This is a genomic window from Peribacillus aracenensis, assembly GCF_025175645.1.
GTDB lineage: Bacteria > Bacillota > Bacilli > Bacillales > DSM-1321 > Peribacillus > Peribacillus aracenensis.
In genome coordinates this window covers 57,672-173,014 of sequence record NZ_JANZMJ010000004.1, presented here as the reverse complement: position 1 = coordinate 173,014, position 115,343 = coordinate 57,672, and the positions used below count along the sequence as shown (strand labels likewise).

The following is a 115,343-nucleotide window of genomic DNA, read 5'->3' as shown; positions in this document are numbered from 1 at the left end:
TGACAATGGAGTTCCAGAAGCAGGTAAAAACGTTACAATTAAAGATAATTCCACAAATGACACAACCACAGAAGTAGTGTATATAAATGACGGTGATGTTGCATAATTTCTTCGTAAAGGATATACAAAGGATTATTACGTTAGTGGAAATAGAGCTGAAAGGGTTAGTCGTACTGGATTTCTTATTTCTGGGTTAGGTGGAGTAGAGATGCATAATAACGTACTTATTGATAATACATTCGAAAATGTTAATGGAAGAAGTCACATCAGTTTATCCAGTTCTTCAAGAAATGGTCGTGTTTACAATTATAGGACAATAACTTTGCGGGGGGATTTTCATCTCAGGTGGAGATGTAAAAGATTCTTAAGTAATGCCTTAAACATTGAACAAAAAGATAACGACATTGACATCGAAGAAATTGATCTGTATTAAAACGATTGGAACAAACTGAGCGCAGGTCAGGACTTCTATTATTCAAAGTTATTTTTCCTAATTTGATATTAGGGTATAATAGTAATAAATGAATAATAAAAGGTGTGATTTTTCTGAAGGAAGTTTTAGCACGAAAAAAGCAGCATAGAAAGTTATCCCGTTTGGTAATTATCCAACGGACCATTCTTATTACAATTGGTGCGTTGTTAATGGCCACTGGATTGGAAATCTTTTTAATTCCCAATCATGTAATCGATGGTGGAATTACAGGTATTTCCATTATGCTTTCTCATCTTACAGGTATAAAACTAGGAATCTTTCTTTTCCTATTGAATCTACCATTTGTATATCTGGGATATAAACAGTTTGGAAAAACTTTTGCTATATCTACTATATATGGGATTGTAATGCTTTCCATTTTTGCAACATATTTTCATCCAATTCCACCCTTCACTGAGGATATCCTTCTTGCTACAATTTTTGGCGGCATTTTCTTAGGTGTAGGTGTAGGAATTGTAATTCGTAACGGTGGTGCGCTTGACGGTACAGAAATACTTTCCATTGTAATAAGTAAAAAAGTGCCTTTTTCTGTTGGCGAAATTGTTATGTTCATCAATCTATTTATACTGGGTTCTGCTGGATTCGTTTACACATGGGATAGAGCTATGTATTCAATCTTAGCTTATGTAATTGCTGCTAAAGCCATTGACATTGTTATTACTGGAATGGAAGAAACAAAGTCAGTGTGGATAATTAGCGATGAAGCAAGAGAGATTGGTGATGCAATCAATAATCGCCTAGGACGTGGTGTGACATACTTACATGGTGAAGGTGCCTATTCTGGAGAAGAAAAGAAGGTAATTTTCTGTATAATTACCAGACTTGAAGAGTCTAAGTTAACTACAATTGTTGAAGAGATTGACCCTTCATCTTTCTTAGCAATTGCAAATATTGCGGAAGTACGTGGTGGACGGTTCAAAAAGAGAGATATTCATTAAAATAATTACCAGCATCAAAATGTTGGCTTTTGTTTATGTCAACTTGAGCAAACTTTGGCTTTGTTAAGCAGTATTGTCGTTTTTTAGGTATGTAATATGGGAACGTCCGATTTGGACGTTCCCGTTCTTATTCCATTAATGGAATAACTGTAAAGCTAATGAAGCTTTTTTAAAAGCTGCGTTTCTCTGGCCAAGCTCCTTGCATTTTACTAAGGAGTACAATTTGCCCAATATGATATGCGTCATGCATGGCTAAACTCTTCAGTTCAAGCACTAATGGATTATCTCCTGGAATCTGTCTATACAAATCTTCATGTTCTGATTTTGCGAGTATTTTTCCAAGTTCACGATGAACATAAAAGTATTCTTGTTTTGTTTCCTTCCAATTTTCTAACGTTTCAGTTGGTAATCGAAATGTAGAGTCATTATTTTCTGCCTGTGGTTCATTCTCTGTTTCACCAAGAAATCGCATCAGATATCTCTTTTCAAAGAAAAGTAAATGACAAACTAATTCCCAAATGGAATTCATTGCCCCATCAGCTGGTTTCCAAATTGCCTGTTCAAAAGTGATGTCTTCTAGCACTTTTTCAAGTGGTGGAAACCAGTCTTCTTCATCTAAGCAGCTTGCCCATTGTTGTAACAAAAGTGTCTTTACATCCATTTTCCATTCCCCCCAATTTAATCCGTTTGCTCAAAATTCATTTGCGGCATGTTGTAGATAGTTAACTAATTAAGGTGTCATGCCAATCCCTTGTTCAATTAAACTGGCTATTTAACGGAACAATGAACGTTCTTTGTTGGGAAAATTCTGATAAATTTAGTTTATCATAAATTGTGATAACTGAGAAAGAACGACTGTCTAAAACCATTTTGGTTATTCTAACGCCATTAAACTCACTCGCTCTCAGTAATTATAGTTCACCACCGAAATTGTTTATATGGCTTATAACAAATACATAGATGAACATGATCGATCGATTAATTGAAGAGCATAAGATAAAATGTGTATCCGTTATCTGGGTATAGTTTAACTTAAAGTGCTTTTTTATGAATATTCCCGGAAATACAGCAGATAGTAATAGGGTATCTAATTTAAAGGAGTGACTAACATGAAGTACACATTTTTAACAAGCGCCTTGATTGCTCTATTCCTTACTGGCTGCGGAACAAATGATAATAATAATGATGGAAAAAATGTTGGAATGAATACTCGAAGCAATCAAAATGATGCCTTTGACAATACCCTGAATGTAAATGACAGAAACGGTGACAACGATCACAATGCAAGGCAATTAAACAATGATGACAATGATAATAAAATGCGCGTGGCTGATGAAGTAGCAAATCGGCTAGAGGACATGAATGATGTAAAGGGTGCCTCTGTCATTGTTACAGATAATAACGCATATGTCGCCGTCAATCTGACAAATGACAAGAACCTGACAAATGACTTAGAAAAGAAAATTGTTGATCAAGTAAAAAAACATGATCAAGGTGTAGACAACGTTTATGTCTCTGCAAATCCAGACTTTGTTAAAAGTATGAAGGGATATGTCAACGATATTCAAAATGGAAAGCCGATTAGCGGACTATTTAATGAGTTTGGTGATATGGCACAAAGAATGTTCCCGGATGCCAAATAGAAGAGGGTAAAATTCCTGTTTATAGAGAAAGCGACTTGCGATCATACAGCATAGGTAGCCAGGGATCTTTCTCGCTTGTAACGGTAATGTAAGTATTCTGCAGCGTTTCTGCTGCCACAATCCAGAAGAGAATGTAATTATAAGAAGAGGCAAACACCGGTATTAAGGTTTAGAGGTTGAAGCTTACGATATATTAAAGGCCATTCCATCCATGATAAAACCCCTTGGCCTATACACGCTCTTACTTGACGAATTATTGTTTTAAATTAGCTAAAGGATCCTCTTGTTCATTATCGTCAAGAGGATCCTTTAGCTGTTTATTTATTTTTATCCGCATCACGAAAATTTGTTGATTTGTGACTCGGAACGTTACTTTAGAGTCACATAATACATATGTTATATCCCAATCATGGCGGTCTTTGTGACTGCCTATATAAACTTACCTCACTTTTTCAATTAGTACTTGCAAATCATCCGGCCTATGAAATTCAATCGGTGATACACCTTTATCGAAATGTATCGTATCAGCTTCTATCATTAATACATACTTCCCGTTAATCTTACCTAAATGGATGCTGTCGCCGAAATAAAGCAAGCAAGCCTTTAACCGACGTACTGAGCTCCATGCGTAGTTCGAGTTCGGCTTCAGGTGTATGCTCGACAATCTGGGCTATGGCTTCGACGACCTGATGGGTTTCAAGACGTTCCTGGATTTCCCGCTTTTCACTCGTTTCCCAGATTTCCAGGTCCTGTTCGAATTTGTGCAGTTCGTCACTGTTATCTTCGAATTGTGCGGATACCTGTTCATGGACCATGTGGATGACCTGGTTTTTCATGATTTCTGGCATCGATTCGCCATATTCGGCGAATTTCAAGAAGTCCTCAAAGTAGCGGGCATGTGAGGCCTGGTGGATTTTCAGTTCGCCTTCTTCGGCCATTCTTTCTTCGGGCATGTAGGGGAGAGAAGGCTGCATACCTTGATATTATTGAGTTTTATTTATGGCTAGGAAGAATTAACATAAGGGCATCCGAGTAATCGGGTGTTTTTTAATATTATTGGTTTAATAACCTCATGAATAGAAAAGCACTTAACCTAAATGGTCGAGTGCTTTTTGAGTCTTATTTAATACTTCTTTATTCTTATTAATGAAAACTTTATTTCTTAATATCATTTCTTTATTATTAAGCTCATCATTCAGTCCGGTAGTATTCTCCAGTTTCTCTAGAAGTGAGACTATTGATGGCATTGTTAATAATTCATGGAAAGCTATGTTTGTTTTAGTGGATAAGATTTTTAGCTCAGTAAGTTGACGAGGAGATAAAAAAGACTCAAATGATTGCCTTTCATTTATTTCCATGATTGTACCCTCCATATGATGATGAATTATTAAATTGTAATTTAATTATAAAATATATAAGTTCAAGAAATATATTAATTATGTAAAGATTTGATGTATTGCAGAAGGTTGGATGAAATTAGGGTATATTTCCTGTTAATATGGTAAAATATCGATGGTGAATAGGGGGAGATTATAATAGATACAACTAAATACTCAGATGATTTTTCTGAAGATTCATTTTGGAAGAAGATTAAAAAATTCGGCAAAAAAGCAGGGGTTAAAGTTGTTTATGTAGCTTTGCTATTGTTTTACACACTTCAAAAGCCAACTACTCCTGTTTGGGCAAAAACAGTAATTGTTGGTGCATTGGGATATTTCATACTTCCTATTGATTTAATTCCTGACCTAGTCCCAGGTGGATATACTGATGATTTTTCAGGGTTATTTGGGGCATTGATTACTGTTTCAATGTTTATCGATGAGGAAGTTAAGCTAAATGCAAAAGAAAGAATTGGGATTTGGTTTGGTGAAAGTGCAATTTCTGATACAGATTCAGTTGATGATAAATTAAATAAGAAAACTGATAGTGATGAGCAAGATAAAGATGAAGATAAGGATAAATAAATTCAAAAAAAGCACTTAACCAATATAGGGAAAGTGCTTTTTTAATTTGTGAGAATTAGATAAAATAATGCCCTACTTTTCTGTACGAACACCTTTAAATTTATCACCTGAAGTCTTTTGATCCATGGACATTCTTTAAAAAAAGAAGCCAAAGAATCCAAAAACCAAAAAAAATGCTGTACCATATAAATTAAATGAGGGCTCAAACAAAGCGAGCTTTATTAATGATCATACTTACAATAAGCATAAATATGATTCTAAGAAAAAATCATCAGCTACGGCTACTCAATATGGAAAAGATGTTGTTGTGAAAAAATTAAGAGAAGATACAACGGCCAACTGATAATAAGTGGACAACTAGGACAAATCTGGTCAAGTTCAGGTCACTATGCTAAGAGCTATGATTCTAATGTAAGCACTAAGGATACATCAACAAAAAACCATAGGGTTGTAATTAACAAAACTAAATCAACTAGGAGTACTCAATATCCCTTATCCTTTAAAAACTAGGAGTGAAGAAAATGAAAATAAAAAAAAGCCAAAAGTTCGTACAGTTAGACGTAAGGAATTGGGATAATACAGAGTTAGTAGAAAGTTTATCTGAGATTTGCGGGACTAGTAAAGAGTATGAAAATGATGAAGTAGAGGTTCATCAGGTTGTGGATTTAGGAAAACTTAAAAACGAGTGGAGGTATTTAATCATTTTAAATATTTCACAAGACTTGGATAACCTTGGTTCTCCAATAGATCACTATTAGGTTTGAATGGAATTAATTATAGCTTAAAACCACCAGACATTTAAGATTGGTGGTTTTCTTTTTTTACGTGGGTAATTATTTCTTCGATTTCACATTTGTAAAAGGTCACAAATATCATCAAGTACCTTCATAAATACATTTTCATCTTTTCCAATCTTGGTAAGGGTAGAAGAAGAAATTTTAAGTTGTTTTTGTAAATCAATCTTACTCATTTTTCTCTTGTGCAGTATTGACATTAACGGTGCATAACTAAACAAACAATCAACCAACTCCTTTAGAAATATTCTATATAACTTTAACAAAGTGTAACATGAGGTAAGAATTTTTTAGAGAGTCTAAGATGGATTTTTAGTCTCTCTAAACTAACATATCATGTTGCGCTGAAGAAATAACTTCACTATTTTAACACAAGAAAAAACTACTAATTGTTAGTTAGCAGTTGTGGTCAAATTTAGAGAAAATAATGGCGGTTTGAGAGTTTGAATTTTTGTATGAATATTGGTCACAAATTCGACTGAAACCCTTGATGTTAAGCAATGGTTGAATGATTTATGGGTCACTATGATCAACTTTTATTTATGATTTTTTCAATTAGAATTTGCAAATCATCCGGCCTATGAAATTCAATCGGTGAAACGCCTTTATCGAACTCGATCGTATTGGATTCTATCATCAATACATACTTCCCATTAATCTTCCCTAAATGGATGCTGTCGCCGAAATCGGCCAGTAGTCCTTTGATGGATGTACTGCCTAGCTTCATGCATAATTCGGCTTCAGGTGTATGCTCGACAATCTGGGCTGTGGCTTCGACGACCTGATGGGTTTCAAGACGTTCCTGGATTTCCCGCTTTTCACTCGTTTCCCAGATTTCCAGGTCTTGCTCAAATTTCTGCAGTTCGTCACTGTTATCTTCGAATTGGGCGGATACATGTTCATGGACCATATGGATAACCTGGTTTTTCATGATCTCCGGCATCGACTCGCCATATTCGACGAATTTCAAGAAGTCCTCGAAGTAGCGGGCATGTGAGGCCTGGTGGATTTTCAGTTCGCCTTCTTCGACCATACCTTCTTCGGGCATGTAGGGGTATTGAATGGATTTCATATTTTTAGTGGTGATTGCCATCTCAACGTGCCTAATCAAGGTCCGTTCATCCGAAATGGAAGCAACTTTAGGCTCGAAATCACATTTTAATAAGAATACGAATGGTTCATCAAGATATTTCGATAATTTAGCCGAAGCAATTATGAAGACACCGCCACGGACGGCACTTGTATCAATATAGGACCGCGTGAATTGTTCATTTTCCTCTTGGAATTCCTCTTTCGTTTTGGCATAGCGAACACGGTTAAATACATTGTAATTAGGGTTGGAATCAAGTGCATGTCCTTCTTCGACAATAAAAGAACCGATTTTCGTCGGTATTTGTTCAGTTTTTGGATGACGGTCCACTTTTCGCTTGGAAATCTTCATCAATTCCCCATCCAAAAAATCCTTTAAAGGACTTTCCTCGTATTCTTGGGTATCAAGTGTTTGGAAATGTTTAAAACGCTTATCAGCCTGATCGCCTTTTCCTTCAACTTGGATTAGATAAAAAGATAGATAGGTAATTGTAAAATCCATGTATGTCACCTTCTTCAATTAGTAAGCATAATTCCCATACTTTTTTTAAGACTTAATAAGTATAGTGATGTACTTTGATTCCGTCAAACGATTGGTGCACGAATGGTCAGAATAATATTGATTGAATTATTTCATAATCTTCTCTGAGGCACTCCTTGGAGTGTTTTTTTTGTTTGGACATAAATAGTTCATAAGTCTTGTGTGAATGAGGAAAATTTATCAAAGTGAATTAAGATTAACAGACTTTATGTCGAAATAGTATATATGGATAGAAAAAATTGGAGGATAATTCAATCATGAAAAGTATATGGAGAAGTAGACAAAAGATAGATTCGATAGACTATATGCAATATAAAGCACAAGTCGGTATCAATATCAGCGAATATCCGAGTGTATTGAATCAAGTGGACATGATTCATTTGACGATCGGGGATTTGTGCATAATTCGTTCTTTACAGGAAAAAGTGAAAGAACACTTGACCCAAATAGTAGGGAATTTTTATAAAAATCTAGAAAATGAACCCTCTTTAATGAAAATCATTTCGGACAATAGTTCTGTTGAGAGATTGAAAAAAACACTGCATCGCCATATGTTCGAAATGTTTAGCGGTACCATTGATGATGCGTATGTTAAACAGCGTTATATTATCGCACAAGTACATGTGCAAATTGGACTGCAGCCAAAATGGTATATGAGTGCATTTCAGGATTTATTGCAATCATTAATCATTCATGTGATTTCCGATATAAATAATATTGAGCAATATCAAGAAAACATTCTGGCTGTCACTAAAATTTTTAATTTAGAGCAGCAAATAGTTTTAGAGGCATATGAACTTGAAAATGAAAAGATTCGCCAAAAAAACTTAGCAGAAAAAGAAACGATTAAACTACAGGTCAATCATAATGCAGAGGAATTGGCAGCAATCAGCCAAGAGACTAGTTCAGCCACTCAATTAATGGCAAATAAGGTAGGCGAAATTCATGATTTCACTCAAAAAGGGTCAGAGATTGCCATACATGCAGAGGGAAAATCAAATGAGGGAGTCGAACGGTTACAAGGATTAGAGAGAAGATTGGTAAAAACCCAAGAGCAAATGACGATCATCTCCAAAGATATGGAACAGCTATCCAATACGTCAAAGGAAATTGAACGAATTGTCACGATCATCACTTCAATTGCAGAGCAAACGAATTTGTTGGCGTTGAACGCAGCGATTGAAGCGGCAAGAGCAGGTGAAAATGGTAAAGGATTTGCGGTTGTGGCTGGTGAGGTTAGGAAGCTTTCAGAAAATACCAAGGAATCAGTTTCGGAAGTAGTGAAACTGGTTAATGGAATTGCTCATTTTACCGATGTCATGAACACGTCAATTACCATGGTTAGCGGTGAAATTACTAAAGGCACGAAACAAGGAAAAGAAACTGGCATATTTTTTACTGAAATAGCAAACTCCATGCTTTCTGTTAAAGAGCAGAATATTAAGATCACAAAGGAAATGACAGAGCTGAATGGTATATTCGATAATATTAATGAAGCGTTCAATCAGGTGGCCGTTTCCTCGGATCAATTGACTCAATTAACGATGAACTTGTAATGAAGTGTAACGATTTTGTTGGATGGAACACCTTGTCGGGGCCATTCATATTTTAATAAACAACTCGATAGAATATTATAAAAAGCCCTAAAGCGGTTTATAGAATAAGAAACATGAAGGAAATAAAACAATTCCAGGGTGCCGGTAACAGGCTGCTCAATAAATCACTTGATATAAAATAAGTTTAATGTTATATTAATAAAGCGATGAGCTAATTTGTGTAAGTCGTAGAACATGCTTTTAGCTAAACGTCGGGATGTGGCCTGACGGTTCTGCGCCACAAACGCATCAAAGACGCCTGCTGCGTGCAGGCGTCTTTTTCATTTGATCGATTCTTTTTTTGCAGTTTGTACATCTTCCTTGAATTCCTCTTGTATTTCTTCTGTTATTCCTTTGGTTGCATCCTTAAACTCCCTTAGTGAGGTACCCACTGCCCGACCAATTTGAGGCAGCTTGTTCGGTCCAAAAACAATTAAAGCTAAAAGAAGGATTAAAATCAAACCGGGAAAACCAATGTTTGAAAGCATAACTAGTCACTCCAATCAAGTTTGTTAGTTAATATTATAGACTCCTTCCATGTATTTGCAAATATTATTTAGGATATACTATAAAGTTCAGCATCCAATGATCTTCGCAAGACAAACACTTTCAATTCCTTCCTTATTTTATCTTGCACATTCTATTTGAAAATATTAATTACCCAAGGGTGCTATTCCTTAAAAAGATATCAACGAAAGTCGGGGACAGTTTGAGAAATTAGAGTGCAGCCATTAATTTTGCCGTTTAGGCATGACTAATTTGGCTCCGCCTGCTTAATGTGTAACAAGAAATTTTTTTGTTGTCTTGGAATAATTAAACTTGCAAGATTGAAGATATTTCGGTATTATAACTATACAAGCTGCGTTGTTCGTAATGATAATTAAGTTTTAACCTTTAAGCTGTAATAGGGAGTTTTATATCGAGACAGGAATGTTATGCCTCGTCACCGACTTGGACAACAGGATTGTTTCTGCAAACACCCACTTTGAGGAGTGGTGGTTTAAAACTTTCTTACTTGAATACGGCAATTGCGGCTTACTACTTTTATAATTAGAAACCAGTTCCGATAAGGGACTGGTTTTTTGTTGTTTTTACTTATTTTCGGAACTTTGTATAAAACGATAGCATCAGAAAACATTTTAAGATATTTATGAAAAATATATGAAACTTTTTATTGAAATATCAGATAATTAGCACTTATAATAATAATAAATAGATAACTCAGTTCACTATTTGTATAAAATGATGGTGAGTCGATATTTTTTTTAAGGGTTACGTAAGCGCTATCATTTGGATGGAAGTACTGGAGTCATTTGGAGAGGAGAAAATTTTATGGCTAAAATTAATACGACTGAGGTAATTAGCAACAGTAAGTTCAATCGCTTTCATTTTGGATTGCTGGCATGGTGTTTTATCATTATCCTTTTTGATGGCTATGACCTCGTCGTTTACGGTACGGTTGTCCCGGTATTGACGGAGGAGTGGAACCTTACTTCCGTGGAAGCGGGGGCCATGGGGAGCTATGGACTATTTGGAATGATGTTCGGGGCCATTTTCTTTGGTACATTAGCAGATCGGATTGGCAGAAAAAATGTAATCGCTATTTCACTGATTTTATTTAGTTTATTTACACTACTATGTGGATTTGCGAACACGCCTACCATGTTTTCGACTTTCCGATTTTTAGCCGGATTAGGGCTAGGGGGAATCATGCCGAACGTCATTGCCTTATTGACGGATTATGCACCGAAAACGATGCGGAGCATGGTCGTTTCAATCGTTTTGTGCGGTTACTCATTCGGAGGGATGCTTGCCCCGATACTAGGTATCTTGCTTATGCCTTCCCTAGGCTGGGAATCAATATTCTGGTTTGCAGGAATACCATTGTTATTTTTACCCTCCATGATGAAGCGTTTACCAGAGGCTTCGACGCATCTGATCAGAATTGGCAAAAAAGAAGAATTGATCAGGGTATTATCCAAGATCAGTCCGGAGAGTAAATTCGGCATCAAGGATGAAATTGTGGAAGTGAAAAAAACAGATGCGAATATGCCGATTGTTGGATTATTCAAGGATTCCCGTGCATTAAGCACACTGATGTTCTGGATTGCCTTTTTCATGTGCCTATTGATGGTATATGGATTGAATACATGGTTACCAAAGTTAATGATCGAGGCAGGCTATGCGCTGAATTCAAGCTTAGGCTTCTTGATCGTTCTTCAAGGGGGCGCTATCGTAGGCACACTTATCATCGCTAAACTTTGTGATCGCTATGGATCCAAGAAAATGCTTGTGCCGTTGTATGCGCTTGGGGCAGTCAGTTTGACCCTATTGGGAATGGGCGGAAGCTCCTTTGTGATTTACACTTTGGTAGCGGTTGCAGGAGCCTGTACCATTGGTGCCCAAAATCTTGTACAAGCCTATGTTTCCCAGTACTATCCACCCAATATTAGATCTACTGCATTAGGGGTTGCATCTGGAATCGGAAGGATCGGCGGTATGCTCGGACCAATCCTCGGCGGATTCCTATTATCCATCTCGCTGCCCATCCAATTGAATTTCATCGCCTTCGCTATTCCGGGTCTCATTGCCGCGGTTGCGTTATCATTCGTTCCAGCGAAAATGGCTTATTATAAACATGATCATCTGGAACCAGCTGAAGAAATGGTGGTAGAGTCCAATAAAATGAACGTCTTGTAAAATTAAATGCATGAAATGCAGTGCAGGGATACCTCCGCAGTCATTTCATGCATATTTGTATTGTCCTATTTTGACGAAGTAATGGTTCTAAATGAAAATTAATAAGAATAAGCGGGAAGATTTCTGGATGGCTTGGCCTATTCTTGAGAAAAGTTGCTTAAATGTTCATAATTTCGCAAATCGAGTCACACTTAAGGTTAAGAATAAATGTTAGAATGATGGTACGGATAATTAATTCCTCCTTAAAATGGAGCGAACTAGAAAAAATAATCTCATCTTTTGTGAGGAGTCTTACTTTGAAAATTTTAAAACATGTAATTTTTTGGTTAAGCATTATAGGGACATTATTCTCTATGATTTATTTCTTTGTAGCGGACATTCCGTTATATGTTAAATTATTTGGCGGAGCCATCATCCTTTATCTTGGATATGATCTAATTACAGAATCAAGGAAAAGAAAGCGTAAAGAAGCCTTGGACGCTTAATCCTATACTCTACTCGTTAAAAGCCCTCATTAATAAGAGGGCTTTTTTGTTGATCAATTTGGCTAATTGACTTTGGATATTGACAATATTCTAAAAAATTAGTTAATATATAGTGAACTTAGTTCTATATATGTATAAATTTATTGATAACAACATTATCAGTTGCCCTTAAATGTGAGTTCAACCAAAAAAGAGGGACATCCTTAAAGCTATGTCAAAAAAGCAGAAAGAGGGGAAGGAAATGCGCACGATCCAAGTGCCTGAAATGATTGATGAACAAAAATTTAACCGCTTTCATTTGCAGATTTTATTAAGTTGTATCTTTATCATCATCTGTGATGGGTATGATATGTTCATGCTTGGTACGATTTTGCCATCTTTGATGGCGGAGTGGAGGATAACTGCTGTAGAGGCAGGGTTATTCAGCAGCTATGCATTGTTTGGAATGATGATAGGAGCGTTGGTCTTTGGACCGCTGGCTGATAAATTCGGCAGAAAGAAAGTCATTTTGATTTGTACGGTCATTTTTTCCGTATTTACATTTACATCAGGTTTTGCCGATGAGCCAATTTCTTTTGGGTTACAACGTTTCATTGCAGGACTAGGCTTGGGAGGAGTCATGCCGAATCTAATTGCAATCATTACTGAATATGCTCCTAAAAAACTTAGAAGCACCCTGGTCGCGATCATGTTCAGCGGGCACGCTCTAGGGGGAGTTGTCGCATCAATGGGAGCGATGTATCTGATTCCGAACTTTGGTTGGCGGGCAGTGGTTTGGCTCGGGGCACTCCCATTAATCTTCATGCCCATATTATATAAATTGTTGCCAGAGTCGATAAATTATTTAATGACAAAAAACAAAAAAAGCAAATTGGTGAATGTCCTGAATCAAGTGAATCTAGGCGGGCAATACACCATGAATGATAATTATGTCCTTCAGGAGCAACTCAAAAGTGAAATGAAAGGGTTTCCAGTTAAACAGTTATTCAAAAAAGGGAGGACTTTAAGTACCCTCATGTTCTGGATTGCCTTTTTCATGTGTTTGTTCGTAATGTATGGCTTGAGTACATGGCTTCCAAAAATCATGGGAGGAGCAGGATATGAATTAGGTTCAAGCCTGACATTTTTAGTCGTATTGAACCTTGGAGCAGTTTTTGGAGCAATTGTTGGAGGGAAGCTTGCAGACAGATATGGTTCCAAGAGGATTCTGGTAACCTTTTTGGTCATTGGATTCATTACCCTCACGATGCTGAGTTTCAAGCCAAGCATGATTATGCTTTATATACTGATTGCCACTGCAGGAGGTACGACAACAGGCACACAAATCGTAACGAATGCATATGTATCCCAGTATTATCCGAATGAAATCCGTTCTACAGGAGTCGGCTGGGCATTGGGCATCGGCAGAATTGGCGGAATACTCGCTCCTACTTTCTGCGGGATCCTGCTTGATATGAAGTTGTCATTACAAGTCAATTTTTTAGCTTTTGCCATACCTTGCATCATTGCAGCAGCGGCGATATGGTTCATTCAGGATAATTTCAGCAACATGACTGCAATCAGGCAGGAAAAGAAATTGATATAAGGTACACCAATGCTGAATCACTGTATTAAAATCAGATGAAGATCCTCCAAACAATAAGTGGAGAATTTGGTAATAGAAATTAAAGGGCCTTATGCCCTTTAATTTCTTAGTGTCTAGGACCCCATATAATGACTGAAACCCCGACCAAACAGATTACAGCGCCAATCCAATCATATAAATCAGGGGTTTTCTTATCGATGCCCCATCCCCATAAAACCGATAAAACAATGAAAACCCCGCCATATGCAGCATAGACCCGTCCAAAGGTTGGGAACGTTTGGAAAGTTGCAATGATGCCGTATAGCACCAATCCGAAACCTCCGGCTAAACCTAGGTAAATAGATTTACCTTCTCTTAACCAGAGCCAAATCAGGTAACCGCCACCAATTTCCGCAAGGCCAGCCATAATGAAAATTAAAGTAGTAACTACCATATATATACCTCGCTTCCTCGTTGAAATTTTATCATATATGAATTGTAAATGATCATACTTCAACAAAGTTCTAACTAAATGAAAGTTACTGGAGGCAACATCTTGTTTCTTCATTAATGGGAAATAGGTATGAGGGTGTGTTACTTATTCAATTAGTATGTATTTGAAAAGAAAACAGAAACCTCACACCACTTTTGAAGAACCGATCGCCTACAAAAGCATTGAAGTAGAAGAAACCTATCCAAATAACTCTGTCATTGTCAATTAATAATTATATTTTCTTACAATATGAGCTTTCAGATTTAATTCAACCATACATTATTGTAAATAGGCTTTATTTTGCAACACAAAATGCATTTATAATCCTTATTATAATTTCAAGCTATATGAAAATTGGAGTATTGTTCCTCATGATAAACAGGTATCCATCTGTGTTCTTACAAATTAAAACAACAAAAAAGCTAATAAAAATATCAACAACACATTGTTGTCTTTTTACATTTCAAATACGTAAAATATCCCTAAAAAGACCAGGATTTTTTTAACTCTAACTTGGATTGCAAAACAGATGCAAAGGGTACTATACCTAAATACGAATATAGTAATCTAGTTGAGGAGTTGCAGTTATGAAATCCCGAACATTTGCATACATGTTAGCGCTATTTCATTCAAGTATTGTCGGCCTATCTTTCTTATTTACGAAAATGGCGATTGCAGAATCGAATCCGCTTGATACTTTGGCGTTCCGATTCACGGTTTCTTTCGTCATCATTTTACTCCTGGTTGCCGTTAAAGTCATTAAGGTGAACTATTCCTGGGAGTCGGTTAAAAATCTGATCCCGCTATCCTTGTTGTTCCCAACTCTTTTCTTTGCCTTTCAAACTTTTGGACTTAAGTATTCGCAATCCACCGATGCTGGAATTCTGTCTGCCGTCACCCCAATTCTAACATTGATGATAGCTGGATATTTCCTGAAGGAGAAAACTTCTTTATTTCAAAAGCTTTCGATTCTTTTGTCGGTAGTCGGGGTCATTTTTATTTTTGTGATGAAGGGGAGCACCATCGATTTTTCGGACATGCTTGGGATGCTATTGATCTTGCTATCCTGTATTGCAACGGCCTGTTACACTACGATGACCCGTTCACTTGCCAAGGACTATACGCCAGGTGAAATGTCCTTCTTCATGATGGGAACAGGCTTTGTCATATTTAACGTGGCTGCGCTCTTCACCCACTTAAAACAAGGAACGATGGCGGAATTCTTTACACCATGGTCGAGCATGGAATTCATCAGTTCCATTTTGTATTTGGGAATATTGGCTTCATTGGTCACTTCATTATTATCCAATACGATTTTAACAAAAATCAAAGCGTCCCAAATGAGTGTGTTTGCTAACCTTTCCACAGTTGTCACGATAACGGCAGGAGCTCTCATTCTAAATGAAAAGATTACCATCTACGATATTTTGGGGTCGATACTAATCATTTTAGGTGTAATAGGCACGAATTATTTTGGTGTGAAGAAAGAGCATTCAATAAAAGTGAAACTGGAATATAATGAAGGGAAAATGTGAATGAAAATGGTCCGTCCCAATTAGGGATGGACCATTCAGACTGTAGACAAACAGAAAATCGGGTTGTCTACAGTTTTTTTATGACTTGTACAATTTAGTCGTTGATTTCCGCACAAGAACATGCGCTTTTCTAAGCAGGAGTCTCGCACATCCGCTCCGATCAACTTAGGTATAACATTTAGATTGAAACGATATCTGAGGAGTTGAAGATATTGCTTTGGGTCAGTTGGTTCGGGAACAACATTTGATGAAAGAAACGTTTTCCGACCCCCTTTTCTAAACAAACTAAATGGTCCATTATCATTTCCACCAACTTGTTTGTGGGAAGTCTGTTGAACCAATCACTACTGGTTCGCCTATTTGTGGTGTGCAAACCTGGACCCCATAATCATTGCCTGCTTTTGTTACCCGTTCTATCGGATCTGTCCAGTCATGGAAAGACAAGGTGAACCCAGCCCAATGAATGGGGATCATCCGTTTTCCTTGTACATCGATGTGTGCTTGAACGGTTTCTTCAGGAACCATATGGATGGTTGACCAACGTTCATCATATTGTCCGCATTCCATTAAAGTTATATCAAAAGGTCCGTATTTTTCGCCGATTTCTTTAAAATGGCTGCCATATCCACTATCCCCGCTGAAAAATACCTTTTCTTGTTTTCCATTAATTATCCAGGAACTCCAGAGTGTGGTATTGCCATCACGTAAACTTCTACCAGAAAAATGCCGTGCAGGCGTACAAACAAATTGCAAATCCTTGAATGAAACTTCATCCCACCAATTAAGTTCCTGAATCAGTTCTTGTTTAACGCCCCATCTTTCAAGATGACCACCGACACCTAGTGGGACAATGAACTGACTGACCTTATCTTTTAATTTCTTTATTGAGTAATAATCCAAGTGATCATAGTGATCATGTGAGAGGAGGACGGCATCGATAGGAGGCAGTATATCCAAATCGATAGGGAGATCACCGCTAAAGCGCTTGTTCCCAAACCAAGGAAAGGGAGTGGGCGCTTTGCCAAACATGGGATCCACTAAAATGGTTTTCCCATCTAACTCCAACATGAATGCAGAATGCCCAAACCAGGTGATTTTATTGGACTTCACAGATGCAGGTTGTTTTGTTCCCATTACGATGGGACGGTCTGGCCTCCTTTTTGGATTAGGTTTAATGAAATCACGTAAAATGGAACCAGTATGTTTAAGACTCATCGCTTGACTGGCAGGAATCTGATTTTGAAATTTTCCCTTGATAAAATTCTCTTTTGTAGTGAAACTTCTCACTTTTTCTTTGTTTGTCCGTCTCCCAAGTGGAGGATAGAGGTTTAGGAATAGTAACAATATTATAAAAGAAGAAATGAGAATCTTAATAATTTTCAACATGATAGCTTCCTCCCGTATTAATCAGACCTTTTATTAAAACATATCATATCACAAAATTTATAGGGTTATTTACTATGATGTCCCACTAAAAATATGATTAAGATAAACCATTCCTAGACAAGGGCAATGGACGGTGAAACATATGATCCATTAACTGTAAACCCACATTGGAAGGGAGTGTTTTTTCTCAAGTCTTCTGACAAGTGTTTAAGTTTCACCCATCTTAGGCAGGGAATAGAGGTATATATAATGAATAATATAGAGAGCGGTATAAGGAATGTAGCAGACGAAGGGTAGGGTGATAAATCGATTGTTAATGTTTTTCAGGGTCTTTGTATGGGTAGTATTTATTGCTTTATTAGCCTATGTCATTCTTTCTTGGAAATATAAAGACAAGGTAAGTAAAAGGATTGAAGCGATTCGAAAAACCTGGTATATCATTTTTATACTGGGTGCATTGATTTATTGGAATTTCTATCCGATGAGCATTTTTAATGAGTGGAAAAATTTCTTGATTATGGCTATCGTATTCATCCTAGTCGATATGTTTGTGTTCTTGAGCATGTATATATCCAAGATTGGCGATAACGAGCTATCCTATGCAACAAAAGCCGTTGCGGAAAGTGACAAACTTTTAACGGATAATAGGGAAAAGGTCAAGAATATGTTTCATCTCCTAAAAAAGGAAGGAATACCTGAGTATTATCAAACGAATAAGGAATATTTGGCTTATTTGAGCATTCTCCTGCAAGCATATGCGGCAAAGGAAGGGATGAACGTGAAAATCCTTCCTTTCAAGACGGAACAGGACAAGCAATTGGTGATAAATGGGCATACGAACTTGAATGGCAGTACCATTCGTGCTACATTGGAAAGAGAAGATACGTATTATAATGATGAAGAAAAAATGGCTTTGCAGCCTGTTAGTATTTTGATGGAACCTTATATCCTTGACGTTAAATCGGAAAGCTTCGTTTCAGAAGTCGATTGTTTATTAATAGCATTATTAATCATGATGTTCGATATGGTCATAAAACAAAAACCAGGTGGTGAAGGATAAATGAGCATATATGATAAAGCGGGCAATGACGTGTCAGTTGCCGTAATCAAACCACAGGTGAAAATACCCGATGTAGGTTTAAGCCCCCATACTAAAAAAGTGATGAAACAAAACGAACGCATTATTCTGAAACAAAAAGAAAAAGCTGCACGCTTCAGCCGATTAAAAAATGTTTTATAAGAAAGGAAGGGGGTTTTTCCTTTCCTTATGATATTTCATGGAGAACCCGCATATACTATTCAAAATCAAAGAATAGGAAGGGTCTTTCAGATTATGAACAAAAAACCCGAGAGAGTTAACATCCCAGTCCCCTCCGCTTCACCGTCCGAGAAACGGATACATAAGGGAAATGCTGAGTTGCTCAAGCTTTTACAAAAGCTGAAAACTAAACGTTGGATTTTTTTAAGGTAAAAGAAAACCAGTCTCCAAGGAGAACTGGTTTTTTGATTTTCCAGATGATCACTGCTGGTGGAAGTATTGAATTTTCTTACGTCCAGACTCTTTAGCCAAATACATGGAACGGTCCGCTTTTTTTAAAAGTGACTCCATTTCCGTACCATTATGAGGATAAAAACTTATCCCTATGCTAGCTGATACAAAATGATCATTTCCATTAATGTGAATGGGCATGGTGGATAAATGCTTCAGTAATAATTCAGCGTTTTGCTGAGTGTTTTTCATTAAATCTTCACAATGCGATGGATGTAATAATACAATGAATTCATCACCTCCGATTCGGGCCACATGACTGCCTTCGGGAACGGTTTGCAAAAAGCATTCCGCTGCCTTTTTGATAACGCCGTCACCAGCATCATGGCCAAAAGAATCATTGAAAAATTTAAAATGATCAAGATCGATGTAAAGAAGGGCCATTTCATCGTTTGTTTTATCTTTATGATATTCGAAATAATTTTTTATGAAGTGCCGATTATATAGACCTGACAAAGGATCCCTGATAATCCCTTTTTCAAGAAGTATGGTATGACTAATCAAAGCTGCCAAAGACTTAATGAGTATCAGATCATATTCTTTAAAAACATGGGGTTTAATGTCAAATGCACATAATGTCCCAATGGTTTCACCCTCATTTATTAGAGGGACTCCCATAAAACACCCATTCCCTATAAACTCCGTTGCGGGATGGCCACTAGTCAATTCATGTTCCCTCAAATTCGGGATAACGAGAGGTTCCAAACCATTCTCAACAACTAATTTGCAATAAACCATATTATAAGGAAGGATGTCACCTGCACAAATCAACTCTGCATTTCTATTGAAGGATTTGATCATAAAACTCTGGATGGGATTCAATATAGAAAGGAAGAATGTGTTGACCTCAATGGTTTGGGCTAATAGTGCTAATACTTCTTTAGCGATAGAATCGAAATTTTTATAATAGTTGATATCTTGCTGAATCATTCTCAGGCTCCTCTTTTATCTATAGTCTTTTTAGTTTTCCGGATGTTATTTTCATATTGAACGACAAAGACACAAAAGCGGAATCTGAATACCGTGACAGTAGTCCGGATTTCCACTAAACTCAATTAAGGGGTTGGATTCGTTTTAACCATGAATCATGTAAACGAAAAAGTTAAAAAATTGACCTTTACTTTATTTTCGGCATTTTTTTACTATCATTAAATTTTCTTTCACCGGATTATCAACCAGCTAAATTTCTGTATACACCTCATGATCCATAATCCTAAGGCAATGATCAGTCTATTTATCATGCATTATACTGTAAATGAAATGGGAAGAGTACCTTTGATGTGCATGCTTGGTATGTTTTTCTATTTTGCCCTGGAGCGTTCGAATGTAAAGCAATTTGTGAGGGTACATGAATTTTGATAAAACGGATGTATCGCGCTCATTTATAAAAAAAATTTGGGGAGGATAAAAGCAAGCAATAAAGTACATATTGGATAATTCAAAAGGGGATCATTATGGGAAAATTAGAAAGTATATATCCTATTGCTATAGAGAATACAAAGGAAAAAATAATCCAGGATATGGATTTTTATTTAGAAAATCAAGAGACGATGCCTTCTTATTCAGCTTATATATCAGACAGGACGACTTTTGTTGAGCAAATTTGGATAAATGTTTGGCTAAATAAAGCATCTAACGATGTGCCAAGAAAGGAAAAAAAGGCGTTTTTAAGCGAAAGGGGATTTGTAACGGAAGGTTCAGATCATAAACTGATCAATAGCATGTTCCGGAACGAATTAAAGAAGTATCGCCCGTTTGATGGCTTAACGTGGATTAAAAAAACCTTTGCTGATAATCAAGAAGATTGGGAGAAGAGATATAAAAATGCAAGGGAAAAATTCTTTAGGCGTCAAGAAGAACAGCGGCTTGCCAAGCAGCGCTGGAAGATACGCGCAAGACTGCAAGAAGAGGCCAATGGCTTTTTTGAAAGTAACTCACTTTTTTTATATTTACATGTCAGGTATTATATCGCTGGAATTTTGGCAAAAGATCTTAAGAATAAGCCTAAATTTCAATATGTCGATCCATACTTGCTTGAAGAACAGTTGGTTGAAGAGGGAGGCTTTCAAGCTGCCGAATACCTAATGGTCACTGATTTTTTTGAAGAACTGACAGGCGATATTCACTCATTGATCGGTTGGGGAAGGAACCGTTATGAATATGAAAATTACTTCTACAGGTATGAAAGATTAGTTTCGGATTTCATAATGGAATTAGCCCCTGGAAAATACTTGCAACATCTATCTGCTGCACTGCATCATGATTTTTTTGAGTCATATGGGGAAAGGCTGACGGTGGATGCCCTTAAGGGTATACTAAGCGATGAATTGGCTGATTTGTCTCAGTCCTGTTTCGATGAACTTCAGGAAGAATACCTTTCTGATTTACTGAAGCTTGAAGGAATTCCTTTTAATGAAACATTGCACGAAGAAATATACGAAAAAGACGTGGAGAACAGGGAGAGAAGAAAAGCTGAAGTATTGGCAGAGCAAGCCAAGAGGCTGGCAGAAGAGCAAAGGATGATCGATGACATCATCGGTAAGGCCTATACTCCATCATTAGGAAAAAAAGTAAGATATGTTTTGCATATCGGAGAAACCAATACCGGGAAGACGCATAAGGCCCTGGAGAAAATGAAAGAAGCGGAAAGCGGTTTGTATCTAGCTCCCCTAAGACTGTTGGCCCTTGAGGTATTTGATAAATTAAATGCGGATGGTGTACCCTGTTCATTAAAAACCGGTGAAGAAGAAAAGGCAGTTGAGGGAGCTAAACATGTCTCCAGCACCGTTGAAATGTTTCATGAGAAAGACTACCATGAAGTAATCGTCATAGATGAGGCCCAAATGATTGCCGATAAAGATCGAGGTTTTTCATGGTTCAGGGCAATCACGCAAGCAAATGCGAAAGAAGTACACATTATCGGGAGTAATAATATCAAAATGATGCTTATGAACCTTCTGAATGAAGCTGATTTAGAACTCCACGAATACAGACGGGAAATACCGCTTGAGGTAGAACAAAGGGAGTTTGGACTGAAGTATACAAAAAAAGGGGATGCCCTCATTTGTTTTTCGAGAAGGCAGGTACTGGAAACCGCGTCCCGGTTAAAAGAGAGCGGACATAATGTCAGCATGATATACGGCAGTATGCCTCCTGAAAATAGAAAACGGCAAATAGAGTTATTCAATCGTGGTGAAACATCAGTTGTCGTTGCCACCGATGCGATTGGTATGGGATTGAACTTGCCAATACGCCGCATCGTCTTTCTTGAAAATGAAAAATTCGACGGGACACGGAGAAGAAGATTGACTTCTCAAGAAATCAAACAAATCGCAGGTCGAGCGGGTAGAAAAGGAATTTATGACACGGGAAAGGTAGCATTTACAGCAGAGATCAAAATCATGAATAAGTTGCTGGAACAAGTAGATGAACCAGTTCAAACCTTCACTATCGCCCCAACCTCTGCTGTGTTTGAACGTTTTCAAAAATATTACCGGAACCTAGGGACATTTTTCGAAATGTGGGAGAGGTTTGAGCCTCCTAAAGGCACGAAAAAGGCATCTCTATCGGAAGAAAGGGAGCTTTACGAACTTATAAGGGATACTGAAATCGAAGCGCGTTTCTCTTTAATGGATTTATATGGTTTCCTGCATATTCCTTTTTCGGCAAAAGAACCAAGTTTGATCAGACAGTGGCTGGAAACGGTCGAAGCGATTGCCGAGAACAGTGACCTTCCTGAACCGATCATCAAGACTAGAAATCTGGAGGAATTGGAGCTATCTTATAAAGCGATAGGTCTTCATTTACTATTTTTATATCGGATGGGTAAGCGAACGGAAGCCGTTTATTGGGAGCGTATCCGTGAAGAAATCAGTGATGGCGTTCATGATCAGTTAAAAGACGAAATGTTGAATTATCAAAAAAAATGCAAGCGCTGTGGAAAAAGGCTTCCGGATGACTCGCGTTTTCATATATGTGATTCTTGTTATCATAAAGGACTTAGAAAGACGCACAGATACAATTAACCGAATTGTTTTGATAGTAATAACCCGAATGCCGCATTCGGGTTATTAGCAGTTGTATAAATCACTTTGTCGTTTGTTTCGATTTAGCTATAAGTGCTGCTTGCAGCTTCATTCGTTTATCAGCTTTCTTATCATGCACCACTAAGATTGCATGAATTAAACCAGGGACATAGAAAAATAGTGTGAGTACCAGATTAATCACTGCCTGGATGGGTTTACCGGCTAATAATACGGCTAATGGAGGGAAAAGAATCGCAATTAAATAAAGAATGGTGAACACTCCCCAATATATTGATTTTTATCTGACGATTACGGTTTACTTTTTTCTTTTGGCTGTTTTCGCATAATTTGTTGCTATTTACCAAGTGAAGCGGTGTGGTTGATTTTCCCTACAGATGCTCGCTTTCCGCGGGGCGGGAGGTAAGCCTCCTCGGCGTAAACGCCTGTGGTCTCACGTGTCCCGCTGCTCCCGCAGGAGTCTCGCACTGCGCTCCAATTAACCTTAAATCGTTTAGATTTTAAAAACAACAATCTTTACGAAAAAAGCCTTTCTTTTTAATGATTTTTTTATTCTAAAACAAATGCATTACTTGAGTCGAGAAGTAATTAGGTTACTGAAGTTCCATTTTCCTGATGTTGTCTCTTGCTAGCGCCTTGATAAATATATGCTCAAGAGCCGGATTCATACCAACTGAGCATTCTGATACTAAAAAGCAGTCTTTTGACTCCCGATGATGTCAGGAGGACTATGGCTAATCATCGTTTTTGCTTATTGCGGTCAGTGTAACGCCGGTTTCTTGTGTTAGAATAATCAGAATACTATCTGTGGAAAGCGGGAGATTCATGAAAAAAAAGATAGGCTGTTTGCATGCACACCAAACAAATATAGAATACATAGAAACCGCATTCTCGAACTTCGATATTGAATGGCTTCATTTTGTAGATCCGGGATTGTTGCAACGGGTGCCAACGGATAAAAATTTTAAGCATTCGGATGCTAAAAAAAGGGTTATACAACAAGTAGAATGGATTGCCGAATGTAAAGTGGATGCCATTCTGATAACCTGTACAAATTACATCGCTATTTTAAACGAAGAGCAGCTATCCTTACCCATGCCTATCATTAAAATTGATGAACCATATTTTGAGCAAATTTGCCAATTGCAGCAACCGCAGATGATATTATTCACGAACCCTGCCACTGTTGAAGGAACAGTCAAACGTTTAAATGCCCATGCTGAAAAATATGGGGCTGTGGATTTTGAAGTCATCATCATCGACAATGCCTTTGAATTCATTATGCAGGGATTGGGAGAGAGGTATAACGAGAAAATTTTGAACTTCCTATACCAGTTTAATAACGAAAATAGACCACTGTCGGTGGCTCAACTATCAATGGTCGAAGCAGCAAAGAGATATGAACTTGAGACAGGAATGACAGTTTTAAATCCATTGAATGCATTAGTTGATTCCATGATCGTTCAACTAGAACTACGTTTATTGAGTGGTCTTTGAATCAAATGATTTCCACATGAATGGAATGATTTTTCTTTGTATATGGTAGAAAATAAAAAAAATCCTTGCATGATCTGGTTAAATCCCAGTGCAGGGATTTTTTTATTATTCCTTTGTGCGGATTTGTTCACGGATGTTTTCAAGTTCTTCAAGGGATAGGGCTGTCAGGGAATTTTTTATTTCTTCTTCGACCCGTTTTCGATCAAGCTCCCTATATTCACTCCACCAATCCCGCAGCCCTTCGGTGTTTTCGAGAAGATACTCTATATCAATTTCTTCTTGCTCATCATCTGATAAATATCGCATGACCGCACCTAATAATCGATTGAGTTTGGCTACTTCACTTTCCTTATCAGGTGAAGCGGGGGTATCTTTCACTTCTAAATCATCTTTAGCCGGAACATTACGAGGTGTCATAATATCCTCCTGTTTTTAATACTAGTGTGCCTAAAAATGGCGGTTTTCAATATGTGTTTTTCGTATTTTTACAAATTTCATTTGTAAAGTATTTATTTATATTAATGAAATTTCAACATAAACCTCGCTAGAATATATAGATTATATCATCATCCTTAAATAGGTTTAATAAAGTAATGGGTAGGTAAGGGGGAAGTATAAATAAAAGGAATAGCACTAAGCTATTCCTTACATCAAGCGGCTAATTTTCTGCATTCTTCTGCACATCTAAAGCATGCTTCAGCACATTTTTGACAATGTTCATGATCGTGTTTTTTACATTCGTTTCCGCAGCTTTCACAAATCTGGGCACAAACTGCAGCCAACTCTGAAATAAACGGTGTACCTCTTCTTATCGCCTGTTCTAAATAAGAGCAAATATCCGCACATTCCCGATCCAAGCGAATGCACTCCACCATCATGTTTACATGATCTTCTTTTAAGCATGCATCATAACAATGATTACACGCGGTCATACAATCATTTAAAGTTTGGATAACAGATGAATAATTCTCATGTGACATGAACAAATCTCCTCCTATAATATGATCTCTCCCTTATTATTATCCTTTAAACTTACCCTTTAAACTTCTAATAGGATAAGGTGAATGGTTCTTCTATAAAACTGACTGGACAAGCGACGGACTTTAGGGAATTAATGGAAGGGACAGTGCATAAATTTAAATGAAAGGAGTGGATATATGAAAATGTTCATTAAATTAAGTGTGGCCAGTGTCTCCGGAGCCGTCGTGTATTTGATATATAATGTCAACCAGACGCTGCGTAAAGGAATGGGAACACTCGAAGAAACAAATAAGACACTGGAAGAGGTAAGGAATGCGGTACATGGATTGACGCAAGAGTCCAAACAATTGATCCACTCTGCCAATCAAATTACAGCGGATGTTAAAGGGAAGATGGAAAATGTCGATCCATTGCTGGAATCAGCTCAAGATGTTGGAGAAATGATTCATAATGTAACCAATTCCATAAAAGAAGCGAGTTTGGAAGGCGGCCCTAAGGATTTATCCACTCCGACAGTTCCATCAACTCGAACTGAAGCTGAGGGGGTTCAAATAATAATCAAATAGTATCATCATTTATCATTAAAAAACAGGCACCCCGGGATTCACTAACCTATTTAAAGCAATCGTTTCTATTATTTAATTTAGAGGGGGAGCTTTATCTTGATAATTCAATATAGTGTGGCAGCGATCGCTTTAGCCTTCATTTGGTTGGTCGTATTTTTAATCAGTACTCTTCAAAAGGGAATGGTCACGATAGGAGAAGCCAATCAAACATTGACTGAGGTGAGAAATGCCATCCATGATTTGTCCGGCGAATCGAAACAACTATTGCAAACTGCAAATGAAATCACCGACGATGTAAAAACTAAAATGAAAACGGTTGAACCATTATTGGATTCTGCTCAGGATGTTGGTGAAGCGATACATTCAGTTACAGACTCTGTTAAAAAAGCAACTAACGGTTTCCGTACAGAGTTTACCCCCAAAAAAATCAATGCTATCAAACCCAAAAACCAATTCAGGTAAAAAGAATATATTAAAAAATGAAAGACACTGCCGGGATTTGGAGTGTCTTTTTTGATGATATGTATAATAGCTGTAGTCTTATGCTTTATATGGATATCGTCCTTGGTTTATATCTATAAGACCCATTTCTCTCATACAGATTTCTTTACACTCTGTATGAGAATATGGAACAAACATAAATTCTGTATGGAATATAGGACAAGCAATTATTTTTCTGTCTTGTCACCTGCAGCATGACTGGATGTTTTTGAGTCATTGGAATGTTTGACGCCTTTACTTATATATGGTTTCGCGCTTTTTTTCTTGTTGGCACTTGTTTTCCAACGATTCCAGCCCTTCTTGCCCGTTCCAGTGCCCGTACCTTTACCCGTTCCACTCTTAGCCTTAGCTTTACTCATGAAATCACTCCATTACAATTCTATGGTTAGTTTAAACCATTTTACTTGATTATTACCCAAGTATGTTGAAATATACAGTAACGAAGGTGATATGTACAGGGAAAGGCTCAATATTTTTAATCTTGATCGTAATAAAGCAATAACAGCAAGGATTTTTGCCTCACTTTATCGATATGGATCTTGATTTCGTCAGTAAGATGCTTATGCCGATTTTCTTGCAAATGGTCAAGTAGTGCATGAAAGTTAATAATACAGCCCCTGTATTCATTCCTAAAATGATTCCTCCCATATTAAGAGAAGCTTGAGACCCTAGGATATACATCATTAAAAAGGCAACAATATGGGACCATACGGTATGGATGAAAGCATCCTTCACTAAACCCAGGCCGATGAGATAAGCTTGCATGGGAATGACAAAAAAATGAAAAAGGAAATAAGGACATAATAATTTTAAATAGTATGCGGCAGATGTTGAAGAAAAAAAGAGGGAGGTCAAAGGTTCCGCAAAGAGGTAAATGAAAATCACAGCCGGAACTCCATATAATACGGTGAAAGACATCGATTTTTGCAATAAAACCCTCAATTTTTCCTTATCCTGCTTCTTGTATGCATTCGAAACATTCGGAATGAGCATGATCATTAAGGAATGCGCGATAAAGGCCGGAAAGAAGCCAATCGTCATCGCAACTCCAGTCAGCATCCCAAAATGCTCTGTAGCCACTACCGCACCGAATCCTGCCGAGAGAAGGGCGGTATGGATCAAAAAAGGTTGGATGGCATTCGTTATCGCATGAAAGATCCTTAACCCCATGGTGGGCAGCGAAACTTCCAATAACTTTTGTCGTGCATGTTTACCGGTTGTCCGCGAGTTCGTACCGCGCCTCATGATTCGCATTTGAAGAATCAAAAGGTTGATCAAGTATAGAAAAACGAGGAATTCACTGCCAATCAAAACAAAAAAGGCCATCAATAATGACTTTTCCTGGTTAAATTGAAATAAATTAAATATGAGGAAAAGCAAACCGAATTGAATGATATCTTTTAAAAAGTTGGATAAGGCAATCTTCCCCATTTGTTGGACACCCATGAAATAGCCCCTAGCAATCGATGAAAAGGAAACTATGGGGATCAATGTGATGAGCAGCCATTTAATATAGGGGTGGTATCTGTCCATTATGGATGAGAAGGAAAGTATGAAAGGCATGACTATACACATTACCAATACGACGACCGCAGCCATTTTAAGTGCATGAATGATAAGATTATAATGCATTGCCTGTTTATTTTCCGCAACGAATTTTGAAATGGAAATATGTAATTCAAGGCTGGCAATCACATATATCAAAAAGAAAATTGGCAATATGGACATATAAAGCCCCATACCCTCTTCGTGTAATTCCCTGGCCAGGAGCATGTTCACTAAAAATTCAATACATTCACCAAAGAACGCTGCGACAATCAAAATGAGCGTTCCTTTATAAAAAGACTTCATGTTGGCCCACTCCTAACAAGGTGTTTGTATAAAGATATGAGACATGCCATGGAATATTCATGTGGAACTGCATATCCCTGCGATACAATACGCGGTCATGCCTAGGGGAATCCTTAATAATCGTTGTTGTAAGATAAAAAATAAAATCGGGGTTAGGTTGGGTAATTGAATGAAATCGATTGGTTACATTCATTTGTTATTGGGAAATCCACATGAAAGACTTCATGGGTGATATTCCAAACAAAGTCATGTTCCCTTTGGTCGAAAGTGTCAGATGAAAGCATGAACATAAGACCGGGACTTGAATTTCGCTTTGAAATTCATGCTTTATTTTGCTATCCTTTAGCAGAGGGGATGATTTATATGAAATTCACATCTATTAGTCAATCAAATATAGATGAATTGTGCATTGCGTTTGAAAGTTGTCTTACGAAACATGATATTACATTTAAATATGTAGACATGACGGAAGATAACGGAATCATATCGTTTATTTTTTGTAATGACCCGGAAAATGCGAGATCGGTCGACATGGAAAGTGAACGTTTCATTGGATTGGATACGGATTACATAGCCAAGGAAATTTTAGAGCCTATCCTGCCTAGATTAAAGGAATATGCACAAAATAAAATCATCGATTAAGATGATTTTTTTTATTTTGATACTTGTTTTTATTGTCTAAATGGAACTGGAAATTTAACTTCCTATTATATGCGTATTATCATAACAGGGAGATGATATTTCATTGATCGGAAAGTGTTAGTTAGGGGAATTAAAAAAGGCCGGAAGGGAAAAGGAAGAATTTATAAAACGGTTTACCATTGGATAGCTTTGCAGTAAACGGTGATTAAATAAAAGAAAAACCCTAGGTTGAATACATCCAGGGTTTTTCTTCTTTGAAAAGCAATCTTTATAAATTGTAAAGATCGCTTTTCACCATTTTCACTCAACTCCTCAGCCTTCAGGATCAAATGACCATTTTTTTACCGGCATTTAATTCAACTTCTTGCTTGGGAGTTTCTATGGTCTTGTTTTTCTTCACTCTTAAGTGATAAACCGCATAACATCCAAGGAAGAATGTTCCCCCGCAATAAAGGGCCATTCGCTGCTCAGGAACAAACGCAAGACTGATCATGACGATGCAGTTTGTTAGTAAAGCAAGAATGGGGATGAATGGATATAGCGGAACTTTGAATTTCAGATTTTCTATCTTTCCGCCTTGGCGGGTATAGGATTTTCTAAAAGCAAGAAGACTGGCCGATATGGCAATCCAGCCAATTTGTGCACCTAATCCTGCAAGGGAGAGAAGAAAGACAAATATTGTTTTGGCAGCTACTACACTTGAAAGTAAAGACAAACCGGCAATTGCAAGGGTAATAAGCAAGGCATTAAGAGGAATCCCTCTCTTATTCACCAAACCGAGCTTCGGACTTGCCATACCTTCCCTAGAGAGCGAGTAGAGCATTCGTGTCGCTGCATATAGACCGGAGTTCGCCACTGACAATAGTGCTGTAAGAATGATGAAGTTCATGATGTCAGCTGCATACGGAACTCCGATACTATCTAATACAACAACGAATGGACTTTCTGAGATGCTGGCTTTTTCCCTTGGAATCATCGCCGATAATACAGTGACAGAAAGAACAAAGAAGAAAAGGGTTCTCCAAACGGTTTGTTTGATGGACTTTGGTATGACCTTTTCCGGGTTTTCACTTTCTCCAGCGGCAATTCCGATTAATTCTGTGCCCTGGAAGGAAAAGTTCACTGTAATCATTGTGATTAGCAGGGCCGATATCCCATTGGGGAAAAGACCCTCAGCGATAAAGTTGGAGAAAAATGGAGCTTCTTGTCCACCTTTCATATCAATCATTCCAAACATGGCAGCACCGCCAACGATGATGAACAGAATGATGGCCAATACTTTTATGCTGGAAAAAACAAACTCCGATTCGCCAAATGCTTTTGCTGATAAGGCGTTGAGTGAAAATATGAGAAAAGCAAAGATTGCACACCACATCCAAACGGGTGATTCGGGAAACCATCTTTGCATAAGCTGTCCTGCTGCCAAAAACTCTAAAGCAACTGTAACAGCCCAACCTAACCAGTAAAGCCATCCGATGGCAAACCCGGTTCCAGGACCGATGAACTTAGTCGCATATGTCTGAAACGAACCGGAAACAGGCATGGCAACGGATAGTTCACCTAGACAAAGCATCGTTAAATACATGATGAAGCCGCCGACTATGTAAGAGAGGATAGCACCGAATGCTCCTGCTTCATGAATGGTATAGCCTGAACCAATGAAAAAGCCCGTACCAATACATCCCCCTATTGAAATCATAAATAAATGTCTTGCTTTCATGCTCCGTTTTAATTCATTTGGTTGATTTTCTGCTGTTTTCATTGAAAAACTCCTTTACCTGATGGGTGCAAACGGTTTCATTTATGTCTGGACGTTATTAGGGAATTTGCGTATTTTACTCACAAATGTAAAAGAATTGATTTGAATCTTAGATGTTGTTGAATTCCCTAGAATAAGAGATTATTTCTGCATTTAGAGATACATAGGTTCAAATGCAGAATTAATTTCAGGTAGCGCCGCTTATAAAGAAAAGGAAGCCAAGCGTCAGGATACTAGGGATGAATGGATTCAAGTGGACCATCCTTCAATGGGTAACAAGCACCCTGTTGAAGTAGGGGCTATTTCCACTGGGCCATCAATTTAACCAAATCTCTCATAAGTTCTTACAATACCAGTTATCTAAAAAGATGTCGACTATTTAACATCAACCAGTAAATCAGTAGTATTAAATTGGTCTTCCGCTCCATAAAGTAATTTTTCCCCAAGCAATGAGCCCATTAATGCTACAGCAACTTCAGCCGTTTTGTTATGCTCGTCCAATATTGGGTTTATCTCAACAAACTCTGCTGATGTAATGATATTAGCTTCAGCTAGCATTTCCATGGCAAGATGGCTTTCACGGTAACTAATACCTCCCATTACAGGCGTTCCGACCCCCGGTGCATCATCTGGATCAAGACCATCAAGATCAAGTGATAAATGAACAAGATCCGTACGTTCCTTCAGATAGGCAATCGATTCTTCCATCACTTTTGTCATGCCCATTCTATCAATCTCATGCATCGTATAAACTTTAATTCCTTTTTCCCTGATTAACTCTTTCTCACCTTGGTCTAAAGAACGTGCACCAATAATGACAATATTTTCTGGTTTGACCTTTGGAGAATATCCGCCAATGTTAGTCAGTGCAGGGTGGCCAAGACCCAAACTTACTGCTAGGGACATACCATGTATGTTTCCTGATGGGGAAGTTTCGGCAGTGTTTAAATCTCCATGTGCATCATACCATATTACCCCTAAGTTTTCTGAATGCTTCGCTAAACCGGCTAAGGTCCCGATCGCTATACTGTGATCTCCACCTAATACTAGAGGAAAACGATTGGATTGGATGACTTCATCCACTTTTTGACTTAATTTTTCATTACCCTCAGCTACGTCCTGCAGATTCTTTAAATTTGTGTCGATATCACTTTGTGCTCTTTCCTGTATTTCTACTTTAATATCACCTTCATCACGGACAGCATAGCCAATGTTTTCTAGTCTTTCACTTAATCCTGCATATCTTATGGCACTAGGCCCCATATCCACTCCTCTTCTAGTTTGACCAAGATCCATTGGAACACCAATAATTGAAATTTCCTTCTTCATGTGTAATTCCTCCTTCGATTTTTCTTCCCTAGTATAAGGGTAAAAGGATAGATGACTCAACTCGACATTTTTTTGAATATTTATACGATTGAAAAAAGGGTAAAAGTCTTGGGTTAAATTTCCTATCATTGATTTTTCTTGAACATTAAATCATTACCATGCAGGGTATGTTCATTAATAAGAAGAGTGGTGCGAATCCCTTTAAATAAGGAATATGGTGAGATTTTCATCTCACGGATGAAAGTGGAAACTCTCCCAATCTCAATCTTTCGCTAAGGGTGATTCAGAAGGTATTGGGTATATTTTGCTAGTAACATTTATTCAGAAAAAGGAGCAATTTCACATGTAATGCATGGAAGGATTTTTCAATTTTATATGGAATATATATATAAAGACTAAAAATATTTAGTAGCTTAAAAAAATTTCGCGAATTTTTTTCATTTAACACACTGAGTACTTTGTATTTAGACGCAGTTTGAATTAGGAGGTATTCATGCTGAATAGCAATGATAGACATAGTGGAAAAATGGAACCGAACCTAAGGAATCAGAGCTTTGAGTATTTATCGAACCGCTGGTCAAGCAAAATAAATAATTTTTTGGTTCTTTGCATATATGAGCAAAACAATCAATTTCATGATTTCAATAATAAATTCAAAACACACAAGTTAAAAGATTCGAAAGGGTTTCTAACCTTTAAAGATGGATTGAATAATAAAAGTTTTGTTATTTGGGAACATGCATATAAAGAGAACGAAGAGCTATTTGCCAAGCTGAGGTTAACGGCGAGAAATGAAACATTATCACATATTGCCCAACATGTCGTATTCTATCTATTAAGTGAATATAATAGGATTTCTACTGGAAATCATGCTATTTTAAAAGATAAACATTTAATGGAAGATTCAATTTACCAAATGGAAAAAAAATTAAAAAATGATACCTTTTTGGCTGAGAAATCGGTTTGGGAGGACTTTTACAACTGGTTTAGACTGCTGGTAAAAGAATGGGTCCTTGAGGAAATAGCCTTAACAATAGGCTTTAATGAAATGGAAAGACTTGATGATCAAGCATTAAATAAGTTATTTTACAGTCATCTCACAAAACATTTTACTGAAAACACTGAATTTTTATCGAAAGTAACAGATATCGTTAATGAGTATATTAAAAATTGGATCGATAAGATCATGATTGAATTTAATATCGAAAATAATACGATCGAAAAAATAGAAAACCTGCTATGTTTTAAGAGGGATTTGCAAACATCGGAAGTACTATTATCCACGATGAGGGATTTTGCTTTCAACTTTACAATCCAAGATCATTTGCTTGTAATGAATAGTGCTCCATATCAGTCGGTTAGAGATGCAATTTATAAAAAAAAATTCGAAATCATTGGAAACAACCCTTGGCCTGCAACACCAATATTAAAGGGGAATACGGAAGGTTCCATACAAATAATCCCTTTTGGGAACGATCATACAACCTTTGAGCAGACGAATGTAAAAGAAGCTTGGAACCGTTTCCACTCTTTATCTGATGTTGATGTTGATGTTTTTGATGCTCTTTGCAGCCTTTTCTTGTCAAAGGCTGTTCATAATGAAGAAACAGTGGAGATTTGTTTAAATGACCTCCTTTCATTAAGAGGATTGAAACCAAAACTTGGTGGATTCGGACGTCGGGGTGGTTACGAAGCTAAACAGCGTGAACAAATTTTGAAATCGCTTACAAATATACAAAGCATCTGGATTAACATTAACAAAGCTACCATCTATGAAAAAGGTAAGGCTGTTCAGACAAAGCTACAAGGGAGGACATTTATTTTTAAAGATCGTGCTGGTGTGGAATATGATATATCGGAAGAAACTTGCAGGAAAAAGATAACGTTCACGATTGACAAGGTTTTCGCTAAGTATCTTAATGGCTCCGCGAGGCAAGTCGCCCTTCTTTCGATAAAGGCCCTTCAATATAATCCATATAAGCAACTTTGGGAAAAAAGGCTTACAAGATATTTAAGCTGGCGCTGGAGGACCCAAGCAAGAAAAGGAGACTTTTTACAGCCGAATAAAACCAGTACCTTAATGGAATCGATCGGTGAAAAACTAAATGACCGTACACCGTCCCGTACTAGGGAACGTTTCGAGAAAGCTTTGGATGTTTTACTGGATGATGGTGTAATCGCATCATGGCATTATGAAAAATGGGATGAATCGATAGCCGATTATAAAGGCTGGGCCAGTATTTGGCTGAATTCGATGATATTAATAGAACCGCCTGATATCATAAAGGAGCAATATCGTTCTATTGAAAAAAAACAAAGATCTCACCCTGGCAATCGGCTTACAAAGCAAGCCCCGGCTAACCTGAAGAGCAGTGATCATATTGGTGAGCAAATAAGAAATGCAAGAAAAAGACTCAACCTCTCTTTATATCAATTGGCAGAGGAGTTGGAGATATCAGCGCCATACGTTAGTAACATTGAAAGAGGTATGAAAATTCCATCCCTTAAAATTCAAAAGAAAATGAAGAAATGGCTTGAGAAACAGGAACATATTAATGAATTTTGAACAAATTGAACCCTTTCCCCATATAAGGAAGAGGGTTTTTTGTGTTGTGAAAACAGGATTTTCAAGCATACTCCTGTATGTGTTGCCATTTACACAAAAACATTGGCGTTTATCTCGTTCCAATGTCGGGGCTATCACTGTAAAAAGTCGGGGTCATCGAGAACACAAATTTTTCATTCCATTTTTTTGACCCTGCTGCAATATATGAATTTACGTCATTTACAAATAATTAACTGTCTAATGTTTTAAATGAATTTAACAAACTATGTTTTTTCAGACTATAAACGCCCTCCATGTAAGATTAGTTCAAAGATATCTTTTTATATGTAGGGGGGAAGATCATGATAGAAAATCAACATTCAAACAATTCTCATGAAACACTTGAGCCGTTATTCAATCCAAGATCCATCGCAATCCTGGGTGCCTCCAATAGTGAATACAAAATAGGGAATTTACAGGTGAAAGCCCTTTTGGATGGTCATTTTAATGGGGAGATTTATCCGATCAATCGCAAAGCAAAAGAGATTGAAGGGATAAAGTGCTATGAATCTTTGTCCGATGTCCCGAATGAAATTGATTTGGCCATTTTTTGCCTTGGGGCGAATCAGGTGCAGCAAGGATTAGAGGAATGTGCACAAAAGAAAGTGAAGGCAGCTATCATTTTTGCTGCCGGTTTTTCCGAAACAGGAAAAGAAGGCATTAAGCAACAGGATTTGCTAACAGATATTGCAAGAAAGAATGGAATACGGATAGTGGGTCCCAACTGTGTTGGATTAGTGAATTTGTCGAATGGTTTGATTGGCACTTTTTCCCCTGCCATTCAATCAGTGCCATTAAATGACCAAAGAGGGGTCGGTTATGTCTCTCAAAGCGGTGCATTTGGTGTTTTGACCTATATGGCAGCAGCTCAGAATGGATTGAGTTTCAATTACTTCGTGAGTGTAGGAAATGAGATGGAAACTGAATTCTCGGATGTAATTGAATATATGATTCATGATTCAAAAACAAGTGTGATTAGCGGCTACTTGGAGGGTGCTAAAAACCCGGATAAATTACGAAGCCTGGCAACAGAGGCATTGGATCGAAATAAACCCATGATTGTCATGAAAACCGGAAGGAGCAAGGCCGGAAGCAGAGCGGCTGCTTCTCATACAGGATCACTTGCGGGATCGGATCAAGTATATGATGCCTTTTTTAAACAAGCTGGCATCATAAGGGCCGACGATTATGAAGATATCATTTCTTTTTCGAAGCTATTCCTGTCAAAGAAGCTTCCCAATGGACGCAATACGGTAATCATCACCAGTTCTGGCGGGAGGGGTATAAATGAAGCGGATCGCTGTGAATCATACGGACTAACCATCAATCCACTCAGCTTAAAGACAATAACGGAAATCAAACGTAATCTACCTGAATATGCAAGCGCTTCGAATCCGGTGGATTTAACAGCGGCTGCATCTGTTTCCAATCCTGAGTTATTCCTTGCACCATTGCGGGCACTTGTAGAAGATCCGGATGTCGATAATATCATTTTTACTGAGTTTCCTTTTAATTGGACTGCCGAGCATCCTTTGCTTCAAGAGTTTATTGAAATTTGCAGATGCTCAGATAAATTTGTATTCATTACCACATTTCCATTAGATGGCATGACACTCCCGCCTTGTACCGCTGAGCTCGTGAAAAATGGCATACCAGTGATTCCGGGAAGCCTTAATCCGATAAGAGGGCTGGCGAAACTAGTTGAATACAGTGAATTTTATCGAAAAAACCTTGAAATTCGAGTTTCCAAAAGTACAAAGAAAATAGAGAAACAAAGCTTGCAGGACATGCTGAAACCGGGTATTACATTAAGTGAATCCGAAGCTAGTATGGTTTTGGAACGATATCGGATCGCTACCACGAAGCGTGTTATAGCTGAAAATGAAAACGATGCCATCCAATTCGCTAACAGTATCGGTTATCCAGTTGTGTTAAAGGTCGATTCGCCGGATATACCACATAAGACGGAAGCGGATGCGATTCGATTGAATGTAAGTACTGACCTTGAGGTCAGGAATGCTTTCAGGGATATGAAGCGGAATGCACTAAATTATAAACCTGAGGCTAAAATAAACGGCATTTCCGTTCAGGAAATGTTACCTGATGGTGTGGAAATCATTGTTGGCGCAAGTGATGATCCCGTATTTGGACCGGTTATCATGTTTGGTCTAGGGGGAATATTTGTTGAGATTTACAAAGATATTTCGTTAAGGATTGCTCCACTGTCAAGACAGGATGCACTTGAAATGATTGAAGAAATCAAGGGGAAGGACATTTTAATGGGAGCACGCGGGAAAGCACCGGTTGATATCGAAGCCATCATTGATGTGTTATTAAAGGTTTCCGCTTTAGTTACAGATTATAAAGATTCCATAGACGAATTGGATATCAATCCTTTGCTGGTATATGAAAACGGAATCAAAGCCGCTGATGCCATGATTGTTGTAAAAAATAATGTGAATGATAATACCGTTATTAGGGGGTAGAAAGCAAATGGAACTGGATCATTTGAACGGTTTAACGGGAGCTGAATTTATATTTGAAGTTGAAAAGAGGCATATCCGTCAATTTGCTGAGGCGATTGGTGATTTGAACCCCATATATGTGGATGAAGAATATGCAGCGAAAACTTCATATGGTGGCATTATAGCACCGCCGACATTCCCGATAGCCATTGGCCATGATAGTGGCGAAAGCCTTGACTTGGGCCTCGAACAAAGGAGAATGCTGCATGGTGAGCAGGAGTTTATTTATTCCCGCCCGATTAGACCAGGTGATAGGTTGCATTGTCAGATGAAAGTAACAGATGTATACGAACGGGAAGGCAGAAAAGGAACGATGCAATTCTTGGTACTTGATACAGAAATGAAAGATGAGTCAGGTGAAATGGTGGTCATAAGCCGAACGAATATCATTTATCGGCCCATCAGAAGTAATCATGCTCCTGTTTGAATGAACATGCTGATAGTTAAGGGGCTAAAGTATCGATGTTAATTTCCGGAAAACCGCAAGCGGGAGGAATCAGGGATGTTGAAATATGAAAGTTTACATGAAGGTCAAAGACTTGAAGCTCTCATCAAGCCAGCTGTAACCAAGGTACAACTTGTTAAATATGCCGGAGCTTCAGGAGATTTCAATCCATTACACACAGATGATGCATTCGCACAAGAGATTGGCATGCAGGGTGTGATTGCTCATGGAATGCTTGTAATGGGCTTTCTTGGTGAATATGTAATGAAACTGGCTGGTGATCATGCTGTACCGGCAACCTTTAAAATGAGATTTGGTGCCGTAACGGTACCAGGAGATCGAATCACATGTTCTGCTTTCGTTAAAAGTCTGTATGAAGAAAGAGGTCAACGCTTTGTAAGACTTGACCTTACTGCAGAAAAGGAACCAGAGCAAGTTGTGGGTTCAGGTGAAGTCGTTTTACGCATTCAATAAGGGAGGTTTTTGTATGGAAAGCATTAAAGATCGCTATGCCATTGTCGGTGTAGGGGAAAGTGAGCGTTCTAAGAATTCAGGTACAACCCCGTTACATTTGGCATTGGACGCTGCTCGAGCTGCATTGAATGATGCTGGGCTAAAAGCGAGAGATATCGATGGGTTCATGAGTTATTCTGAAAACGATTCTTGTACATCTCATCAATTAGCAACATATTTAGGGGTCCGTCCCAAATATGTAAAGGATATTCTGGGCGGGGGAAGCAGTACCGAAATGTTGATAGCTGACGCTGTTGGCTTAATCGAATCAGGTCAATTGAATACGGTGTTGATTTATCGTTCCATGAATGGACGCTCAGGGGTACGGATGGGCGGAGGCGGCTGGGATGTGAATATGCTACAAACAGCAATAGAAGGCGGAAGCTTTATCATTCCTTACGGTGCTGGCGGTCCAGCTCAGTGGTTCGGACTCTTTGCAACGCGACATATGCATGAAACCGGGCTGACCCAGGAACATCTAGGGCATGTCTGTTTAGCTTTTTACGAACATGCTCAAAGGAATCCTAAAGCATATTTCCATGGTAAACCACTAACGATGGAGGAATATCTTAAAACGCCATATTTAAGCTATCCATTTAAAAAACATGATTTCTGCCTGGAATCCGATGAAGCAAATGCAATCATTGTCACTTCAGCAGAACGTGCTGAAGGATGCAAGTCCAGGCCGGTATACATCATGGGTCTATCTGCTAGGCAGTGTGTGTCCCATGCACATTATTGGAATGATTTAACGGAAGTGGCTGCAGACTATGTAGCGCCTGAAGTATATAAAATGGCTGGAGTTAGACCTGAAGATATCGACGTTGCATCCATATATGACTGTTATAGCTGGGTTGTTCTTCGGCAGTTGGAGGCTTATGGATTTGCTCCGCGTGGAGAGGTCGGTAATTTTGTAGCCGAAGGAAACCTGCGGATCGGTGGGAAATTACCTTCGAATACCGCAGGGGGAATGCTATCGGAAGGATATACACATGGAATGAATAACGTTTTGGAAATCGTCCGTCAAGTTCGCCACGAATACAAAGGAACCGATCGTCAAGTGGAAAATTGTGAAATCGGAATCTGTACTGGCTGGGCTGGACCTGATATGGCGGGTGCCATGATTTTAAGAAATTAGGAGGGAACAAAATGGAATACCAAAAACCTATTCCGCTAAAAACACAGGATAATAGTCCATATTGGGATGGCGCGGATCGTCATGAACTGATTCTTCAAAAATGCAATTGCTGTCATCAATATTCCCATCCTCCTGGTCCGAGCTGTGCAAAATGTGGCAGTTCTGAACTTAGCTGGGAAAGCCAAGGCAACGATATTAACGGTAAAGTCTATTCATATATCGTTTCCTACCGGCCCTTTTTACCTGGATTCCAGGATGATTTACCGCTAGTGATTGCCATAGTCGAATTAGATATGTTGCCCCAGGTCAAGTTAATCGGAAATATTCTGCATTGTTCACCAGAAGAGATTGAAATGGGTATGCCAGTAAAGATGGTTTGGAAGGATATTACGGATGATCGGTCAATACCGCAATGGATTCAGGTATAGAAGTGTAATTTGCAAGCATTTAAAGGAGGAAAGTAATCTATGGATTTTTCGTTTACAACCAAAGAGGAAGAATTCCGTCTTGAATTGAGAGCGTGGCTTGAAGAAAATTTACCTGAAGGTTGGCTTGAAGGAACCAGTAATGTTTCTAAAGATGAAGGTGAGTATGCCGTTTTCCTGAGGAATTGGCAAAGGAAATTATATGAAGGCGGCTGGGCAGCGATTGCTTGGCCAAAAAAATACGGCGGTCGTGAAGCGACGTTGATGGAGGAAATAGTTTATCAACAGGAAATGGTTAGAGTAAAGGCTCCGGCACTTGTGAATTATGTAGGCATCCATATGGTGGGACCCACTCTTATGCAGATTGGAACGGACGAGCAAAAAGCAAAATATATCCAAAAAATTCTTACAGGAGAGGAAGTATGGTGTCAAGGATATTCCGAACCGAATGCTGGGTCTGATTTATCTGCCATCCAAACTAGCGCCGTAAAGGACGGAGATCGGTGGATCATTAATGGTCAGAAGGTATGGACTAGCTTTGGCCACTTAGCTGATCGATGCTTTTTACTGGCCCGGACGAATCGTTTCGATAAAAAGCATAAAGGGATAACGGTATTCCTTTTGGATATGAATCAGCCGGGGGTGGAAACTAGACCCATCATTCAAATGGATGGTCAGCATGATTTTAATGAAGTCTATTTGAATGATGCGATTGCATACGATGCTGAAATAGTTGGGGAAGTGGATGAAGGCTGGAAGGTTACGATTGCATTGCTTATGCATGAAAGAACGGGAATCGGAGCGCAAGTTTTTACATTGGAGCAACAATTTAAGGAACTTGTAGCCTTAGCCAAAGAATTGAAAGAAGATGATATGCCATTGATGGACAATCCGCTTGTTCGTCATACAATGGTAGATTTATATACTCGCACGCGCGGATCACTTTTGAACTATTATCGGAATCTGACTAAGACATTAAAAAACGGTCATCCAGGTGCAGAAGGTTCGATGGATAAATTGATGGTAAGTGAACTTACTAAAGAGCTGCTGTCCCAATCGATTTCATTACAAGGGCATAAGGGTGTTCTGTGGAAAGAAGATGCCATCTCCTCCAACTCGTATTGGCAGGATAATTATCTTTATTCTTTTGGACAAACAATAGGAGGTGGAACGAGCGAGATACAAAAGAACACAATTGGTGAAAGGATTCTAGGTTTACCGAAAGATATGGGACGTTAAAATGAAAAGGAGGGAATAAAGGTGGATTTTTCTTTAAATCAAGAACAAGAAATGTTTCGTGGATATGTCCGGAAATATTTAGATGGTGCTGGGCAAACAAAAACGGCCCGCGCATACATAGAGGGTGAAAATGGATCTCTAAGGACCTTATTATCCGGGCTTGCCGAACTGGGATGTTCAAGTATTAATATATCGGAAGATCATGGGGGAATGGGCTTAGGTCCCCTTGATTTAATACCTGTACTTGAAGAAACCGGCCGTTCTTTATTGCCAGGTTTATTTTTAGAAACGAATGCACTGGCTGTGCCATTAATAGAGAAATTCGGGACGGAAGTACAAAAAGATAGGTACTTAGCAGAAATTGCGGCTGGTACAAAAACATTCTCGCTAGCTTGGTTAGAACCAGGTGGAAGTTACGGTCCTTCTGACATTAACTTGGAGGCAAAATCCCTAAACGGTCAGCTGATATTGAGGGGAGTGAAATCAATGGTTCCCGATGCAGGGTTGGCTGATCATTATATAGTATTGGTCCGTACAGGCATAGGTAAACAAAATGATGGGATTACACTACTTATCGTCGATCGAAATGTAACGAATATTACGATGGAAAGCCAAAAAAACATTGATGAAACCCGGCATTTGGCAGCATTGTCTTTCCATGATGCTGAAATTCCCATGGGTCAGGTACTTGGATCCATGCATCAAGGTTGGGATGCCCTCCAAGAAGGGTTACTTTCTTTCAATGCAGCTCTCTCAGCAGCAATTGTCGGGTGTATGGAGAAAGTGGTAGAGATGGCAGCAGAGTATGCGAAGATCCGTGAACAGTTTGGTCAGCCCATAGGAAGATTCCAAGCGATTAAACATAGAATCGTCGATATGAAAATGGATCTCGAAACAGCTAGATCTTTAGCTTATTATGCTAACTGGGCTTTGGAAAGCGGTGCAGAAGATCGGGTTCAAGCCGTTTCCTGCGCACGAATATTTGCCACGAAAGCATTTGTACGTATTTCGTCAGACAATATTCAGATTCATGGCGGAATCGGATTTACAGAAGAAATTGATTGTCATCTTTTTGTTAAGCGTGCCAGATTCTATGAGAATTATTTAGGAAGTACTGAACAATATTACAGACAGGCAGCTACAGCATTAGATTGGTAGAAAAGTAGAATGGGTTACATTCGTGCTTTACTAAGCCGAAGGGTGGAGATGAACGTTGGAAATTTCATATAAAGTGAAAGAATTTCAGAATATGATTAATGGCAATCTGGTTCCCGCTTCTTCCGGGAAGCGGATTGAGAGCTACGACCCGTCAACTGGCAAGGTTTGGGCAACCATTCCTTGCAGTATGGCACAAGATGCTGAAGCGGCAGTAGAAGCAGCCCGAAGTGCTTTTGCCGATTGGTCCATGAGGCCAGCTATGGACCGGTCAGCTTTCCTGCGGAAAATAGGTGATTTAGTCGTAAAGCATGGTGAAGAGCTAGCTGAGTTGGAATCAAGAGACAATGGTTGGGTGATCAGGGAAACGAGCCACGGCCTCATTCCCAGCTTAGCAAGCCTTTGGTATGATGCAGCAGGTGCTACAGCTATTGGGAGTAAGGGAGATACTGTCCAATTGGGATCTGCAAGTGTAGGTTATTCATTGAGGGAACCTTTAGGGGTAGTAGTAGGAATCCTTCCATGGAACTCACCGCTTTTCACGTTTACCATTAAAGCGGCTTATGCGATTGCAGCAGGAAACGCTGTCATTATCAAACCATCAGAGTTGGCTTCTATCGCGTCATTACGATATGGAGACCTGATTAATGAAATCCTCCCGCCAGGAATCCTGAATGTCGTATCAGGAACCGGAGCGGAAGTGGGAGATACTCTAGTAAAACATCCAGATGTGAACAAAATCAGTTTGACCGGTTCTGGAGGAACGGCAAGGGCGATAGCACAATCGACCGCACGAAATCCTAAGCCGATGATTTTGGAGCTTGGTGGGAAATCGCCAAACATAGTCTTTGCGGATGCTAACCTTGAAAAAGCAGCACAAGGGGTGACGAACTATGGGATATTTAGCGGCAACGCAGGCCAACTATGTGTAGGTGGATCGAGGATTTTGATTCAAAGGTCCATATTCGATGAAATGATCATTAGGATGAAAGAAGTGATGGAACAGCAAATTCATCTGGGTGATCCAATGAATCCAGCCACTTCAATGGGACCGATCGCTAACGCTGCTCAATATGAAAAAGTCCTCTCATATATAGAATTAGGCAAAAAGGAAGGAGGGGAAATCATCATCGGTGGCCGTCATGGAGGTGTTAGCCTATTACCTGATGAACCCGAATTAGCTGATGGCTATTGGGTTGAGCCAACACTGATCAAGGTCAATAGTAATTCTCTCCGTATCTGTCAAGAGGAAATCTTCGGTCCGGTAGCGACCGTTATCCCCTTTGATACGGAAGAGGAAGCCCTCACCATAGCTAATGACAGTGATTATGGTTTAGGAGCTGGAGTATGGACCTCGAATTTGGATCGGGCACATCGGATGGTACGCAAACTGGAATCGGGTAATGTGTGGGTGAACTTGTTTCGCAGGGTGGGACCTGAACTCCCATTCGGAGGCCAAAAAAGAAGTGGATTCGGAACGGATACCATTCTTGAATATACCCGTGAGAAGACCATTTATATGGAAATAGGATGAGGGAATTCGCTGTAAATAGTGGACTGGGGGTTCTGTAGATGGCACAAGATTCTAATGGCATTTTTTATGGATGGTATGTGGTGTTGTGTGGCTTTTTCATAATGTTTGCCGGTTTCTCGATAATAAATTCCCTGCACAGTTTGTTCATGGTCCCGGTTACAGAAGATTTAGGAATAAGCAGAACAACTTTTTCCATTGCACTTTCCATTGCTGGCCTTGGAGTGGCTGTTGCTTCTCCAATCATGGGGAAACTGCTCGCTAAAGGGAATATGAAATGGATCATGTCAATTTGCGTAGTGATGGCCGGAGCAGGATTCATGTCATACTCGCTTGCCAACTCAGCTGTATATTTTTGTATCATAGGCTTTGTAATCGGCATCTGTGTTGCAGGCTTTTCCAATATTCCCATATCAATCATGTTAACCAATTGGTTTTATGAGAAAAAAGGAAAGGCCATGGGTTTGGCATTTGCGGGTTCGGGAATTGGGGCAGCGGTCCTAAGTCCGATCATTACAAAGTTAATCTCAAATTATGGTTGGAGAACGGCCTACGTAATAGCGGGGATACTGATAATTGTCTTAACATTACCCTTGGTTTTACTATTTGCAAAGAAAAGTCCCGCGGAAATGGGGCTTGTTCCACTGGGCTCTGACAACATGGAAATGGCTGAAACGACTGTGGAATCTGAACAGAAGGGCTTAACGATGAGAGAAGCAAAGAAGACGGCAATGTTTTGGATTTTCATCCTGGGAATCGTTTGTTTTGCATTGGTTGCAGGAGGGGTGCAAATGCATATCCCGGCATATCTGATCGACATAGGGCATCCAGCCATCTTTGCAGGAACCATTTTCGGAATACTATCTTTGGCAAATACGGTAGGGAAATTGATTCTAGGAGCTGTATTGGATAAGTTCGGTACGGCTGGCGGTGCCATTTATGTAGGGATTTGCATGACAATCGCAATGGCAGCACTATTGTTAGCGAAAACACAGGCATTCGCATTCCTATTCGCCATCGCCTTTGGCTTTAGCATAGTGATATCCACCTTAGGGCCTCCCTTCATGACAAATGATATCTTTGGAAAGAAAGACTTCGGCTCCATCTTTGGCATCGTGCAAGTTTTTTTTGTGGCAGCAGGTTCATTGGGAGTGATCGTTTCGGGTTTAATCTATGATTTGACAGAAAGCTATCGTGCAGCTTGGATCTTTTTCCTTTGTTTATTCATCTTCAGTATGGTTTGCGTACTAACGGCAAATGGCATGAAAAAAAAGACCATCAGCAAAATCAAAAATATTCCCGACCAAAAAATAGGATAGATTGCTAGAGAAAAAAGCCATATTGAAGGGTTTGTCTCCCGTAAACAAAAAAGGTAAAGAGCGGCAGGCTAGAATGCTGCTCTTTACCTTACTGTTAAACTAAATGATGGTTTTAAAACTTTTTACTCCATTCCTCATCTTCAAGTGGCACACCATTGGCACTAATATATTCTACAATCATATTTCCATGTTTAAGAATGCCATCTTTTATCAGGGCATTGATAATTTTGGTGAAGCGGCCATCATCTGCGTCCTGTTTCTTACGTGAAAGGGTTATACGAATGGTTGGGGACACTTCGTAATCTTTATAGTTGGCTGGTTTATTCGGATCAATCTTCAATTCTTTCCCGATTTCCTCATCAAAGACCAAGAGTAATTGATTATGATCGCCTATTTCTTCCTGAATCTCCTTCCACTCATCACTCTCTGCAATATCTCCCATTTCTTTGGAAATCAATACGTCACCAAGTTCTTTTTCAACATAAGGCCTTATTTCTTTTTCTGCATCATCTTGCCATTTATCTGATATGAATGTGTCCTCCATTTCCCCTGTTTCCTCATTAAAGAAAACTAGAAATTGAGTATCATATTTTTCATGTTTCACTTTAGCTGCATATTCAAAATTGCCCCGGTTTCCCATATTGTCGTATAGGACATCATATATTTCGGTTCCGTCATCAAAAGTTTTCCCTAAATATCGTTCAGCTTGATCCCGGACCTTCTTTTCTTCAGCGGGATCTGCCTTCATACTCTGTGTGAATGAAAACACAAGTATCACCACTCCGGCGACGATGATTGAAAAAATACCTAGTAAAGTAAGTAAAATCTTTTTTGTTTTGCTCAAGGAACACCCTCCTGTAATCTCTGCTACTTATCAATAATTACCATATTATTCTAACATTATTATCGCTCATTTTACTATGGAAATTGAGCGGATCTTTTTCCGGTGCGAAATCTAAATTGCCTGCCCTCCAAAATACCGGGATACTTTGTTACAATAAATAAATGGTTAGTACCCTAAAGGGAGAGATTGACTTGGAAATCTATCAAAGAAAAATGAATCATAATCGGGATGAATACAGAAAGTTGAGGTGGCAACAGCATCGTCTACAAGTTACAGGGCTATTCGATGCCGTTTTTTCGAAAAAAGCGTTCGCAGATAAAGTGGCTATCGTTGGTGCAGGCAATTGCGATGATTTGGATTTAGAGTATCTGGCGACTAGATGCAACTCCATATATTTATTTGATATTGATATGGAAAGTATGGAAAATGGGACGGCGAAATTGCCTGAACGGACTCGGAAGAAAATTCAACTTGTTGAAATCGATGTAACAGGCCTTGATAAAGTGGATTTTGAACACGACCTATCTTCCATGCTGGATCGTGGTGAAACGGCAAAGGGAATTACTCAATATTTAAAGGAAACCGAGAATCGGTTAGGTCAGCTTTCTGAAAGTGTTTTTGCTAATTATTATAATGATTTTGATATCATGGCAACATCAGCCATTTATACCCAACTATTTTATAATTGGGCCAAGGAACTGTTTTCTGATTACGAACACCAATATCAGAAAGATGGCGCAGAAGAGATTAAGAATGGAATTTTAGATTTAAGGGATGAAATCGTACGTAAAATGAATCACTCTATTTCTAAATGTACCAAGCAAAATGGATTCTGTATTACATGGACTGATATCTTAAAAATCGAACCTGAGTATATGGATACAATTAATGAAGGGATGAATGCCATCTTTGCATTGGCCTCGAACGTAGGATATGGGGCAGCATTGATTGGGGTAAAAACGTTTATTGAAAATGTGGATAAAAGCGAATTAAGCCTTCGCTACTGGACATGGGATTTTAATGCAAACAAACAGTATTTGACCATTGGCATTATTGGAAAATAGAATGGCTTGTAAAAAATGAAAGGCGGGATAGGTAAGCATATCAACAGCTATACCTATCCCTTTTTTTATTGGTTATAGAACCCATAGGAATATTATCAATCACTTTTGCGTGATAAAAGGGAACTGGATCAGTAAATCATAAGGAATAAGACATATTTATATAAAAGGTATAAAAAAACGATGAAATTTTTGACTATTTGTCTAATGATTTTACAAACTGGTGTGGATATAATGAATCTGTTGAAAACAGAATATTCCGATAAGTGAAGGCGAGAGAAAGAAATGGAAGAGGACGTAGTAATGAGGGTGAAACAATAAGGAAGGGGTGTGTTGTTTGAAAGCTGATATCGTGTTCATGAATGGCGAGGTCATAACCGTAAATCAAAAAAATGAAGTAGCAGAAGCCTTGGCAATTAAAGGTAATCGCATCTCGGCAGTCGGTACGAATCATGAAATCAAGGCATTTATCGGAGAAGAAACAAATGTGGTTGATTTGCAGGGGAAGTCATTACTTCCCGGGTTTATTGATTCTCATATTCATCTTATATTGTACGGTGCCAATCAATTGGCAGTAAGTTGTAAAGCAGAACATATCAAATCTGTAGAAGATTTATTGATCGATCTCAAGAAAAAAGCTTCGACGGTCCCAAAAGGTGAGTGGATCCGTGCCTGGGGCTTTAATGAGACCGCCGTGAAAGAAAAACGTTATCCAACAATAGCCGAGCTGGATGCTATTTCAACAGACCATCCCATCATGGTAACCCGTACATGCAGCCATATAAGCGTGGTGAATAGCAGGGCGTTAGCGATTGCCCGAATTGATGAGAACTCAGAGAACCCAACTGGGGGGATCATAGAAAAGGATAGGGCTGGGAGGATTACAGGCAAACTCATTGAAACAGCAAATATGATAATGGCCGACAGAGCAAGTTATTCAGAAAGTGAACTGTTGAAAGCCGTGAAAATAGCCTCGGAACATTTCATCGCAGCAGGCATAACAAGCATTCATGAAGCTGGTGCCTATGGTCCTGAAAGTTTCCGTTTAATGCAGCAGGCCATAAAAAATAACGATATTCGTGTCCGTATCTATGCGATGGTCGGTTCATTGAATAATTCTCATGAATTTGTAAATAAAATAGTGGATTCGGGAGTCATGACCGGAACTGGGGACGAAAGATTCAAAATCGGACCAGCAAAATTGTTTACGGATGGCAGCAGTACCGGTCCGACAATCGCTACCCGTGAGCCTTATTTGAGTGATCCTGGCAATTTTGGCATTCTTTATTATAAAGAAGAGGAAATCTATCAAATATTAGGTCACGCACATAAAAAAGGTTATCAGATCACAGTCCATGCCCAGGGCGACAAAGCGATAGAGATGTATTTGAATTGTGTGGAAAAGGCCTTGGATGAATCGCCCAGAAAAGATCATAGACATAGAATCGAGCATGCTGGAATATCTTCGCCAGATTTACAAATGAGGATGAAAGAACTTGGAGTCATCCCAATCCCCAACCCCCCATTTCCTTATGAGTTCGGCGATATATATATTGAACACTACGGCAATAGGGTCAACCACATGTACGCCGCCCGTGATTATATTGATAATGGCATCTTGGCCGCAGGAGGTTCCGATGCTCCCGTTACTGATCACGACCCTTTATTAGGCATACACGTTGCTGTTAATAGAACAAGCAGATCTGGTACGAAAATAGGTCCGGTTCAATCTATTAGCGTATTGGAAGCCATAAAACTATACACATGGAATGGCGCGTTTGCGAGTTTCGATGAAGATATCAAAGGCAGCCTGGAGTCAGGAAAGCTGGCCGATTTAGTAGTATTGAATGATAGTATATTGAAAGTGGATTCCCAAAGTATCAAGGATTTGAAAGTTGAGTCAACGATTCTGAATGGGGAGATTCTTTATCATAGGGGAACATTAGTAGAAATATAAATCCGGCATAACCATTCTAAAACAACCATACCTTCAATTTCATTTTTTCTTAAGCGAACGCATGTAGAATTTAAAGGGGGATATTGGCTATGAAAAAGCAAAAATTATCAATTAATGGTGAGAGGCTGAGTCGTACGCTCGAGAAATTCGCTGATTTTGGAAGGACAGAAAATAATGGAGTCACACGGCTTTCCCTTTCAGAAGAAGACCGATTAGTCCGTGATTACTTTTGCGCTTGCTGTAAAGAATTGGGTATGACCATTAAGGTTGATGATATGGGGAATATTTACGCTACATTAGCGGGACTTGAAAACAAACCGCCTATTGTGATGGGATCACATATGGATACCGTAAAGAAGGGCGGGAGGTTTGATGGTATCTTGGGTGTAGCTGCAGGCTTGGAAGTGGTGCGGACTTTGGTGGAAAATAGTATCCAACCTGAAATTCCGATAATGATCGTCAATTTTACGAACGAAGAGGGAGCCAGATTCGAACCTTCCATGATGTCTTCGGGAGTCCTTTCAGGTAAATTCGAAAAATCTATCATGCTGCAAAAGACGGATAGTGACGGAACGACTTTCGAAAGTGCTCTGAATGCCATTGGATATGCAGGGGATAAAGAGAATCGTTTAAAAGAAGCGACTGCATTTCTAGAATTGCATATTGAACAAGGGCCAATTCTTGAACGTGAATCACTAACGATCGGTGTCGTTGAATGTGTCCTTGGCATGGTGTGCTATGAGATAGAAGTTACTGGAGAATCCGATCATGCCGGTACCACCCCGATGAATATGAGAAAAGATGCTTTCTTCACTGCGAATACCTTGATTATGGAGGCTCGTCAGAAGCTAAGCATGCTTGAAGACGATTTGGTTTTTACGATGGGAAGGGTAAATGTGTTTCCTAATATCCATACGGTTATTCCTAATAAAGTGGTTTTTTCGCTAGAAGCGAGACATAAGGATTCCAATGTCATCGAAAAGGTGGAGGAAATCATTGAAAGCCTTACAACTACAGGTTCAGAAGGCGGATGCGACATCCAAGTGAAAAAATTATGGGACAGGGATACCGTTTGGTTCGACAAGTCCACTTGCAATTTGCTAGAGCAATCGAGCAATACATTAGGTCTACCCTATAAGAGAATGGTAAGCGGTGCAGGACATGATGCGCAGTTTATAGCCAGTTATATACCGACTGCCATGGTTTTCGTACCAAGCATCAACGGTAAAAGTCATTGTGAAGAGGAACTTACTACTTGGGAAGATTGTGAAAAAGGCGTCAATGTTATTTTGGAAACGGTCCTTGCCATCCAGTCTCCTTAAGACGCATGTACAATTGGTTGTAAGCAGCTAATGACAGTTAGCCACGGATGCTATCAAACCATCAGTTCAGTTTGAAACTAGGCTTGACTGATGGTGATCCATTTTCGGAAACCTAATTAGGGGAGGGTATAATTTGAATGCTATTAAGCTATTGCTTTTTGTTCCTTTTATAGGGTTCTTAGGTTTATTGTCCTATGCAAATAAAATAGAACCGTACATATTGGGGATGCCTTTTTTGTTATTTTGGGTCGCATTTTGGATGGTCATGGCATCGATCATCTTAATGATTGTCTATAAGTTCGATCCTGATAATAAAGGGAGTGATTCTGAATGAATATATCATTACTCATCATTTCCATCTTCTTGGTTCTGGCACTTTATTTAGGGATAAAAGCAAGAAAGGGGAAAGATATGGACATGGAGCAATTTGCCGTAGGGGGCAGGGGCTTCGGTGCATTCTTCATTTTTCTCTTGATAGCAGGTGAAATTTATACAACTTTTACATTCCTGGGCGGAAGTGGGTGGGCTTACTCAAAGGGTGCCGCTGCTTATTATGTTCCCGCCTATATTTTCTTAGCCTACGTCCTATCATATTGGCTCGTCCCTAAAATATGGAGATATTCAAAACGCCATTCCATCATCTCTCAGCCAGAGTATTTTGCATCTAAATATAAAAGCAGGACAATGGGTATGATCGTTGCTGTATTAGGGAGCTTAGCCCTCGTGCCGTACATAGTCATACAGCTCAAAGGATTAGGTATCATTGTTTCCGAAGCATCTTACGGGGCGATTTCTCCAGTAGCTGCAAGTGTCATCGGTGCTGTTGTCGTAACTACCTATGTAATGATTTCAGGCATTCATGGATCAGCATGGACAGCCATACTGAAAGATTTCATGATCTTGGTAGTCGTTATCTTTTTAGGGATTTACATTCCATTTCATTACTTCGGAGGCATACAGCCAATGTTCGAGACCGTCCAAGCTGCTAAACCGGAAATGTTGGTTTTGGCAGATCAAGGATTGAGTCAGTCCTGGTTTGTGTCCACCGTTTTGCTGAATGCACTAGGATTTTATTTGCTGCCACAAACATTCATGGTCGTTTTATCGTCCAATGGGGAAAGGACCCTTCGCAAAAATGCGATTGCGTTACCCTTATACACATTGTTACTGCTATTCGTTTTTTTCATCGGATTTACAGCCATCATGGAAATCCCGGGATTGCAAGGAGCTGATGGGGATCTCTCACTTTTAAGGCTGGCGATTCAAACATTCGATCCATGGGTGATAGGGGTTATCGGAGCTGCAGGTTTATTGACGGCCCTAGTACCGGCTTCAGTCATGCTAATGGCTGCATCGGTAGGTCTGACAAATAGCTTTTATAAAGTTCTGGTTCCTGCTGCGACTGAAACACATCAGTTGATTGTCTCCAGGATCATCATCATCGGTATCTCAATCATTGCTTTAATTGTAACGATAACAGGCGGAGAGGCTTTGGCCATCTTGAATATCATGTCATACAGTTTAATTACACAACTGGCACCTTCCTTGTTTTGCAGTTTATCAAAAACCAATATGATCAATAAGTATGGTGCAATGGCAGGGATATTGGCAGGTGTCCTGATAGTTTTATATGCGACAATTGCAGATGTGAAGGTTGCTACATTCCTGCCGGATATCCCACATGTAATTAATGATATCAGTACAGGCGTCATAGCTTTGTTGTTTAATATTCTTGTAACATTCATTGTAAGTGCACTGACTAAACATATCTCTATGCAACAGGCTGAAATGAGTGATTTGGACAAGATATCCTAATTTCTTTTAACAAGGCTAATGGAATAAAAAGCATGATAGGGGAGGGCTTTTGTGAAAATTAAAATAACCGCTTGTCAATTTCGAGTAGAAAAAGTGTCAAATTTCAATGAATTTCAGAAACAAGTAGAAGACTTGATCACCCAAGTTCCTGAAAACTCGGATTATATCATTTTTCCTGAACTGTTAACCATCGGGCTATCAGCGGCCTTTGGAGAACAAGCTGCTTCGTCCGTTATCAGGATTGATGAATATACCAATCAATACAAAGATCTTTTCCGTTCACTTTCCAGAAAAAGAAAGCAGGTCATCATTGCGGGCACGCATCTGGAACGCCGCGAAAATGAATACTTCAATATCGCATACATTTTTGATAAAGATGGATCGGTCGTGGAGCATAAAAAAACTCATATCTTTCCCGCTGAAGCGAATTGGCATACTTCTGAAGGTGATGATCTGGAAGTATACTCCGTAGGTCCGGTTAAGATAGGAATAGCGGTATGCTATGAAGCGGAGATACCTGAAATTTCAAGGATATTATCAGTGAACGGGGCCGACATCATTTTTTGCCCATCATACACATTTACAGAGGCTGGTTTTTGGCGGGTACGCCATTGCGCACATGCACGTGCAATCGAGAATCAGGTATATTTTGTTCATTGCCCAACTGTTGGTGAACCTGGGACACCGCTGCCGAACGGTTACGGCCGTGCCAGTATACTTAGTCCCTGTGACAGCGCTTGGCCAGCAAATGGAGTAGTAGCCGAGGCGGTAATGAATGAACATACAGTCATTACCGGGACGGTCGATATGGACGAGCTTTATGAGAATCGAAAAAGTGGTGCGGCGACCACCTTCAAGGATCGTAATCGCCGAAAAGAGATGTATGCGAAATATGAGCCTTATGAAGGGCTGAAATAATCTTGTCTAAAAAAGGTGGTTCGGAAATTATCCCGATTATTATTTTTCACTGTTTTATATGAGATGATTCTCAATGAATGGAATGAATTTGTGTTACTCCTGCCGAATAACTGGCTATCCGGGAATCCTCAAAGCGAGGAGGATAGGCAGTCAGTAGGCGGAAAGGGGCCGATTTCTAAAAGCAAGCTCGAACTTTTTTAACAAAGACTGCTGGCATTTCTCCGAATTTGTCTACAGTCTGCGACAATATTAATACTAGAGTGTTTTTCCTCTTCTATCTTCCAATAAAATAAAGCGAAGGAATTGTCAGACTAATCTAGTTTAAGATTTGCAAATCTTTCGTTTAATGGCTTCCATATAGGCATTTATCTTATCGGTATGATTTTGCATTTATTCCTCACTTGGCGCGCATTAACTATAAAACGTTTCGATTCTCTTGCGCATGAAACGGGAATTGACTTAATATACAAAATATATTGTCAAATGCATGTTACATATATTAAAATGGATGTAACCATTTCATATTGTAATAATATAGATAGTCACCCTATTTATACCTGTTATGATGTCTGTAATGGCAGGAGGCATTATAAGTATGTTTCAGCAGAACACAGTATATATAGTTGGCGAATCGAAGGCGGCATCCAATAATCCAATTACACAGCAATTCAACTGCTTTTTTATCGGTTTCGTCATTGATAGTGATACGCATGATATCGTGGATGCGGAATGCTCGACTACAATATCGATTACATCACGCTTCATTCAATCCATGTTAGTGGGTAAATCGATTCTTCGGCCCGATGAATTGGAGAAGGAAATTGAGAAACGGTACTTTGGTTCATCTCAGAAAGCACTGATCGTCGCTCTAAGAAATGCGAGCATTAAATATCAGCAACTTTATAAGTCATAGCTGCTTCTTTTGTCAATCGCAATTGAAATCCAGCTGTTAAAGAGTGTGTACGCGCTCTTTGGCAGCTGGATTTTTTTATGTAGGTCTATGCAAGACTTCATGGGTGGGTTTGAATAAAATTGAAATTTAATTTTATTATCATGAAACTCCCTAAATATAAGGAGGTATGGAATATGATTCAAGATGGTGTGATGTTTGTCTGTTTTTTATTGGCATTCACTGCCGTAATTGCGGTAGCGGAAAAAAAGATAGGAGGAAAGTTCTTCAAGTATGTTCCTGGTATTGTCCTTATTTATATTGGAGCGGCAATGATGAAAACATTCGGGGTCTTTTCAGATAGTGAGTCAGTCGAAAGTGCATATGGCACCATACGAGGTCTCCTGCTACCCGCCATGTTAATGCTCATGCTTTTGCAATGCGATATGCGAAAAATAATCAGACTTGGACCAAAGATGCTTTTAACTTTTTTTGCCGCTTCCTTCAGCATCATCGGGGGGTTCACTCTTACTTACGTTTTAATGAATGGTTTTTATGCTGAAGGAACATGGAAGGCGTTCTCGGCCTTGAGCGCAAGCTGGACAGGGGGATCTGCCAATATGGTGATCTTGCAAGGAATACTCGATGTACCTGAAAATATATTTGGCTATGCGTTGATCATGGATACAGTCAATTATTCCATTTGGGTCATGTTCTTGTTTTGGCTGGTGCCTCTTGCTGGAAAATTCAATATTTGGACTAAAGCGGATACATCTTTCATTGACCAAATGACTTCCGAGCTTGAAGCGGGGGAAACCGCCAAGACGGAATTTGGATTCGTGGAATTGATCGGTTTCTTGGCGCTGGCTTTAATTGTATCAGCAGGCGCAACCAAAATTGGGGAGAAACTGCCAGTACTGGGTGCCGCTGTGAATGGAACCACTTGGACGATCATCATCGCTTCGACCGTAGGTTTAATTCTGGCTGTCACAAAGGTTGGACGTATTGCAGGTTCCATGGAAATTTCAAAAGTCATGCTTTATATAGTCATTGGTTTAATAGCTTCCCATGCCGATTTTTCACAGCTGTTTCAAGCACCCGTGTATATTTTATCCGGATTTATGATTCTATTCTTTCATGGATTGATCATGGTCATTTTGGCCAAAATCTTTAAGTTGGATCTATTTACAATGGGAGTTGCCTCATTGGCCAATATAGGGGGTGTGGCATCAGCTCCTATATTGGCAGGTGCATTCAACCGGGCGCTAATACCGGTCGGGATATTGATGGCTGTACTTGGAAGCCTTCTGGGCACCTATTTTGGAATTCTTACATCATATATACTCTCAAGCTTTTAGGAAGGGTTGTTAATATGAAGATTGAAAGTTTAAAAGTATCAGTGGAAACCTTGCCACTTGTCAAGCCATTCAAAACGGCATTACGCACAGCAATGGAAATTGAAAACATCATGGTTTCCGTAATGTTGGAGGATGGAACGGAAGGTTTGGGGGCCGCAGCCCCTACGGTCGCCATCACAGGTGATTCTACAAAAGGAATCATGACGGTCATTGAAGAAGTAATCACACCACATTTAATTGGCCGCGACATCGAGAATATCAATGCATTGTCTCAGCAGATCCAACGATCCTGCGTAGGTAACACAAGTGCAAAAGCTGCTGTTGAAATCGCTTTGTATGACGCAGTCAGTAAACGATGGCAGCTCCCTTTATATCAATATCTTGGCGGTAAATCGAATGTCCTGAAAAATGATATGACAATCAGCGTTGATGAACCCGAAGAAATGGCTAAGGCTGCATTGTCCCTCATCGATGGCGGATTCTCAACGATGAAGATAAAATTGGGGAAAGACTGGAAGAGTGACGTGGAGCGGGTTGCCTGCATTCGTGCTGCTGTTGGCGACCAGGTTACTATCAGGATTGACGCAAATCAAGGGTGGACAACAAAACAAGCGATTTCCATTATTCATGAACTCGAGGAAAGAAAGCTGAATGTTGATTTGGTGGAACAGCCCGTTCAAGCCCATGATATCAAAGGGTTGAAAGAAATAAAGAGGTCTGTCCAAGTGCCGATCATGGCCGATGAAAGTTTGTTTTCCCCTCGTGATGCTATGAGACTCCTGAATGAACATGCTGTTGATTTACTTAATATTAAATTAATGAAAACAGGAGGAATTCGACGTGCACTTCAAATCGCCGATATGGCGGAAGCAGCAGGGGTGGAATGCATGATCGGGAGTATGATGGAATCGACCGTGAGTGTAGCAGCCGCAGCTCATCTGGCAACCGCCCATCCTAATATAACGAAGATTGATTTAGATGCACCATTATGGATTAAGAATGAACCATTTGAAGGCATTCAATTTATGAAAGATCAACTTCTCATTGCTGATAAACCTGGACTAGGAGTCAAGAGGAAATCCTCATTTACTCAATAAAAACTATTTCGAAAGGGTGATTATTTTGAAAAGGTTAACAGTTGTGGTGCTATCTTTATTTACTCTCGGTATTTTAGTTTTCAGTCCCAATGAAGCTAGTTCAAAAGAGAAGGAGAGAATTGCCTATGTAGATGTAGCTGTGGCCACTCTTTGGACGGAGTCGGGATTATTAAGGGATATCGATGCTCCTTCTGCATCGAATCCCGTTGATTTGAATGCCTGGATCGGCTCGATGAATTATGAAGACAAGCTATGGCTTGTAGGTAACCTGGAAACACAAGCTTTATATGGTTCAAAAGTGACGATTTTAGAAGAACGGGGTGAATGGGTGAAAGTAGCCGTTTCCAATCAACCGACGCCCCGAAATGATATTGGTTATCCAGGATGGATGCCAAAGGCACAATTAAAAGACGGAAATTCTTTTGAGAAGCAATTTAAGCGAGGATTTGCCCTTGTAAATGCCCCGAAGACTTGGCTTTATTCGAGTTCGAAACTTCGGTCAAAATTCATGGAGGTCAGCTTCGATACCCGCCTCCCGCTATTACAGGTTAAAAAGGATAAAGTGAAGGTGATGACACCGAGTAATGGAGCAAAATGGATAGAAAAGGAGGATGTTTCCGTCTACCAAAATGAAAATCAAATACCAGCTCCAACCGGTAAGGACATCGTTGAAACAGGAAAGGGATTTTTAGGGCTTCCATACCTATGGGCTGGAATGTCCGGATTTGGATTTGACTGTTCTGGATTTACCTATACAATGTACCATGCTAATGGAATAACGATCCCAAGGGACTCATCCATTCAAGCGCAATATGGTAAAAAGGTGGAGCAAGAAAACCTTCAACCAGGTGATCTACTATTTTTTGCCTATGATAAAGGGACAGGAAAGGTCCATCATGTAGGAATATATATTGGTGACGGCAAAATGATCCATTCGCCAAACAGCTCGACACATGTAAGGATAGATGAAATAAAAACATCGGGATACGGAGAGGAATATGCAGGAGCAAGAAGATATATCGATTGATGCTTAAAAAGCTTAAGAGCCCAATGCCCTTAAGCTTTTTTCGTATTTGAACTTACCTATTCCATCATTCTATCGGATGACAAAACGATGCCCCGATGACTTCAGAATTAGCATACATCGGAAGAAACGTTTATTCCCGATTAGAGTCTTAGTAAAAAAGTTATATAATTTTTATACCAGAATAATGAACTAGAATTCTCTACTTCCATAAACTGAAGGCATACGTATACTGATAAGGAAAAATATGGTATAGTTAATTACAGATTTTTCTTTATATTATAATGTGAGGGGCTGCCAATGATGATCACTTTTCCGAAACCTGATGTTGAGCAATTTTTACGAACCTTTTCCATTGCTGATTTTGCTGTAAGTCCAGATGAAAAACATCTGGTTTTCAGTACTAATTTGAGCGGCAAGTATAATTTATGGGGAATGGATTTGCCAAACTCCTTTCCTTATCCGCTTACAACCATTGATCAGAGCTGCCAAGAGCTGATATATGATAAGAAGAGCCGGTTTATAATTGCTGGTTTCGATCAAGACGGTAATGAAAATACCCAGTTTTACGGGATTCCTTTGAATGGCGGGGCAATGAAGGAAATCGTCCATCATGAAAATACACGTAATTTCATGCCAAAATTATCGAATGACAGTAAAAAGCTCTATTACACGACATCCAGAGGAAATCCTACCTTTCTAAATTCCTATTGTTTAGATTTAGAATCAGGACAGGAGAGGCTGGTACTCGAGGGGAAAGACGCAGCGACGTATTTATTTGGCTTCAGCCCAGATGAAGAAACCTTACTTTACTATAAACACTTTGCTAATACAAATACCCTTCTCTATGCAAAAAAAGAGAACGAAGATTTCCTGCTCACTCCGCCCTCCGAGAAACAACATACAGTGAATGATGGTGTTTTTGTTTCGGATTCGATGATATATTTATTGACTGATTATGATTCGGACTTTACCTATTTGGCTTCATACAATCTTGAAACAAACAAATTCAGTAAAGTTAAAGAATTGGAGAATGAGAGTTTTACTGCCATTAAATATAGTAAAGAGAATCAACTATTATATATAACCTGTCAAAAGGGTGTAGAAGATCGATTATATGAGTTCAATCTGCAAAATGAAGATTGGAGATATATCCCCGTGCCGTGCAGCGTCATTAATAAACTTGAGGTTACTGCATCTGGAACCCTTTACTTATTTGGCATGAGCGCAACAAAGCCTCATAATATCTATAAAAAAACAGGTGATGAGTGGGTATCATTAACTAAATATACTGTTCCTGGCGTCGATGCCGATGAATTGGTTGAACCGGACATCATTACATACCCTTCCTTTGATGGCCTGGAGATCGAATCATTATTTTTCAGGGCAAAAAAGGAAATTGACAATGGTGAAATCATTTTTTGGCCACATGGAGGTCCTCAAGCGGCAGAACGGAAGTCCTTTAGGGCATCATTTCAATTTTTCCTGAATCATGGTTACAGTATTTTTGCGCCAAACTTCCGCGGTTCTACTGGTTATGGTTTGGAATTCACGAAAATGGTGGAAGGAGATTGGGGAAATGGACCAAGACTTGATAATGTAGCCGGCCTTGATTGGCTCATTGACCAAGGGCATGCAAAAAAAGGCAACATTCTATTGATGGGCGGAAGCTTCGGAGGGTATATGGCACTTCTGCTACACGGACGACATGCGGATTATTTTAAAGCGGTTGTCGATATTTTCGGACCATCCAACCTCTTCTCATTTATCAATTCCGTTCCAGAAGAATGGAAGCCAGTCATGGATCAGTGGGTAGGAAATCCGGAAAAAGATAAAGAAAAACTAATCGAGTATTCGCCTATCACCTATTTAGAATATATGATAAAGCCAATGCTTGTCATTCAAGGAGCAAACGATCCCCGTGTCGTCAAAGCAGAATCAGATCAAATCGTTAAAGCGTTGAAGGATAAAGGAAGAGATGTCGATTATATGCTTCTGGAAGATGAAGGACATGGGTTTTCCAAAAAAGAAAATGAAATTGCCGTCTATCAAAAAATACTCACATTCTTAAAGCGATTCACAGCAGTAACAGAAAAGGTATAATCCGCATCAAAATATTTCATTTATTTAGGCTGTTTCCGCATACTTTGTTGCTATTTACCAAGTAAAGCGGTGTGGTTGATTTCCCCTCCAGATGCTCGCTTTCCGCAGGGCGGGCGGTGAGCCTCCTCGGCGTATACGCCTGTGGGGTCTCACCTGTCCCGTTGCTCCCGCAGGAGTCTCGCACTTCCGCTCCAATCAACCTTAAAGCGTTTTGTTTTAAAAACAACAATCTTTACGAAAAGAGCCTTTATTTACATTTTAATTGGAAACCCTGCCACTCACGTTCCAGTGATGAGGCAGGTTTTTTTGTTTGAAAACGGGTATTTTAGGTACGTCGGTTTGGGGAGCTAGTAAATGGCTTCCCAATATGGCGTGTTTATAAAATCCTGGCGTTTAAAATTCAGAATTCCCTGAATAAACTCTGGTCACTTAGGCATAAAGTGCTATATAATATACGGAAAAAGTATTTTTTGTTAAACGGAGTTGATCGGATTGCCACGGGAATTATTGTTATACATACTCGTAGTTATAATGGCAGGTGTTTTAAGCTTGTTCCTGTGTTTATTTGCACAGTTAAGGATCAAGGATGCACCTGGAGCAAAACCCTATATTTTCGTGACATTTTTGTCTTCCATTTTTACTTTTTCCTATGCTTTCGAACTCTCCAGTACATCTTTGGAACAAATCATATTTTGGTTAAGGGTCGAGTACTTGGCATTACCATTCATCCCAGTATTCCTTTTGTTGATGTGCCTTGAATATGTTGGGCAGAGAATGAAGAAGGTCTGGCAATATGCCCTTTTCATCATTCCGTTCATCACCATTTTCATGCATTATACAAACGGCCTTCATCACTTGTATTACAAATCAATGGAATTGAGAAGCAATAGTCCTTTTCCAATTATTAAGCTGGTGGGGGGCCCTTGGTTTTACGTCCACTCCCTTTTCCTTTTTTTATGTGTCATGTTAAGTATAATCATATTGCTAAAGCAAGTGAAAAAATCCTCATTCAGATTCAGGATGCAAATATCAATGATGGTGGCAGGTCTTATTATTCCTATAATGGCAAATTACTATTATATCAACGGATTAAGCACATATGGTATCGATCTTGGTCCTGTATCCATGAGTATCACGTTTATCTTTCATGGTGCGGCACTTTTGACTTTTCAAATGTTCAATGTAGCCCCGATCGCTCGGGAAACTGTCTTTGAAAGTATGAAAGAGGGTGTCATCGTTTTAAATCAACAGGGTTTGATTGTTGACTATAACCATGGAATGCGCAAAGTCATACCCATGTTGGATGAACATTCCATAGGTAAATCGATTACAAGTCTGCTAAATGGGAATCATCATCTTAGGGAAATAATCGACCTTAAGCAAGACAGTGATTTTAATTGCAGCCTAAATGGTAATATGGTACATTATCATATTGGTTTTTCACCTGTGCTCAACAAAAGTAACCTGCCTATCGGACAGATCATCACCTTCGCCAACGTAACTGAAAGAGTTCTTATGCTGGAAAAGTTGAAACAACTGGCCAGCTTGGACGGATTAACCCAAATATTGAATAGGACCTTTTTCATTAATAAATCGGAAATGTTATTCGATGAACTAAGCATGGAAGGCGGCAGTGTTTCAGTCATCATGTTCGATATCGATCATTTCAAAGATGTAAATGATTCTTTTGGACATGAAACAGGGGACGCAGTCATAACGCTTGTTGCAAATACTGCAAAGGAACACATTCGGGAAGGCGATCTATTGGCGCGTTATGGCGGTGAAGAATTTATCATATGTTTGCCGGATACCGCTTTAGCCACTGCATATGAGTTGGCCGATATTATAAGGGAAAAAGTTTCTGCAAGCATTGCAGTTGTTAACGAAGAGAAGATTTCCGTTACCTGCAGTTTCGGGGTGACACATGCCTTAATTGAAGCTGGTGATCGAAGCCAATCCATCAAAACATTGATGCCACGGGCTGACCAAGCCTTATATGCCGCAAAGAAGAATGGACGAAATTGTGTAAAGATCATAGCCTAAGGTGGAACCATCCCATTAAACCTTGAACTTGTTCTAGGTTTTTTTTATTGTGTTCATGATTCCTGACAAACTTGAGCTGCGTCATGCATTATAAATGCCCTACTTTTTACTTGCTCTGTATACTCTATATCCGAGGCTGTGTCCATAAGATAGAATGAGGCGGTAATGTTCGTCCATGACTCGTTCCAAGGATTCACTCAATGGCTGAACGAGGCTATTTGATGCTGAAGAATTCATTAATTCCTCTAAGACGGTACTCGATCTCAAGATTTTTGAATCTGTAAATCCGTTTTGTTGGAAGGCCTTTAACCATTCGGATTGCGTCAATAATTCTCTTAATTTATAGAAGTCCATGATTTCTTTTTTTGAGGCAGAATCAAGGCTGGTTTCTGCTGTCATATCAATGGATAACAAAGTTCCTTCTAATTTAAGGACCCTGAAAAATTCACCGAGCGATTTTGGTATATCCGTGAATGCAATCGTTGATTCGGCTATGATAAAATCAAAAGAATTATTGTCAAAAGGCAGTTCTTCAATTGAAGACTTATATAGGTCAATGCTTAAATTAGCTTGTTGGAATCTTTTTTTTGCATGTTTCACCATCTCTGGGTGATGATCAAGCGCGGATACTTGGCAAAGAAACGTTTGTGCCAAGTAAGATGAGGTTTGCCCAGTTCCGCATCCGGCATCAAGGATTATTGACGTATGATCGAGTTCTTCATTTTTCAAGAGCTGCTTAGTCAGTTCAAATCCACCAGGGTGTGCCCCTTCAATTCCAATTATGGCTAGTGCGTCTTGGTATGAGTGGTTCATGGCATAATCTCCTTTGGTACATGTATAAATGTATTTTATGCTTCGGTATCAAAGAGTGTTTAATCATTGGCAGGGAATATGGGAAAGACTTTTAAAGGTTTGGTGGGTATTTAATTCATGCAGGCTAGTCTCCGAATGCATACGATGTATAATCGACGGACAAGGGGAGTGTAAAATGGGTTATCATAATTATTATCATAAATGCAGGCAAGGTGTTGGAAGGCCGGTTGAAATTCGTACAAGTAGAGGAACCGTTCATCGGGGAATCATACACCGGGTTACGCCGAACCGTGTATATATTCGTCCATTTGACGGTGGCGGAAATCTTGGTGGGTTTGGTTATGGAGGTTTTAATACAGGATTTGGTTGGGGTGCTGCAAATGGATTTGCCTTTGGGGCAATTGCATCTTTAGTTTTTCTCGCATTTCTCTGGTAATCGAATGATGAAAATATTAAAAACCTGAAAAATTATCAGGTTTTTTATTTTGTTCACAATTGGAATCCAACCAAAAAAACTGAAAAGAAATATGAATAGCAATACGGCTAAAATACATGTAAGACGATTCTTTTTTCTGAATTTAACCTCTAATCGCTCCTTTTGTTGAACCTGCTTCTTTTTTTTGGTTCATCACAAATAAATATAGCTGATCACTCTGTTTTCACTCCTATTATCCGTTAGTAAAACTGTAAAACCTTGAATTAAGTTGGCTTGATTGCTGAAATTAAAAAGACCTGGCAAGACGGAATCCTAGGTCGTCTATGCGAAAAGTAGGATGGCTGCGCCGACGACATGAAGCTCCAACACCCCTGGCATCCTCAGCCCAGCTACCACCTCGAAAAATACGGTAGGTGCCGTATACTTGTTCATCATATAAATCCCAGCACCATTCCCAAACATTCCCTAACATGTCATGCAGCCCCCATGGATTCGATTCCTTTGTTCCTACGTCATGGATTATGCCCCCTGAATTTTCGTTATACCAGGCAATCTTATTCAGCTCACCATATCTGTAACCAGCAGTCCCAGCTTTACATGCGTATTGCCACTCTGCTTCTGATGGAAGTCGAAAACCGCTTGATTCCCAATTACAAACTATGTTTTCACCATTTTTAGAATAACACTCTGACAGTCCGGCTTTCTGTGAAAGCAGATTACAAAAAGAAATTGCATCATTCCAAGAAATATTCACAACAGGTTTTAGATTTAGATCAAAAGAATTAGGCGATTTATTTGTAATAGCATAGTAGAATTCCGTAGTAACAGGATAACGGGCAAGAAGGAATGGTCTTATTTCAGCATTCCATTTGCTTTTAATTCTATCGTCCCTTAATTCTATTTCTCCCCCTGGAATTTTCACCATTGGACAGTCAATGTATTTCTTAATTTCCTTTGGCAATCTACCTTCCTCCAAACGATCAGAATTTTACAAACTTTACCACAACCAGAACCGTTAAATCAATACAAATATGATGTTTGTATTTGCAGATAACTGCCAGGGAGCTAAACAAGTGCTAAAATGTCCGTTTTTGTGGAGGGTATGCACACGTTTGACTCACTGCGGAGCATATCGGATTAAAGCGTAATAATCAGGTGAATGAAGTATCTACTTCAAATAACACTTTAATTTCTTGGGGTGTAAACATTCCAGCGGGTAAAGGATCAAGTTTAAGCTTTGTAACGCCACCATACAATTTATATTAATAAGTTTGCAGGCTTTAGAATACAAATTATAAGTGAGTTTCGATACTTTGAATTATGGGGGAGAGCGAATGAACGAGTTTTTGGAAAAAACGGCGAGATTCGAGCATCGGTTTTGGCTGCAAATCTTAGGGGACCATGGCAGGTTCATCCATGAGTCTTTAGCTCCGGTTGAAGTGGAAAACATTGAAATTGCCTCAGAATTCATTCGAATTTTTGATAATCTCCTTGGTAAAGCCAATTCAGAAGAGATTTCGCAACTAACGGCCATGGCTGAAAAAGAGGCATTAAGGTTTCGGGAGTTTAAGCTATACCTACTTAAAGAACATCTGGTTGGTAAAATAAAAATACATCTTTCACCTTCATTCATTAATCATATGGTGAACGAATTAGAAGAATATTTAAGATTATTGAAATACTTCAATTCAAATCAAATGCCGCCTGTTTTCCATGAACTTCATCATCACTTGCTTTGGCTTTTAGATGCAGCGGGGCATGCAAGTGCAATTTCATCCAATATGGATGATGTTGAAAAAAGATTAAAGGAGAAAAGTGACCAATATAAAAAACATTTTAATGATTTTTATTTAAAAGCTGTTGAAATGGCTGGATATTTACGAACCAATCTGTCAACATTCCCAGCATTGGAAAAAATGAATCAGGACGTTACATTGGAAATTAAATTATTTCAGCACTTTCTGCTTGAAGTGGAGGAGCTTGATCTCAGTGCGCAGGCTCTCGGAACGTTCTCGCCATTAATGGCAGATCATATGTGGCGTGAAGAATGTTATTATTTAACGAAACTCGCTGAATCGACAGACACAGAAAAGCCAAACTGCGATCCAGCTAAACCTAGGCTAGTGGAATAAAAGAGTCCACCATAGAGCCCTTTCTATAAAAGGGGCTCAAATCTGTTGAATGTAACATTAAGCTCAGTGGGATCGTTAAATCTTCGAAGAAGCATTCGGTCAACTTTTCATTCTGTGCCACACATGGTTTAAAACGTTTTTCTTAGTGGGTTAACATTAAGGGGTGTAATTTTTTAGGAAGTTAATTCCTATCCATATGTTATACTAATAGAACTAAAATCAATTATTAGAAGTATAGGAGTGCTGAAAGATGTTTGGAAATACTTCCAATTTGACAGATGGCATTTATTTTGGGGAATCGTTACCACAACAAATCGCCAAACACATTTTAAAAAAAATCATTGAAGGGGAAATTGAAGCTGGAGAGAAAATCGTCGAAGAAGACATTTCCAAAGAATTGAATACGAGCCGTGCACCAGTACGCGAGGCGCTTTATTTATTGCAGGTTGACGGAATTGTTGAGAGGATACCGAGGCGGGGAACGATCGTCAAGCCATTCTCACAAAAGGAAATCATTGAATATAATGATGTTACGATCGGGCTGATCCAGATGGGCATTGAGTTTTCCCAAGGAAGGTGGCACGAAGAAAATAAGCAATCATTACGAAAGCATTTGGAAAGTGCAACGGATGAGTGTGAGAAAAGTAATGTAATCGAGTATCAAAAAAAAGCTGAACAGATATTTCGATATATTTTTACAATCGCTAATAACAAAGCATTATCAAGATTTTTTGAGGAAGCCAGTCATATCCTCATGGTTTTTGCCCAAAGTCAATGGAATACAGAAACGATGGAAAATTTCCATTTCAGATTAAAAATGTCTATTGAGGGCATTCTCGAAGACGATTTCGTTAAGGCAAAAAATGAAATTCATGAAGCTCTGAATCGTGGAGTGATGTAGAGTCTTTGACTCTAAAAGCAAATTGTCGACAATCGACAAAAATAGTGTTATGATGTAATCGTATTCAAACAAGAAGATCATCACCAAGATTAAAGGGAGAAAGGGAGAATATTATGCAAGCATTTGATTTTACAGAAAAAGTAGCAATTGTTACCGGCGGCGGCGGGGGTATCGGCCGGGCGGCTTCTATTACACTTTCAGAAAACGGTGCCAAAGTGGTTGTTGTTGACCTTTCTGAAGAGGCTGGAATGTTAACGGTAAATGAAATCAAAGAAAAAGGCGGCGAAGCGAAGTTCGTTAAAGCCGATGTTACAAATGAAGACGATATAAAAAATTATGTTCAAAAAACGATAGATTCTTATGGGAAAATCGATATTTTCCTGAATAATGCTGGGTGGGAAGGCAAAATCATGCCACTTATCGATTATCCTACTGAAGTTTTCGATCAATTAATGTCAATAAATGTACGTGGGGTTTTCTTGGGCTTGAAACATGTATTGCCCTATATGATTGAACAAAAAAGCGGAGCGGTCGTGAATACAGCTTCTGGAGCTGGTTTACTCGCTACGCCAAACATGGTGGCGTATGGCGCAAGTAAACATGCGGTTCTTGGAATGACGAAAACTGCTGGGGTCGAAGTTGCTCCCCATGGTGTACGGGTGAATGCCGTCTGCCCAGGTGTCGTCAACACGGCTATGATGCGGTCGATTGAAAGCGGATTTGGCCAAGGTGATTCCGCGGCAGCTGAAACGGCTAGAAAACAATTGGAAGCAACGACTCCGGATGGTCGGTATGCTGAGCCTCAGGAAATTGCAAATCTAATGATGTACTTAGTATCGGATCTTTCCAGCCACATTACGGGTCAAGAACTTGTAATTGACGGAGGGGCCATTTTAATCTGATAAGCAATAAACTTTATTATAGGGGGACGAATACATGAGTTTAAAAGGAAAAGTCATAGTAATTACAGGAGCAGGCAGCGGAATTGGAAAGGAAACGGCATGTAAATTAGCTGAACAGGGAGCTATTGTCGTAGCGGCTGATTACAATGATGTTGCTGCTAAAGAAACAGCTGAAGCCATTCAACAAAAGGGAGGCACGGCTTCTTTTGTGAAAGTGGATGTAGCTAAAGCGGAAGAAGTGGAAGCGATGGTAGAAGCTGCAGTTGCCAATCATGGCACCATCGACGGCATTTTCAACAACGCTGGAATTGGACTAGTAAAACCATTTCTAGAGATGGATCCAGAGTCTTACCACAGAGTCGTTGATGTTGACCAACACGGTGTTTATTATGGCATGTATTATGCAGCAAGGAAGATGGTGGAGCTTGGGGTAACAGGCGCTACAATCGTCAATACAGCCTCAATATATGGGACGATGGTTTCAATCGGCAGCTTTAATTACCATGCTGCAAAAGCTGCAGTAATCGCCATGACTAAATCTGGAGCAATTGAACTTGCGCAATATGGGATTCGTGTTGTCGGTGTTGCACCAGGTTTTATCGAAACGCCGATCATTGGTGATGATCAAGAGTTCCTGGACAGTTTGGCACAACTTCATATGAGGAAAAAATTGATACAGCCAGAAAAAGTTGCTGAAGTTGTAACGTTCTTGTTCTCTGAAAAAGCGGATGCCATTAATGGACAAGTCATTCCTGTTGATGATGGATTCTTAAGCTTTAAGGGGTAAATTATAATCAAATGATTTTCCAAATAACTCAAAAAGGGAGTTTTGGCATATGAACAAACGATTCGATGGCAAAGTAGTAATCATTACAGGTGCAGGATCAGGTTTAGGACAAGCAGCCGCATTGGAAATGGCTAAAGAAGGAGCTAAACTTTCATTAGTTGATTTAAACGATGCATCTTTGGAGGCAACAAAAAAATTAATCTTTGAAATTGCACCAAATTCAGATGTGCTTCTGATCACTGCAGATGTATCGGATGAAGAAGCAGTCAAGAACTATGTAGACCAAACAGTCAGCAAATATGGTAGAGTCGATGGCTTTTATAATAATGCGGGTATCGAAGGTAAACAGGCACCTACGGCTGAATACGATAGCAACGTTTTCAACAAAGTAACGGACATCAATATTAATGGTGTATTTTATGGCATGAAATATATCTTGCCAATCATGAAAGAACAAGGATCAGGGGCAGTGGTGAACGTGGCTTCTGTAGGCGGAATTCGTGCTGTGCTTAACCAAGCTGCGTACGTTGCAAGTAAACATGCTGTAGCAGGATTAACAAAAACAGCTGCCATAGAATATGGTCAATACGGAATCAGCATTAATGCCATTGCACCAGGAGTAATCTTAACAACGATGGTTGAAGGTTCATTCAGGCAAATAGGCGGGGAGAATTGGGAAGAAGCAATGGCGGATTTCGTCAGTGTGAATCCTAAAAAACGCTTTGGTAAACCTGAAGAAGTCGGCCGTTTAGTCGCTTTCTTATTATCAGGGGAATCAGAATTCATCAACGGGGCAGTCATTCCGATTGATGGCGGACAATCTTCACAATACTAATTGAACAAAGGGAGTGGCAGCATTTAGTCACTCCCTTTTAATGGTATCTTTTTAGTTAATGACCCAACGTATTCACATTTGCAGAAAACGAAGACCTTCTGGGTTTTCGTTTATTGTGGCATATGTAAAAAATCCGTTTATAGCCTAAATGCGAACCTATAGAATAGATTCGAGAAGTTCAACACAGATGCACTCATTAAAAAAACGCCATACAAGGCGCTTAACAAAATTTCAAGAAACCAATCGTTATTTTTCTTTATCATGAAGCTTATCTTCATATTCAGTTTCCAACATACCATACAGACCATTCATTTCTTGTTCATCAGGATCTGCCCCAAACTCATTTCTATTTTTATTCTTTTTATCATCAAGGATTTCATCTTTATCATTCTTCCTATCCATACATATCACCTCCACACATTAGGGTGTCTCATTATCCGAAAAAACATACGCTGAGTGACCGGGTCTTTTTAAGTTTTCTTGTGTTTAAATTAAGAGTTAAAGATAAAATACTTATTCAATGCTAGTAATCTCCTTTTCAAGAACATTTAATTGGTATTCTAAATAGTTATTACTCTTACTATTTGTTAAGATATAAATATATAACCTAGAGATAACGGAGAGAGATTGTGAAGAAGAAACGTAAGAAATCAAAGAATGTTTTTGTCATTTTTATCCTCATCTTTGCATTTTTGCTACTAAAGGAGATCATGCGAACCCCCAATTACGAAAATGTTTCCACATCAGTAAATACGCTTGATTCTTTTGCGAACGTGAAAAAGTATAGTTCACTTCTCAGGGACGAGCTGGCTAAATACGGGCTTGAGGAGCATACTTCGACATTGATTGCTTTGATGCAGCAGGAAAGCCGGGGACGGGGCGGTGACCCAATGCAGGCATCTGAGTCAGCGGGTCTTGATCCAAATACGATCACAGATCCAACGGAAAGCATTAAGTATGGAGTGAAACATTTTAAGAGAATCAATGAATATGGCAATGAAAAGGACGTGGATTTTGCCACGATCATCCAAGCATATAACATGGGAATTGGGTATATTGATTTCGTTGCGGATAAAGGCGGCAAGCATACTGAGGAGCTTGCGAAGAAGTTTTCCATGCTTCAGGTCGAAAAAAACCCTACCCTTTATGATTGCGGCGGAGACAAAGAGAATTTTCGATACCCATATTGCTACGGTGATTACTCATACAGTGCAAAGGTATCTAAGAACATTGAGGAGCTTGACAGTATATCGGCTCAAGCTGATGGTGAGTGAGGGAGAACAACAAGCCTACTGAATGAAGTAGGCTTGTTGTTTGTCATTTACTGTTTAACCATGGAAGGAGGTCATTATGTTTATAGAGTTTCTCGGATTCTGAAATGGTTTGTGAAAGAAGAATATCAATGGAATCAAGCAAAGAGTTTAGGGCCAGTTTAACAGAGCCACTCTCATATTGCTCTAATGGCATAGGTAACTCTTCCTCGTCTAAAATAAAATGTGCCCCATCCGGAAGCACCAAGATATCAATGATCAAATCCTCAAAGGAAACCAACTTATCCTCCATATATGTATTCCTTACAATATTAAAATAGGATCCTAAATAATGCCCTTCGTTATCTCTCCAGATGTATAAATTATAAGGACGGTCTTTCCAATAATGAGCAATCGTATAACTGCCTATAGGAATGGTTAGTTTTATAGGTCCCGCTTCCATCGTGAACGAATCCATGATTTCATGAAAAAGCACGACATGTTGCTTTTGTGCTTTTAACAGCAAACAGTTATATTCCACAACTAAGGAGTCATAGCGGATTTTTCTTTCTATTATTTCATCGCCACGCTCTAGTGCTGGTGTAAATATATTGTCCATCGTTTCTATTCTCCCTTAAAAACTATCTAGATCATTTATTTCATTATACTCAATAAGGTTTTTCTTTTCTAATGGCTCTTTTCGTAAAGATTGTTGTTTTTAAAAACTAAACGATTTAAGGTTGATTGGAGGCTCAACCGCCCGCTCCGCGGAAAGCGAGCATCTGAGAGGGCAAATCAACCACACCGCTTTACTTGGTAAATAGAACAAAGTATGCGAAAACAGCCTTTCTAAAAGGTGGATCGCCAGGAAATGAGGATTAACAGCTTCAAGGAAATTTTAATCTCAAAACCTAATTTCACACCTGAAGTACCAAGAAAATAGGCTTAATTTACTTCAAATACGCTTCTGGAATAAACACAACTTACGAGATAGTTGTTTCCTGGAATACCTATCCTATATACGCCTGCTTTAAAGTTTTAATGTCTATTTTCTTCATTTGGAGCAGCGCTTTCATTAGTCTTTCCGATTTTTCAGGATTCGGGTCGTTTACCATCTCGGTTAGTTCCGCAGGGACAATTTGCCATGAAACACCAAATCGATCTTTCAGCCAACCGCACACTTGCGCTTTTTCGTCGCCGCCTTGGGAAAGTTTTCCCCAATAATAATCCACATCTTCTTGATCCTCGCAATGGATGATAAATGATATTGCCTCTGTGAATTTGAATTGAGGACCGCCATTCAATGCTACAAATGCTTGTCCTTCCAATTCAAATTCCACGGTCATCACTGATCCCTCTTGCTTACCGTGGATTTGATTCCCTTCATTTCCATAGCGAGTGATTCTTCCAATCTTTGAATTTCCGAAGATGGAAGTGTAGAACTTTGCCGCCTCTTCAGCTTGAGTATCAAACCACAAGTTAGTTGTGATTTTTTGAATTTTATTTTTCATAATTTCTCCTTTTCGATTACATATTTAGCAAGTCTTCGATAACTAAACCCTTCAGTTATTGAGGTTATAAGTGAAATTTGTTTTTTGCAATTATGGTCGTACCCTTATTAGTAACCAAGAAAATAATGTAAGGGTTAGGATAAAGTTAAAAGCCATTTTGAGAATTCAATTTTTACTAGCCAATCATTTAACTGAAAACCTTTATAGCATCCCCTAAGGGTTAACGAAAAATTAATACAAAAAGGATATAGAAACTTTTCACCAGTGAAAAGACCTATATCCAAATTAAAGATTAATCAATAAAGGCTCATCTTCATTACTTAGCTCTCGAAGTTAAATTGCCATTTGATTCCGAATTTATCGGTTAACTGACCGTAAATTTTACTCCAGAATGTTTCTTGGAGCTCCAGACCAACCGTGCCTCCTACACTTAGTTTGTTAAAAATCGATTTAATTTCTTCCAAATCATTACCGACATATGCCAGGCTGATATTGTTACCTTCAACAAAGGGCATACCAGGAAAAGTATCGGAAAACATGACATTGCTTCCATTAATATTCAGCCTTGTATGCATGACTAAATTTTTCGCTTCTTCTGGAAGGGGAAATTCCGGATTAGGAGGTGTTTCACCAAAGGTCATGATATTTGGTTGCTCCGTTCCAAAAACCTCTGCGTAAAACTCTACTGCTTCTCGACAATTCCCATTAAAATTAAGATATGCATCAACTGACATTTATCTCACTCCTATTTTTTTATTTATTATTCGTTGCTACAAGTTTAATGACATCATGTTTCATTATTACCTGACGAAAAATCCCGGTGGTTCAATTCCGAGCGTTCTAAGATAGATATACCCTTGTCCCCTATGATGGATTTCATTTTCCAAAGCATATTGAAGTCTATCAAAGTGGCTTTGTGAGGGACCGAAAAAGGGATCCTTTTCCACGACTGCAAGCGTTCCCTCAGTCATTTCCTCCCACAGTTTCCTTGTATCGGCCCTTACCGCTTCGCATGCTGAAACTAGTTCCTCTTTGGTGGAAATCCCAGCAAACGAATCTGGATACTCCCAAACACTAAGTGCAATACCACGCATATATCCAGTCTCAATGTTCATGATTTCTTTAACCATTTCTGCGAAAGGGCGAAGCTTCCCAGCCGGGGTATAGTTAAATAATTCCTCTTCAGGAAAGGCTTCAACCACCCGCATCGTTAATCTCCTGTTGCCTTCTAATATATTTAGCAAACCCTCTTTCGATAGAACCATCATTTCACTCTCCTTTGAGAAATACTCTGTATAGAAGTTCTGGGGAAAATCGAAAAGTCCTGCTACTCCTGCAAATTTTTACTCCCATTAGAGTGGTGGAGTTATGGAACGATTAACGGTGATAGCGCAATATCTGGAAGGGAATTCGCACATACAGATTACTTGGATCATGCAGAAGTGATAATTAAGCAATATTCGTAAGAAATTGACTTCCAAAAGCCGGGAAATGGAATCTTGGTAAATATTGATTAAATTTTGTATTTATTATACCATTCAATTAGTTATCTAGTTCCAACCAACAATATGCTTATACTTATTAATAACTGAGCCAGAAGAAAGGGAGAGAAGCAAATGATTAATAAAGTCGGTCAAATCATGTTATATGTAAATAACCAAGACGAGTCATTGAAATTTTGGACGGAAAAATTCGGTTTTAGTGTAATTTCTGAAGAAGATAACGGCCAAGGGCTAAGTTGGATTGAAATAGCCCCAACAAAGGAAGCGCAAACGAGTATCATCCTTCATAATAAGGAATTCATTGCTAAAATGCAGCCGGAATTAAATCTTAATACACCTTCGTTAATGTTTTACTCGGATAATCTTGATGAATTATATAAAGACTTTTCTGAGAAGAATATCAAAGTCGGGGAAATTGTGAATATGCCATCCGGAAGAGTCTTCAATTTTGCTGATAATGAAGATAATTACTTTGCGGTCATGGAAAAGAAGTAAATCATTTAACTATAAATAAAGAACATCAAAACGACTAGAAAAACTATTTTTAGTCATTTTGATGTTTTTTTATACTACTATTTAGTCTGCAGGCCTTGGCCCAGCATGAAGTCCAGAGTTCTCAACCGTCTTGATCGGCCGAACGGTTATGTCCCCATTCACGTAAATTTGACAAGATAAACGCAAATGATCTTCCATCCCTTTTTCTTCAAAGATCTTTTTTTCTTTATGTGTGACCTCCAAAAAATCACCTGCCAAAATTTCCACTCTGCAAGTTGTACATTTAGCCTTCCCGCCGCATCGGTGAAGAATATTAATACCGTGATCTTCCAATGCTAATACTAACTTTTTTCCATTTTCAACTTCAAACGTTCCTTGGTCAAATACTGTTACGCAAGGCATTTAATACCACCTCTTATTATAAGATATCTTTCAACAGGTCATTTACATATCTATTCACTTACCTTGTCCATATGACATAAAAAAATGTGAAGTCATTACTGATTGATAGTTAAGATGAATAATTAATTATCTTGAAGACAAACTTTAAGTACATTCATAATTATAAATTTAACAAGGTACAAACAGAGCTAGGGAAAATTAGTATGTTCTTTTAGAGAGCCAATTAAGATTTATTGAATAAAAGAGAGTGAAAAATAAAAGGGAGGTGCATGCCTGTGACTAATGGCAATTGTGATTTTTCACCAATGAAACAAATGTTAAAAGAGGAAATTCGTCAAGTAATATCGTCATTACAGGATAACTTAGAAGCAATGGGTGATGAAAATTATTGTCTTCTTGGAAATTTCGAGAAAATAAAGGATAAATTCGTATACATCGATATGAAAGCAGCAACCTTTTATTTGAACTGTTATTTGTCACCGTTTACGGACAAATATCCCGAATTATCAATTTGTGTACAAAATTTGTCGAACTTGAGACATGGCGGGTTAATTGTTATTCAACGGGGAGATTCTCTTGATTCTTTGATCCAACCAGGTATTTCAATAGGAGCGGAGTTAACCCATTCTTTATTGGAATCAATTTTTTTCCCTGGAAATCCACTACATGATGGTGCTGTATTGGTTAGTCAAAATCAAATTGTATCCGCAGCAAATGTCCTTCCGCTTTCAGACAGATCAACAGGGGGAAAAAAACTTGGAACACGCCATCGCTCTGCTTTAGGTTTATCTGAGCGAAGTGATGCCCTTGTATTGGTCGTATCAGAGGAAACAGGAAGAGTTTCATTCGCATTAAATGGGAATCTGTATCCAATTAATGCCCATGGGCCTATTTAGAATTTTCGAACAATTAATAGTGATTATATGTTGTAGGTAATTCACCCCCCCTGAAAAATAATCATTTTGGGTAAAGGATAAACGTATTTTTATCAATTTTTCATTCAAAAGTTTATTTTTCTAGGAATTACGGGTACGGAATAGGTCTTGAATTAATGAACCCGGTGATTTTTACCGGGTTTTTGGTTGCTTTTTATATAAAAAAAGGCATATGATAAATAAGGAGTCTTAATCAGAAAAGTTATAAAACGAAAGAGGATTTTAAATGATAACCATTAAAAGTGAACGAGAAATAAATTTGATGCATGAAGCGGGCAAACTTCTTGCTGCGACGCATAGAGAAATTGCAAAAATGATAAAACCGGGCATCACGACTTGGGAAATCGAAGAATTTGTCGATAAGTACTTGGCTGAGCATGGTGCTACACCTGAACAAAAGGGCTATAACGGCTACAAATATGCAACGTGTGCATCAGTGAATGATGTAATATGCCACGGCTTTCCGCAAAAGAAAGCCTTAAAAGAGGGAGACATCGTTACGATTGATATGGTGGTGAACCTTAACGGAGGTTTGGCGGATTCAGCTTGGACATATGCAGTCGGTGAAGTTTCCGATGAAGCTCAGCGTTTAATGGATGTAACCAAGAATGCTTTATATAGAGGCATCGAAGTTGCACGGGCAGGAAATCGTCTTGGGGACATCGGGCATGCAATCCAGTCATATGCAGAAGGTGAAAAGTTTTCTGTCGTTCGCGATTTTACAGGGCACGGAATCGGTAAAACCATGCACGAAGACCCAACAGTCCTGCATTATGGTAAGCCAGGTAAAGGAGCGCGTCTAAAAGAGGGAATGGTCATCACGATCGAGCCAATGCTGAATGCGGGAACATGGCACATGAAAATGGACCAAGACGGCTGGACAGCGAGAACGGCAGATGGAAAACTCTCCGCCCAATATGAACATACCCTCGTCATTACAAAAGAAGATCCGATCATTTTAACGGAACAGTAAACAAAAAGAAGAAACGGCCTTATCATGTGCCGTTTCTTCTTTTTGCTTTATTAAAATATATCACAATAAACCTCGACAGAATATTCTGAATTCCTAACCCCCCAATAGAGCGAATTCGAAAAATTAGTAATAGGCAGTCAGGCATTAAAAACTTTACTATTATGTGGGAGCACAGGATAATAAGGGGAAGGAAGAAATAATTAATAATATATGTTATATAAACACATTATAAAGGGGGTTTTGACAGTGAAGAAAGGGGAGAAACTGTCTGCAACGGTTGAAACGGTTGGGTTGAGCCAGCGGGAATTTTTAACGATTTTTTTACTACACTCTTTGAGAATAAAAGCGAATTATCCAAGGGCGATTCATCAGGACCTAAAAAATACGTTCACTGGAAAAGTGCATAGCTATGACTATCTATGTAAAATATCCAATACTCTAGTCGAATCCAACCATTTATCACTATATACGGATAAGGGAAGAAATTATTATCAAATTACTGAAAAAGGCAAAGAGCTTTACATATGGTACCAAGAAAATTTCCTGGAACGGTTTTCCGAAGTGAAAAAGGTCATTGATCGCTTCATGTTCGATTTAAGGGGTTCTGGTGAAAACCCACCGGTTATTAATGAATTGCCAGAAGAATACAGGTCGTATTTCTCGAAAATAATATCGGTGAAAGACCTTGTCCGTTATGTAACTTTAAAAGCCGCTTTCACTAAGAAGCCTATTTACATGGGGGAAATCGGCGATCTGCTTAAAAATCAGTTCGGTTGGATCGCTTCAAACGGGTATTTATACGATTTATCTCATGAAATGGAAGAGAACGGCCTTCTTGTCGGCAGATGGGAAAGTGAAAAACGAACTAAACGGTATTTACGAATCACCGATGAAGGACAGCATCATTACAAACAGATTGCGGATTCTGCAGCCTTTCAAGTCCAGGAAATCCAAAAATATATGGCCAGTGTCGTTATGTTCCTAAAAGAAAAGAGTTAAATGAATATATGAAATGGAGCCCCTTAATTTTGCAAGGAGATTGGAGTTACATGCTTAAATTGGATCGTTTCAGGGTAAATGTTACTTAAAAAACTTCTTAACAAGGGGGAATGACTGATGGTGGAAAAACACGAAGAAATGGGAAGCCTATTCAGTTTCATTAAAGGCCAGGTAGATAAGCTGCCCATTTCACAATCGAAAAAGAACAAAATGCTCGACCAGCTTTTAAAGTTAAAAACAATGACAGTTGATGCAAGGGAACCGAGAATTGCTCTTGTCGGAAGGCGAGGGTCCGGAAAATCATCACTGATCAATGCGATGTTTGGACAGGAACGGCAATATGTCAGTTCCGTTAAATCTGGAACGGGTAAGGGAAAATGGCTTTGGTACCCGAGTGATGCCGAGCCCAAAATCCGTTTGCTGGACTCCCGGGGACTGGGAGAGAGTGAAGCTCCTACTGAAGAGTTCGAAGAAGAAACACCAATGGATGAATTGATAAAAGCGGTAACCGAAGAACAGCCTGATGTGTTTCTTTTCTTGATTAAGGCAAAAGAAGCGGATTCACGGATTGAAGAAGATTTACAAGAGTTGAAAAAGCTGCGCAAAATCGTTAAAGAGAATCACCATTATGATGTACCTGTCATCTGTGTGGTCACACAAGTGGATGAATTAGATCCGCCACATTATAAACAAGCACCTTTTGATGCCAATCCTAAGAAAAAACAAAATATTGATGAAGCCATCGCTTTGATGTCAAAACGATTTAAAGAGAGTGATATACCACTATTGAACATCATTCCTACTTGTTCGTATATTGATTTTGATGAAGGCGGAAATATTGAATATGATATGCGTTGGAACATAGAATTGCTTTCTGATTACTTGATCGAGGCCTTACCCAGTGAAGCGAAGCTGAAGACCGCCAAAGCGATGCAGAGTCAATTCGTTAAGAAGAAATTCGCGCGGACGATAGTGGGAACTTTTACGGCAATAGCCGGGATAATTGGTGCAGAGCCAATTCCTTTCGCCGATTTTCCCATTTTGACTGGCATTCAAGGTTTGATGATAGTGGTGATTGGTTTTATCGCGGATAAAGAAATCAATACGAAAACGGCAAGTGAATTCATTGCGGCATTAGGGGTCAATGTTGGAATCGGTCTCCTTGTCAGAGAAGGTGTCAGGGCTGCAGTCCGTTTCATCCCAGGAGCTGGTCTAGCCGTTTCCGGTGCCGTAGCGGGCGCGGTCACATATGGAATCGGGCAAGCAGCGATAGCTTACTTTCTCGAAAACAAAGATATTGATCAGGCGAAGGAAGCTTACAAGAATGCGAACAAAGATTATAAAAATGAAGATATTGACTCTTAATGGGCAAATTCAAACTATAAACTACACTAAGGTGATATGATAAAGTGGAATTCGCAGTTCTGTTTCTGCTGCTGTATGGTTCAGGATTTTCTACAGGAGGGATGATCTTCATGTCGTTTTTTCTATCACGGAAGCAAAAGGAATATATACAAAAATTAGAGGAAGCGATTCAGTCCTTTTCCAGCCGAGCTGAAGCGCTTGATGATTCAAATGGATTTCCTTTTGAAAACATTCAGGAGTTGAAGGAATTCGGATATCCCCAATTAACTTTAGCAAAAGAAGATGGCGGATATGGCGGTTCCTTATATGATTTTCTCCTTTGCCAAGAAAAAATAGCCCAATATTGCGGCCCAACAGCCTTAGGGATAGGCTGGCATGTTGGAACGGTCCTATCCTTAACGGAGAAGAGACCATGGGAAAAAGGAGTCATGGATGAATTGTTTGATGAAGTGTCGAAAGGCGCTCTCATCAATACGGCGGCATCCGAGGCTGGAACGGGAAGCCCGACGCGCGGAGGCCGACCGGAAACGATCGCTATCAAAAAGGGTCAGCAATGGAAGTTGAATGGCAGAAAGACCTTTACTACACTCTCTCCTGTCCTTGATATTTTTCTAGTAACGGCTTGGGTTCCCGAGGATGAGCGGCTAGGCACATTTTTAATTCATCGTGATGTAATGGGGGTAAGTATAGAAGAAACTTGGGATATGATTTCCATGCAGGGGACAGGAAGTCATGATTTGGTGTTAAATGACGTCAGCCTGCCTGAAAAGTATTATGTCATGAAAAGCAATCCAGGTGAAAAAAGAAAACCTGAAGCGTGGCTATTACATATACCGGCTTGCTACTTGGGAATCGCAGTGGCTGCCAGAAATTACGCAGTCGAATTTGCGAAAACCTATTCTCCCAATAGCTTACCAGGACCAATCAGGGACCTTCCTAATGTTCAAAGGACAATTGGGGAGATGGAACTGGAATTGGGAGAAGCGCACCATTTCCTCTACTCCGTCGCAGAAAAATGGGTGCGGAACCCTGAAGATCATGATGAATTATTGAAGCAATTGGGTGCTGTTAAGTTATCGGTCGTCAACAAATCGATTTCCATCGTCGATAAAGCGATGAGGGTCGTCGGAGCCAAAAGTTTACAACGAAATAATCCCCTGCAACGTTACTATAGGGATGTACGCGCAGGACTTCATAATCCTCCGATGGATGATGCGACAATCACCATGCTCGCAAAGTCAGCTCTTTATTAAGTTTATATACGGATATTTTGCTGGCACTGAAATGACCTCGTCGTTTCAGTGTTTTTTCTATCCTTGAAACATCTCGCCTCTAGCTGCATCTTTTTTTAGTCCTGCATGGAAATTTCACTAGCATATCATTCTCTATCTTGTTATTATTGATATACCTGTCTAAATCTTCGAAAAATATCGAAAGTTCGGTGTATAAATGAATCTTATGACAAAAGATTTACTGATTAACTTTTTAATTATCCTTTTTCCGATCTTTTTATTGCAAATGAGCTATCTAGTGAAGTATGTATATCGTTTAGATGCATTAAAAGGATCCTTCCTATCTATTTTCCCTATTCTTTCACTTGTTCTATGCATGCTATTTCCCGTTGTTATAGAAGAGGATTTTGTTTGGGATCTCAGATGGATCCCTTTTCTTTTAGGCGGTTTATATGGAGGCTATCGGTTAGGAATCATATTGATCGTCATCACTCTTCTTATTCGCTATTTATTAGGGGGGGAAAATGGATTTTATATCTCGTGCATCACTTTTCCACTCATTGGAGTTTCCTTGTTTTTTATATCTAAATACTATCTTAAAATGTCTGTAAGTAAAAAAATCTGCATGGGTATATCATTAATATTCATTGTTCAAATTCTCACACAGTTTATCTCAACAGAAGTATTTGAACTTACTATCGGGATAAGTCTATGGAAACAATACTTCTCGATCCATGTCATAGGAATCGTTGTTGTAATCTTATTATGGGAAGTCATCCTCACTAATTTTCAGGTTCTCGAAAAATTAGTGAAAGCGGAAAAATTGCAGGTAGTCAGTCATCTGGCTGCAAGCATATCTCATGAAGTCAGGAATCCCCTTACAGTCACCAGGGGATATATTCAAATGTTAAGCGAAGACGTGTCATCCCATACAAAGATCAAATATGCAAATATTGCACTGAATGAATTAGATCGGGCCACGGATGTCATTAATGATTATTTGACGTTTGCTGCCATAAGCCCTGAAAACACAGAGCGATTAAGGGTGTCCGAGGAAATTCAGCATGTCGTGGACAGCATAAAACCCTTTGCAAATAATAATGGAATAAAATTGAAGGTATCCCTACTCGAAGATAGGGCTAATTATGTCATGGGTGAAAGGAAGAAATTCCAGCAATGCTTGTTCAATATCATAAAGAATGGAATAGAATCGATGGACCATGATGGCGAAATATACATTCATTTATTTCATGCAGCCTCCACCATCCAAATTAAGATCCAAGATCAAGGAATTGGAATGACACAGGAACAAATATACCGTTTAGGTGAGCCTTACTTCACGACAAAAAATAAAGGGACGGGATTAGGCATGATGGTTTCGTATAGCGTTATCAAAAGTATGGATGGAACGGTACATGTATCAAGCGTACAAGGGAAAGGGACATGTTTCACTATTAACCTGCCCATACATAGAAACGAGCTTATTTAAGTTTAGTGTAAATTGACGGTTTTAAACTCATAGATTACAATTTAAGTAAACTACCAATATTATGAAATGATTCAATAACGCATTTGATACCTAAGGGAGATGACGAAATGAAATCGCTTACTGATGGGCAAATCATTTGGGAACCGACAATGGAACAAATCGAGCAAACGGTATTGACTCAATATGTGAAATGGTTAAAAGAAAAGAAAGGTTTTACATTTCATGATTATCATGAATTATGGAAATGGTCGGTAGATGAACTGGAGGAATTTTGGGCTTCAATTTGGGAATATTGTGATGTAAAAGCAGCCAGGAAATATGATAGGGTATTAGCCGAGCAATCCATGCCAGGTGCGAAATGGTTCGAGGGGGCAAGGCTTAATTATGCTGAAAATGCATTATTGAATGATCAAGAAGAGAAAACGGCGATTTTTTTTCGTTCAGAACATATCAGGCAGCAAGAGGTCAGCTGGAAAGAGCTGAAAGAAAAAGTAGCTTCTGTCGCCCATTCATTAAGGAAACTTGGTGTGAAATCCGGTGACCGTGTTGTTGCCTATATGCCGAATATTCCTGAAGCGGTCATAGCTTTCTTGGCAACAGCAAGCATAGGTGCCATCTGGTCCAGTTGCTCACCTGATTTTGGGGCAAGAAGTGTCATAGATCGTTTCAAACAGGTTGAACCGGTTGTATTGCTGGCGGTTGATGGGTATCAGTACAATGGAAATGTATATGATAAAACATCAGTCGTCTCACAGCTTATACAGGAATTGGTCACTGTCAAGCATACTGTTTTGGTTCCTTACATAGAAAAAAAGATTTTGGAAGTGAATCTGGAAGATGTGATTCCTTGGGATGACCTTTTAGAAGAAAAGGCAGAATTATCTTTTGAAAGTGTTCCGTTCGATCATCCGCTGTGGATCCTTTATTCATCAGGTACAACCGGGATGCCAAAACCAATTGTACAAGGGCATGGCGGTATATTGTTGGAGCATTTTAAATCAACAAGAATCCATCAAGGCATGACTTCTGGGGATACTGTATTCTGGTTTACGACGACAGGCTGGATGATGTGGAATCTCCTTATGGGCGGTTTGCTTAATGAGGGAACCATCGTCCTTTATGACGGCAGTCCCTCTTTTCCGAATATGGATGCCCTTTGGGAATTGGCGGAAGATACAGGAATGACGTTCTTTGGAACAAGTGCACCCTTCCTTACCAATTCCATGAAATTAGGTAACAAACCGATGGGAAAATATGATTTATCCAAATTGAAGGCTCTTTTTTCCACTGGAGCTCCATTGTCTGGCGACGGTTATAAATGGGTGTATGAGAATGTCAAGAAGGATATCTGGCTCAGTTCATCCAGTGGAGGAACTGATGTCTGTGCCGGTTTTGTTGGCGGTGTCCCAACCTTGCCCGTGAGAATCGGAGAAATACAAGGAAGGGCATTAGGGGTTTGTGCGGAAGCCTTTGATGTGCATGGTCAAACATTGATTAATGAAGTCGGTGAATTGGTCATTACCAAACCGATGCCGTCCATGCCGCTATACTTCTGGAATGATCAAGACGGGTCAAGATACTACGAGAGTTATTTCGATACATATCCTGGCATATGGAAACATGGTGATTGGATAAAGATCGACAACAAGGGCAGCTGTATCATTTATGGACGTTCCGACTCGACCATCAACCGTTCTGGTGTACGGATGGGAACTAGCGATATCTACCGGGTCGTCGAAGCGATCGATGAGGTGATGGAAAGCCTTGTCATTGATAGGGAAGTGCTTGGCCGCGGTTCCTCACTGCTGCTGTTCGTTGTTCTTAAGCCCGGTAAAACCCTGGATACAGCATTGACAGCAAAAATCAAGGAACAAATCAGAGGGCATGTGTCCCCTCGCTTTATTCCTGACCAAATCCATGTCGTTGAACAAATTCCAAAAACATTGAATGGAAAGAAAATGGAAGTTCCGATTCGGAAACTGTTATTAGGGTTCGAGTTTGATAAGGTAGTGAATGCAGACTCCATGGGAAATCCAGAATCACTACAGTTCTTTAAAAAATTAGCTCTCGAGTTGAATGAGAAAAAAATATTCTAGCATGAAGGCGGAGCGTAAAGCTCCGTCTTTTTTCGTTTCTGGATAAATTTATAAATACAAAGCAAATAGATCTAAAATAGCATCATAATCATGATCAATTGCTAATTTTAATTTTTAACTTATATCCACTCTTTCAGATAAATAATTTTTGATTTTTTTCATTGTTTATAGCCACTCACCTAAGTAATTCTAGTATTCCTTAATTAATAATTACCAAAATGCATGTTAGTAAGTATTGACACCTAAATAAATGGTTCATAAAGAACTTATTCCATAAACAGGCTGCCTCCACATTCAAACCATTTTTTCACTTCAGTGATGATTGAATTGAGATAATTCATTTAAACAAAACGAGACAAAACGAGACAACAATCTCATTTTGTCTCGTTTTGTTTCGACTGAAAATAGATGAAATCCTCATTTTAGCGACCGCCCATCTTGGCACGGCATTTGCAATATCAATATAAAGAATGACTCATTATTAATGATTGGGGGCTAAAAAATGGAAACGGTACAATCGAATGAAATAAAGTTATCACAGGACAGGGCTTATTGGATGTACAAAAAAATGCTGGAGATCAGGAAATTCGAAGACCAAGTTCATGAATCTTTTGCAAAAGGGATTTTACCAGGTTTTGTCCATTTATATGCTGGGGAAGAAGCGGTAGCTGTTGGAGTATGTGCTCACCTTTCCGAAAAGGACAGCATTACAAGCACTCACAGGGGTCATGGCCACTGTATTGCAAAAGAATGTGACCTAAACGGGATGATGGCTGAAATCTATGGGAAAGTGACAGGACTTTGCAAGGGAAAAGGCGGTTCCATGCATATTGCCGATTTGGATAAGGGGATGTTAGGTGCAAACGGGATAGTTGGTGGAGGCTTTCCGCTCGCATGCGGTGCAGCATTAACTGCGAAATATAAAAAGACCGATCATGTTAGTGTTTGCTTTTTTGGTGATGGTGCCAATAATCATGGGACATTCCATGAGGGTATAAATCTGGCGGCAATTTGGAAGCTACCCGTAATATTCATCGCAGAGAATAATGGGTATGGGGAGGCAACGCCATTCAATTATGCTTCTAGCTGTAAAACGATAGCCGATCGGGCGATTAGCTACAATATCCCGGGTGTCCGAGTGGATGGGAAAGATGTGCTGGCTGTGTATAAGGCTGCCGAAGAAGCCGTTCAGAGGGCTCGCAGGGGAGAAGGTCCATCATTGATCGAATGTGTTACATATCGTAATTATGGACACTTCGAGGGAGATGCACAGAAATATAAAAAAGAACAAGATAAAAAGGAGCATAAACAAGAGAAAGATGCGATTGCCCTGTTTAGGAATTACTTACTCAAACAGAATCTGCTGGCGGAAAAAGAACTGATTTCTCTAGAGATTGCCGTTGAGGAATCTATTAAACAAGCAGTTAAGTTCAGTGAAGATAGCCCATATCCAGAGGCTTCCGATTTATTAAAAGATGTTTATGTATCCTATTAAATGATAAAAGGAGGAATTGAGATGAGTAGAAAAATCAGTATGTCACAGGCAATAAATGAAGCTATGGCCATGGCAATGAGAAAAGATGAAAACGTCATCCTTATGGGGGAAGATGTAGCCGGAGGCGCAGAGGTTGATCATTTGCAGGATGACGAAGCATGGGGTGGTGTTTTAGGTGTCACCAAAGGATTGGTTCAAGAGTTTGGCCGCGATAGAATCCTTGATACACCCATTGCGGAAGCCGGTTATATGGGGGCGGCCATGGCAGCCGCTTCGACAGGCTTACGACCGATTGCCGAGTTAATGTTCAATGATTTCATTGGCAGCTGTTTGGATGAAGTATTGAATCAAGGTGCGAAGTTCCGCTATATGTTTGGAGGAAAAGCACAGGTTCCCGTGACAATCCGTACGATGCATGGCGCAGGGTTCAGGGCTGCAGCCCAGCATTCCCAAAGCCTTTATGCCTTGTTCACTAGCATTCCTGGATTGAAGGTCGTTGTTCCCTCATCCCCCTATGACGCAAAAGGGCTCTTACTTTCAGCCATAGAAGATAATGATCCCGTCATCTTTTTTGAAGATAAAACGTTATACAACTTGGTTGGGGAGGTTCCGGAAGGTTACTATACAATCCCGATCGGCAAAGCTGAAATTAAAAGGAAAGGCTCGGATTTGACGGTCGTTGCCATCGGTAAACAAGTTCACACCGCGATGGAGGCTGCTGAAAAACTTACTGCTAAAGGCATTGAAGTCGAGATTGTCGACCCGCGGAGCTTGTCACCACTGGATGAAGAATCGATTCTCAACTCAGTGGCAAAAACAAATCGTTTGATCGTGATCGATGAAGCGAACCCAAGATGCAGCGTCGCAACCGATATTGCCGCACTGGTGGCTGATAAGGGATTTGACACGCTCGATGCGCCAATCAAGAGGATTACGGCACCACATACACCTGTACCTTTTTCTCCACCGCTAGAAGATATTTACCTTCCGACATCAGAAAAAGTTATACAAGTCGTTTCAGAATTACTGGGGGAGCCTTCCATTCTTGGGGTGAAATAAATCAATATGATGCATGCTCCAGCTTTTTCGCATAGAACTGCAAAAGTTGGAGCAACAAACCAATGGTGGACACAGAAACCAATCTGAAGGGAGATAAAAGATATGGCGGTCGAAGTAGTAATGCCGAAATTAGGCATGGCAATGAAAGAAGGCACTGTTTCGTTGTGGAGTAAGGCTGTAGGGGATTCAGTAGAAAAAGGTGAAGCAATAGCCAGCATCAATTCAGAGAAAATCGAAATGGATATTGAATCTCCTGCGGAAGGTACGATTCTGAATATAGCTGTACAAGAAGGACAAGGAGTACCTCCAGGAACCGTTATCTGTCATATCGGAAATCCGAATGAAGAAATAGTGATCGATGATCATGTTGCTGAACAGACTCAGTCGATAATTGCTGAACAAGAAAAGCCGAAAACAAAAGAGTCACCCATTTTGCCAATGGGAGATCGTTTGATGATCACCCCGGTTGCACGAAAAATGGCACAGGCAGCGAATCTTGACATTGAGAAGATTCAAGGCACCGGGCCAGGTGGAAGAATCACAAAAGAAGATGTACAGAAAGTAATCGAAAAAAGGGATCCCATTTCGGTAAATACAGAAGAAAGAATAGTTTCCCCCCAATCTACTTTAGAGAGTCGGCAGCAGATCCCTGTTACCGGCATGAGGAACATCATCGCAAAACGTATGAAAGAGAGCCTGCAAAGCAGTGCCCAATTAACTCTAACGATGAAAGTTGATGTCACTGATTTAGTCATTTTGCAAAAACAGGCTACTGAAACGCTACAAAAACAGGAATCAACCAAATTGACGATAACGGACTTTGTTGCCAAGGCTGTCGTGCTTTCACTTAAAGAGCATCCTAAAATGAATAGTGCTTATATTGAAGATAACATCATTTTGTATGAGCAAATCCATCTTGGATTAGCGGTGGCCTTGGAAAAGGGGCTCGTTGTTCCCGTCATAAGAAATGCCGAAAATTGTACCCTAAGACAGTTATCGAAAAAGGGTAAGGAATTGGCACGATGTGCGCGTGACGGTCAATTGCCCATTGAAGACATGCAAGGGTCCACTTTTACCATCAGCAACCTTGGGGCATACGGCGTTGAGCATTTTACACCGATTCTCAATACACCGGAAACGGGGATACTTGGAATTGGCTCTGCTTACGATACCCCGCGTTATATTGGCGAAGAATTGGAGAAGAGAACGATCTTGCCACTCAGTTTAACGTTTGATCACCGTGTACTTGACGGGGCACCTGCTGCTGCCTTTTTACAAACACTTAAACGGTATTTAGAAGAGCCGATCACCGTGATTTTATAGAAAAGGAGGGAAAGCTCTTGAATCGTATAGCTATTATAGGCGGCGGTCCTGCAGGGTATGTAGCGGCAATCACTGCTGCCCAGCAGGATAAGGAAGTCATATTGATAGTCGACGGACCATTGGGGGGCACCTGTTTAAACGAAGGCTGTATGCCAACGAAGTCATTATTGAAAAGTGCAGATACGTATGACCTGGTGAAAAATGCCGGGCATATGGGAATTCGCCTGCCCTCCAATTTGATTGAAGTCGATTGGGATACCGTTCAGGAACGAAAGAGAGATGTCATATCTAAACTAGTGAACGGCATTCGATATTTAATGAACAAGAATAAAATAAAAGTCATTCAGGGAAGGGCGTCTATCCTGACGGGCCATCGACTGCGGATCGAGAACGGAAATAAAAATGAAGAGATTGAAGCTAGTAAGATCATCATTTCAACTGGGTCCGAACCGATTCCTTTACCATTTGCGCCATTTGATGGTGAATGGATCATCCACAGTGGCCAGGCCATGTCACTTCCTGCCATTCCCGAGTCGCTGCTAATTGTCGGAGGCGGCGTCATCGGATGTGAATTTGCCAGTATTTATAGCAGGATGGGCACCAAGGTTACCGTTATCGAAATGGGGGCAAAGCTGCTTCCGGGGGAAGACGATGATATTACGAGCATCCTGCATGGAGAATTGAAAAAACAAGGCGTAACGGTCCATACCTCCACATCTGTCAAAAACATCAATGCAACCAGTAAGACGGTATTTTTGGAGAAAAGCAATGGCGAATCGGAAGAACTTCATGCAGATTACGTACTCGTATCAATAGGGAGAAAACCAAGAGTGAACGAAATGGGCTTAGAGGGAAATGATATTGATTTTTCCCGACTTGGCATCTCTGTGGATGATCGAATGCAAACAAGCAATCCATCGATTTATGCCTGTGGTGATGTGATAGGGGGCATACAACTTGCCCATGTTGCTTTTCATGAAGGGCGAGTTGCGGCTCTGAATGCCTGTGGTCAATTTGCACAAGTGAATTACCGGGCAATCCCTCGCTGCATTTATACCTCCCCGGAGATTGCCAGTGTAGGCTTGACTGAAAAAGAAGCGCGTAAAAAATATGGGGAAATTAAAGTTGGTGAATTCGCTTTTTCGGCAAATGGGAAAGCGATCCTTTCCAATGAACCGGTAGGAAAGGTCAAAGTCCTAGTGAACCCACAATATAATGAAATTCTAGGTTTTACCATTGTTGGTCAGCATGCGACAGAATTGATTGGCCAAGGTACGATCATGCTGCATGCAGAAATAACGGCAGATATGATGGATGATTTTGTAGCGGCACATCCAACCTTGTCGGAATCCATTCATGAAGCTTTTTTGAACGTTGAAGGTCAAGCTGTGCATTCATAAAAACCAGAAGGGGGATTTATATATGGCTAGCGGTCAACGAACGGCGGTAGTCACTGGTGCAGGACGCGGTATCGGACGTGCCATTGCATTAAGATTAGCTCAAGATGGATTGAATGTGGTCATTAATGATGTCAATCTGGATACGGCTGAATCGGTCGTGAATGAGATCAGGGAAATTGGGCGTGAAAGCTTTGCCATTAAAGCGGATGTAAGCAATAGACGGGAAGTATTCGAAATGGTGAAACAAGTTGTGGAACGTTTTGGACAACTGGACGTTATGGTTTCAAACGCAGGTATTGCTCAAATAAAGCCTCTATTGGAAGTAACTCAAGAGGATCTGGAACAGATTTTCAATATAAATGTAAATGGTGTCCTCTTTTGCCTCCAAGCTGCTGCTGAACAAATGAAAAAGCAGGAAGGCGGGAAAATTATAAGTGCTGCCAGCATCGCCAGTTACAAAGGCTTTAGTTTACTAGGTACATACTCGGCAACAAAATTTGCCGTAAGAGGCATTACACAAGCGGCAGCACAGGAATTGGCCCAGTTTGGCATTACGGTGAATGCATACTGTCCAGGAATTGTCGGGACGCAAATGTGGGATTTAATCGATGAAAAAATGGGTCAATATATGAATCTTGCTAAAGGGGAAACATTTAAAAAGTTTACAGATTCCATAACCTTAGGACGCTCCGAAACGCCAGAAGATGTTGCGAAATTCGTATCTTACCTTGCTTCACCGGATTCGGATTATATGACAGGGCAATCCATCATGATTGATGGCGGGGTTATATTTTCATAAAACTACCTCATTATATTGTTAGATGGAGAAGCATCGTGTGAATGATCACATGATGCTTTTTGTGTAAACTAAATCTATATATTGTAAGCGGATACATAATCTACTATAATTAAATGGACCTCGATTAACATCCTATTTTATACTCCATGGTATTTTTCCTCTAGATTGACTGGTCAAATGCAGGTTTAAACCAAATGATTAGAGGAGGATTTTATGCTATCCACTAGTTGTTATCTACGCACATGGGAACGCTTTGTAAGTGAAGGGGTTCTCGATTCAAATCGTCTGAACAAGCGAATAATGGAATCCTGGCATCGCTGCAAAAAAGAACAAGTCAATCCATACCTTAATAAAGGCAAACACATTTTGACGAATGAATTATTGGACGTTCAAAGAGAAAAGAACTCCTTCCTATTAGAAGTGGCATCACCCCAATTAACTAGGATGAATCAATCGATAAAAGAATCTGGAATGATGGCTTTATTGGTCGATCCGGATGGATATGTCCTGTCACTTTCCGGAAGCGAGAGAATCCTCGAGGAGGCAGGCAAAATAAATTTTGTGGAGGGCGTATGCTGGACGGAGAGGGAGGTCGGAACGAACGCGATTGGAACAGCCTTGAAAACGGGTGAAGCCGTAATGATCCAAGGTACCGAGCACTATTCAATTGCCTCACACAAATGGAGTTGTTCTGCCATGCCCATTTTAAATGAAGACGGTAAGATATTGGGAGTTTTGGATATATCATGTCCAGTAGATTATTTCCATCCCTCCATGCTGGGTATGGTAGCCAGTTTGGCGTATACAATCGAACAGGAAATGGGAGTGCGTTCCTATAAAAAGGAGCTGGCACTGACCCAGCACTCGATAGAACTTGCAGAGACCTACCCGGATTTGCCTTTTATCGTCTGTAACCATAAAGAAATGATAATCTCCGCCAGTAAACAGATTCGTAAAAAAATTCCTCAATCCATTGGTATGGCTTTGGCCGATCTATTAAATCATGGATATCGAATCGTAAAGGAAAATCCGCTTCTATCCAAAGAGGATAATAGTGTTTCAGGTAAGTGTTTATTCTTATCCGAGAATCATGGTCATGAAACCAATCGGCTTTTCCCTGCTTCAATGCCTGCAGGAAAGTTCGCCTTCAAAGGGGAAAGCGGGATTAGCGAAGCCTTTCATAATACATTACACAAAGTGAAGCTTGTTGCCCCGACAGAAGCAAATGTGTATATTTCTGGTGAAACAGGGGTCGGGAAAGAGCTTATTGCCATGGCCATTCATGAAAATGGGTTTCGTAAAAAAGGACCGTTCGTCACGATAAATTGCGGGGCCATACCTAAAGATTTAATGGAGAGTGAATTATTCGGGTATGTCGATGGTGCTTTTACTGGGGCTAAACGGCAAGGGCACAAAGGGAAATTCGAGCAGGCAAATGGAGGGACCATTTTTCTCGATGAAATCGGTGAAATCCCTTCAGCGATGCAAGTCGCCTTACTGCGTGTACTCCAGGAAAGAAAAATCGTTCCAATCGGTGGCACAAAAAGCATTTCATTGGATATTCGCATTATCACTGCAACACACCGTAATCTTGAAGAGCTTGTCAAAGAAGGGTCCTTTCGGAAGGATTTATACTATCGGTTGAACGTTTACCCCATTCATGTACCGCCCTTGAGGGAAAGGATTGAAGACATTCCTTATCTAGTCAACTACTTGTGCTCGAAGAATAATTGGAATATTCCATTAACGGAAGAATTATTGAATCGTTTAAAGGATTACAATTGGCCAGGCAATATTAGAGAACTGCAGAATGTACTTCAGCGATTGACCATCTTACTTGCAGAAGGACCTCTGGATTATGTTGAGGTGCTGAATTCCATGCATTCACTGCCCATTACACGGCAAGAAGATTTCCCTTCATGGGAGGAACCTGGTAAAAAAGGCAATAAAGGAAATGAACTGACGATCCGTGAAAAAATTCAACGGGATTTAATGATAGAGGCATTACAAAAATCAAAAGGGAATGTAACGGCTGCAGCAAAGTTGATGGATATACCAAGAAGTACATTTTACAAGAGGCTCCATAAGTATGGTATATAGACATGGCGTGTGTACATTATGTAAGTGAGTGGATTTATGGAAATACATGGAAAACGAAAGGGGTATGGCAAATGAAAACAAAAATTACTGAATTATTGGGGATTGAATATCCGATTATTTGCGGCGGGATGTTTCAAGTTGGCCGAGCCCCGCTCGCAGCCGCCGTGTCAGAAGCGGGAGGACTAGGTGTCATTACTTCGAAAACACAGGTGACACCAGAAGGTCTCCGTGATGAAATACGCAAAGTGAAAACTTTGACCAAGAAGCCCTTTGCTGTCAACCTGAACTTGTTTCCAAGTCAAACGGCAACCCCAAATGATGAGTTCATTGATATTTTAATTGATGAAGATATAAAAATTGTTGAAACGAGTGGCCGAAGCCCAGAAAGTTTAATGCCCAAACTTAAAGAGCACGGCTTTACCGTGATACATAAGGTAGCGAACGTCAAAAACGCAATCTCAGCAGAGAAATTGGGAGTCGATGCCATTATCATTGTAGGGAATGAAACAGGCGGGCATCCAGGTATGGGGGATGTAGGAACGCTTGTCATGCTCCCTAGAGCCGTTGACTCCGTTACTATTCCAGTAATAGCAGGCGGAGGATTTTCGGATGGCAGAGGCCTAATTAGTGCCTTGTCACTCGGTGCTGAAGGAATCGTCATGGGAACTCGCTTTATGGCAACGCAAGAAGCGCCGATCCATGATAACGTAAAGAAGTGGATGGTATCTGCTAATGAAATGGATACGGTTGTCATCCAACGGAATATAGGCAGTCCGTCGCGTGTAGCATTAAATGCCATCAGTAAAGAAGTGGACAAACTTGAAAATGAAGGTGCCACTATAGAGGAATTGATTCCACTAATTACGGGACAACGAAGCAAGAACGTGTACTTTGAAGGAAATTTAGACGGAGGAATCTGGTCATGCGGTCAATCTGTAGGACTGATAAAAGAAATATTGACCGTCAATGAACTAATAACACAAATCATCCATGAAGCTAAAACTTCGTTCGAATTCATCCAAAACCGTATCGAATCCATTCGAACATAAATAACGTATCAGGAACATGAGATCAAGTGCTATTTCGTGTTCCTTTTTTATAGGTTGATGGGAAATTGGGTTTAAACGAACTCTAACGCGAAATGCGTATTCAAGATAGTAAATAGGTACATAACCCAAATCAATAACTTGCTTCCAATTTTCCTCAACATTTCGTGATTAGAGTTTACATAACATTATTATTCCGTTATATAAAAATCTGTTATCACCTGGCATTACCTTATAATCTGCCATGATTTCTGAAACTTTTTAATCATTTATATGGAAAAATCGACTTTTACGATTTCATATAAATGAATACACCCATGATACCAAAGAAATGATTACTGAAGGGCTGAAGGTAGGAAGCGTTTTTTTAACAAATTCGATTTGAAGGTTTACCTTATAACCATTGGCAGCTTCCTGTTGATGTAAGTTGTTGCAATTATGAAAGCTGTTCCATAAAATCGCAATCTTTCTTAAAATAAGTTTAAAACAGAGCGGATGAATCATCATTTATTAAAGATTATTCATAATATAGGCAGTTATAAGTTAAAAGAGAGATTATGTTGCTAAATAGAGGTGCCTATTATGACTTTCAGGAAGAAAAAGCGGGAATTTCAAGTTGAAGACCCTTGGAGTTGTTATCGGTAAAATTATATTTATATAACTTTTTAGAAGTGTTAACCCGTGATTTTTCTCATATTGCCATATATTTTATATACTAGAATAACAAATTTGTTAGATCGGATCAGTTAAGCATAATGTTTTGGCAAATATAGAATTATTAATGACAACATGAATAAAAAGGCATTCAGAGTAGCAGCGTTTGTGATGGAAGGGGGAACCTTATATTGCTTCATGTCTATATCTTCACACACAACAACAGAAGGTTTATCCTAATTCTTTGTATCGAGAAATGCTGAATTGGTTCAGATAGGAGCAATTATGATGTTATGACTTCCGATGAAAACGTAATCCAAATGGACATGTATTAGTCCTTAAACGGACGGAAAAAGGAAGAAAGTGAAAGGTGCCACCGGTTTTTACTGAATGGAAAACTAATATAGCTTAGAATTGTTATGAAATCCTTAGAGTCAAATGACTAAGTGTATTAAATAATTGAACTAAAGTAATTAATCGTAATCATAACAAAATAGCGACAAACAAAAAATATTAGCAATTATATTAACAGATAAATAACGATTAGAATAAAAATCAGAATAATAATTGACATTTGAGAATTAAATATTATGGGACTTAATTCATTGTAAAATTAGCTTAAATCCAAGCAAAAGTTACTGCCAATATTTAATCCAATATAAAATTGAAGATCAATCATTTTTTCTAAATAAACGTAACAATATTTACTTAAAGTATTAGTTAACAATGAGTAATTAGATAAAAAGATATTAATAAATAATTGTAGTGTATCAATTTAAAAATTCGCATTCTGTCTCACTAAGTTAAGTATTCTTAAGATATGAGATATTATTAACAATAAAAATACAACTTCCTATAATATATATTATGTTAACTAGAAACAAACATAATAGTACCAAGTGGTCTCAGCTTCAAGTTCCCATAAGATTCATTATTGTCCCCTAACTTGGCTCAGTTGACTATAATATTCAATACTGCTTCCGATAACTATCTGGGTTCTTCCTATAAGTTGGTTAGTTCTCATAATAAATGGTTTCGAACATAATTCCTTGGGTTGGACCGAATAATTCCCAGGAGGTCTGATAATTATGAATTACGTTCAAGCTTCAAATGATTATCTCATGTACTTAGAAGTTGAGAAAAATTACTCCTTGAACACTTTAACTAGTTACGCATTCGATTTAAAGCTCTACGGTGAGTTTTTAATTGCTAACAATCGATCATTAGACTTAGATGAGCTCACGTCGTCCAGTGTGCGTCGTTTTGTGCAAAATCAGGTCATCAATCATAGTATTAAGCCCAGAACGCTACAACGCCGCATTTCGTGCTTAAAATCATTTAGTAAATATAGTTTAAAAGAAAATCACATGAAGTCTGACTTCACAGCAAATAAGAATTCACCTAAATATATGACCTTACAAGAGCTACACAAATTATTTACCTATTTAGAACATGATCCGCGACCGCAAAGAGTTAGGAATGAATTAATGTTTAAACTACTCGCAACAACTGGAATGAGACGCCAAGAATTAGTGGATTTAACATGGGAGCAAGTTAATTTAGAAAATCAAACGATTTTAGTTCGAGGAAAAGGAAGAAAAGTACGCCTCCTCCCCCTTCATCCCATTGTCTTACCGATATTTCAAGATTATCAAGAAACCCTTTTGGAGCAGCAAAAACATTACAGTGAACCGATCTTTTATAATCGAAAAAATAAGCCTTTAAATCCTCGTGGATTGCACAAAATATTTATGGAGATTCTAGAACGGGCTTGCTTACCCGCTCACCGATTTTCTCTTCATCATTTAAGGCATACGTTTGCTACCTTACTATTACAAGAAAACAAAGATAAAGTGGATTTAAGAACCTTAGGAATTATTAGGCCGTGAAAGTCTTGCTACGACCAGTATGTATACACATATAGACATTGAACAAAATAATAAGTTTGGTTTCACTTTTGGGATTTAGTGTTATAGCTTTTCTTGTTAGCTATCATACAATTATTAATTTCGACAGAACCTTCATTTCTTATGTGCAGGGTTCTGAAGCATCAATGCTAACAAATATCATGAGAATTTTTACGTTCATTGGTGGAACGATACCAGTTGTCGTGGATTTCTCTTCTGTGTATTTTTTTCCTCATTTCCATTGCTAATTGGTAAAAACAATTCTACATTCGTCCCTGATCCTTCTTTACATTTTATTTTAATTTCACCCTTATGAAGATTTATAATACTTTTGGCAATATGCTGCCCCAAACCAGAACCTCCAGTTTCTCGGTTTCTTGCTTTATTCACTCGGTAAAACCTTTCAAAAATATTCTCTATTTCTTCCTCTGGAATTCCCATACCATAATCTTTTATATGGATTATTGCATGTTCTTGATTCCTATCTAAGAAGACTTCAATTTTGTCATTGCTATATTTAATGGCATTATCAAGCAAGATGATAATTACCTTCTTTATCTTTAATAAATCCGCATAGATATTGATTGGATTTTCCTCGAAACGCAGTGTTATTTCTCTTTTATATACACTTTTAAGTTGTTTTAAAATGCCTTCGCATATCGATACCAATTCAACTTCAGTCATTTCTAATACATTTTCTTTCTCTAAGTTAGTTAGTCCAAGCAGCAACCTGCAATCTAACCAGACTTCCATCAACTTGAATAGTAAATACGGAGACTGTACTCTGGTTTCCGTTAAGGGTGTAAAAATGCCGTCTATCTTTACTCACTCCAACATCCATCGGCAGTCCGAGCAGTTACCTGGCGGTGTACTTGTAATATGCCTTACCACCGAAAGTGAGCCTTGTGATCGATTCGGTAAGTGGAGATGGTGCCGCTTAAGGTATTGGTAATGTATGCAAATGTGTAGAGATAATAAAGTTATTTAAATTTTATAAGCTTAAACAAGCATAACCCCGTTCTAAATTTAGGACGGGGTTAAAAATATAGTCGTTTAATTTAAATGTAAGATACTTCACTACACTAAAAAATATAACAATAAATTCGTATAAAAATCTAAGTTTTATTCAACAATAGCACCCGTTAATGGGATAATATTTTTATCTTGCATAGAGCCGTCCCTTACTTCCCAATAAACTTTATTAAATCTGTACACTGAGTTTACAAGACTTTAATAGTCAGATGATATGATTGGTTTAGCAACGATGAGGAGGCAGTATATATGAATGTGCGTGCAATATTTATTGATATGGATGGTACACTACTAAAGGCCTCAAACAACATTTCCCGTCGAAATATGGAAGCCATTTATAGGCTCATTAATCAGGGAGTCAAGGTTTTTCTAGCTACTGGTCGACACTATGAAGTAACCGCTCCCTACCATAAAGAAATTGGATTACAAACTCCAATGATCTGTTTGAATGGTGCCGCTATTCACGATGCAGAGACAGGAAGAGCTATGCAAATGAAAACCGTCCGACTGAACGAAGAACGATTCCACCAGCTGACCGCTGAAAGTTCTTGTAATGTTATTATCCATACAATTAATGGGCTTTATTGTAAGGAAACAAATGAAGAAATCGATTATTGGACAAAAGTTGGGCAAATTCCGCCACGTTACATTGGAGATTTAAGACAGGCAAATTATCAAGATGTTCTTAAATATAGTGTTCGAACAGGTGCACCAAGACCTGAATTATCCGCTTTGTTTAAAAAGGAAGCAGAGGTCATCAATTGGAATGACGGGTTTGAAATGGTTGCTCCTAATGTTTCCAAATGGTCTGCTATAAAAAACTTACTTCACGAATTTCGAATTAGTCCAAGCGAAGTCGTAGCCATTGGAGACGGACCCAATGATATAGAGATGCTTCGTCATGTTGGTACTGGCGTGGCAATGGGGAACGCTAGCGAAGAGGTTAAAGCAGCTGCTGACTTTGTTACAGGACACCACGAAAATGATGGATTGGCTGAGTTTATAGAAACTTATCTTCATAAATCATATAATTCATATGTGATTTAGATTTATTTTAAAATCCCTTTTTTTATCATCAGATAGTGTATCTTCATCCTTTGAACATTTTCATTTATGTTGGTTTTTAACAGTATCAGCTGTTTTGGAATTGCTAATTACTCCTAATTATCAATATTCGCACCCTTTAATACAATAAAAAAATAACCTCTATTAGCTGGTGTAGTAAAAAAGCATTTCTTCTTATTGAAGTTATACACCCGTTAGCTGAATAAGCATATTTCTGTTGTAAAGTTAAAAATCATTTTTAAGTTATCGAAGCCCATCTTCTTCTAAACTCGCCAAATAAGCATTTGTAAAAAAATCGAGAAAATTTGAATTTTCCTCAAAATATCTTTTGAATTCCTCTAACACATCCTCTAGAAATTTTTTATCCCCAAACCTAAATCATCAACAAATTGTTTTAGTACCATATGAAAAGTATCATCAAAAAAATTTATGGTTGGTTTTCCATTTAAAACAGATTCCTCAATATCGGTTAAAATCGGTTAAAGTAATTGATGAAAAATAGTCCAATGTAAACTCAGCAAAATCTCTTATATTCACCAAAAAGCACCTTCCTTTTCGATAGTTTCCTTAAAGTATAATACAATGCTTATGGAACTAACCTGCCCCTTTAGTTCCATAAGAAAGAGCTGCCTTAAAGTCAGCTCAGATCTGCTAACGCACCCGTTAGCCATCCATGAATAGCAAAAATCGGCGACTAACCACAAAGAATGAAAATGGTTAGGAAGTGTCAATACTATTACTGACCTTAATCCAATCAACCCTAATCCATATACTAATTAATTAACGCTCTCCGCTTTTTTTAAACGATTGAGCAGGGTCTTCTTATGTATTGTCATTTTTCCATTTTTAAAGAAACTTATTTTCATGATAGTTCTATAAGAAAAGCGATTCTTATTAAAGAATCGCGCCCTTTAATTGAATAAGAAGGGACTTATTTTATTGAAATTATCGTCAACAAACCTCTTTATTTTATCTGTTCAAGAACGCTAAGTTTCCAGGTTAGTAATTTTGCCAAAAAGTAATGCATCATAATACTTATCCTCTATAAAATAGTGGTCTTTTAATCGTCCTTCTAACTCATACCTGTTCTTTTCAAGTATCCGTGCAGAGCCAATATTGGCATGCACTACAATAGCATGAAGCTTATGAAGATTAAGTGATTTAAATGCAAAATCACTTATCAATGCAACAATCTCTGTTCCATACCCCTTATCCCAATAATGTTTATGCAACACATAACCAATTTCAGCTTGGTTTGCTTCTTGGTCAAAATTGAAAATTATAGCTGTTCCTATAATTGCTTGAGTTAATTTTTCAACAATGGAGGAATATAAATGAGTTCCTGCCGACTCACGATTTAACATTATTTCAATGAACTGACGAGTTTCCTCCAAAGTACTCATCAAATTCCAGCCAATAAATCGTGAAACCTCTTGATCTGACGCATAATGATGTATCTCTTGAACATCCTCTATCCTTAGTGCTTTGAAGTAGATTTTTTCACCCTCTAATGAATGAAATAAAACAGACTGCTTCTCCATTTTAACCTCCTCTAACTACCCTCAGTTAATGAACCTCCGATGGTAGCGAAAATGTCCCCAATTAAGGTTAAATATCATCGCACTCATCTTAGTATATCCTTTCACCTTTCAAGTCATTTTTCATATTTATGTTTCAACTGTTTCCTTGGCAATATGTCCCTTTAATGGAATGAAACGAGTGATGTTTTTAAACAACATTATTATGTTTTAAACGACTTTATTGTAAATTAAACAACTTTAATGTCACTTAACAGTATTCCTTATGGAACTATCCTGCCCTGATAGTTCCATAAAGAAAGAGCTGCCTTAAAGATAGCTCTGATCTTCAGCCAACGTCACCTTTTTGAAGTAAAAATGGATTACTTTTCTCTTGCCTATTTATAATGAATAACATTTCAAGAATACCAATAAAAAGCATAATCAGTCATAACTGAAGAATCACCCAACTGATGTAACATAGCAGAAATATTCCCTCTATGATAGGTTCCATGATTCACAACGTGTAAGACCATTTCAGATATACTTGTTTCTCTTAATCCTGCCCATGGATTATCCAACATTATTCTCTTTTCCATATCTTCCTGTCTGTTCAAAAAGGATTTAAACCGAGATGTTAAAGTGTGAAATTCAGTTTCTAAGTCTTCAATGGGCAGTTTCTCAATCTTTTCTTGAATTTGAAATGAAGATTGCATTGCTTCATTCATACTCTGACCCTCGAGGGTATTAAGCCATCCATATTCCACCAAATAGAGATGAGATAAAACCTTTGAAACAGAAGAAAAGACACTTTTCATTTCCTTTTGATATTTCTCAGGAGAAAGTGTCTTAAGATGATCAATAATCCGTTGATTTGCCCATACATGATAGTTATATAGACTTTCTACATGATTTTCCATACAAACGCCTCCTTATCATCACGTTTTTTAATATTCTTTATCAGAATGAATTATTCCTTTAAATATTATTACTTATCTGATGAGATCTTAATTAAATGGCCCAATTGTTGAACAAAGGTCAAAGCAATCTAGCTAAAGCACCCGTTAGTTTAAGTACAAACCTTCACATTCTTGCTAACCTGCCCTGTTAGCTTAACAATGAATACAAACTGCAATACAAATACCATAGAAGCCATAACTAAAAATTGAAATAAAACAATTAATAATATTGATACTCCTGTCTTCCAATTATTTTTAATTTGAAGTAATTCCTTCTTAGCCTTTTCTTTATTTTTAAGCGGACATATAATAATTCCGATCCAATAAATTGCAAAAAATATATTGCTTGAAGTATCCATAAAATCAACTCTTATAACAATTTTCCGTAATCACTGTTTAACAATCATTCTTTCACAAATTTACCATTTAAAGTTTTTTTATTAAAAAGCTTCTTTACTTCTTTCATATAGATTATTGTGATTGATTCTAAATTCTCTGTTAAGACATTATCAAATTGATAAATATCCTTGTTAGTATATATTCCTTTCATTTCGTTATTCCCGAAATAATTCACAAAATCTTTACAAGATATACTATTCATGAATCTAAACTTTTCAAATAAACTCCAGGGTGATTCAGAGATTCACTTGTTGTTCCAATCGCAATGGGACTCGACAAATACTTCTTTTATTATGAAAATCATATTACTCAAAGGCAACAATCCATTGTTCGAAATGCACTTCAACAAGCACATTCCCCTCAGTTGTATTTTCTATGTCCGGTATATACATAACGTTGGTAAATCGCTATCCTAGCTTCTTCTTTAAAACGCCTTGCCCAAATGATATTCAGTGATCCTTCATAAATAGTACGTACTCAATTTAACTTTAAATAGAGCCTGGTAGAGCCTGATTTAAAAATCAAACTTAAAAATCCAAGCCTTTTTTTTATATCGGCATATATAGTGTAGAAAGGAGTGATTAACTTGTCCAATCACGATTAAAAGTATTATCAGGAAAAGTATCGGTAATGTAAAAAGAAGTACAATTGTTGCAAAGAATGCCTCGAAGAAAACAGAAAAAAAGCTTCATTGCTCGACTTTTCGGAAAGTGAACAATGAGGAAAAAGGGTGATTAAAATAGAAAAGCCAATTCAAGGTCGTAGATTTGTTGACACGACCTATAAGTGTAATAACGATGATTTCCTTAATAAAAACGATCATAAAAAATGTAAGGAGTGTGAACAAGGTCCTCGAGGACCTCAAGGACCTTCAGGACCTCAAGGATTTCAAGGACTTCCAGGACCAGCAGGACCTCAGGGAGAAACTGGACCTCCAGGACCAGGGGGTGCTTTGGCTTATGGATCATTGTACGATCCGTCTGGAAATTTTGTCACAGTGTCTACGGTAAATCCCCCTGCTCTGGGGCAGAAGGTTGTTTTCACAACTCCTGGTCCGTTATTAGGAACAGCCCCTTTTCCTCCTGGTCTTGGACCTTATACTGATATTGAGGTTCTGACTGCTGGGGTATATGAGATTAGCATGGATTTAACTGCTAGACTCATTAATGCTTCTAACTTAACGTTTAATACCGAAGTGCAGTTCAGGTTATTCATCAATGACACAACCCCAGTTCTTGAAAGTACTTTTGAATCCTTTAATAGAATTACAGGCGGTCCAGGCGGGCAACCATTACAGGTTGAAGCTAGAAACGCGATAGGAAAAACAATCCAACTTCGATTATCCGCAAACGATAGGATAAGTATTAGAGTTATTACTGCATCTGCCAATGTAACATATAGGTATCCCTCATTAGTAGTCACAAAAATCGCCAACTAGCTGCCAAAGTCAGTAAATAGGAGCAAGAAAAGCCCCAACCTAAATGTTGCGGGCTTTTTCCGATTTACAACTTTCTGATACTTAATGACGGTGGTGGTTTTGGTTACACAGGTAAATTAAGCAAGTCTCATTCCTTCTTCAACTAACATGCCCCATTTGTTCAATAAGTAACTTCTTCATATGATGCCTAGAACTGTTATCTCAGCGATCAATGAAAGTAAATAATATCGTCTCTCGTTTCTCCGGTAACACTTGTGAAGTCACCTTCCCCTATCCTCTACTCATTTATTTTGTAAAATACAAAGACAACGATTTTGTGTAAAAATTTAAAAAGACAGCAGATTTGTATCATTAATTTGCTGTCTTCGGACTAAAACTGTGTATTTGATAAACGAATGAAAGAATCTCCAACAGAATGCAGAAGATTCTTACGGTTATTATTTAAACTTATCCGGAAACTGCTTTACAACTCCCGCAGAGATAGTATCGGCCATTAAGATTATATGTGTGACCCCTTCATCAATTGAAACGATTCTTCCGTTCCAATTTTTTGCTATGCTTGAAGTTGCATCATTTGTCACTAATTTCAAATGCATATAAAGCAGATTTTTTAGATTTTCATTTTTCAAATAGGGGTTGGCACCGCTAAGGAAAGCTGCTATTTCATCAGCGTTTCTATACCATTCTTTGTTTAGCTGTTTCACCAAGACTTCATTTCCCTTTTAGCCGCATCTACAATCTTTCCAGCAATAACGATATGCTCTTTAAGCAAATCCGTAAGTTTGTTCCCAGCTTTCTCTCCGTATACTGGCTTTATAGCATTTCCGATATCCTCCTGATTTTTCAGAAGCCTAGCCAATACCAGTTTTTGATCCTCCGCTCCAGCTGTTGTTGCACTAGTAATATAATTACTTGTCCACAATACATGATCAATCCAAAGTCTCCTGAATTCATTTGCGAACTTTACCTCAGATTGACTTACACTTTGTACCTGTGGTTTAGCGTATGTACTGGTTGTTCCAGCCACCATGTTTAGCGGAAAAAAAAATAAATCCCAACAACAATAATTTTTTCATAACACCATCTCCTTCCAAAATTCAAAAACACCTTTTTATTATTGATATATGGGATTTTTATATTCATGATAATGGTGCTACTTCCCCTCTTGAACTGTAAATTGGACTTAAATGAATTCACATCGCCCAATAATACACGGAACACTACAACGTCTCAATTTGTGCTTAAAATATGATGAATTAATGTTTATTTGACTTGAAACTTCGAGAATGTGCCGCTAAGAAACAGTGGGTTTAATATGGGAGCAAGTTCATTTGGAAAATCAGAACGATTTGTAGTTCGAGTAATAGGGAAATTAGAACCCTCCCCTTCCTTCATCTCAATATCTTAATGTCTTTATGAATGATTTTGTCACTTGGAGCCTTCTATAAAAAGATCGCTAATTATATCAATTAATTCATGATTTTGTTCTAGAACTTCATCATTTTTTTCTTTTTTGATATTTGTATTCTGCCTGTTAAAGCTATTGCTACTACATGCTTGCTGTAGGAGAGCATGAACAGAATGACTCTCTTTTTCCTAGATGAATTCTAGAATTCAAGCAGCATGGTTATTTGCCCCTCCACTTTCCCGCCTGGAAAATATGGCAACAGCAAAAAAATCCCTGCTGGGAGCATAGGATCTTTTTCATTTCAATATTATTAAAGCTTGTTCTCTACTGGCTGGACTGTCCCTTCCTCTATACTGACGCCAGCATGTTTTTTTGACCAGTAAGTCGCAAGAATTGGTCCTGATATGTTGTGCCATGCAGCAGCCAGGACACTTGGAAGTGCTGCCAGCGGGCCGAAATGTGCCGTAGCAAGCGCAACGCCTAACCCGGAGTTCTGCATGCCCACTTCAATCGAAATCGCTCTTCTATTGACTTCATCAAGTCCAAGCACTTTTGCTGTCAAGTAACCAATCATCAGTCCAAATCCGTTATGAAGCATCACGGCAGTAAAAATAAGGAACCCGGATGTAGCGATGCTAGCTGCATTGCCTGAGACCACTGCGCTTACAATCGTAATAATGGCTGCTACCGAAATAAGTGGTAAAACGGTTAAGCTTTTTTCAACTATTACCGGGAAAATCCGCTTAATGGCCAAACCTAAAACAATCGGAAGAAGGATGACTTGTATAATGGACTTAAACATATCAAAAAAATCGACCGGCATCCATTGTCCTGCCAGCAAAAGCAGAAGCAGAGGAGTCATGATTGGAGCCAGTAAAGTTGATACCGAGGTCATAGCTATCGACAAGGGTACATTACCTTTTGCAAGATATACCATAACATTAGAGGCTGTTCCGCCCGGTACACAGCCGAGCAAAACCAGACCTGCAGCTAATTCGGCTGGCAAATTCATAAGTTTCGCAATAAGGAATGCCACAGATGGCATGATGATGAACTGGGCGCAAACTCCAATTATCACGGGCAGTGGTTTAGTGATGATGATTTTAAAATCAACTGCCTTCAAAGTAAGCCCCATTCCAAACATGACAACCCCTAGCAATATTGTAATATAGCCTCCCAATCCCAAAAATGGCTCTGGAAAAATAAAGGCGATGACGGAAATTAAGATAACCCAAACAGCAAAATATTTTCCGGCTAATGCACTGAACGCTTCTAATACCTTCATTTCATCACACTCTTTCTTGCATAAATATTTTACTTGGATTTAATAAATTATCTGGATCAAGGGCTACTTTGATTTTTTCCATCACAAACAGTGAGTTCCCATGTTCTTTTTTCTGATATTTTTGTTTACCGACCCCGACTCCGTGCTCCCCAGTGCATGTTCCGTTCCGCTCAAGGGCATACAGGACAATTTGTTCATTTAGCTGTTCTGCTCTTTTAATCTCTTCTAGATTTTTGTTATCAATCATTAAGAGTACGTGATAGTTTCCATCGCCTACATGGCCGACAATCCCACCGGTAAGGCCCAGAAAATCAACAGCCTCCCTTGCATGCTGAATGGCACCAGACAGCTCTGAAATCGGAAGGCAGACATCAGTCACCATCAGTTTTTTTCCAGGATAGCCATGAATATAAGCATAGGCAAGATTATGGCGAGCTTCCCATAGGCGGTTCCTGGCAGTATTATCTGCCTCAAATTCAATATCGAGACAATGATGTTCTGCTACTATTTCTTTAGTGAACGCTACATCTTGCTTCAACCCTGCTTCATTACCATGAAACTCCAAAAATAGTGTAGGCGCTTCGTTATAGCTTGTATCACTATAGAGATTAACCTGCTTCATTGATGGTTCATCGACAAGTTCCACCCTTGCAATTGGAACACCTGACTGCAAAATGGATACAACAGCTTCTACCGCATGGCTCAATGCAGGAAATGATGCTCTTGCCGCCATAACGTGCTCAGGGATTCCGTAAACTCTCAACGTCAATTCCGTAAAGCAGCCAAGGGTTCCTTCAGAACCAACAAAAATACCGTTTAGATGGTAACCTGATGACGATTTAGCTGCCAAATTGCCAGTATGTATAATCGAACCATCTGCAAGAACCACTTCAAGATCACGGACTTGGTCACGCATCACACCATACTTAACGGATGTCGTGCCACTGGCATTTGTTGCCGCCATTCCGCCCAGAGTAGCATCAGCTCCAGGATCCACGGAAAAAAACAGCCCATATTTTTTCAATTCTTTATTTAGTTGCGAACGCGTTACGCCAGGCTGAACCTTTACGAGAAAATCGTTTTCACGCACTTCAAGGATTTTATTCATTAGTGAAAAGTCAATGGTTATGCCATGATTGTACGGTATGACATGGCCCTCGAGGCTTGATCCCAACCCAAAAGGGACCATCGGGATTTTGTGCATATTGGCCAATTTCACAACATCACTAACTTGCTGTGTTGTTTCTGGAAATACAACAATATCGGGAAGACTTACAGCATGATATGATTCATCTCTGCCGTGCAATTCTCTCACTGTCTGGTTTACTGTTACTTGACTTTCCGAAAGAACTTCCTTTAAAGCGTTGATCAAATTTACACTAGTTGCTTCCATTCAATTCTCCTTCTTTCTGCTATAACATCCGTTTTTGTCATATCAAAAGCTTTGGTCGCACCTATACCAAGATTAAGTTTCTACTTCAAAGCTTCAACTATTGAATGAATCCCCCTCCCTAAAAATCTTAAAATGGTATCGCTTCCATTTATGAATAGATTGACCTAGACCATTTTTGCTCATTTCATAATTGGTCTAACCAATTTTCATTATACTAAATTTTTTGACTTTTTCAACAATTATATATATATTACTTTTCTCTATAAATAAATGGTTATTTTGACAGCATTATAGGCGGTTTTCCTACCTTCTAACAAAAGATGAATCGCTTTCAATTTCCAAAAGAACAGTTTTGACTGAAATTAAGTAATAATATATTATCAAAATTGGTCTAACCAATAGAAAGGTCTGAAATTATCTTCTTGCTTCATTAATGAATGCTTGTTAAGATGATTCCACTTAGTCGTACCAACTTGTTGTTATTGAAGGATGTGAAGGAAGTAATGGATTCTATACCAGTTAAATCCCCAAAAGTGTACGAAATCATCTTCAATCAAATTAAGGAATCTTTTATTAGCGGTGAATTGAAACCAGGGGATAAATTACCCCCTGAGCGGGAGTTGTCCAATCGTTTTAAAGTGAGTCGAACATCAATCAGGGAAGCCCTTCGAGTATTGGAGATTAACGGAGTCATTGAGGTCAGACCAGGTGACGGGACATTTATCAGACAATCTGATGTTAAGTTCCTGATCGAACTGCTATCCAACTCAATCATCAAAGCTAAGGACAATATGGTCTATGAAATGCTTGAAGTCCGTCGAGTAATTGAAACCGAGTGTGCTTTTCTTGCTGCACAAAGAGCAAACTCCCTAGATTTACAAAATATTCTTAATGCTCTAGAAGAAATGGCACGTTCGGAACATGATGAGGAATTAGGCTTGCGAGCAGATTTGATGTTTCACTATAGTGTCGCACAAGCCACAAACAATTCCATATTTGCTGGATTGGTCCATACCCTTAGTGATCAAATGAAAGATACTATTCGTGCCACTAGACGGCATCGTTTCGCAAAGCCAGGTCATTTTCAAGAAACGCTTCAAGAACACAAGGAAATCTACTATTCTATCGCATTAAAGGAAGCGGATAAAGCCAAACAACTGATGGACGCCCATATCATTCGCATTCGAGAACAGATGGCCACAGCTACACTTGAAAGCATTGGAGATGATGCCAAAATTGTTGCTTATCAAAATGAAAAAGACCAACATCGTAATGCTGAAGGTGATAAATAAGTTCCGCTTGCGATAACTTATGGAACATGGAGGTATACCTCTTAAATTATAGCTAATTGATGTTTTATCGGAGACCAATTAAATTTGACATAAAAAAGCGCCTTTTCTCAGAGGGCGCTAAATTGGTTATTTATAGTTAAAAATTCGATTCCCTTTATATGTAAAATAGTAAATGTTGGTTTTACCCTTTTGATATAGTGCAGGAATCAACGTTACACTCTTTTAGAGCATTATCAATCAATGAAAGCTGATCATTAATCATTGATAAGTAGAAAATATGATAGTCATTTATTTGTTCCTTTAACTCCAACAGCAGCGTTTTGTCCCTTAGTAAAAGGAAAATCTCTTCTGGTTGTAACATATCACTTCTCCTTTTAGTCAAGATATTACCTTTTACCCTAATTATTACAATTATTAACTTTTAAGTAGAAGTTTTGTACCTTATTTCACAAGGATATTTAGAGGGAGTTACTAAACTGTTTGAGATCATGCAACTGAGTTCCATAAGGGAGTGGCTGAAGAAATACAACGATAAGTATATAGAATATTTATAAAAAAAGGCTGTCGTATATTAGCCTTTAACGTCGAAAATGTCCCCTTCATACATTTTTATGTTAGACTTAATATATAAAACCAAATTTTCTTAGGGTTTTTTGACTTTTATTAATCACACTTTTCTAAGGAAAGGAGTATAAAAAATGGAGAAAATCAGCGTTTTTCTGGATGACTATCGGAAAGCTCCCGATGGCTATGTGTTAGTCGAGACTATTGACGAATGTATAGAGCTATTACAAAACTTTGATATTGAACACCTCTCTTTGGACCATGATTTATTAAATAAAACTAGGAATGGTTTTATGCTTGTTCAAAAGATGGTCAAAGAAAAACTTTTTGCTAACCGCATCACTATTCACTCTGCTAATTCAATTGGCGGTAAGGCAATGTATAACTGTTTAAAGCAAGCACAACGGAATTTAACCATGCCCTCTTCCATAATTGTTTCATTACGCCCCCTGCCCCTCAAATTCTTCCCGTCAAAGGTTCTGCAACATTATATAGATATAAGGTAAACTCTTCTCATTACATTTCATCGGAAAATTATAGGATGCTTTTGAGACCGTATTACGGAAACGATTCTTTTTGCTTTAAATCAATTTGAAGATTATTGTAAGACCATCGCGACAACAGCCGTAATATGTAAAATAGCGTTTATAAAAATCAAAGTATTTTTGAATGATTAAATGCATGCGTAAAACGCGTAAAATACAAAAAAAGCAATTCACATGCAGTGTAATTGCTTTTTTTTGATGTATGTTCAAGCTTCATGTTAGTTTAAAAGTTAAAGTTTATATCGCTTATATGTTATAGCAGAGACTCCATTATTTTGCCCGGTTTGTAACTGACATTACTTATTTTTAACGATTGATAAAATCGTGATGGTACTTATAATGCAGAGTGTGCCGATCCACTCTGCAAAACCGAATGTTACATTCAGCCAGAAAACGGATATTAAGGTTGCGGATAATGGCTCAACTGAAGCTAATAAACTTACCTCTGAAGCCGAGATGAATTTTGTACTTTCCAAATAAAAATAAAAAGCAATGATCGTTCCGAAAATGATGATGAATAATACCGCTGAAAATGAAGGTAACGTCCAATTGCCTTCGAATGCCCATGGAGGATGAATCATGCTAAAGCATATGCCCCCGATCAACATTCCCCATCCTACAACAATCATTGAGCCCCATCTTGAAAGGAGTTCATACGGCTGCAATGTATAGAATGCCAATGCAAAGGCTGATGTTACTCCCCAAAATACTGCCCACCCCGAAATGGAAAGTGTATGTATGCTACCTCCTGTCACAAGCAAAAAAGTTCCTAAAATCGCTATGATCACAGCTACACTCACAGTAATGCTTGGAAGACGTCTGGAATGAATGGCTAAATAACAAGTGATCAGGGCCGGTGCCAAGTATTGAAGGACTGTAGCGGTGGCTGCGTTGCCATGTTCAATTGCTGCAAAATATGTGTATTGGACAGCAAGCATTCCCAGAATGGCAAAAAGGATAATTTGAAGCGCATCTTTTTTAGTTTTCCAAATCTCAAAAACTTTCAGTCTTTCGTTCTTATATGCGACACCCAATAAGATGATTCCAGAAAGCAACAAGCGCACAACAGTGAGCCACTCAGGACTGAAACCTTGATGCTGAAATAGATATTGAGCTGCCGTTCCTGATACTCCCCATAACGCAGCGCCAGTCAGTACTAGTGCAATCCCTTTATTTCTTGAAGTTGACATAGTAACTAAAGTATCATCACTCATATTTATCTTCCCCGCATTTTACACGTTTCGAATGGGCTTGAATCCTATAATAACTTTCTTTCCAATTCTTTTCTATCATATTAAGCGCCATAGTGAGATTTCCATTCCTTAATGCCTGTATGATTCTATCATGCTCATCAACGGAAAGATGAACATCATGAACCTGATTGAAATAAAACAGTTCTATCCGTATAAGTTTTTGTTTGAGTCCTGATAGAATCCGCTTTAATTCATCATTTGTAGAAAGGTTGATGTAAATGGAGTGAAAGTCATCATCTTTCTGAACGGCCACTATTTGATTTCCCGCGTCGATTGCTTTTTTCACTTCATGATTGATGGCTTCCATCTCCATTAAGTGTTTTTCTTCAATGAAATCAAAAGCCTGTTCCATAGCCAACTTTTCCAGTGTCCAAACAATGGAATATATGTTTAAAACCCCTTCGAATTGAATAGGGGAAACAATAGTTGAACGGCTAGGCTTGGTCTCTACAAATCCATCATCCTCAAGCCTTAAAAGTGCTTCTCTAATGGGGGTTCTGCTTACTCCCAATTGTTCAGCTAATTCTTTGTCACGTAATTGTTGGCCTGGTGTCAGGACTCCCTGTACAATCCAATCCCGCAATATCATGTATGCTTCTTCACGTACAGAAGTACGTTTAATTTTTTGTGAAGAATTTGAATGCACCAACGGCTTTACCTCCTTGAAATACCAATATATAATATGCAATATATCACATATTGCATGTCGTTAAAATAGAAATAAGAATATTTTACCGTTGTATTATTTATTTGATTTCATAATTACTCCACCCCATGGAGTAAGACTACTTGATGGTCGTCAATGGAGTAAAGTAAAAGCCAAGTATAAAAGAATTCAAACACTTTCTTTTCCAACTAAAAAGACAACACTCACAACCAGAGTGCTATCTTTTTAGTTGATTATCCCATCATTGAGAAAGTGATTGGACATCATGATCTATTCTTTTGCCCTTGGAAAGCGGAAAACTTCTAACCTTTATTTATTTTCTAAAGTTGAACAATATAAGAAACTTAACCTTTACACAATAATATGTTAAATAAAACTTAAATCTTTCCCTCCATTGTCCAATACGATTCCTTTTGCAATCTTCAAGACCCCTTCGGCATCATTGAGATTGACTAATTCAACTGGGGAATGGGAATATCTGCGCGGCGTTGAAAGAACTCCTACTGGTATCCCTTTATTCGCTGAAGTCAAACTGGCTGCATCAGTCGTATAGGCATCCCCGACTAACGTTATCGTCTGTAATGATACATTTGCTTTAGCTGCCTGTTCTTCGACGATCTCCCTCACTTTAGGGTGGATATGGTTGAATACCATTGTACCTCTTACCCCATCCGCAATAGGACAAGCTGGTCCTTTTCCTAGGTAGACGGGAAGTGATATTTCCGTATCGATATCAGGTGTATCGCCAGCTGGGATTGTATCTAGAACGATTGCATAATCAGGCTCAATTGCATTTCCTACCATAATGGCTCCAAGTAGTCCCACCTCTTCTTGAACAGTTACAACACCATACAATGTTCCGGCAAATTCTACTCCTTGTAATTCTTTAAATAACTCTATTAATATTGCACAATGAATTCGATTATCAACGGATTTTGTACATACAAGATCTTTATTTACCATTTCCATAAAATCACTTTGGAATACAATGGGATCTCCCACTTTAATTCCCATGTTTTCAACCTCTATTCTCGAGGTAGCCCCTACATCTATGTAACATTCACGTGTTGTTTTAACGCGTTTACTTTCCTCGGGAGTTTGCATGTGTCCAGCTTTTATCCCGATTATTCCAGGTAATTTTTTTATTGTAACCCAGACTTTTCTCCCTAACAATAATTGATCGGAAACCCCTCCCACCTTATCAAACATGATAAAACCATTGGGTAAAATATTTTTCACACAAAATCCAACTTCATCAGAATGGCTCGATATCATCAGTTTTGGCCCGGGGATATTTCCTTTTTTTATCGCAATCACATTGCCATTGCGATCTACATCCACCTCGTCAGCATATGGTAACAATTTGTCCCTCATATATTTTACAACTTCTTGTTCTGATCCAGAAACTCCTACCAAGCCAGTTAATTCTCTTAATGAATTTTTTATACTTTCTTTCACTTTCTCATCTCCGAGTGAATGTCCAACCTTTTGGTCTATCATATTGGTAGTTTTCATTTGAACTCCTCCTATTGGCTTCCCTTGATAACTTAATTTATTTTAGTAGTTTTCGCTAATAAAATTGAAAGAAACATTTTTCCAATGATTAACATGGACTGTTCATCTACATCAAATCTTGGATGATGATGGGGGTATATAGCATCTTTTTCCGGGTTCTTACCTCCAACCCAGAAAAAAGTTCCTGGTACTCTTTGCAAATAATATGCGAAATCCTCCATACCCATGTGGGGTTTCATCTTTTTTACATGTTCCTCCCCAATAAGCAACTTAGCTAGTTCTTCCACTTTTCTTGTTTCATTCGGATGGTTCCAAACCGCAGGATATCCTCTATCATAACTATACTTCACTGCAGCTCCAGCACCTTCACATGTGGATTTTGCTATTTGCCCAATAGACATTTCAATCAAATCACGGACATCTTCGTCGAAAGTTCGTACCGTTCCTTTAATTTTTGCGGTGTTTGGAATTATATTATAAGCATCACCGCTGTTAAATGAACCGACTGTAACAACAGCAGGTTCGAGTGGATCGACACGCCTGCTTACAATTTGTTGAAGATTCATGACAAGTTGACTACCGACCAAAAGTGGATCTACGGTTAATTCTGGTGTAGCCCCATGACCTCCAACACCTAAAATGTCGATTTCGAACCGATCTCCCGAAGCCATTAAGTATCCTTCATTGACTCCTATTGTTCCAAACGGAAGATGGGAAGCAACATGTGCTCCATATATGGAATCCACTCCGTTCAGGCAGCCATCCTCGATCATAGGCTTGGCTCCTCCTGGAATTACCTCTTCGGCAAATTGATGAATAAACACAACATCTCCTTCAAGCTTATCTTTCACTTCACTCAACACTTTTGCCACTCCAAGTAAAGCTGCCGTATGAATATCATGCCCACAAGCATGCATGACTCCTGGAACTCTTGACTTATAAGAGACTTCTTTTTCATCTTGTATGGGCAAAGCATCAAAATCGGCACGGAAAGCGACTGTCTTGCCAGGTTTCCCTCCTTTCAACTTTCCCAGAACCCCTCTGCCTCCAACGCCAGTTTTCACTTCCAATCCCAGGTTGGTTAAAAAATCGGCAATTTTCTTAGGTGTATCCTCTTCTTGAAAAGATAGTTCTGGGTACATATGAAGATCTCTGCGGAATTCTACTAGTTCAGGGAATAAACCTTGGAACCTATTAAGAAGGTTTTCTATCATAAGTAAAATCCTTTCCATATAATATTTTTTTGCAATGGTATTAAATCAAGTGAGAATTTTTCGCTTCTGAAGATATTGGAAGTTGTCTAGTGAAAACACTTACAATAAGCATGATGACTACGTTTATGGCTAAAGCGATAATACCGGCATTCAAATCCTTCAATACTTGTGGTAACGCAGGCAGCAAAGTGCCAATGGTGGCATTTGTGATTGTCATGTATGTCACAGTGATAACTCCAGCTATCATTCCAGCTGCAGCACCTTGTTTCGTTACTGCATTATTTTTCGCCAAGCTAAACAGTATTGCTGGAAATAATTGCGTTATAAAGCTATATGCCATTAGGAGAAGGGTTACGATGGAATTGCCACCGTTAAATGTAAAGTAGACACAAGTTAGTGAAATAACAGGGACTAACATTTTAGATAGCATTGAAATTTGTTTTTCAGAAGCTGATGGGATAATGACTTTATATACGTTCTTGGAGAGTGTTACGGATGCAGTCATTAACAGCATTGAGCCTGGAACTAAAGCAGTCAGTAAGCCAGCTGCACCAATCACCCCAACAAACCAAGGATCAAAAGTTTGTATGGAAATACGCAGTAATGCGAGGTCAGTTTCCGCACCCTGCAAACCAGGGACTTGCTTAATCGCAGCAAACCCTACAAAAAAGATAAACAATAACATAAGTGTATATAGCGGAGTTATTACGGCATTTTTTCGAATAGCTTTTGGTCCAGTTGCCGAATACGTTGCAACAAATAAGTGGGGCCACATTAATCCGCCAATGCTCGTCAGCACCACGGTGGAAATAAACCATGAAATTCCGAGGCCAAAATCAGGCAGCTTGAGAAAGTCTGGATTGGACGCTTGAATCTCTCTGAACATGGGCTCTATTCCGCCATAATAATGATAGGGAATATATATTCCGATAAAAACGACGACCCCAAATATTAAAATATCCTTGATTATAGCCGTCTTTGCGGATCCATGTATACCAGAAATCATCACGTAAACCGTAACCGAAATTACACCGATCCAAGTAGCGGCAGTAGGGGATATGAAACCATAAGACGCTTCAGATACAATGATGCCCAGACCTTTTAGTTGAAGTACAATGTAAGGAATCATTGAAATGACACCAATAAGGGCAGTGATAACTCCTAAATAAGGACTTTTATACTTACTAGCAAAGAAATCAGATTGAGATACTAGCCTATGAGCTTTTGCATATTTCCAAACAGTTGGATACAGCCAATAAAAAATACAATAGATGAGACTAAGATATGCGATTATATAAAAGGCCGGTCCACCCTTTCCGTAAGCCCAGGAGCTTGCACCAAGAAATGTAAATGTTGTATACGATTCTCCCGCCATTAAAAGGAAAACAAGAATCGTTCCAAACCCTCTCCCACCAACAGCCCATTGCTCAAGGTTCATATCTTTCCCTTTTCTAGCATTGATGCCGATATAAATTATGAACAGCAGAAAACCGAAAAGCACAAAGAGTGATGCATTCATTCTGTATCACCACCTTCTTGGTTGGCGGGGTCAATTTTAAAAACGATGCCCATAATTAATGTCGTTAAAACGACCCATAAAACGATCCAAAACATGAAAAAAGGCAATCCGAGTACAAACGGTTCTACACGATTAACTAATGGAAGAGAAAAAAGCATCCCGAGAAAAGGAATCATACTTAAAAAATGGCCCAACTTCACTGTGCAACACTCCTTCAAATTTAATCGTTTTCAATAGACAACCATATAACATTGTTCGAAATGCGTACTCTCCGTCATGTAATAAACTAGTAAAACGAAAAAAAACTATTCATGTTTTAATCAAAAACAAATCGATCGGTTTAACTGTGTCTTTCCATTCTTAGTTTCAGAATGACATTCAATTACATAACACTTTACATCCTGCAATATCACTCATTTGCTGCTTTCTGAAATCACCTCCTCTCCTTCCTGTTCAAACCAATAAAAACTGAACGGGCAAAATGAAATTCTAATGTTTCATGAAATTTCCTAAGACATATGGACCATTTGAATAAAGTGTTTATCTGGAAATTATAGTGTTACTTCTTTTAAAAAGGGACCATCCATTGTCCGGAATAATACGGCCTTTCCTTTAGAATTTGCATATTCACTTAATGAAAAAGCACCTACTTTCGTTTCCAGTTGGACATCAATCCGAAATGGGTTTTTCTTCAGTCCATTTTCAATTTTCTGAGCGAAATTAATGGTGAATTCTTCTGAAATTCGAATGACAATATCAATATCACTTTTCTCTGTGACTACTTCTTGTCCAGTGGCGAGTTCGAATCCGACACTTCCGGTTGGCCCCCACTTTAGCGAAGCTTGATCCAAAAGATCACTGACTCGATCTAAACACTGAAAAATCTTTTTTGAATGATTCTGCCAACCTTTATCCTGTGCCAGCCGTTCGGGAGAAATCCTGGTTAGAATCGAATCAACTGGTAAAAAGGCAGCGAATCTTTTATTTCTTTCAGGCCCTCGAACACCTACCGCCACCTGTCCTTTTGATGCATGGGAACGGCGGATTACTACAAATGGCGAAATTGCTAGTGATTCTGCTACCCAATTCGGGGGTGGGGTTTGGCTGATTAATTCTTCCGCTCCTTTAATCCTCAACAAGTCATGTGGGTTTAGTTCCATTGTTCATTCAGCTTCTCCCTCACTAAAATGGATGCCGCACGTCCCCCTGAAACAGCAAAAGGAGATGTTAATCGAACTTTTAAATCCACTGAACCAGCCATTTTAATGTCAGAAATCGCTTCCTTTATTTCTTTATGGATAATATTGCGGTCATTTTGTCCCGGCATGTCCGCTTTCACTCCATCTACCAACGAATGCAAAGCTCCAAGCTGTTCGAATGATACGATATCGTACGCCATTGCTGGCACTTTTTTCGCCGCGAATTCTAATTCTTCTATACTTCTCTGTGTAATGCGTGCTGCAGATTGTTTTGACATAACATGTACATTCACACCAGGATCACGAAGTGCAATTAACCGGTGGGCTTGCATGCCATGTGATAAAAAGGCACCTGAAATGGCTTTGCCAGGTATGAACGAAATAACGGGATGGCCTTTCAAACGTGCAGTGACATATGCATCGACGGCAGCTGCACATGCCTGATGAACGCCTAGCAGTTCTTCTTGATAACCATAGGCCTGACTAGGAACATCGACGATGGCCACGATTGCTCGTTTTTCCCCATTTCGATCTTCTTCAATCGCTTCCCTAACATGCTTTGCAATTGACCACCCCTCCTGTAAACCTACTTCCCCATTTCCTGACCTTGGAAAGCGACTCTTTGCATCCGTTACTACAGCAATATAACGTACCTTTGTATTGCCTATGTTGGCATCAGCAACTCGAACGGAAGGGACATCGCCAATTTCAGGAACTCCATTACTTAATAAATCAAACCAGGTCTGTCCCCTACCATTAGATTTTTCACCCTTTGAAACAGCTTGAATTTCCCTAACATCATCAGACCGAGACTGATTCCACAGCTTCCGTACATCTTCTGGCGATATCCGCTGTGACGGCTCCACTGCATTTATAAACGCCCCATACCTCTTAATCTGTCCTGATCTTGGTTCAAAGGAAACGTGACCGTTTAATATTGAAATGGCGGCTGCTTTTACAGCCTCCGAATCATCTTC

General features: G+C 39.0%; 107 protein-coding genes, 1 other RNA gene and 2 pseudogenes (2 of these 110 cut by a window edge). 67 read left to right on the top strand and 43 right to left on the bottom strand.

The genetic code is table 11. From position 1 onward, the window contains the following. Together N0M92_RS06540 and N0M92_RS06535 are read left to right on the top strand one after the other, a co-directional pair. A protein-coding gene (locus N0M92_RS06540; protein WP_260284982.1) for a hypothetical protein crosses the window boundary here: on the top strand, positions 1 to 106 show its 3' portion. The gene continues 176 nt to the left of window position 1, outside the view; the window shows 106 of its 282 coding nt (coding positions 177-282); the start codon falls outside the window, past its left edge; the stop codon is at positions 104 to 106. A 440-nt stretch (positions 107 to 546) separates the two neighbouring features. Beyond that, positions 547 to 1,431, top strand: a complete 885-nt coding sequence (locus N0M92_RS06535) for a YitT family protein (RefSeq protein WP_260285069.1) — start codon at positions 547 to 549, stop codon at positions 1,429 to 1,431. Between the two features lie 169 nt (positions 1,432 to 1,600). Here the strand turns inward: N0M92_RS06535 and N0M92_RS06530 are convergent, their stop codons facing one another. Beyond that, on the bottom strand, positions 1,601 to 2,092 hold the full coding sequence (locus tag N0M92_RS06530; RefSeq protein WP_260284981.1) for a DinB family protein: 492 nt from the start codon (positions 2,090 to 2,092) through the stop codon (positions 1,601 to 1,603). Positions 2,093 to 2,540: 448 nt separating this feature from the next. Between N0M92_RS06530 and N0M92_RS06525 the strand changes: the two genes are divergently transcribed. Beyond that, complete coding sequence (locus tag N0M92_RS06525) at positions 2,541 to 3,074, top strand: YhcN/YlaJ family sporulation lipoprotein (protein WP_260284980.1); 534 nt, start codon at positions 2,541 to 2,543, stop codon at positions 3,072 to 3,074. 439 nt (positions 3,075 to 3,513) lie between these two features. On the opposite strand, the pseudogene N0M92_RS06520 reads toward N0M92_RS06525, so the two are convergent. Both N0M92_RS06520 and N0M92_RS06515 read right to left on the bottom strand, forming a co-directional pair. Further along, positions 3,514 to 4,033: pseudogene (locus N0M92_RS06520) on the bottom strand (DUF3898 domain-containing protein); the annotation flags it as partial. A gap of 129 nt (positions 4,034 to 4,162) precedes the next feature. Next, positions 4,163 to 4,432, bottom strand: a complete 270-nt coding sequence (locus N0M92_RS06515; protein ID WP_260284979.1) for a hypothetical protein — start codon at positions 4,430 to 4,432, stop codon at positions 4,163 to 4,165. Between the two features lie 171 nt (positions 4,433 to 4,603). Here N0M92_RS06515 and N0M92_RS06510 point away from each other — a divergent pair, with 171 nt between their 5' ends. Both N0M92_RS06510 and N0M92_RS06505 read left to right on the top strand, forming a co-directional pair. Then, complete coding sequence (locus N0M92_RS06510) at positions 4,604 to 5,038, top strand: YkvA family protein (protein ID WP_260285068.1); 435 nt, start codon at positions 4,604 to 4,606, stop codon at positions 5,036 to 5,038. A 521-nt stretch (positions 5,039 to 5,559) separates the two neighbouring features. Next, positions 5,560 to 5,796 (top strand): hypothetical protein, encoded by a 237-nt coding sequence (locus N0M92_RS06505; RefSeq protein ID WP_260284978.1) that lies wholly within the window; start codon positions 5,560 to 5,562, stop codon positions 5,794 to 5,796. Positions 5,797 to 5,885: 89 nt separating this feature from the next. Here the strand turns inward: N0M92_RS06505 and N0M92_RS06500 are convergent, their stop codons facing one another. Next, entirely contained in the window at positions 5,886 to 6,032 is a 147-nt protein-coding gene (locus N0M92_RS06500) for a helix-turn-helix domain-containing protein (protein ID WP_397443817.1), read from the bottom strand. A gap of 329 nt (positions 6,033 to 6,361) precedes the next feature. Further along, complete coding sequence (locus N0M92_RS06495; RefSeq protein ID WP_260284977.1) at positions 6,362 to 7,423, bottom strand: DUF3900 domain-containing protein; 1,062 nt, start codon at positions 7,421 to 7,423, stop codon at positions 6,362 to 6,364. 296 nt (positions 7,424 to 7,719) lie between these two features. Between N0M92_RS06495 and N0M92_RS29315 the strand changes: the two genes are divergently transcribed. Further along, positions 7,720 to 9,018 carry a globin-coupled sensor protein gene (locus N0M92_RS29315; protein WP_311202520.1) on the top strand — a complete coding sequence of 433 codons (1,299 nt, stop codon included), beginning with the start codon at positions 7,720 to 7,722 and terminating at the stop codon, positions 9,016 to 9,018. Positions 9,019 to 9,338: 320 nt separating this feature from the next. On the opposite strand, the gene tatA is transcribed toward N0M92_RS29315, so the two are convergent. Then, positions 9,339 to 9,545, bottom strand: a complete 207-nt coding sequence (gene tatA / locus N0M92_RS06480; protein WP_260284976.1) for a twin-arginine translocase TatA/TatE family subunit — start codon at positions 9,543 to 9,545, stop codon at positions 9,339 to 9,341. A 365-nt stretch (positions 9,546 to 9,910) separates the two neighbouring features. On the opposite strand from tatA, the gene ssrS reads away from it, so the two are divergent. The 4 genes from ssrS to N0M92_RS06460 all read left to right on the top strand — a co-directional run bounded on the left by ssrS (position 9,911) and on the right by N0M92_RS06460 (position 13,827). Continuing rightward, positions 9,911 to 10,098, top strand: a non-coding RNA gene (gene ssrS / locus N0M92_RS06475) — 6S RNA. 291 nt (positions 10,099 to 10,389) lie between these two features. After that, complete coding sequence (locus N0M92_RS06470; protein WP_260284974.1) at positions 10,390 to 11,757, top strand: MFS transporter; 1,368 nt, start codon at positions 10,390 to 10,392, stop codon at positions 11,755 to 11,757. A gap of 296 nt (positions 11,758 to 12,053) precedes the next feature. Next, positions 12,054 to 12,242, top strand: coding sequence for a hypothetical protein (locus N0M92_RS06465; protein ID WP_260284973.1), 189 nt, complete (start codon positions 12,054 to 12,056; stop codon positions 12,240 to 12,242). A gap of 241 nt (positions 12,243 to 12,483) precedes the next feature. Beyond that, the gene (locus N0M92_RS06460) at positions 12,484 to 13,827 is read left to right on the top strand and encodes an MFS transporter (RefSeq protein ID WP_260284972.1); all 1,344 of its coding nucleotides are present in this window, start codon (positions 12,484 to 12,486) and stop codon (positions 13,825 to 13,827) included. A 106-nt stretch (positions 13,828 to 13,933) separates the two neighbouring features. Here N0M92_RS06460 and N0M92_RS06455 read toward each other — a convergent pair whose 3' ends face one another. Then, complete coding sequence (locus N0M92_RS06455) at positions 13,934 to 14,260, bottom strand: YnfA family protein (protein WP_192204725.1); 327 nt, start codon at positions 14,258 to 14,260, stop codon at positions 13,934 to 13,936. A gap of 626 nt (positions 14,261 to 14,886) precedes the next feature. Here N0M92_RS06455 and N0M92_RS06450 point away from each other — a divergent pair. Next, positions 14,887 to 15,834 carry a DMT family transporter gene (locus N0M92_RS06450; RefSeq protein WP_260284971.1) on the top strand — a complete coding sequence of 316 codons (948 nt, stop codon included), beginning with the start codon at positions 14,887 to 14,889 and terminating at the stop codon, positions 15,832 to 15,834. A gap of 300 nt (positions 15,835 to 16,134) precedes the next feature. On the opposite strand, the gene N0M92_RS06445 is transcribed toward N0M92_RS06450, so the two are convergent. Then, complete coding sequence (locus tag N0M92_RS06445; protein ID WP_260284970.1) at positions 16,135 to 17,220, bottom strand: MBL fold metallo-hydrolase; 1,086 nt, start codon at positions 17,218 to 17,220, stop codon at positions 16,135 to 16,137. A 316-nt stretch (positions 17,221 to 17,536) separates the two neighbouring features. Here N0M92_RS06445 and N0M92_RS06440 point away from each other — a divergent pair, with 316 nt between their 5' ends. Both N0M92_RS06440 and N0M92_RS06435 read left to right on the top strand, forming a co-directional pair. Next, the gene (locus N0M92_RS06440; protein WP_260285065.1) at positions 17,537 to 18,280 is read left to right on the top strand and encodes a type II toxin-antitoxin system SpoIISA family toxin; all 744 of its coding nucleotides are present in this window, start codon (positions 17,537 to 17,539) and stop codon (positions 18,278 to 18,280) included. Continuing rightward, the gene (locus tag N0M92_RS06435; RefSeq protein ID WP_076369116.1) at positions 18,281 to 18,460 is read left to right on the top strand and encodes a hypothetical protein; all 180 of its coding nucleotides are present in this window, start codon (positions 18,281 to 18,283) and stop codon (positions 18,458 to 18,460) included. It begins immediately after the preceding gene. A 279-nt stretch (positions 18,461 to 18,739) separates the two neighbouring features. Here the strand turns inward: N0M92_RS06435 and N0M92_RS06430 are convergent, their stop codons facing one another. Then, on the bottom strand, positions 18,740 to 19,699 hold the full coding sequence (locus tag N0M92_RS06430) for a sensor domain-containing diguanylate cyclase (protein ID WP_260284969.1): 960 nt from the start codon (positions 19,697 to 19,699) through the stop codon (positions 18,740 to 18,742). Between the two features lie 524 nt (positions 19,700 to 20,223). Between N0M92_RS06430 and N0M92_RS06425 the strand changes: the two genes are divergently transcribed. After that, positions 20,224 to 22,794: a helicase-related protein gene (locus N0M92_RS06425; RefSeq protein ID WP_260284968.1), complete on the top strand. Its 2,571-nt coding sequence runs from the start codon at positions 20,224 to 20,226 to the stop codon at positions 22,792 to 22,794. 61 nt (positions 22,795 to 22,855) lie between these two features. Here the strand turns inward: N0M92_RS06425 and N0M92_RS06420 are convergent, their stop codons facing one another. Continuing rightward, positions 22,856 to 23,065 carry a YqaE/Pmp3 family membrane protein gene (locus N0M92_RS06420; RefSeq protein ID WP_260285064.1) on the bottom strand — a complete coding sequence of 70 codons (210 nt, stop codon included), beginning with the start codon at positions 23,063 to 23,065 and terminating at the stop codon, positions 22,856 to 22,858. Positions 23,066 to 23,637: 572 nt separating this feature from the next. Between N0M92_RS06420 and N0M92_RS06415 the strand changes: the two genes are divergently transcribed. Then, positions 23,638 to 24,309, top strand: a complete 672-nt coding sequence (locus N0M92_RS06415) for a hypothetical protein (protein WP_260284967.1) — start codon at positions 23,638 to 23,640, stop codon at positions 24,307 to 24,309. Between the two features lie 105 nt (positions 24,310 to 24,414). Here N0M92_RS06415 and N0M92_RS06410 read toward each other — a convergent pair whose 3' ends face one another. Further along, entirely contained in the window at positions 24,415 to 24,726 is a 312-nt protein-coding gene (locus tag N0M92_RS06410) for a hypothetical protein (RefSeq protein WP_192204734.1), read from the bottom strand. Positions 24,727 to 24,959: 233 nt separating this feature from the next. Continuing rightward, complete coding sequence (locus N0M92_RS06405; RefSeq protein WP_260284966.1) at positions 24,960 to 25,289, bottom strand: four-helix bundle copper-binding protein; 330 nt, start codon at positions 25,287 to 25,289, stop codon at positions 24,960 to 24,962. 177 nt (positions 25,290 to 25,466) lie between these two features. Between N0M92_RS06405 and N0M92_RS06400 the strand changes: the two genes are divergently transcribed. Next, positions 25,467 to 25,856, top strand: coding sequence for a DUF948 domain-containing protein (locus N0M92_RS06400; RefSeq protein WP_260284965.1), 390 nt, complete (start codon positions 25,467 to 25,469; stop codon positions 25,854 to 25,856). 96 nt (positions 25,857 to 25,952) lie between these two features. Then, positions 25,953 to 26,318 (top strand): DUF948 domain-containing protein, encoded by a 366-nt coding sequence (locus N0M92_RS06395; RefSeq protein WP_260284964.1) that lies wholly within the window; start codon positions 25,953 to 25,955, stop codon positions 26,316 to 26,318. Between the two features lie 206 nt (positions 26,319 to 26,524). Here N0M92_RS06395 and N0M92_RS06390 read toward each other — a convergent pair whose 3' ends face one another. Further along, positions 26,525 to 26,716, bottom strand: coding sequence for a DUF3934 family protein (locus N0M92_RS06390; protein WP_260284963.1), 192 nt, complete (start codon positions 26,714 to 26,716; stop codon positions 26,525 to 26,527). 160 nt (positions 26,717 to 26,876) lie between these two features. Continuing rightward, positions 26,877 to 28,208, bottom strand: a complete 1,332-nt coding sequence (locus N0M92_RS06385) for an oligosaccharide flippase family protein (protein WP_260284962.1) — start codon at positions 28,206 to 28,208, stop codon at positions 26,877 to 26,879. 363 nt (positions 28,209 to 28,571) lie between these two features. On the opposite strand from N0M92_RS06385, the gene N0M92_RS06380 reads away from it, so the two are divergent. Then, positions 28,572 to 28,850 carry a hypothetical protein gene (locus N0M92_RS06380; protein ID WP_260284961.1) on the top strand — a complete coding sequence of 93 codons (279 nt, stop codon included), beginning with the start codon at positions 28,572 to 28,574 and terminating at the stop codon, positions 28,848 to 28,850. Between the two features lie 325 nt (positions 28,851 to 29,175). Here the strand turns inward: N0M92_RS06380 and N0M92_RS06375 are convergent, their stop codons facing one another. Both N0M92_RS06375 and rocF read right to left on the bottom strand, forming a co-directional pair. Next, positions 29,176 to 30,612 (bottom strand): amino acid permease, encoded by a 1,437-nt coding sequence (locus N0M92_RS06375; protein ID WP_260284960.1) that lies wholly within the window; start codon positions 30,610 to 30,612, stop codon positions 29,176 to 29,178. A gap of 372 nt (positions 30,613 to 30,984) precedes the next feature. Then, entirely contained in the window at positions 30,985 to 31,938 is a 954-nt protein-coding gene (gene rocF / locus N0M92_RS06370; RefSeq protein ID WP_260284959.1) for an arginase, read from the bottom strand. Between the two features lie 493 nt (positions 31,939 to 32,431). Between rocF and N0M92_RS06365 the strand changes: the two genes are divergently transcribed. The 10 genes from N0M92_RS06365 to N0M92_RS06320 all read left to right on the top strand — a co-directional run bounded on the left by N0M92_RS06365 (position 32,432) and on the right by N0M92_RS06320 (position 44,833). Continuing rightward, complete coding sequence (locus tag N0M92_RS06365) at positions 32,432 to 34,504, top strand: helix-turn-helix domain-containing protein (protein ID WP_260284958.1); 2,073 nt, start codon at positions 32,432 to 32,434, stop codon at positions 34,502 to 34,504. Between the two features lie 341 nt (positions 34,505 to 34,845). Next, positions 34,846 to 37,029, top strand: coding sequence for an acetate--CoA ligase family protein (locus tag N0M92_RS06360; protein ID WP_260284957.1), 2,184 nt, complete (start codon positions 34,846 to 34,848; stop codon positions 37,027 to 37,029). A gap of 7 nt (positions 37,030 to 37,036) precedes the next feature. After that, complete coding sequence (locus N0M92_RS06355) at positions 37,037 to 37,495, top strand: MaoC family dehydratase N-terminal domain-containing protein (RefSeq protein WP_260284956.1); 459 nt, start codon at positions 37,037 to 37,039, stop codon at positions 37,493 to 37,495. 75 nt (positions 37,496 to 37,570) lie between these two features. Continuing rightward, a complete protein-coding gene (locus tag N0M92_RS06350; protein ID WP_192204747.1) occupies positions 37,571 to 37,987 on the top strand; it encodes a MaoC/PaaZ C-terminal domain-containing protein in 417 nt (138 codons plus the stop codon). A 13-nt stretch (positions 37,988 to 38,000) separates the two neighbouring features. Beyond that, positions 38,001 to 39,164, top strand: a complete 1,164-nt coding sequence (locus tag N0M92_RS06345) for a thiolase C-terminal domain-containing protein (RefSeq protein WP_260284955.1) — start codon at positions 38,001 to 38,003, stop codon at positions 39,162 to 39,164. An 11-nt stretch (positions 39,165 to 39,175) separates the two neighbouring features. Then, positions 39,176 to 39,592, top strand: coding sequence for a Zn-ribbon domain-containing OB-fold protein (locus tag N0M92_RS06340; protein WP_260284954.1), 417 nt, complete (start codon positions 39,176 to 39,178; stop codon positions 39,590 to 39,592). A 39-nt stretch (positions 39,593 to 39,631) separates the two neighbouring features. Then, on the top strand, positions 39,632 to 40,828 hold the full coding sequence (locus N0M92_RS06335; RefSeq protein WP_260284953.1) for an acyl-CoA dehydrogenase family protein: 1,197 nt from the start codon (positions 39,632 to 39,634) through the stop codon (positions 40,826 to 40,828). Positions 40,829 to 40,849: 21 nt separating this feature from the next. Then, the gene (locus tag N0M92_RS06330; protein WP_260284952.1) at positions 40,850 to 41,986 is read left to right on the top strand and encodes an acyl-CoA dehydrogenase family protein; all 1,137 of its coding nucleotides are present in this window, start codon (positions 40,850 to 40,852) and stop codon (positions 41,984 to 41,986) included. Positions 41,987 to 42,041: 55 nt separating this feature from the next. Next, positions 42,042 to 43,517 carry an aldehyde dehydrogenase family protein gene (locus tag N0M92_RS06325; RefSeq protein WP_260284951.1) on the top strand — a complete coding sequence of 492 codons (1,476 nt, stop codon included), beginning with the start codon at positions 42,042 to 42,044 and terminating at the stop codon, positions 43,515 to 43,517. A 38-nt stretch (positions 43,518 to 43,555) separates the two neighbouring features. Then, on the top strand, positions 43,556 to 44,833 hold the full coding sequence (locus N0M92_RS06320; RefSeq protein WP_260284950.1) for an MFS transporter: 1,278 nt from the start codon (positions 43,556 to 43,558) through the stop codon (positions 44,831 to 44,833). Between the two features lie 112 nt (positions 44,834 to 44,945). Here N0M92_RS06320 and N0M92_RS06315 read toward each other — a convergent pair whose 3' ends face one another. Continuing rightward, the gene (locus N0M92_RS06315) at positions 44,946 to 45,677 is read right to left on the bottom strand and encodes a hypothetical protein (RefSeq protein ID WP_260284949.1); all 732 of its coding nucleotides are present in this window, start codon (positions 45,675 to 45,677) and stop codon (positions 44,946 to 44,948) included. 191 nt (positions 45,678 to 45,868) lie between these two features. Between N0M92_RS06315 and N0M92_RS06310 the strand changes: the two genes are divergently transcribed. The 12 genes from N0M92_RS06310 (at position 45,869) to N0M92_RS06255 (ending at position 61,264) form a co-directional block, all read left to right on the top strand. Continuing rightward, positions 45,869 to 46,741, top strand: coding sequence for a hypothetical protein (locus tag N0M92_RS06310; RefSeq protein ID WP_260284948.1), 873 nt, complete (start codon positions 45,869 to 45,871; stop codon positions 46,739 to 46,741). A gap of 334 nt (positions 46,742 to 47,075) precedes the next feature. Continuing rightward, positions 47,076 to 48,695, top strand: a complete 1,620-nt coding sequence (locus tag N0M92_RS06305) for an amidohydrolase (protein WP_260284947.1) — start codon at positions 47,076 to 47,078, stop codon at positions 48,693 to 48,695. An 89-nt stretch (positions 48,696 to 48,784) separates the two neighbouring features. Next, positions 48,785 to 50,017, top strand: coding sequence for a Zn-dependent hydrolase (locus N0M92_RS06300; RefSeq protein WP_260284946.1), 1,233 nt, complete (start codon positions 48,785 to 48,787; stop codon positions 50,015 to 50,017). A gap of 133 nt (positions 50,018 to 50,150) precedes the next feature. Further along, positions 50,151 to 50,351 carry a DUF3311 domain-containing protein gene (locus N0M92_RS06295; RefSeq protein ID WP_192204757.1) on the top strand — a complete coding sequence of 67 codons (201 nt, stop codon included), beginning with the start codon at positions 50,151 to 50,153 and terminating at the stop codon, positions 50,349 to 50,351. Beyond that, a complete protein-coding gene (locus N0M92_RS06290) occupies positions 50,348 to 51,832 on the top strand; it encodes a sodium:solute symporter family protein (RefSeq protein ID WP_260284945.1) in 1,485 nt (494 codons plus the stop codon). Before N0M92_RS06295 ends, N0M92_RS06290 begins: the two co-directional genes overlap by 4 nt. 51 nt (positions 51,833 to 51,883) lie before the next feature. Next, positions 51,884 to 52,750, top strand: coding sequence for a carbon-nitrogen hydrolase family protein (locus N0M92_RS06285; protein ID WP_260284944.1), 867 nt, complete (start codon positions 51,884 to 51,886; stop codon positions 52,748 to 52,750). 595 nt (positions 52,751 to 53,345) lie between these two features. Continuing rightward, positions 53,346 to 53,663 carry a DUF3870 domain-containing protein gene (locus N0M92_RS06280; protein WP_260284943.1) on the top strand — a complete coding sequence of 106 codons (318 nt, stop codon included), beginning with the start codon at positions 53,346 to 53,348 and terminating at the stop codon, positions 53,661 to 53,663. Positions 53,664 to 53,836: 173 nt separating this feature from the next. Next, positions 53,837 to 54,997, top strand: coding sequence for a DUF819 family protein (locus N0M92_RS06275; RefSeq protein WP_260284942.1), 1,161 nt, complete (start codon positions 53,837 to 53,839; stop codon positions 54,995 to 54,997). A gap of 14 nt (positions 54,998 to 55,011) precedes the next feature. Further along, positions 55,012 to 56,094 carry a dipeptide epimerase gene (locus N0M92_RS06270; protein ID WP_260284941.1) on the top strand — a complete coding sequence of 361 codons (1,083 nt, stop codon included), beginning with the start codon at positions 55,012 to 55,014 and terminating at the stop codon, positions 56,092 to 56,094. A 19-nt stretch (positions 56,095 to 56,113) separates the two neighbouring features. Next, positions 56,114 to 57,121, top strand: coding sequence for a C40 family peptidase (locus N0M92_RS06265; protein ID WP_397443816.1), 1,008 nt, complete (start codon positions 56,114 to 56,116; stop codon positions 57,119 to 57,121). A 300-nt stretch (positions 57,122 to 57,421) separates the two neighbouring features. Further along, positions 57,422 to 59,221, top strand: coding sequence for a S9 family peptidase (locus N0M92_RS06260; RefSeq protein ID WP_260285061.1), 1,800 nt, complete (start codon positions 57,422 to 57,424; stop codon positions 59,219 to 59,221). A 492-nt stretch (positions 59,222 to 59,713) separates the two neighbouring features. Beyond that, positions 59,714 to 61,264, top strand: coding sequence for a histidine kinase N-terminal 7TM domain-containing diguanylate cyclase (locus N0M92_RS06255; protein WP_260284940.1), 1,551 nt, complete (start codon positions 59,714 to 59,716; stop codon positions 61,262 to 61,264). A gap of 99 nt (positions 61,265 to 61,363) precedes the next feature. On the opposite strand, the gene N0M92_RS06250 is transcribed toward N0M92_RS06255, so the two are convergent. Next, positions 61,364 to 62,077 carry a class I SAM-dependent methyltransferase gene (locus N0M92_RS06250; protein WP_260284939.1) on the bottom strand — a complete coding sequence of 238 codons (714 nt, stop codon included), beginning with the start codon at positions 62,075 to 62,077 and terminating at the stop codon, positions 61,364 to 61,366. A 175-nt stretch (positions 62,078 to 62,252) separates the two neighbouring features. On the opposite strand from N0M92_RS06250, the gene N0M92_RS06245 reads away from it, so the two are divergent. Next, positions 62,253 to 62,513, top strand: a complete 261-nt coding sequence (locus N0M92_RS06245) for a hypothetical protein (protein ID WP_260284938.1) — start codon at positions 62,253 to 62,255, stop codon at positions 62,511 to 62,513. 286 nt (positions 62,514 to 62,799) lie between these two features. Here N0M92_RS06245 and N0M92_RS06240 read toward each other — a convergent pair whose 3' ends face one another. Beyond that, positions 62,800 to 63,438 (bottom strand): formylglycine-generating enzyme family protein, encoded by a 639-nt coding sequence (locus tag N0M92_RS06240; protein ID WP_260285060.1) that lies wholly within the window; start codon positions 63,436 to 63,438, stop codon positions 62,800 to 62,802. A gap of 409 nt (positions 63,439 to 63,847) precedes the next feature. Here N0M92_RS06240 and N0M92_RS06235 point away from each other — a divergent pair, with 409 nt between their 5' ends. The 5 genes from N0M92_RS06235 to N0M92_RS06215 all read left to right on the top strand — a co-directional run bounded on the left by N0M92_RS06235 (position 63,848) and on the right by N0M92_RS06215 (position 68,070). Next, positions 63,848 to 64,645 carry a DUF2935 domain-containing protein gene (locus tag N0M92_RS06235; RefSeq protein WP_260284937.1) on the top strand — a complete coding sequence of 266 codons (798 nt, stop codon included), beginning with the start codon at positions 63,848 to 63,850 and terminating at the stop codon, positions 64,643 to 64,645. Positions 64,646 to 64,895: 250 nt separating this feature from the next. Further along, positions 64,896 to 65,546, top strand: coding sequence for a GntR family transcriptional regulator (locus N0M92_RS06230; RefSeq protein ID WP_260284936.1), 651 nt, complete (start codon positions 64,896 to 64,898; stop codon positions 65,544 to 65,546). 113 nt (positions 65,547 to 65,659) lie between these two features. Then, a complete protein-coding gene (locus tag N0M92_RS06225) occupies positions 65,660 to 66,448 on the top strand; it encodes an SDR family NAD(P)-dependent oxidoreductase (protein ID WP_260284935.1) in 789 nt (262 codons plus the stop codon). Positions 66,449 to 66,482: 34 nt separating this feature from the next. Continuing rightward, positions 66,483 to 67,235: an SDR family NAD(P)-dependent oxidoreductase gene (locus tag N0M92_RS06220; RefSeq protein WP_260284934.1), complete on the top strand. Its 753-nt coding sequence runs from the start codon at positions 66,483 to 66,485 to the stop codon at positions 67,233 to 67,235. 49 nt (positions 67,236 to 67,284) lie between these two features. Continuing rightward, the gene (locus N0M92_RS06215; RefSeq protein WP_260284933.1) at positions 67,285 to 68,070 is read left to right on the top strand and encodes a glucose 1-dehydrogenase; all 786 of its coding nucleotides are present in this window, start codon (positions 67,285 to 67,287) and stop codon (positions 68,068 to 68,070) included. 246 nt (positions 68,071 to 68,316) lie between these two features. Here N0M92_RS06215 and N0M92_RS06210 read toward each other — a convergent pair whose 3' ends face one another. Then, positions 68,317 to 68,472: a DUF4021 domain-containing protein gene (locus N0M92_RS06210; RefSeq protein WP_192204772.1), complete on the bottom strand. Its 156-nt coding sequence runs from the start codon at positions 68,470 to 68,472 to the stop codon at positions 68,317 to 68,319. Between the two features lie 227 nt (positions 68,473 to 68,699). Between N0M92_RS06210 and N0M92_RS06205 the strand changes: the two genes are divergently transcribed. Continuing rightward, a complete protein-coding gene (locus N0M92_RS06205; protein WP_260284932.1) occupies positions 68,700 to 69,344 on the top strand; it encodes a lysozyme family protein in 645 nt (214 codons plus the stop codon). Positions 69,345 to 69,387: 43 nt separating this feature from the next. Here the strand turns inward: N0M92_RS06205 and N0M92_RS06200 are convergent, their stop codons facing one another. From N0M92_RS06200 to N0M92_RS06185, 4 genes are all read right to left on the bottom strand, one after another. Continuing rightward, a complete protein-coding gene (locus tag N0M92_RS06200) occupies positions 69,388 to 69,939 on the bottom strand; it encodes a DUF402 domain-containing protein (protein WP_260284931.1) in 552 nt (183 codons plus the stop codon). Between the two features lie 391 nt (positions 69,940 to 70,330). Beyond that, positions 70,331 to 70,831, bottom strand: a complete 501-nt coding sequence (locus N0M92_RS06195; protein ID WP_260284930.1) for a VOC family protein — start codon at positions 70,829 to 70,831, stop codon at positions 70,331 to 70,333. A 320-nt stretch (positions 70,832 to 71,151) separates the two neighbouring features. Further along, positions 71,152 to 71,565: a VOC family protein gene (locus N0M92_RS06190; RefSeq protein WP_260284929.1), complete on the bottom strand. Its 414-nt coding sequence runs from the start codon at positions 71,563 to 71,565 to the stop codon at positions 71,152 to 71,154. 66 nt (positions 71,566 to 71,631) lie between these two features. Then, the gene (locus N0M92_RS06185; protein ID WP_260284928.1) at positions 71,632 to 72,099 is read right to left on the bottom strand and encodes a DinB family protein; all 468 of its coding nucleotides are present in this window, start codon (positions 72,097 to 72,099) and stop codon (positions 71,632 to 71,634) included. A gap of 348 nt (positions 72,100 to 72,447) precedes the next feature. On the opposite strand from N0M92_RS06185, the gene N0M92_RS06180 reads away from it, so the two are divergent. Beyond that, the gene (locus tag N0M92_RS06180; RefSeq protein WP_260284927.1) at positions 72,448 to 72,828 is read left to right on the top strand and encodes a VOC family protein; all 381 of its coding nucleotides are present in this window, start codon (positions 72,448 to 72,450) and stop codon (positions 72,826 to 72,828) included. 81 nt (positions 72,829 to 72,909) lie between these two features. Here the strand turns inward: N0M92_RS06180 and N0M92_RS06175 are convergent, their stop codons facing one another. Continuing rightward, on the bottom strand, positions 72,910 to 73,230 hold the full coding sequence (locus tag N0M92_RS06175) for a 2Fe-2S iron-sulfur cluster-binding protein (RefSeq protein WP_260284926.1): 321 nt from the start codon (positions 73,228 to 73,230) through the stop codon (positions 72,910 to 72,912). A gap of 269 nt (positions 73,231 to 73,499) precedes the next feature. Here N0M92_RS06175 and cdaS point away from each other — a divergent pair, with 269 nt between their 5' ends. The 15 genes from cdaS (at position 73,500) to N0M92_RS06100 (ending at position 94,084) form a co-directional block, all read left to right on the top strand. Then, entirely contained in the window at positions 73,500 to 74,126 is a 627-nt protein-coding gene (gene cdaS / locus N0M92_RS06170) for a sporulation-specific diadenylate cyclase CdaS (protein WP_397443810.1), read from the top strand. Between the two features lie 265 nt (positions 74,127 to 74,391). Beyond that, the gene (gene map / locus N0M92_RS06165; protein ID WP_192204779.1) at positions 74,392 to 75,138 is read left to right on the top strand and encodes a type I methionyl aminopeptidase; all 747 of its coding nucleotides are present in this window, start codon (positions 74,392 to 74,394) and stop codon (positions 75,136 to 75,138) included. 246 nt (positions 75,139 to 75,384) lie between these two features. Continuing rightward, a complete protein-coding gene (locus N0M92_RS06160; protein WP_260284924.1) occupies positions 75,385 to 76,137 on the top strand; it encodes a helix-turn-helix transcriptional regulator in 753 nt (250 codons plus the stop codon). Between the two features lie 117 nt (positions 76,138 to 76,254). Further along, complete coding sequence (locus tag N0M92_RS06155) at positions 76,255 to 77,502, top strand: GTPase family protein (RefSeq protein WP_260284923.1); 1,248 nt, start codon at positions 76,255 to 76,257, stop codon at positions 77,500 to 77,502. A 110-nt stretch (positions 77,503 to 77,612) separates the two neighbouring features. After that, positions 77,613 to 78,755: an acyl-CoA dehydrogenase family protein gene (locus N0M92_RS06150; RefSeq protein ID WP_260284922.1), complete on the top strand. Its 1,143-nt coding sequence runs from the start codon at positions 77,613 to 77,615 to the stop codon at positions 78,753 to 78,755. Between the two features lie 196 nt (positions 78,756 to 78,951). Further along, on the top strand, positions 78,952 to 80,223 hold the full coding sequence (locus N0M92_RS06145) for a sensor histidine kinase (RefSeq protein ID WP_260284921.1): 1,272 nt from the start codon (positions 78,952 to 78,954) through the stop codon (positions 80,221 to 80,223). Positions 80,224 to 80,330: 107 nt separating this feature from the next. Further along, positions 80,331 to 82,319, top strand: coding sequence for an acetoacetate--CoA ligase (locus N0M92_RS06140; protein ID WP_260284920.1), 1,989 nt, complete (start codon positions 80,331 to 80,333; stop codon positions 82,317 to 82,319). 502 nt (positions 82,320 to 82,821) lie between these two features. Further along, a complete protein-coding gene (locus N0M92_RS06135; protein WP_192204806.1) occupies positions 82,822 to 83,814 on the top strand; it encodes a thiamine pyrophosphate-dependent dehydrogenase E1 component subunit alpha in 993 nt (330 codons plus the stop codon). Positions 83,815 to 83,835: 21 nt separating this feature from the next. Further along, positions 83,836 to 84,873: an alpha-ketoacid dehydrogenase subunit beta gene (locus N0M92_RS06130; RefSeq protein WP_260284918.1), complete on the top strand. Its 1,038-nt coding sequence runs from the start codon at positions 83,836 to 83,838 to the stop codon at positions 84,871 to 84,873. A 102-nt stretch (positions 84,874 to 84,975) separates the two neighbouring features. Then, on the top strand, positions 84,976 to 86,196 hold the full coding sequence (locus tag N0M92_RS06125; protein ID WP_260284916.1) for a dihydrolipoamide acetyltransferase family protein: 1,221 nt from the start codon (positions 84,976 to 84,978) through the stop codon (positions 86,194 to 86,196). Between the two features lie 17 nt (positions 86,197 to 86,213). Further along, positions 86,214 to 87,596 (top strand): dihydrolipoyl dehydrogenase, encoded by a 1,383-nt coding sequence (gene lpdA, locus N0M92_RS06120; protein WP_260284915.1) that lies wholly within the window; start codon positions 86,214 to 86,216, stop codon positions 87,594 to 87,596. Positions 87,597 to 87,618: 22 nt separating this feature from the next. Further along, a complete protein-coding gene (locus N0M92_RS06115) occupies positions 87,619 to 88,395 on the top strand; it encodes an acetoin reductase (protein ID WP_260284914.1) in 777 nt (258 codons plus the stop codon). Between the two features lie 213 nt (positions 88,396 to 88,608). Further along, complete coding sequence (locus N0M92_RS06110; protein WP_260284913.1) at positions 88,609 to 90,495, top strand: sigma-54-dependent Fis family transcriptional regulator; 1,887 nt, start codon at positions 88,609 to 88,611, stop codon at positions 90,493 to 90,495. Between the two features lie 71 nt (positions 90,496 to 90,566). Continuing rightward, positions 90,567 to 91,544 carry an NAD(P)H-dependent flavin oxidoreductase gene (locus N0M92_RS06105; protein ID WP_260284912.1) on the top strand — a complete coding sequence of 326 codons (978 nt, stop codon included), beginning with the start codon at positions 90,567 to 90,569 and terminating at the stop codon, positions 91,542 to 91,544. 1,739 nt (positions 91,545 to 93,283) lie between these two features. Further along, on the top strand, positions 93,284 to 94,084 hold the full coding sequence (locus N0M92_RS06100) for a tyrosine-type recombinase/integrase (protein ID WP_260284910.1): 801 nt from the start codon (positions 93,284 to 93,286) through the stop codon (positions 94,082 to 94,084). Between the two features lie 195 nt (positions 94,085 to 94,279). Here the strand turns inward: N0M92_RS06100 and N0M92_RS06095 are convergent, their stop codons facing one another. Together N0M92_RS06095 and N0M92_RS06090 are read right to left on the bottom strand one after the other, a co-directional pair. Further along, the gene (locus N0M92_RS06095; RefSeq protein WP_260284908.1) at positions 94,280 to 94,831 is read right to left on the bottom strand and encodes a sensor histidine kinase; all 552 of its coding nucleotides are present in this window, start codon (positions 94,829 to 94,831) and stop codon (positions 94,280 to 94,282) included. Continuing rightward, a pseudogene (locus N0M92_RS06090) lies at positions 94,812 to 95,064 on the bottom strand (beta-propeller fold lactonase family protein); the annotation flags it as partial. The gene N0M92_RS06095 and the pseudogene N0M92_RS06090, both read right to left, overlap by 20 nt. A 319-nt stretch (positions 95,065 to 95,383) precedes the next feature. Between N0M92_RS06090 and N0M92_RS06085 the strand changes: the two are divergent. Continuing rightward, entirely contained in the window at positions 95,384 to 96,181 is a 798-nt protein-coding gene (locus N0M92_RS06085) for an HAD family hydrolase (RefSeq protein ID WP_260284907.1), read from the top strand. Between the two features lie 1,004 nt (positions 96,182 to 97,185). On the opposite strand, the gene N0M92_RS06080 is transcribed toward N0M92_RS06085, so the two are convergent. The 3 genes from N0M92_RS06080 to N0M92_RS06070 all read right to left on the bottom strand — a co-directional run bounded on the left by N0M92_RS06080 (position 97,186) and on the right by N0M92_RS06070 (position 99,034). Beyond that, complete coding sequence (locus N0M92_RS06080; protein ID WP_260284906.1) at positions 97,186 to 97,740, bottom strand: GNAT family N-acetyltransferase; 555 nt, start codon at positions 97,738 to 97,740, stop codon at positions 97,186 to 97,188. 395 nt (positions 97,741 to 98,135) lie between these two features. Beyond that, positions 98,136 to 98,636 (bottom strand): DinB family protein, encoded by a 501-nt coding sequence (locus N0M92_RS06075; RefSeq protein ID WP_260284904.1) that lies wholly within the window; start codon positions 98,634 to 98,636, stop codon positions 98,136 to 98,138. Positions 98,637 to 98,785: 149 nt separating this feature from the next. After that, positions 98,786 to 99,034: a hypothetical protein gene (locus tag N0M92_RS06070; protein WP_260284902.1), complete on the bottom strand. Its 249-nt coding sequence runs from the start codon at positions 99,032 to 99,034 to the stop codon at positions 98,786 to 98,788. A 770-nt stretch (positions 99,035 to 99,804) separates the two neighbouring features. Between N0M92_RS06070 and N0M92_RS29310 the strand changes: the two genes are divergently transcribed. Next, entirely contained in the window at positions 99,805 to 100,512 is a 708-nt protein-coding gene (locus tag N0M92_RS29310; RefSeq protein ID WP_311202519.1) for a collagen-like protein, read from the top strand. A 437-nt stretch (positions 100,513 to 100,949) separates the two neighbouring features. Here N0M92_RS29310 and N0M92_RS06060 read toward each other — a convergent pair whose 3' ends face one another. From N0M92_RS06060 to N0M92_RS06045, 4 genes are all read right to left on the bottom strand, one after another. Then, the gene (locus tag N0M92_RS06060; protein ID WP_260284900.1) at positions 100,950 to 101,219 is read right to left on the bottom strand and encodes a hypothetical protein; all 270 of its coding nucleotides are present in this window, start codon (positions 101,217 to 101,219) and stop codon (positions 100,950 to 100,952) included. Further along, the gene (locus N0M92_RS06055) at positions 101,213 to 101,434 is read right to left on the bottom strand and encodes a hypothetical protein (RefSeq protein WP_260284899.1); all 222 of its coding nucleotides are present in this window, start codon (positions 101,432 to 101,434) and stop codon (positions 101,213 to 101,215) included. Before N0M92_RS06055 ends, N0M92_RS06060 begins: the two co-directional genes overlap by 7 nt. A 796-nt stretch (positions 101,435 to 102,230) precedes the next feature. Next, complete coding sequence (locus tag N0M92_RS06050; RefSeq protein WP_260284898.1) at positions 102,231 to 103,205, bottom strand: bile acid:sodium symporter family protein; 975 nt, start codon at positions 103,203 to 103,205, stop codon at positions 102,231 to 102,233. A 4-nt stretch (positions 103,206 to 103,209) separates the two neighbouring features. Continuing rightward, complete coding sequence (locus tag N0M92_RS06045; protein WP_260284896.1) at positions 103,210 to 104,598, bottom strand: FAD-binding oxidoreductase; 1,389 nt, start codon at positions 104,596 to 104,598, stop codon at positions 103,210 to 103,212. Between the two features lie 503 nt (positions 104,599 to 105,101). On the opposite strand from N0M92_RS06045, the gene N0M92_RS06040 reads away from it, so the two are divergent. Further along, positions 105,102 to 105,890, top strand: a complete 789-nt coding sequence (locus N0M92_RS06040) for a FadR/GntR family transcriptional regulator (RefSeq protein WP_260284895.1) — start codon at positions 105,102 to 105,104, stop codon at positions 105,888 to 105,890. 181 nt (positions 105,891 to 106,071) lie between these two features. Here the strand turns inward: N0M92_RS06040 and N0M92_RS06035 are convergent, their stop codons facing one another. Next, the gene (locus tag N0M92_RS06035) at positions 106,072 to 106,251 is read right to left on the bottom strand and encodes a hypothetical protein (RefSeq protein ID WP_260284894.1); all 180 of its coding nucleotides are present in this window, start codon (positions 106,249 to 106,251) and stop codon (positions 106,072 to 106,074) included. A gap of 337 nt (positions 106,252 to 106,588) precedes the next feature. Here N0M92_RS06035 and N0M92_RS06030 point away from each other — a divergent pair, with 337 nt between their 5' ends. Continuing rightward, the gene (locus N0M92_RS06030) at positions 106,589 to 106,960 is read left to right on the top strand and encodes a cyclic-phosphate processing receiver domain-containing protein (RefSeq protein WP_192204817.1); all 372 of its coding nucleotides are present in this window, start codon (positions 106,589 to 106,591) and stop codon (positions 106,958 to 106,960) included. A 335-nt stretch (positions 106,961 to 107,295) separates the two neighbouring features. Here N0M92_RS06030 and N0M92_RS06025 read toward each other — a convergent pair whose 3' ends face one another. The 8 genes from N0M92_RS06025 to N0M92_RS05990 form a co-directional block, all read right to left on the bottom strand. Next, positions 107,296 to 108,213, bottom strand: coding sequence for a DMT family transporter (locus N0M92_RS06025; protein WP_260284893.1), 918 nt, complete (start codon positions 108,211 to 108,213; stop codon positions 107,296 to 107,298). Further along, positions 108,206 to 108,898 (bottom strand): GntR family transcriptional regulator, encoded by a 693-nt coding sequence (locus N0M92_RS06020; RefSeq protein ID WP_260285059.1) that lies wholly within the window; start codon positions 108,896 to 108,898, stop codon positions 108,206 to 108,208. Before N0M92_RS06020 ends, N0M92_RS06025 begins: the two co-directional genes overlap by 8 nt. A 387-nt stretch (positions 108,899 to 109,285) precedes the next feature. Further along, complete coding sequence (locus N0M92_RS06015; RefSeq protein ID WP_260284891.1) at positions 109,286 to 110,434, bottom strand: M42 family metallopeptidase; 1,149 nt, start codon at positions 110,432 to 110,434, stop codon at positions 109,286 to 109,288. A gap of 32 nt (positions 110,435 to 110,466) precedes the next feature. Beyond that, entirely contained in the window at positions 110,467 to 111,648 is a 1,182-nt protein-coding gene (locus tag N0M92_RS06010; protein WP_260284889.1) for an amidohydrolase, read from the bottom strand. A gap of 40 nt (positions 111,649 to 111,688) precedes the next feature. Then, positions 111,689 to 113,167, bottom strand: coding sequence for a sodium:solute symporter family protein (locus N0M92_RS06005; RefSeq protein WP_260284887.1), 1,479 nt, complete (start codon positions 113,165 to 113,167; stop codon positions 111,689 to 111,691). Then, a complete protein-coding gene (locus N0M92_RS06000; protein WP_397443815.1) occupies positions 113,164 to 113,343 on the bottom strand; it encodes a DUF3311 domain-containing protein in 180 nt (59 codons plus the stop codon). The genes N0M92_RS06005 and N0M92_RS06000 overlap by 4 nt, the downstream gene beginning before the upstream one ends. Before the next feature lie 375 nt (positions 113,344 to 113,718). Next, a complete protein-coding gene (locus tag N0M92_RS05995; RefSeq protein ID WP_260284885.1) occupies positions 113,719 to 114,327 on the bottom strand; it encodes a malonate decarboxylase holo-ACP synthase in 609 nt (202 codons plus the stop codon). Then, positions 114,318 to 115,343: the 3' portion of a biotin-independent malonate decarboxylase subunit beta gene (locus N0M92_RS05990; protein ID WP_260285058.1), read on the bottom strand. Its footprint extends 609 nt past the window's final position; only the last 1,026 of its 1,635 coding nucleotides appear in the window; its start codon lies beyond the right edge, outside the window; it ends in the stop codon at positions 114,318 to 114,320. Before N0M92_RS05990 ends, N0M92_RS05995 begins: the two co-directional genes overlap by 10 nt.

Bases quoted from the DNA above. Each gene is read 5' to 3' on its own strand.
- N0M92_RS06530 (WP_260284981.1), bottom strand. From the start codon at position 2,092: ATGGATGTAAAGACACTTTTGTTACAACAATGGGCAAGCTGCTTAGAT.
- N0M92_RS06525 (WP_260284980.1), top strand. From the start codon at position 2,541: ATGAAGTACACATTTTTAACAAGCGCCTTGATTGCTCTATTCCTTACT.
- N0M92_RS06515 (WP_260284979.1), bottom strand. From the start codon at position 4,432: ATGGAAATAAATGAAAGGCAATCATTTGAGTCTTTTTTATCTCCTCGT.
- N0M92_RS06505 (WP_260284978.1), top strand. From the start codon at position 5,560: ATGAAAATAAAAAAAAGCCAAAAGTTCGTACAGTTAGACGTAAGGAAT.
- N0M92_RS06500 (WP_397443817.1), bottom strand. From the start codon at position 6,032: ATGTCAATACTGCACAAGAGAAAAATGAGTAAGATTGATTTACAAAAA.
- N0M92_RS06495 (WP_260284977.1), bottom strand. From the start codon at position 7,423: ATGGATTTTACAATTACCTATCTATCTTTTTATCTAATCCAAGTTGAA.
- N0M92_RS29315 (WP_311202520.1), top strand. From the start codon at position 7,720: ATGAAAAGTATATGGAGAAGTAGACAAAAGATAGATTCGATAGACTAT.
- tatA (WP_260284976.1), bottom strand. From the start codon at position 9,545: ATGCTTTCAAACATTGGTTTTCCCGGTTTGATTTTAATCCTTCTTTTA.
- N0M92_RS06470 (WP_260284974.1), top strand. From the start codon at position 10,390: ATGGCTAAAATTAATACGACTGAGGTAATTAGCAACAGTAAGTTCAAT.
- N0M92_RS06460 (WP_260284972.1), top strand. From the start codon at position 12,484: ATGCGCACGATCCAAGTGCCTGAAATGATTGATGAACAAAAATTTAAC.
- N0M92_RS06455 (WP_192204725.1), bottom strand. From the start codon at position 14,260: ATGGTAGTTACTACTTTAATTTTCATTATGGCTGGCCTTGCGGAAATT.
- N0M92_RS06450 (WP_260284971.1), top strand. From the start codon at position 14,887: ATGAAATCCCGAACATTTGCATACATGTTAGCGCTATTTCATTCAAGT.
- N0M92_RS06445 (WP_260284970.1), bottom strand. From the start codon at position 17,220: ATGTTGAAAATTATTAAGATTCTCATTTCTTCTTTTATAATATTGTTA.
- N0M92_RS06440 (WP_260285065.1), top strand. From the start codon at position 17,537: ATGTTTTTCAGGGTCTTTGTATGGGTAGTATTTATTGCTTTATTAGCC.
- N0M92_RS06435 (WP_076369116.1), top strand. From the start codon at position 18,281: ATGAGCATATATGATAAAGCGGGCAATGACGTGTCAGTTGCCGTAATC.
- N0M92_RS06430 (WP_260284969.1), bottom strand. From the start codon at position 19,699: ATGATTCAGCAAGATATCAACTATTATAAAAATTTCGATTCTATCGCT.
- N0M92_RS06425 (WP_260284968.1), top strand. From the start codon at position 20,224: ATGGGAAAATTAGAAAGTATATATCCTATTGCTATAGAGAATACAAAG.
- N0M92_RS06415 (WP_260284967.1), top strand. From the start codon at position 23,638: ATGAAAAAAAAGATAGGCTGTTTGCATGCACACCAAACAAATATAGAA.
- N0M92_RS06410 (WP_192204734.1), bottom strand. From the start codon at position 24,726: ATGACACCTCGTAATGTTCCGGCTAAAGATGATTTAGAAGTGAAAGAT.
- N0M92_RS06405 (WP_260284966.1), bottom strand. From the start codon at position 25,289: ATGTCACATGAGAATTATTCATCTGTTATCCAAACTTTAAATGATTGT.
- N0M92_RS06400 (WP_260284965.1), top strand. From the start codon at position 25,467: ATGAAAATGTTCATTAAATTAAGTGTGGCCAGTGTCTCCGGAGCCGTC.
- N0M92_RS06390 (WP_260284963.1), bottom strand. From the start codon at position 26,716: ATGAGTAAAGCTAAGGCTAAGAGTGGAACGGGTAAAGGTACGGGCACT.
- N0M92_RS06385 (WP_260284962.1), bottom strand. From the start codon at position 28,208: ATGAAGTCTTTTTATAAAGGAACGCTCATTTTGATTGTCGCAGCGTTC.
- N0M92_RS06380 (WP_260284961.1), top strand. From the start codon at position 28,572: ATGAAATTCACATCTATTAGTCAATCAAATATAGATGAATTGTGCATT.
- N0M92_RS06375 (WP_260284960.1), bottom strand. From the start codon at position 30,612: ATGAAAACAGCAGAAAATCAACCAAATGAATTAAAACGGAGCATGAAA.
- rocF (WP_260284959.1), bottom strand. From the start codon at position 31,938: ATGAAGAAGGAAATTTCAATTATTGGTGTTCCAATGGATCTTGGTCAA.
- N0M92_RS06365 (WP_260284958.1), top strand. From the start codon at position 32,432: ATGCTGAATAGCAATGATAGACATAGTGGAAAAATGGAACCGAACCTA.
- N0M92_RS06360 (WP_260284957.1), top strand. From the start codon at position 34,846: ATGATAGAAAATCAACATTCAAACAATTCTCATGAAACACTTGAGCCG.
- N0M92_RS06355 (WP_260284956.1), top strand. From the start codon at position 37,037: ATGGAACTGGATCATTTGAACGGTTTAACGGGAGCTGAATTTATATTT.
- N0M92_RS06350 (WP_192204747.1), top strand. From the start codon at position 37,571: ATGTTGAAATATGAAAGTTTACATGAAGGTCAAAGACTTGAAGCTCTC.
- N0M92_RS06345 (WP_260284955.1), top strand. From the start codon at position 38,001: ATGGAAAGCATTAAAGATCGCTATGCCATTGTCGGTGTAGGGGAAAGT.
- N0M92_RS06340 (WP_260284954.1), top strand. From the start codon at position 39,176: ATGGAATACCAAAAACCTATTCCGCTAAAAACACAGGATAATAGTCCA.
- N0M92_RS06335 (WP_260284953.1), top strand. From the start codon at position 39,632: ATGGATTTTTCGTTTACAACCAAAGAGGAAGAATTCCGTCTTGAATTG.
- N0M92_RS06320 (WP_260284950.1), top strand. From the start codon at position 43,556: ATGGCACAAGATTCTAATGGCATTTTTTATGGATGGTATGTGGTGTTG.
- N0M92_RS06300 (WP_260284946.1), top strand. From the start codon at position 48,785: ATGAAAAAGCAAAAATTATCAATTAATGGTGAGAGGCTGAGTCGTACG.
- N0M92_RS06290 (WP_260284945.1), top strand. From the start codon at position 50,348: ATGAATATATCATTACTCATCATTTCCATCTTCTTGGTTCTGGCACTT.
- N0M92_RS06280 (WP_260284943.1), top strand. From the start codon at position 53,346: ATGTTTCAGCAGAACACAGTATATATAGTTGGCGAATCGAAGGCGGCA.
- N0M92_RS06275 (WP_260284942.1), top strand. From the start codon at position 53,837: ATGATTCAAGATGGTGTGATGTTTGTCTGTTTTTTATTGGCATTCACT.
- N0M92_RS06270 (WP_260284941.1), top strand. From the start codon at position 55,012: ATGAAGATTGAAAGTTTAAAAGTATCAGTGGAAACCTTGCCACTTGTC.
- N0M92_RS06260 (WP_260285061.1), top strand. From the start codon at position 57,422: ATGATCACTTTTCCGAAACCTGATGTTGAGCAATTTTTACGAACCTTT.
- N0M92_RS06250 (WP_260284939.1), bottom strand. From the start codon at position 62,077: ATGAACCACTCATACCAAGACGCACTAGCCATAATTGGAATTGAAGGG.
- N0M92_RS06245 (WP_260284938.1), top strand. From the start codon at position 62,253: ATGGGTTATCATAATTATTATCATAAATGCAGGCAAGGTGTTGGAAGG.
- N0M92_RS06240 (WP_260285060.1), bottom strand. From the start codon at position 63,438: ATGGTGAAAATTCCAGGGGGAGAAATAGAATTAAGGGACGATAGAATT.
- N0M92_RS06235 (WP_260284937.1), top strand. From the start codon at position 63,848: ATGAACGAGTTTTTGGAAAAAACGGCGAGATTCGAGCATCGGTTTTGG.
- N0M92_RS06230 (WP_260284936.1), top strand. From the start codon at position 64,896: ATGTTTGGAAATACTTCCAATTTGACAGATGGCATTTATTTTGGGGAA.
- N0M92_RS06225 (WP_260284935.1), top strand. From the start codon at position 65,660: ATGCAAGCATTTGATTTTACAGAAAAAGTAGCAATTGTTACCGGCGGC.
- N0M92_RS06220 (WP_260284934.1), top strand. From the start codon at position 66,483: ATGAGTTTAAAAGGAAAAGTCATAGTAATTACAGGAGCAGGCAGCGGA.
- N0M92_RS06215 (WP_260284933.1), top strand. From the start codon at position 67,285: ATGAACAAACGATTCGATGGCAAAGTAGTAATCATTACAGGTGCAGGA.
- N0M92_RS06210 (WP_192204772.1), bottom strand. From the start codon at position 68,472: ATGGATAGGAAGAATGATAAAGATGAAATCCTTGATGATAAAAAGAAT.
- N0M92_RS06200 (WP_260284931.1), bottom strand. From the start codon at position 69,939: ATGGACAATATATTTACACCAGCACTAGAGCGTGGCGATGAAATAATA.
- N0M92_RS06195 (WP_260284930.1), bottom strand. From the start codon at position 70,831: ATGAAAAATAAAATTCAAAAAATCACAACTAACTTGTGGTTTGATACT.
- N0M92_RS06190 (WP_260284929.1), bottom strand. From the start codon at position 71,565: ATGTCAGTTGATGCATATCTTAATTTTAATGGGAATTGTCGAGAAGCA.
- N0M92_RS06185 (WP_260284928.1), bottom strand. From the start codon at position 72,099: ATGATGGTTCTATCGAAAGAGGGTTTGCTAAATATATTAGAAGGCAAC.
- N0M92_RS06180 (WP_260284927.1), top strand. From the start codon at position 72,448: ATGATTAATAAAGTCGGTCAAATCATGTTATATGTAAATAACCAAGAC.
- N0M92_RS06175 (WP_260284926.1), bottom strand. From the start codon at position 73,230: ATGCCTTGCGTAACAGTATTTGACCAAGGAACGTTTGAAGTTGAAAAT.
- cdaS (WP_397443810.1), top strand. From the start codon at position 73,500: ATGCCTGTGACTAATGGCAATTGTGATTTTTCACCAATGAAACAAATG.
- map (WP_192204779.1), top strand. From the start codon at position 74,392: ATGATAACCATTAAAAGTGAACGAGAAATAAATTTGATGCATGAAGCG.
- N0M92_RS06155 (WP_260284923.1), top strand. From the start codon at position 76,255: ATGGTGGAAAAACACGAAGAAATGGGAAGCCTATTCAGTTTCATTAAA.
- N0M92_RS06150 (WP_260284922.1), top strand. From the start codon at position 77,613: ATGTCGTTTTTTCTATCACGGAAGCAAAAGGAATATATACAAAAATTA.
- N0M92_RS06145 (WP_260284921.1), top strand. From the start codon at position 78,952: ATGAATCTTATGACAAAAGATTTACTGATTAACTTTTTAATTATCCTT.
- N0M92_RS06140 (WP_260284920.1), top strand. From the start codon at position 80,331: ATGAAATCGCTTACTGATGGGCAAATCATTTGGGAACCGACAATGGAA.
- N0M92_RS06135 (WP_192204806.1), top strand. From the start codon at position 82,822: ATGGAAACGGTACAATCGAATGAAATAAAGTTATCACAGGACAGGGCT.
- N0M92_RS06130 (WP_260284918.1), top strand. From the start codon at position 83,836: ATGAGTAGAAAAATCAGTATGTCACAGGCAATAAATGAAGCTATGGCC.
- N0M92_RS06125 (WP_260284916.1), top strand. From the start codon at position 84,976: ATGGCGGTCGAAGTAGTAATGCCGAAATTAGGCATGGCAATGAAAGAA.
- N0M92_RS06115 (WP_260284914.1), top strand. From the start codon at position 87,619: ATGGCTAGCGGTCAACGAACGGCGGTAGTCACTGGTGCAGGACGCGGT.
- N0M92_RS06110 (WP_260284913.1), top strand. From the start codon at position 88,609: ATGCTATCCACTAGTTGTTATCTACGCACATGGGAACGCTTTGTAAGT.
- N0M92_RS06105 (WP_260284912.1), top strand. From the start codon at position 90,567: ATGAAAACAAAAATTACTGAATTATTGGGGATTGAATATCCGATTATT.
- N0M92_RS06100 (WP_260284910.1), top strand. From the start codon at position 93,284: ATGAATTACGTTCAAGCTTCAAATGATTATCTCATGTACTTAGAAGTT.
- N0M92_RS06085 (WP_260284907.1), top strand. From the start codon at position 95,384: ATGAATGTGCGTGCAATATTTATTGATATGGATGGTACACTACTAAAG.
- N0M92_RS06080 (WP_260284906.1), bottom strand. From the start codon at position 97,740: ATGGAGAAGCAGTCTGTTTTATTTCATTCATTAGAGGGTGAAAAAATC.
- N0M92_RS06075 (WP_260284904.1), bottom strand. From the start codon at position 98,636: ATGGAAAATCATGTAGAAAGTCTATATAACTATCATGTATGGGCAAAT.
- N0M92_RS06070 (WP_260284902.1), bottom strand. From the start codon at position 99,034: ATGGATACTTCAAGCAATATATTTTTTGCAATTTATTGGATCGGAATT.
- N0M92_RS06050 (WP_260284898.1), bottom strand. From the start codon at position 103,205: ATGAAGGTATTAGAAGCGTTCAGTGCATTAGCCGGAAAATATTTTGCT.
- N0M92_RS06045 (WP_260284896.1), bottom strand. From the start codon at position 104,598: ATGGAAGCAACTAGTGTAAATTTGATCAACGCTTTAAAGGAAGTTCTT.
- N0M92_RS06040 (WP_260284895.1), top strand. From the start codon at position 105,102: ATGGATTCTATACCAGTTAAATCCCCAAAAGTGTACGAAATCATCTTC.
- N0M92_RS06035 (WP_260284894.1), bottom strand. From the start codon at position 106,251: ATGTTACAACCAGAAGAGATTTTCCTTTTACTAAGGGACAAAACGCTG.
- N0M92_RS06030 (WP_192204817.1), top strand. From the start codon at position 106,589: ATGGAGAAAATCAGCGTTTTTCTGGATGACTATCGGAAAGCTCCCGAT.
- N0M92_RS06025 (WP_260284893.1), bottom strand. From the start codon at position 108,213: ATGAGTGATGATACTTTAGTTACTATGTCAACTTCAAGAAATAAAGGG.
- N0M92_RS06015 (WP_260284891.1), bottom strand. From the start codon at position 110,434: ATGAAAACTACCAATATGATAGACCAAAAGGTTGGACATTCACTCGGA.
- N0M92_RS06010 (WP_260284889.1), bottom strand. From the start codon at position 111,648: ATGATAGAAAACCTTCTTAATAGGTTCCAAGGTTTATTCCCTGAACTA.
- N0M92_RS06005 (WP_260284887.1), bottom strand. From the start codon at position 113,167: ATGAATGCATCACTCTTTGTGCTTTTCGGTTTTCTGCTGTTCATAATT.
- N0M92_RS06000 (WP_397443815.1), bottom strand. From the start codon at position 113,343: ATGATTCCTTTTCTCGGGATGCTTTTTTCTCTTCCATTAGTTAATCGT.
- N0M92_RS05995 (WP_260284885.1), bottom strand. From the start codon at position 114,327: ATGGAACTAAACCCACATGACTTGTTGAGGATTAAAGGAGCGGAAGAA.